At 54.7% G+C, this 115,343-nt stretch carries 95 protein-coding genes and 1 pseudogene (2 of these 96 running past the window's edge); 58 read left to right on the forward strand and 38 right to left on the reverse strand.

Annotation, left to right across the window (positions count from 1 at the left end):
• The 5 genes from NNL38_RS21255 to NNL38_RS21275 form a co-directional block, all read left to right on the forward strand.
• On the forward strand, positions 1-2,500 hold the 3' portion of the coding sequence (locus NNL38_RS21255; RefSeq protein WP_255390860.1) for a cytochrome c peroxidase. It extends 113 nt beyond the left edge of the window; the window shows 2,500 of its 2,613 coding nt (coding positions 114-2,613); its start codon lies off the left edge, out of view; the stop codon is at positions 2,498-2,500.
• 316 nt (positions 2,501-2,816) lie between these two features.
• A complete protein-coding gene (locus NNL38_RS21260; protein WP_255390861.1) occupies positions 2,817-4,406 on the forward strand; it encodes a BCCT family transporter in 1,590 nt (529 codons plus the stop codon).
• Between the two features lie 12 nt (positions 4,407-4,418).
• Positions 4,419-5,435, forward strand: a complete 1,017-nt coding sequence (locus NNL38_RS21265; RefSeq protein ID WP_255390862.1) for an aldo/keto reductase — start codon at positions 4,419-4,421, stop codon at positions 5,433-5,435.
• 381 nt (positions 5,436-5,816) lie between these two features.
• On the forward strand, positions 5,817-7,160 hold the full coding sequence (gene dddP / locus NNL38_RS21270) for a dimethylsulfonioproprionate lyase DddP (RefSeq protein WP_255390863.1): 1,344 nt from the start codon (positions 5,817-5,819) through the stop codon (positions 7,158-7,160).
• A gap of 13 nt (positions 7,161-7,173) precedes the next feature.
• A complete protein-coding gene (locus tag NNL38_RS21275; protein ID WP_255390864.1) occupies positions 7,174-8,727 on the forward strand; it encodes a BCCT family transporter in 1,554 nt (517 codons plus the stop codon).
• 52 nt (positions 8,728-8,779) lie between these two features.
• Here NNL38_RS21275 and NNL38_RS21280 read toward each other — a convergent pair whose 3' ends face one another.
• The gene (locus NNL38_RS21280; protein ID WP_255390865.1) at positions 8,780-9,658 is read right to left on the reverse strand and encodes a LysR family transcriptional regulator; all 879 of its coding nucleotides are present in this window, start codon (positions 9,656-9,658) and stop codon (positions 8,780-8,782) included.
• A gap of 238 nt (positions 9,659-9,896) precedes the next feature.
• Between NNL38_RS21280 and NNL38_RS21285 the strand changes: the two genes are divergently transcribed.
• Together NNL38_RS21285 and NNL38_RS21290 are read left to right on the forward strand one after the other, a co-directional pair.
• The gene (locus tag NNL38_RS21285) at positions 9,897-11,402 is read left to right on the forward strand and encodes an aldehyde dehydrogenase family protein (RefSeq protein WP_255390866.1); all 1,506 of its coding nucleotides are present in this window, start codon (positions 9,897-9,899) and stop codon (positions 11,400-11,402) included.
• A 69-nt stretch (positions 11,403-11,471) separates the two neighbouring features.
• The gene (locus tag NNL38_RS21290) at positions 11,472-12,818 is read left to right on the forward strand and encodes a lyase family protein (protein ID WP_255390867.1); all 1,347 of its coding nucleotides are present in this window, start codon (positions 11,472-11,474) and stop codon (positions 12,816-12,818) included.
• 102 nt (positions 12,819-12,920) lie between these two features.
• On the opposite strand, the gene NNL38_RS21295 is transcribed toward NNL38_RS21290, so the two are convergent.
• The 4 genes from NNL38_RS21295 to NNL38_RS21310 are packed head-to-tail and all read right to left on the reverse strand — an operon-like array spanning position 12,921 to position 19,175.
• Positions 12,921-13,901, reverse strand: coding sequence for a helix-turn-helix domain-containing protein (locus NNL38_RS21295; RefSeq protein WP_255390868.1), 981 nt, complete (start codon positions 13,899-13,901; stop codon positions 12,921-12,923).
• Positions 13,895-17,068, reverse strand: coding sequence for an efflux RND transporter permease subunit (locus tag NNL38_RS21300; RefSeq protein ID WP_255390869.1), 3,174 nt, complete (start codon positions 17,066-17,068; stop codon positions 13,895-13,897). The genes NNL38_RS21295 and NNL38_RS21300 overlap by 7 nt, the downstream gene beginning before the upstream one ends.
• On the reverse strand, positions 17,065-18,309 hold the full coding sequence (locus NNL38_RS21305; protein ID WP_255390870.1) for an efflux RND transporter periplasmic adaptor subunit: 1,245 nt from the start codon (positions 18,307-18,309) through the stop codon (positions 17,065-17,067). The genes NNL38_RS21300 and NNL38_RS21305 overlap by 4 nt, the downstream gene beginning before the upstream one ends.
• Entirely contained in the window at positions 18,306-19,175 is an 870-nt protein-coding gene (locus NNL38_RS21310) for an ABC transporter six-transmembrane domain-containing protein (RefSeq protein ID WP_255390871.1), read from the reverse strand. The genes NNL38_RS21305 and NNL38_RS21310 overlap by 4 nt, the downstream gene beginning before the upstream one ends.
• 258 nt (positions 19,176-19,433) lie before the next feature.
• On the opposite strand from NNL38_RS21310, the gene NNL38_RS21315 reads away from it, so the two are divergent.
• Together NNL38_RS21315 and NNL38_RS21320 are read left to right on the forward strand one after the other, a co-directional pair.
• Positions 19,434-19,706 carry a DUF2860 family protein gene (locus tag NNL38_RS21315; protein ID WP_255390872.1) on the forward strand — a complete coding sequence of 91 codons (273 nt, stop codon included), beginning with the start codon at positions 19,434-19,436 and terminating at the stop codon, positions 19,704-19,706.
• Between the two features lie 55 nt (positions 19,707-19,761).
• Complete coding sequence (locus tag NNL38_RS21320) at positions 19,762-20,829, forward strand: alpha/beta hydrolase family protein (RefSeq protein ID WP_255390873.1); 1,068 nt, start codon at positions 19,762-19,764, stop codon at positions 20,827-20,829.
• Between the two features lie 704 nt (positions 20,830-21,533).
• Here NNL38_RS21320 and NNL38_RS21325 read toward each other — a convergent pair.
• The 3 genes from NNL38_RS21325 to NNL38_RS21335 form a co-directional block, all read right to left on the reverse strand.
• Complete coding sequence (locus NNL38_RS21325) at positions 21,534-21,788, reverse strand: T6SS effector amidase Tae4 family protein (RefSeq protein WP_369414641.1); 255 nt, start codon at positions 21,786-21,788, stop codon at positions 21,534-21,536.
• A 356-nt stretch (positions 21,789-22,144) separates the two neighbouring features.
• A complete protein-coding gene (gene rsgA, locus NNL38_RS21330) occupies positions 22,145-23,188 on the reverse strand; it encodes a ribosome small subunit-dependent GTPase A (RefSeq protein ID WP_255390874.1) in 1,044 nt (347 codons plus the stop codon).
• Between the two features lie 524 nt (positions 23,189-23,712).
• Positions 23,713-24,690: a DUF2860 domain-containing protein gene (locus tag NNL38_RS21335; RefSeq protein WP_255390875.1), complete on the reverse strand. Its 978-nt coding sequence runs from the start codon at positions 24,688-24,690 to the stop codon at positions 23,713-23,715.
• A gap of 353 nt (positions 24,691-25,043) precedes the next feature.
• On the opposite strand from NNL38_RS21335, the gene NNL38_RS21340 reads away from it, so the two are divergent.
• A complete protein-coding gene (locus NNL38_RS21340; protein ID WP_255390876.1) occupies positions 25,044-26,513 on the forward strand; it encodes a BCCT family transporter in 1,470 nt (489 codons plus the stop codon).
• Positions 26,514-26,612: 99 nt separating this feature from the next.
• On the opposite strand, the gene NNL38_RS21345 is transcribed toward NNL38_RS21340, so the two are convergent.
• Complete coding sequence (locus NNL38_RS21345) at positions 26,613-27,371, reverse strand: glutamine amidotransferase-related protein (RefSeq protein WP_255390877.1); 759 nt, start codon at positions 27,369-27,371, stop codon at positions 26,613-26,615.
• A gap of 105 nt (positions 27,372-27,476) precedes the next feature.
• Here NNL38_RS21345 and NNL38_RS21350 point away from each other — a divergent pair, with 105 nt between their 5' ends.
• Positions 27,477-28,292, forward strand: coding sequence for an AraC family transcriptional regulator (locus NNL38_RS21350; RefSeq protein ID WP_439651399.1), 816 nt, complete (start codon positions 27,477-27,479; stop codon positions 28,290-28,292).
• A 106-nt stretch (positions 28,293-28,398) separates the two neighbouring features.
• Here NNL38_RS21350 and katG read toward each other — a convergent pair whose 3' ends face one another.
• From katG to NNL38_RS21365, 3 genes are all read right to left on the reverse strand, one after another.
• Entirely contained in the window at positions 28,399-30,591 is a 2,193-nt protein-coding gene (katG, locus tag NNL38_RS21355; protein WP_255390878.1) for a catalase/peroxidase HPI, read from the reverse strand.
• Positions 30,592-30,782: 191 nt separating this feature from the next.
• Positions 30,783-31,778 carry a sensor domain-containing diguanylate cyclase gene (locus tag NNL38_RS21360; protein WP_255390879.1) on the reverse strand — a complete coding sequence of 332 codons (996 nt, stop codon included), beginning with the start codon at positions 31,776-31,778 and terminating at the stop codon, positions 30,783-30,785.
• A 194-nt stretch (positions 31,779-31,972) separates the two neighbouring features.
• Positions 31,973-33,688: an ABC transporter substrate-binding protein gene (locus NNL38_RS21365; protein WP_255390880.1), complete on the reverse strand. Its 1,716-nt coding sequence runs from the start codon at positions 33,686-33,688 to the stop codon at positions 31,973-31,975.
• A 91-nt stretch (positions 33,689-33,779) separates the two neighbouring features.
• Here NNL38_RS21365 and NNL38_RS21370 point away from each other — a divergent pair, with 91 nt between their 5' ends.
• Complete coding sequence (locus NNL38_RS21370; protein WP_255390881.1) at positions 33,780-34,991, forward strand: MFS transporter; 1,212 nt, start codon at positions 33,780-33,782, stop codon at positions 34,989-34,991.
• 51 nt (positions 34,992-35,042) lie between these two features.
• Here the strand turns inward: NNL38_RS21370 and NNL38_RS21375 are convergent, their stop codons facing one another.
• Positions 35,043-36,434: an aminotransferase-like domain-containing protein gene (locus NNL38_RS21375; protein ID WP_255390882.1), complete on the reverse strand. Its 1,392-nt coding sequence runs from the start codon at positions 36,432-36,434 to the stop codon at positions 35,043-35,045.
• Between the two features lie 102 nt (positions 36,435-36,536).
• Here NNL38_RS21375 and NNL38_RS21380 point away from each other — a divergent pair, with 102 nt between their 5' ends.
• Together NNL38_RS21380 and NNL38_RS21385 are read left to right on the forward strand one after the other, a co-directional pair.
• Complete coding sequence (locus NNL38_RS21380) at positions 36,537-37,448, forward strand: EamA family transporter (RefSeq protein ID WP_255390883.1); 912 nt, start codon at positions 36,537-36,539, stop codon at positions 37,446-37,448.
• A gap of 110 nt (positions 37,449-37,558) precedes the next feature.
• On the forward strand, positions 37,559-38,473 hold the full coding sequence (locus NNL38_RS21385) for a DMT family transporter (RefSeq protein WP_255390884.1): 915 nt from the start codon (positions 37,559-37,561) through the stop codon (positions 38,471-38,473).
• Between the two features lie 95 nt (positions 38,474-38,568).
• Here the strand turns inward: NNL38_RS21385 and NNL38_RS21390 are convergent, their stop codons facing one another.
• The 8 genes from NNL38_RS21390 to NNL38_RS21425 all read right to left on the reverse strand — a co-directional run bounded on the left by NNL38_RS21390 (position 38,569) and on the right by NNL38_RS21425 (position 47,014).
• A complete protein-coding gene (locus tag NNL38_RS21390; protein WP_255390885.1) occupies positions 38,569-39,219 on the reverse strand; it encodes a DsbA family oxidoreductase in 651 nt (216 codons plus the stop codon).
• A gap of 210 nt (positions 39,220-39,429) precedes the next feature.
• A complete protein-coding gene (locus NNL38_RS21395) occupies positions 39,430-40,410 on the reverse strand; it encodes a nucleoside hydrolase (protein ID WP_255390886.1) in 981 nt (326 codons plus the stop codon).
• Positions 40,411-40,682: 272 nt separating this feature from the next.
• A complete protein-coding gene (locus tag NNL38_RS21400) occupies positions 40,683-42,110 on the reverse strand; it encodes an aspartate kinase (RefSeq protein WP_255392304.1) in 1,428 nt (475 codons plus the stop codon).
• 47 nt (positions 42,111-42,157) lie between these two features.
• Entirely contained in the window at positions 42,158-42,547 is a 390-nt protein-coding gene (locus tag NNL38_RS21405) for an ectoine synthase (RefSeq protein ID WP_255390887.1), read from the reverse strand.
• A gap of 9 nt (positions 42,548-42,556) precedes the next feature.
• The gene (gene ectB / locus NNL38_RS21410; protein WP_255390888.1) at positions 42,557-43,822 is read right to left on the reverse strand and encodes a diaminobutyrate--2-oxoglutarate transaminase; all 1,266 of its coding nucleotides are present in this window, start codon (positions 43,820-43,822) and stop codon (positions 42,557-42,559) included.
• Between the two features lie 20 nt (positions 43,823-43,842).
• The gene (gene ectA, locus NNL38_RS21415) at positions 43,843-44,379 is read right to left on the reverse strand and encodes a diaminobutyrate acetyltransferase (protein WP_255390889.1); all 537 of its coding nucleotides are present in this window, start codon (positions 44,377-44,379) and stop codon (positions 43,843-43,845) included.
• Between the two features lie 181 nt (positions 44,380-44,560).
• On the reverse strand, positions 44,561-45,178 hold the full coding sequence (locus NNL38_RS21420) for a DUF502 domain-containing protein (protein WP_255390890.1): 618 nt from the start codon (positions 45,176-45,178) through the stop codon (positions 44,561-44,563).
• 465 nt (positions 45,179-45,643) lie between these two features.
• Positions 45,644-47,014: an alanine/glycine:cation symporter family protein gene (locus NNL38_RS21425; RefSeq protein WP_255390891.1), complete on the reverse strand. Its 1,371-nt coding sequence runs from the start codon at positions 47,012-47,014 to the stop codon at positions 45,644-45,646.
• 971 nt (positions 47,015-47,985) lie between these two features.
• On the opposite strand from NNL38_RS21425, the pseudogene cqsA reads away from it, so the two are divergent.
• Positions 47,986-49,172: pseudogene (gene cqsA, locus NNL38_RS21430) on the forward strand (alpha-hydroxyketone-type quorum-sensing autoinducer synthase).
• A 160-nt stretch (positions 49,173-49,332) separates the two neighbouring features.
• Here cqsA and NNL38_RS21435 read toward each other — a convergent pair.
• Both NNL38_RS21435 and NNL38_RS21440 read right to left on the reverse strand, forming a co-directional pair.
• A complete protein-coding gene (locus NNL38_RS21435) occupies positions 49,333-51,381 on the reverse strand; it encodes an ATP-binding response regulator (protein WP_255390892.1) in 2,049 nt (682 codons plus the stop codon).
• Between the two features lie 181 nt (positions 51,382-51,562).
• A complete protein-coding gene (locus tag NNL38_RS21440; protein ID WP_255390893.1) occupies positions 51,563-52,777 on the reverse strand; it encodes an MFS transporter in 1,215 nt (404 codons plus the stop codon).
• Positions 52,778-52,884: 107 nt separating this feature from the next.
• Between NNL38_RS21440 and soxR the strand changes: the two genes are divergently transcribed.
• Positions 52,885-53,337 carry a redox-sensitive transcriptional activator SoxR gene (soxR, locus tag NNL38_RS21445; RefSeq protein ID WP_255390894.1) on the forward strand — a complete coding sequence of 151 codons (453 nt, stop codon included), beginning with the start codon at positions 52,885-52,887 and terminating at the stop codon, positions 53,335-53,337.
• A gap of 65 nt (positions 53,338-53,402) precedes the next feature.
• Here the strand turns inward: soxR and NNL38_RS21450 are convergent, their stop codons facing one another.
• The 5 genes from NNL38_RS21450 to dsrO all read right to left on the reverse strand — a co-directional run bounded on the left by NNL38_RS21450 (position 53,403) and on the right by dsrO (position 60,255).
• Entirely contained in the window at positions 53,403-54,467 is a 1,065-nt protein-coding gene (locus NNL38_RS21450) for a c-type cytochrome (protein ID WP_255390895.1), read from the reverse strand.
• A 9-nt stretch (positions 54,468-54,476) separates the two neighbouring features.
• Complete coding sequence (locus NNL38_RS21455; RefSeq protein ID WP_255390896.1) at positions 54,477-55,088, reverse strand: c-type cytochrome; 612 nt, start codon at positions 55,086-55,088, stop codon at positions 54,477-54,479.
• A 155-nt stretch (positions 55,089-55,243) separates the two neighbouring features.
• Positions 55,244-58,336: a tetrathionate reductase subunit A gene (locus tag NNL38_RS21460; protein WP_255390897.1), complete on the reverse strand. Its 3,093-nt coding sequence runs from the start codon at positions 58,334-58,336 to the stop codon at positions 55,244-55,246.
• Between the two features lie 12 nt (positions 58,337-58,348).
• On the reverse strand, positions 58,349-59,488 hold the full coding sequence (gene nrfD, locus NNL38_RS21465) for an NrfD/PsrC family molybdoenzyme membrane anchor subunit (protein ID WP_255390898.1): 1,140 nt from the start codon (positions 59,486-59,488) through the stop codon (positions 58,349-58,351).
• Positions 59,485-60,255, reverse strand: coding sequence for a sulfate reduction electron transfer complex DsrMKJOP subunit DsrO (dsrO, locus tag NNL38_RS21470; protein WP_255390899.1), 771 nt, complete (start codon positions 60,253-60,255; stop codon positions 59,485-59,487). The genes nrfD and dsrO overlap by 4 nt, the downstream gene beginning before the upstream one ends.
• A 256-nt stretch (positions 60,256-60,511) precedes the next feature.
• Between dsrO and NNL38_RS21475 the strand changes: the two genes are divergently transcribed.
• The 8 genes from NNL38_RS21475 (at position 60,512) to copI (ending at position 73,488) form a co-directional block, all read left to right on the forward strand.
• Positions 60,512-62,383, forward strand: coding sequence for a sensor histidine kinase (locus NNL38_RS21475; RefSeq protein WP_255390900.1), 1,872 nt, complete (start codon positions 60,512-60,514; stop codon positions 62,381-62,383).
• A gap of 9 nt (positions 62,384-62,392) precedes the next feature.
• Entirely contained in the window at positions 62,393-63,031 is a 639-nt protein-coding gene (locus tag NNL38_RS21480) for a response regulator transcription factor (protein WP_255390901.1), read from the forward strand.
• Between the two features lie 384 nt (positions 63,032-63,415).
• Positions 63,416-65,848, forward strand: coding sequence for a purple acid phosphatase family protein (locus NNL38_RS21485; RefSeq protein WP_255390902.1), 2,433 nt, complete (start codon positions 63,416-63,418; stop codon positions 65,846-65,848).
• Between the two features lie 279 nt (positions 65,849-66,127).
• Positions 66,128-66,484 (forward strand): hypothetical protein, encoded by a 357-nt coding sequence (locus tag NNL38_RS21490; RefSeq protein ID WP_255390903.1) that lies wholly within the window; start codon positions 66,128-66,130, stop codon positions 66,482-66,484.
• A gap of 101 nt (positions 66,485-66,585) precedes the next feature.
• Complete coding sequence (locus NNL38_RS21495; RefSeq protein WP_255390904.1) at positions 66,586-67,974, forward strand: TolC family protein; 1,389 nt, start codon at positions 66,586-66,588, stop codon at positions 67,972-67,974.
• Positions 67,971-69,689, forward strand: coding sequence for an efflux RND transporter periplasmic adaptor subunit (locus tag NNL38_RS21500; RefSeq protein ID WP_255390905.1), 1,719 nt, complete (start codon positions 67,971-67,973; stop codon positions 69,687-69,689). Before NNL38_RS21495 ends, NNL38_RS21500 begins: the two co-directional genes overlap by 4 nt.
• Entirely contained in the window at positions 69,686-72,811 is a 3,126-nt protein-coding gene (locus tag NNL38_RS21505) for an efflux RND transporter permease subunit (RefSeq protein WP_255390906.1), read from the forward strand. Before NNL38_RS21500 ends, NNL38_RS21505 begins: the two co-directional genes overlap by 4 nt.
• A gap of 125 nt (positions 72,812-72,936) precedes the next feature.
• Positions 72,937-73,488, forward strand: coding sequence for a copper-resistant cuproprotein CopI (gene copI / locus NNL38_RS21510; RefSeq protein ID WP_255392305.1), 552 nt, complete (start codon positions 72,937-72,939; stop codon positions 73,486-73,488).
• A gap of 111 nt (positions 73,489-73,599) precedes the next feature.
• On the opposite strand, the gene NNL38_RS21515 is transcribed toward copI, so the two are convergent.
• Positions 73,600-74,283 (reverse strand): MOSC domain-containing protein, encoded by a 684-nt coding sequence (locus tag NNL38_RS21515; RefSeq protein WP_255390907.1) that lies wholly within the window; start codon positions 74,281-74,283, stop codon positions 73,600-73,602.
• Positions 74,284-74,528: 245 nt separating this feature from the next.
• Between NNL38_RS21515 and NNL38_RS21520 the strand changes: the two genes are divergently transcribed.
• The 3 genes from NNL38_RS21520 to NNL38_RS21530 all read left to right on the forward strand — a co-directional run bounded on the left by NNL38_RS21520 (position 74,529) and on the right by NNL38_RS21530 (position 77,159).
• Positions 74,529-75,326 (forward strand): hypothetical protein, encoded by a 798-nt coding sequence (locus NNL38_RS21520; protein ID WP_255390908.1) that lies wholly within the window; start codon positions 74,529-74,531, stop codon positions 75,324-75,326.
• A 669-nt stretch (positions 75,327-75,995) separates the two neighbouring features.
• Positions 75,996-76,373 (forward strand): DUF2784 domain-containing protein, encoded by a 378-nt coding sequence (locus NNL38_RS21525; protein ID WP_255390909.1) that lies wholly within the window; start codon positions 75,996-75,998, stop codon positions 76,371-76,373.
• A 6-nt stretch (positions 76,374-76,379) separates the two neighbouring features.
• On the forward strand, positions 76,380-77,159 hold the full coding sequence (locus tag NNL38_RS21530; RefSeq protein ID WP_255390910.1) for an alpha/beta hydrolase: 780 nt from the start codon (positions 76,380-76,382) through the stop codon (positions 77,157-77,159).
• A gap of 14 nt (positions 77,160-77,173) precedes the next feature.
• On the opposite strand, the gene NNL38_RS21535 is transcribed toward NNL38_RS21530, so the two are convergent.
• A complete protein-coding gene (locus tag NNL38_RS21535) occupies positions 77,174-77,368 on the reverse strand; it encodes a hypothetical protein (protein ID WP_255390911.1) in 195 nt (64 codons plus the stop codon).
• Between the two features lie 96 nt (positions 77,369-77,464).
• On the opposite strand from NNL38_RS21535, the gene NNL38_RS21540 reads away from it, so the two are divergent.
• On the forward strand, positions 77,465-78,388 hold the full coding sequence (locus NNL38_RS21540) for a LysR substrate-binding domain-containing protein (protein ID WP_255390912.1): 924 nt from the start codon (positions 77,465-77,467) through the stop codon (positions 78,386-78,388).
• Here the strand turns inward: NNL38_RS21540 and NNL38_RS21545 are convergent.
• Complete coding sequence (locus NNL38_RS21545) at positions 78,383-79,756, reverse strand: aminotransferase-like domain-containing protein (RefSeq protein ID WP_255390913.1); 1,374 nt, start codon at positions 79,754-79,756, stop codon at positions 78,383-78,385. The genes NNL38_RS21540 and NNL38_RS21545 overlap by 6 nt on opposite strands.
• Positions 79,757-79,916: 160 nt before the next feature.
• Between NNL38_RS21545 and NNL38_RS21550 the strand changes: the two genes are divergently transcribed.
• The 10 genes from NNL38_RS21550 (at position 79,917) to dgcA (ending at position 89,444) form a co-directional block, all read left to right on the forward strand.
• Positions 79,917-80,519, forward strand: a complete 603-nt coding sequence (locus NNL38_RS21550; RefSeq protein ID WP_255390914.1) for a LysE family translocator — start codon at positions 79,917-79,919, stop codon at positions 80,517-80,519.
• Between the two features lie 126 nt (positions 80,520-80,645).
• Positions 80,646-81,491, forward strand: coding sequence for an MBL fold metallo-hydrolase (locus NNL38_RS21555; RefSeq protein WP_255392306.1), 846 nt, complete (start codon positions 80,646-80,648; stop codon positions 81,489-81,491).
• 298 nt (positions 81,492-81,789) lie between these two features.
• Positions 81,790-82,512, forward strand: coding sequence for a TetR/AcrR family transcriptional regulator (locus NNL38_RS21560; RefSeq protein WP_255390915.1), 723 nt, complete (start codon positions 81,790-81,792; stop codon positions 82,510-82,512).
• The gene (locus tag NNL38_RS21565; protein ID WP_255390916.1) at positions 82,505-83,809 is read left to right on the forward strand and encodes an ABC1 kinase family protein; all 1,305 of its coding nucleotides are present in this window, start codon (positions 82,505-82,507) and stop codon (positions 83,807-83,809) included. Before NNL38_RS21560 ends, NNL38_RS21565 begins: the two co-directional genes overlap by 8 nt.
• Positions 83,802-84,182 (forward strand): hypothetical protein, encoded by a 381-nt coding sequence (locus NNL38_RS21570; RefSeq protein WP_255390917.1) that lies wholly within the window; start codon positions 83,802-83,804, stop codon positions 84,180-84,182. Before NNL38_RS21565 ends, NNL38_RS21570 begins: the two co-directional genes overlap by 8 nt.
• 14 nt (positions 84,183-84,196) lie before the next feature.
• A complete protein-coding gene (locus NNL38_RS21575) occupies positions 84,197-84,688 on the forward strand; it encodes a DUF2867 domain-containing protein (protein ID WP_255390918.1) in 492 nt (163 codons plus the stop codon).
• Between the two features lie 359 nt (positions 84,689-85,047).
• Positions 85,048-86,361: a methyl-accepting chemotaxis protein gene (locus NNL38_RS21580; protein ID WP_255390919.1), complete on the forward strand. Its 1,314-nt coding sequence runs from the start codon at positions 85,048-85,050 to the stop codon at positions 86,359-86,361.
• Positions 86,362-86,468: 107 nt separating this feature from the next.
• Positions 86,469-87,365: a LysR family transcriptional regulator gene (locus NNL38_RS21585; RefSeq protein ID WP_255390920.1), complete on the forward strand. Its 897-nt coding sequence runs from the start codon at positions 86,469-86,471 to the stop codon at positions 87,363-87,365.
• A 100-nt stretch (positions 87,366-87,465) separates the two neighbouring features.
• Positions 87,466-88,476, forward strand: coding sequence for an N-acetyltransferase DgcN (gene dgcN / locus NNL38_RS21590; RefSeq protein ID WP_255390921.1), 1,011 nt, complete (start codon positions 87,466-87,468; stop codon positions 88,474-88,476).
• Positions 88,476-89,444 carry an N-acetyl-D-Glu racemase DgcA gene (gene dgcA / locus NNL38_RS21595; protein WP_255390922.1) on the forward strand — a complete coding sequence of 323 codons (969 nt, stop codon included), beginning with the start codon at positions 88,476-88,478 and terminating at the stop codon, positions 89,442-89,444. Before dgcN ends, dgcA begins: the two co-directional genes overlap by 1 nt.
• A 110-nt stretch (positions 89,445-89,554) precedes the next feature.
• Here dgcA and NNL38_RS21600 read toward each other — a convergent pair whose 3' ends face one another.
• Positions 89,555-90,361, reverse strand: a complete 807-nt coding sequence (locus NNL38_RS21600; RefSeq protein ID WP_255390923.1) for a MetQ/NlpA family ABC transporter substrate-binding protein — start codon at positions 90,359-90,361, stop codon at positions 89,555-89,557.
• Between the two features lie 320 nt (positions 90,362-90,681).
• On the opposite strand from NNL38_RS21600, the gene NNL38_RS21605 reads away from it, so the two are divergent.
• Positions 90,682-91,287, forward strand: a complete 606-nt coding sequence (locus NNL38_RS21605) for a histidine phosphatase family protein (protein WP_255390924.1) — start codon at positions 90,682-90,684, stop codon at positions 91,285-91,287.
• A 3-nt stretch (positions 91,288-91,290) separates the two neighbouring features.
• Positions 91,291-91,776: a GNAT family N-acetyltransferase gene (locus NNL38_RS21610; RefSeq protein ID WP_439651400.1), complete on the forward strand. Its 486-nt coding sequence runs from the start codon at positions 91,291-91,293 to the stop codon at positions 91,774-91,776.
• A 93-nt stretch (positions 91,777-91,869) separates the two neighbouring features.
• On the opposite strand, the gene NNL38_RS21615 is transcribed toward NNL38_RS21610, so the two are convergent.
• Entirely contained in the window at positions 91,870-93,564 is a 1,695-nt protein-coding gene (locus NNL38_RS21615; protein ID WP_255390925.1) for a sigma-54-dependent Fis family transcriptional regulator, read from the reverse strand.
• Between the two features lie 406 nt (positions 93,565-93,970).
• Here NNL38_RS21615 and NNL38_RS21620 point away from each other — a divergent pair, with 406 nt between their 5' ends.
• The 16 genes from NNL38_RS21620 to NNL38_RS21695 all read left to right on the forward strand — a co-directional run bounded on the left by NNL38_RS21620 (position 93,971) and on the right by NNL38_RS21695 (position 107,760).
• Complete coding sequence (locus NNL38_RS21620) at positions 93,971-94,282, forward strand: phenol hydroxylase subunit (protein WP_255390926.1); 312 nt, start codon at positions 93,971-93,973, stop codon at positions 94,280-94,282.
• 19 nt (positions 94,283-94,301) lie between these two features.
• A complete protein-coding gene (locus NNL38_RS21625; RefSeq protein WP_255390927.1) occupies positions 94,302-95,291 on the forward strand; it encodes an aromatic/alkene monooxygenase hydroxylase subunit beta in 990 nt (329 codons plus the stop codon).
• Positions 95,292-95,302: 11 nt separating this feature from the next.
• A complete protein-coding gene (locus NNL38_RS21630) occupies positions 95,303-95,572 on the forward strand; it encodes an MmoB/DmpM family protein (RefSeq protein ID WP_255390928.1) in 270 nt (89 codons plus the stop codon).
• A gap of 14 nt (positions 95,573-95,586) precedes the next feature.
• Positions 95,587-97,089 (forward strand): aromatic/alkene/methane monooxygenase hydroxylase/oxygenase subunit alpha, encoded by a 1,503-nt coding sequence (locus tag NNL38_RS21635; RefSeq protein WP_255390929.1) that lies wholly within the window; start codon positions 95,587-95,589, stop codon positions 97,087-97,089.
• 66 nt (positions 97,090-97,155) lie between these two features.
• Positions 97,156-97,518 (forward strand): phenol hydroxylase subunit P4, encoded by a 363-nt coding sequence (locus NNL38_RS21640; protein ID WP_255390930.1) that lies wholly within the window; start codon positions 97,156-97,158, stop codon positions 97,516-97,518.
• 10 nt (positions 97,519-97,528) lie between these two features.
• Positions 97,529-98,590, forward strand: coding sequence for an NADH:ubiquinone reductase (Na(+)-transporting) subunit F (locus NNL38_RS21645; protein WP_255390931.1), 1,062 nt, complete (start codon positions 97,529-97,531; stop codon positions 98,588-98,590).
• Positions 98,591-98,604: 14 nt separating this feature from the next.
• On the forward strand, positions 98,605-98,928 hold the full coding sequence (locus NNL38_RS21650; RefSeq protein WP_255390932.1) for a 2Fe-2S iron-sulfur cluster-binding protein: 324 nt from the start codon (positions 98,605-98,607) through the stop codon (positions 98,926-98,928).
• A 31-nt stretch (positions 98,929-98,959) separates the two neighbouring features.
• A complete protein-coding gene (locus tag NNL38_RS21655) occupies positions 98,960-99,883 on the forward strand; it encodes a catechol 2,3-dioxygenase (protein WP_255390933.1) in 924 nt (307 codons plus the stop codon).
• A 104-nt stretch (positions 99,884-99,987) separates the two neighbouring features.
• Positions 99,988-101,448, forward strand: coding sequence for a 2-hydroxymuconic semialdehyde dehydrogenase (locus tag NNL38_RS21660; RefSeq protein ID WP_255390934.1), 1,461 nt, complete (start codon positions 99,988-99,990; stop codon positions 101,446-101,448).
• Between the two features lie 132 nt (positions 101,449-101,580).
• The gene (gene dmpE, locus NNL38_RS21665; RefSeq protein WP_255392308.1) at positions 101,581-102,366 is read left to right on the forward strand and encodes a 2-oxopent-4-enoate hydratase; all 786 of its coding nucleotides are present in this window, start codon (positions 101,581-101,583) and stop codon (positions 102,364-102,366) included.
• 13 nt (positions 102,367-102,379) lie between these two features.
• The gene (locus tag NNL38_RS21670) at positions 102,380-103,291 is read left to right on the forward strand and encodes an acetaldehyde dehydrogenase (acetylating) (RefSeq protein ID WP_255390935.1); all 912 of its coding nucleotides are present in this window, start codon (positions 102,380-102,382) and stop codon (positions 103,289-103,291) included.
• A gap of 15 nt (positions 103,292-103,306) precedes the next feature.
• Positions 103,307-104,335, forward strand: a complete 1,029-nt coding sequence (dmpG, locus tag NNL38_RS21675; protein WP_255390936.1) for a 4-hydroxy-2-oxovalerate aldolase — start codon at positions 103,307-103,309, stop codon at positions 104,333-104,335.
• Positions 104,335-105,126, forward strand: a complete 792-nt coding sequence (gene dmpH, locus NNL38_RS21680) for a 2-oxo-3-hexenedioate decarboxylase (RefSeq protein ID WP_255390937.1) — start codon at positions 104,335-104,337, stop codon at positions 105,124-105,126. Before dmpG ends, dmpH begins: the two co-directional genes overlap by 1 nt.
• Before the next feature lie 29 nt (positions 105,127-105,155).
• The gene (gene thmT / locus NNL38_RS21685; RefSeq protein ID WP_255390938.1) at positions 105,156-105,347 is read left to right on the forward strand and encodes a 2-hydroxymuconate tautomerase; all 192 of its coding nucleotides are present in this window, start codon (positions 105,156-105,158) and stop codon (positions 105,345-105,347) included.
• A gap of 453 nt (positions 105,348-105,800) precedes the next feature.
• Positions 105,801-106,340: a hypothetical protein gene (locus tag NNL38_RS21690; protein ID WP_255390939.1), complete on the forward strand. Its 540-nt coding sequence runs from the start codon at positions 105,801-105,803 to the stop codon at positions 106,338-106,340.
• A 379-nt stretch (positions 106,341-106,719) separates the two neighbouring features.
• A complete protein-coding gene (locus NNL38_RS21695; protein ID WP_255390940.1) occupies positions 106,720-107,760 on the forward strand; it encodes an OmpA family protein in 1,041 nt (346 codons plus the stop codon).
• An 89-nt stretch (positions 107,761-107,849) separates the two neighbouring features.
• Here the strand turns inward: NNL38_RS21695 and NNL38_RS21700 are convergent, their stop codons facing one another.
• Both NNL38_RS21700 and NNL38_RS21705 read right to left on the reverse strand, forming a co-directional pair.
• Positions 107,850-108,812: a LysR family transcriptional regulator gene (locus tag NNL38_RS21700; protein WP_255390941.1), complete on the reverse strand. Its 963-nt coding sequence runs from the start codon at positions 108,810-108,812 to the stop codon at positions 107,850-107,852.
• 98 nt (positions 108,813-108,910) lie between these two features.
• On the reverse strand, positions 108,911-110,494 hold the full coding sequence (locus NNL38_RS21705) for an acyl CoA:acetate/3-ketoacid CoA transferase (protein WP_255390942.1): 1,584 nt from the start codon (positions 110,492-110,494) through the stop codon (positions 108,911-108,913).
• Between the two features lie 318 nt (positions 110,495-110,812).
• On the opposite strand from NNL38_RS21705, the gene NNL38_RS21710 reads away from it, so the two are divergent.
• The gene (locus NNL38_RS21710; protein WP_255390943.1) at positions 110,813-112,168 is read left to right on the forward strand and encodes a GntP family permease; all 1,356 of its coding nucleotides are present in this window, start codon (positions 110,813-110,815) and stop codon (positions 112,166-112,168) included.
• A gap of 107 nt (positions 112,169-112,275) precedes the next feature.
• On the opposite strand, the gene NNL38_RS21715 is transcribed toward NNL38_RS21710, so the two are convergent.
• A complete protein-coding gene (locus tag NNL38_RS21715) occupies positions 112,276-112,641 on the reverse strand; it encodes a hypothetical protein (protein ID WP_255390944.1) in 366 nt (121 codons plus the stop codon).
• A 182-nt stretch (positions 112,642-112,823) separates the two neighbouring features.
• Here NNL38_RS21715 and NNL38_RS21720 point away from each other — a divergent pair, with 182 nt between their 5' ends.
• Positions 112,824-113,588, forward strand: coding sequence for a DUF4344 domain-containing metallopeptidase (locus NNL38_RS21720; protein ID WP_255390945.1), 765 nt, complete (start codon positions 112,824-112,826; stop codon positions 113,586-113,588).
• A 139-nt stretch (positions 113,589-113,727) separates the two neighbouring features.
• On the opposite strand, the gene NNL38_RS21725 is transcribed toward NNL38_RS21720, so the two are convergent.
• Positions 113,728-114,582, reverse strand: a complete 855-nt coding sequence (locus NNL38_RS21725) for a tagatose bisphosphate family class II aldolase (protein WP_255390946.1) — start codon at positions 114,580-114,582, stop codon at positions 113,728-113,730.
• On the reverse strand, positions 114,573-115,343 hold the 3' portion of the coding sequence (gene nagA / locus NNL38_RS21730; RefSeq protein WP_255390947.1) for an N-acetylglucosamine-6-phosphate deacetylase. 423 nt of this gene lie beyond the right edge of the window; only the last 771 of its 1,194 coding nucleotides appear in the window; its start codon lies off the right edge, out of view; the stop codon is at positions 114,573-114,575. The genes NNL38_RS21725 and nagA overlap by 10 nt, the downstream gene beginning before the upstream one ends.

A 115,343-nucleotide genomic window follows, 5' to 3' on the forward strand; every position in this document is an offset into this window, starting at 1 on the left:
TGGGACGCCGACGACAACGGAAGGCACCCAAACGGTCGCCTTAACGCCGAAAGCACAGGTGACGCAAGGGGCGCAGTTTTCTTATCAATATGCGCTGAAGCCGGGTCAATCCCTGCGGTTGATCGAGCCGCCGAAGCTGGGCGAGGTGATCCTTGCAGGCGATACGCTCACCTATCAGGCGCCTATAACTGCCACCGGGGCGGATGCGTTCCGGCTTGAATTAGTGGATGCCGATCGGGTCACGGAAATCCGTTGGTTGCTGCGGGTGGATCAGAACCCGCAGCGCTTTAGCCAAATCGATCTGCAGGACCCGGCAGCCGCGCCGCACTGGCAGTGTGTCTCGGACGCGGAGACGCATCAGGGGATCACCTGGGCAGTGCCGACAGCGCCATCGCAGGAAACCTATGCCTGGCAGGATTGGGTGGCGACGTTGCCGAATTTAGCCGCGCAGTGCTTTTTGGAGGACAGCGCGTGTAATACCGCGGCGTTGATCGACTATGCCAACGCGCAGCAGTGGTGCGGCAAGGACGACTGGCGATTGCCGTTCGGTTATGAAATGAAAAATTTGGTGAGCGAGCAGGACTATGCGCTGGATCGCAACCAGGCCGCGATTGATCCGTATTTCTTCCCGCAGGTTGGGTTTGAATCGTACTGGCTGGCAGAAGATGCCAGTGAGCTGCAAGTCGATAACCTGGCGTATCGCCAAAGTTTCGGGGCGAACCGACACACGGTGGCGACCCAGAATAAGCGCAAACCGGCCTCGGTAATGCTGGTCAGCGGCGAGTACCGCGATCCGACACTGCCGAGTCAGCAAGTTGAGCCACAGCCGGAAGCGGAGAGCTTTATCCGCCTCAATGCACACGGGCAGCCGCTGGCACGGGAGGCGCAGCAGGACAGCTACGCGCAGACGCCGTGGCGTTGTCTGGACGATATGCGCGGACTGGTGCGGGATAACCTGTTCCTGCGCGACGGCCGTTTCTCTTATGTGTACTGGCTGACGCCGAGCCCTGACGATGTGACGCACACTGCCAACACCTTCGTCGCGGATACTGACGTTGCTCAGTGTGATCAGGACACCTGTACTCTGGACGGGCTGCTACAGCAGCTCAATGATGCGAACACCTGTGGCCGTACCGACTGGCGGGTGCCAACCGCGGCAGAGCTGGCGTTGTTGCTGCATCAGGACGTTGCTGGCGGTGATTACTCGCTGTTTTATCAGACGTCTCTGAATCACCCTGAAGCCGGGGATTACTGGGTCCGGACAACATCCGGGTTCGGGACTCTGGCATTGCCGTCCGTCTCCGGCTTGACGCCGGTCCCGGCACAACCGGGCCAGCAGGCGCGGGTGTTGCTGATGGCGACGGAGTTTGAGCCGCGGGCCACCGAAGATCCGCGCTCGGTCAACAACCATGGTCAGCCGAACATGGCCCGGCTGCGTCAGGACTATGCGACATCCCCGGCGAACTGGCCGGCACCGTTTGTCGATGATATCGTGCAGCATCAAACCATGGGGCTGATGCCCAAACCTGAGTTTCCGCATGCCAACCCGTATCAGGCCGACAAAGTCGAGCTGGGTCGGCAACTTTTCTTCGACACGTTTTTGTCACGGGCCGGGGATGTGTCTTGCGCCAGCTGCCATGATCCGCAAAAAGGCTGGACTGATCAGCGTGAAGTCTCTATCGGTCATGATCGCCAGCGGGGCAAACGAAATGCGCCGACCATCGTCAACAGCGCCTTTTTGCCGGTCCTGTTCTGGGATGGCCGGGCGCTGGATCTGGAGCAGCAAGCGCTGATGCCAATCCAGGATCCGCTGGAAATGGCCGAGTCACTGCCGCACTTGGTTGAGCGGCTGAATGCGCACCCGACCTACCCGGCATCATTTGAAGCGGTGTTTCGTCAGGGGCCGATCACGGCCGAGCAGCTCGGCATGGCTCTGGCGACCTTCCAGCGTACCATTGTGAGTCAGGAAAGCCGGTTTGACCGATTCCTGGCCCAGGCCCCGGCGGGAGAAACCAGCGCGCTGACTGATCAGGAATTGTGGGGATTGGATATTTACCGTCGCAACGGGCGCTGCGTGAACTGTCATATGGGACCGGAGCTGACTAACCATGCCTTTGAAAATGTCGGACTGACCTATTATCAGGCGTTCTACGAAGATCTGGGCCAGTTCAACGTTAATGGCAACAGCGACAGTGTCGGGAAGTTCAAAACGCCATCGCTACGTGACGTGATGAACACCGGGCCGTGGTTCCATAACGGCTTGGTGCATACCATGGACGGGGTGATCTCCATGTATTCGGAAGGCATGGCCAGCAATGCGCCGTTTGGCTGGAGCAAGTACGATCCGAACTACCCGAAGTTGTCTGAAAAAATCCGGCCGCTTAATCTGACGCTACAGGAAGCACAGGCTCTGAAAGCCTTCATGCAGGCAATTACCGCAGAGAGCCCACGGCAGTCGGCGACGGCTGAGCAGCTCGGGATTGAACCGTCAGGTTCGTGATAACCGGCGTCACGCGTCCCAACGCGGGAAATGACCCAATTGACCAGCAGCGCTTCGGCGCTGCTTTTTTTCGCGCCGGCTTAGCCAGGATGACTTCGCCCGGAAGGAGTGTGGCTTCAAACACAAATGCATCGCCAGCTTTTAAGTTGGGTTGTTGTCGGGGCTTTAATTAGTCCTTTATCTTCAATGATTTAATGTCGAATCGTCTTCTTATTGTCGCTCTAGTCATTATGCCATGAGTTAAACTCATTCGCTTCAGGGCTGAAATGTTACAAAAATGTTCCCCATGGTGAACAACAGGTAACAAGGAATGTCCATGAAGAATCTCAGAGCACTGACGTTTTACCCTGCATTTATTTGCATGCTGATTACGGTTTATTTCACGGTGCAGGATAAAGCGTTTTTTATTGAAACGACCTCGGCGATTAATAATCTGATCATTGATGATCTGTCGTGGTTATTTTCGCTCTCAGCGGTACTGGCCGTGATGCTGGTGGTGTATGTGTTTTTTGCCCCCATCAGCCGGGTCAAAATTGGTGGTGAAGATGCCACGCCGATCCTCTCGCCGTTTAAATGGTTTGCCGTGTCGCTGACCACTGTCATCGCGATGGGGATCCTGTTCTGGTCGGTGGCTGAGCCCATCGTGCATTACTACAACCCGCCGGCTTACTTAAACATTGAACCTCACTCTGCCGCGGCAGTGCGGTTCTCCATGTCGACCATTTTCGTACACTGGACGATCACCCCTTACTGTATCTATACCGTTTCCAGTCTGGTGTTCGCGCTGGCGCTGTATAACCTCAAGATGAAGTTTTCCATCGGTTCCATGCTGCGTCCGTTTGTCGGCAAGCTGATCGACGGGCCGGTCGGGGATGCGATTGATGGCCTGGCGCTGTTTGCCGTGGTGATGGGGATGTCTGCGACGCTCACGTCCGGCATTCTGGTGATTGGCGATGGTCTGACCGGCACCCTGGGAATGGCGACCTCTCCTGTGATGTATGGGGGTATTGCGCTGGTGATTATCGGCACGGCGCTGTTCTCTGCCTCAACCGGCCTGCATCGCGGTATTCAGATCCTGTCGCGGATCAATACCTGGTTCTATTTCGGCGCGATTGCATTCATTTTCCTTCTCGGCCCGACCAGCTACATCCTGTCGCTGGGCGTGGAAACCTTCGGGATTTACCTGTCTGAGTTCTTCCAGCGCAATATGGTGACCGGCGCTTCCGGCAACTCGCAGTGGCCGGGCTGGTGGACGGTGGCTTTCTTTGCCAGCTGGTTTGCCTGGGCGCCATTAACCTCGCTGTTCCTGGGTAAGATCGCCCGTGGCTACACAGTGCGCCAGTTCATTATCGTCAATGTGATGCTGCCGTGCCTGTTCGGGTTCTTCTGGTTCAGCACGTTCAGCGGCACTTCGATCTACCTCGACGATTTACTGGATGGTGAGCTGTACCGTGCGTACCAGGAAACTGGCTTTGCCTCGGTGATTTACGTGTTGTTTGATCAGTTCCCGCTGTCCTCGATTGTCAGCACCCTGTTTGTCCTGGTCTGTTTCATTACCTTCATTACGGCAGCGGACTCCAACACCGATGCGATTGGCGGCCTGTGCACGGAAGGCACCGATGCCGAACACCTGACATCGCCATTGTGGATCAAAGCGTTCTGGGGCCTGTCGATTGCGTTCGTTGCCTGGATCAGCGCCAGCTACATCGGGGTTGATGCGGTGAAAATGCTGTTCAACCTGGCTGGGCTGCCCGGGATGCTGATTGTCATCGGGGCAGGTCTATCACTTATCAAACTGATTTCTATGGTCAAGGTCGTTGACGGGAAAGCGATCCTCGAGCCCGCCAGCGAAACAGACTCCGCGCCGGATAGCCCGCGCAACTTCTTTTCAATTCTCGGTAAATAAGAGGGATTCAAAATGGAATATGTACAACTAGGACAATCAGGGCTTCGTGTTTCCCGTCTGTGTCTGGGCACCATGAACATGGGCTCGAAAGAATGGAAACCGTGGATTTTTAATGAGAAAGAGAGTGAGCCCATTATTCGTCATGCGCTGGATCATGGGGTGAACTTTATTGACCTGGCGGACTTCTATTCGATTGGCGCCGGGGAAGAAGTGGTCTGTAATGTGCTCAACCGGATCGGCCAGCGCGATCGGCTGATTGTCACCACCAAGGTGGGCTATGCCATGAACGATGATGTCAATGGCTATGGTCATTCGCGCAAGCACATCATGGACTCGATTGATGCTTCGCTGAAGCGGATGAACATGGATTATGTCGATATCTACATGCTCCATTACTTCGACACCTCAACACCGGTTGAAGAGACCATGGAGGCGCTGAACGATATCGTCCGTAGCGGGAAAGCGCGTTATATCGGAGTGTCGACCATGTACACCTGGCAACTGGCGAAAATTCTTCAGGTGTGCGAGCGCAACGGCTGGGTCAAGCCAATCAACATGCAGCTTCAGCTCAACTGTGCCTACCGGGAAGAAGAGCGGGAAATGATCCCATTCTGCATGGATCAGGGCATTGGGGTGTCGGTCTTCAGCCCGCTGGCACGCGGCATTCTGACCAATGATTTGCAATCGACGCGGAATAAGACCGATTTCTTCACCGCGGAAATGTACAACGATAAAGTGTCGTTTGAAATTGCCCAGTCGGTGGCCCGGGTTGCGGAGCACCGTGGTTGTACACCAGCCCAGATCGCCCAGGCCTGGGTGCTGTCAAAACCTCAGGTGTCTTCGATGCTGGTTGGGGCAGATACAAAAGCGCAGTTTGACAGCGCGCTGGCCGCGCTGGAAACCAAGCTGACCGATGAAGAGCTTTATGAGCTGGATCGGAACTACACGCCGTGTGATCTGATTAATGATTACACCGCAGGCCAGCGGATCCCGCGCGATCCTCGTCCGGTAAAAGGTATTTTTGGCTGATATCGTCATAAATTTCTATCTGTTTTACTGTATTAGTTTTCCCTTGAGTTTGCCCCGGCTGGTCCGGGGCTTTTTTCGTTTCAGGATGCGCTCCGGGAGCCCGTTTGATGTATCCCTCCGGCGGGTTGCCGGTGCTTTATAAAATTGTTTTCTTTTTGTTGTTTTTTCTCGGTTTGACAGCGTTTACTTAGAAAGTGATGGCTATCACTTTTTCTCATGCTTTCTATCGATCCTATCTCCATTTTTTCTGCATTTTTGCGTCGTTTAACCCAGGTGATGACTTTAGCTGATTCGACCATGAGAATTTATGAGTGTCTGGTTTGTTACATATCAATAACAATTAATGTCACTAACAAACAGCAAACATAACAAGGACAAGTGATGACAATGTTAGAGACAAAATTCAGCAGCTCAAATCGTAAGATTGACCCGTCCAGACGACGGGCGACGCAGTTTAAGCCGGACGGCTCAGTCAATGATAATGACCGGGTTGAAATTGGTCCGACGGACCTGGCTTTTGCCGAGTGGGAGGCGCTGGGCCTGACCCCGCCGAACCTGGCGTCTATGCGTGAATATCGTCTGGGGCGTATTGTTCAGCAACTGCAGCAAAGGGACTTAGCCGGCATTTTGCTGTTTGATCCGCTCAACATTCGCTATGCGACTGATTCCACCAACATGCAGTTGTGGATCACCCATAACCATGCGCGTGCCTGCTTTGTTTCTGCCAGCGGTTATATCGTGCTGTGGGATTTCCATAACTGTGAACATCTGTCCGCGCACCTGCCGCTGGTGAAAGAAATTCGTGGCGGCGCCTCGTTTTTTTATTTTGAGACCGGTGATCGCACCCATGAGCATGCCGCGCATTTTGCCAAAGAAATTCAATCTCTGGTGAAAACCCATGGTGGTGAGAACCAACGCATTGCGGTCGATAAAATCGAAATTGCCGGCCTGCGCGAGCTGGACAAGCTGGGACTGTCAATTTTCGACGGTCAGGAAGTAATGGAGCTTGCCCGGGCGGTGAAAAATGAAGATGAGATTAACGCCATGCGTTGCTCTATTGCTTCAACCGAAATCGCGATGCGGGAAATGCAGAAAGCCACGGTCCCAGGCGTGACTGAGAATGATATCTGGTCGGTTTTGCACGCCGAGAACATCAAGCGGGGTGGGGAATGGATTGAATGCCGGATCCTGTCATCCGGTCCGAGAACAAACCCGTGGTTCCAGGAATGCGGCCCGCGGGTGGTGAAATCAGGGGAGCTGCTGGCGTTTGATACCGACCTGATCGGCCCTTATGGTTTCTGCGCCGATATCTCCCGTACCTGGTTGATTGGGGATGTGGAAGCAACACAAGAGCAACGGCGCCTGTACCGCACCGCCTACGAGCATATTCAGCATAACATGGAGATCCTCAAACCCGGTATGACGTTCAGCGAAGTGACTGAATCGGGCTTACTGCTGCCACCGGAGTTCCGCGCGCAGCGGTATGGCGTGATGATGCACGGGGTCGGCTTGTGCGATGAATACCCGTCGATCCGTTACCCCGAAGATCTGGCTGAGCACGGCTACAGCGGTGTCCTGGAGCCGGGGATGGCGCTGTGTGTCGAAGCTTATGTGGGTGAAGTCGGGGGTCTGGAAGGGGTCAAGCTGGAAGATCAGGTGATTATTACGGAAGACGGCTTTGAAAACCTGACCAACTATCCGTTTGAAGCTGAGCTGCTGAAATAAGGGGGAAGGGAAGATGAAAGTCTCACCATGGAAGTTGCATCATAAATCACTGGTTTGTCTGGGTTCGCTGAGTGTGCTGGCGGTCTTTTTTGTGGCGGTCATTATTGCCCCGCAAGCCAGTACCCAATTGTTTAACGACATTAAAGATACCATCAGTGTTCATTTCTCCTGGTTCTATATGGGCAGTGTGGCGCTGTTTATGGCGATTCTGGCTTACTGCGCGTTCAGCTCTGCCGGGAACATCAAGCTTGGCCAGCCCGGCGATCGACCGGAGTTCAGCTACTTTTCCTGGGGTGCGATGTTGTTCAGCACCGGGATGGGGATTGGCTTGGTGTTTTTTGGCGTCGCTGAGCCGGTGATGCATTATATGAGTCCGCCTGTCGTGGATGCACAGTCTGACGTCGCTGTCCGCGATGCCATCAACATTACTTTTTTCCACTGGGGCGTCAATGCCTGGGCAATCTATACCATTGTGGCTTTGGTGATCTCATATTCGGCCTATCGCAAAGGGTTGCCGATTGAAATGCGAAGCGCGTTGTATCCGGTTCTTGGCGATAAGATCCACGGGCCGATTGGTCAATTTGTTGATATCTTTGCGGTGCTGGCAACCGTGGTGGGTATCGTGACCCCGCTTGGGTTCGGGGTGCAGCAGATCAACGCCGGACTGGAATATGTCTTTGGCTTTGAGCAGAGTATCGACCATCAGATCTTACTGATTGCGATCATCGGATTTGTCACTTGCATCTCTCTGATCCTGGGCCTCAAGCGCGGTATCAAACTGCTGTCTGTGGTCAATATTGCCGTGGCGATTGCCTTGATGCTGTATGTGTTCCTGGTATCTGAGAGCACCTATATTCTGAACTCAACCATAGAGAATGTCGGGAACTACCTGACCAGCTTTATTCCGCTCACTTTTGAAACTTACAGTTACAGCAACCCGGACTGGTTCTATGGCTGGACGCTGTTCTACTGGGCTTGGTGGATTGCCTTTGCGGCCCCGACCGGCTTGTTCATTGCCCGTATTTCCAAAGGCCGCACGATCCGCGAGTTTGTGGTGGGTGTGCTGGTGATCCCGGTCGGCTTTTCTATCGCCTGGATCACAGTGTTTGGCAACAGTGCGATTGACCTGATCCATAACCAGGGCGTTACCGAGCTGGGAACGGCGGTGATGGAAAACTCCTCGACGGCTTTGTTTAAGTTCTTTGAGGTGCTGTCTGAGTGGAATATTGCCAGCTATCTGGCCCTGTTCAGTATCTTTGTCTTTTTCATTACCACCTCGGATTCCGGCACCCTGGTGATTAACACGCTGACTTCTGAGCAACAGGAAAATGCACCGGTTTACCAGCGTGTGTTCTGGGTTGTGGCTATTTCGGTGATCACCATCATGCTGCTGCAGTCCGGCGGGATGGGGGCCATTCAGTCAGTGCTGGTGATCCTGGGATGCCCGTTTGCGGTGATTGTTACTGTGATGTGTATCGGTTTTATGAAAGATATCTTCCAGCAAGCCAAAGCGACAGAGGCACTGAAGTTGAGCCACGAACGTTACGCTTCAGATAAAATCTCTTAACCCCCGCGACGGTTGACGTCACTCCGATCGGCCCGGCTGGGCCGATCTCCTTTCAGAATAAATCCAGCGCCCGGTCTTTGAGCCACTCGCAGAAATTATCCACCTTGCCGATCCCAAGCTTTGCCGGAGACACTTTCAGGGTATAGCCGTAACGGCTGCGTGCCTGGAGCGGGCTGAACTGGATCAACGCCCCGCTTTTCAGTGAAAAATCAACCATGTTCTGATCGACAATCGCATAACCGCTGCCGGCAATCGCGGCGTTGATCACTTGCTCCTGGGTGCTCATGGTGATCCCGGGTGCGTGCCCGGCGGGCAGGGGAATATCGGCCGCGGCGAGCCAATCGGCCCAACTGGGCAGGTGATCCCCTTTGTGACGGATATGCAGCATCCGATGGGCATTCTGCTCCAGCTTCATGCAATCAGACAGCAGGTCCTGATTACACACCGCAATATACTTTTCGACGAACAGGATGCGATCTTTTTCGAGATGGCGGTTAATTTCCTCGAAACAGATCTCCAGATCAAAACTGACCCCTTCTTCTTTGTCGGTATACAGGTGCAACTCGTACTGGGGAAAGAGCTGGGCAAAACTGCCGATCCGCGGGCTCAGCCAGCGGGAGCAGAAGGTCGGCGGGGCCAAAATGGTCAGCCGCTGACGCAAATTCGGATCGCGGATAGACGCGATCTCTTTCTCGATTTCAGAAAATGAACCCTGAATCACCTGGAGCAGTTCGAGCCCGGCGGCGGTCAGCTCCAGTTTGCCGGGGGTGCGGGTAAACAGGCTGACGCCCAGGTACTCTTCCAGCTGGCGGATCTGACGGCTCACCGCCCCCTGGGTGACATTCAGGTTTCTGGCAGCCAGGGTAAAGTTCAGGCACTCGCCTGCGGTTTCAAAGACCTTTAACGAATTGAGCGGGGGGAGTGTTCTCACGCGAGTTATCCTTCATCACAAAATGAATACGTCCGAGGGCGGCCATCGCGGTCCTGCGGTGGGCTTACCTTCGAGAAGTTCATGGAGATCAGCGTGTTAACCATATCGACTTTGAAGGTGCCGGGGGCATGATTATATGTCATTCCGGTATGACTTAGTCTCGTTTGTTGCGGATATGTGAACTCACTATATTGAACCTGTTTATTACACAGGCAATGCCGGATGAGGAGAAAGCAAGATGGAACAGACCCTGGCACAGGCAAAACAGTGGGCGCAGGAATGGCTCGGAAAAGAAAAGCAGCAATATGTCGGCGGCAAATGGGTGTCCGGCAGTGTTGAGCAAGCATGGAACATTATTGACCCGAGCAACCAGCAGGTTTTGTGTTCAATGGCACTGGCTTCTGAACAGCTGGTTGAAGAAACCGCGCAAATCGCCAACGCCTGTCACCAGTCTGGTGTCTGGCAGGAAACCAGCCGGACGGAGCGGGCGAATATCCTGCGCCAGATTGCCCAGCTGATCCGCGAGAATACCGAGAAGCTGGCGGTGCTGGAGACACTCCCCAACGGCAAGCTGATTGGGGAGTCGCTTGCTGATGATATCCCGACCTGCGCTGATATTTTCGATTATTATGCCGGTTGGACAGATAAATACTACGGTGAAACTTCGCCGGTGGATAAGGACTACCTCAACTTTACCAGCCAGGAGCCGGTAGGTGCCTGCGCGCTGATCGCCCCGTGGAACTTTCCGCTGTACCAGGCGGCACTGAAACTGGCCCCGGCACTGGCGATGGGCAACACGGTGATCCTCAAGCCGTCGGAGTTCACCCCGCTGACCGCGATCTATCTGTTTGAACTGATCGACGCGCATCTGGATCTGCCGGCTGGCGTGCTGAACCTGCTGGTGGCCGATGGCAAAGCCTCGAACCACCTGACCCTGAGCGACCATATCCACAAGGTGTCATTCACCGGCAGCACCCCGGTGGGCCGCAAGATTATCCAGAACAGCGGGGCGTCGAACCTCAAGGCCACCACGCTGGAGCTGGGCGGTAAATCGCCGTGTATTTTCTTCGCCGATACGCCGGATCTGGACAAAGCCATTGATCGCGCCTTTACCGTGATGTTCTCGCACAAAGGGGAAAAATGCTCGGAGCCGACTCGCTTCCTGATCCAGGAATCGATTTACGATCAGGTGGTTGAAAAGCTCATCGCCAAAGCAGAAGCCATTCAGTGTGGCAACCCGTTTGATGAAGCGAGCCAGCAGGGCCCGCAGTGTAACCAGGCCCAGTTCGACAAAATCATGCAGTACATCGAGATCGGTAAGCAGGAAGCTGAGCTGGTGGCCGGTGGCTATCGCGATACCACGGGCGATAACGCTGAGGGGCTCTATATTCGTCCGACCATTTTCTCGCGGGTTTCGCCCACTACGCGAATTGCCCAGGAAGAGATTTTCGGTCCGGTGCTGTGCTGTATTGCCTTTGAAACCGAGCAGGAAGCGATCGAGATTGCCAACGCGACCCCTTATGGTCTGGCAGCCGGCGTCTACACCTCAGATGTCAAACGGGCTCACCGGATGGCCAATAAGATTGATGCCGGGATGTTCTTTATTAACCGCTATGGTTGCTACGGCCTGAGCAGTCCGTTTGGCGGCTTCCGCCAGAGCGGCTGGGGCAAGGAAATGGCGATCCATTCCCTGTCGTCCTACACCAAGACCAAGTGTATCTGGGTGTACCACGGCGACGATTAATCTGCGGTTCTGAAACCGTCATCCAAGGCGCGACGGATCAGTGTCGCGCCTGTTATTTTGGGGGAAATGATGTCATTTCGAACGGAAACGGACGGGATCGGCCCGATCCCGGTCCCGGAAAATGCGCTTTACGGCGCCCAGACCCAGCGCGCCCTGAACCTGTATCCGGTCGCCGGGCAGAAGACCCTGGGTGATTATCCGGCGCTTGTTAAAGGGCTGCTGGCGGTCAAAGCAACCGCGGCCCGGGTGAACCGGAACCATGGTGAGCTGGATGCGGTGCTGGGGATGAATATTGAGATTGTGTGTCAGTCCCTGATGGAGGACTTTTCACCTGAGCTTTTCCCGGTCCATGCCTTTCACGGCGGCGGGGGGATCTCCACCAATATGAATCTCAATGAGGTGATTGCCAATCTGGTCAACAGCAAGTTCTACAATCAGCTGCCGGGCAGCTATTCACCGGCGCATCCCAATGATCAGATCAATCTTAACCACTCGACCAGCGATTGTCTGCAAACGGCCAGCCATCTCGCCGCGCGGGCTGAAGGGTTGTCGCTGATTGAAGCCCTGCACCGGCTTGAACACGCACTGGGCTGTTTACAGCGGCAGCACCGGGGCCAGCAAAAGATAGCGCGAACCTGTCTGCAGGATGCGGTCGCCATTGATTTTGCCGATTTTTGGGGCGGGATGCTGGCCTCTGTCGAATCGTATCGCGACAAACTGGCCCGGGCCTGCGATGGGTTGCTGGCGGTGAACCTCGGTGCCAATATCATCGGCCGGGCAGGGGATTGCTCGCCGGCGTTTGCGGCCGAGTGTATCGAGGCGCTGAATCAGACCACCAGCGGCCACTATACCCGGCACTGTAATTTCTATCAGTGCAGTCAGTCGCTCGATGCGCAGGTGGCTTTGGCGGCAGAAGCGGAAAGCCTCGCGGGCTTTCTGGTCAAAATGGCCAAAGATATCCGCCTGATGGCGTCCGGGCCGGAAACCGGCCTGGCTGAAATTGTACTACCGGCTGTGCAGCCGGGTTCCAGTGCGATGCCCGGTAAAGTGAATCCGACCATTCCGGAGTTCATGGTCCAGTGTGCGATGCAGGCGATTGGGCATTGTACGGCGGTGAAGCTGAGTCATGGTCACGGTGAGCTGGACTACACGCCCTGGGGCATGCTGGTGATCACCAACCTGCTCGATGCCGTCGACCACCTGACCAAAGGCGTGGCGGTGTTTGCCGATCAGTGCGTGATTGGGATCCGGCTTCATCCCGAGACCAATCAGCAGAATGTTGATTCGCTGATCCCGACGGTGATTGAGCTGAAAAAGCGAATGGGCTACCAGCAAACGTCAGCGCTGGTGAAGCAGCTCAACGGCGACAAAGTTGCCTTGAAAGCACATTTGGCGTCGCTGACGACGAGTGAGTGACAGAGAGCGGTACCCACCCGTCCGCCAGGTGGTCTTTGCCATCTGGCGGAAGGTGGGTGGGATGTTTCCGCGATTGTGCGGTTCTGGCTCGTTGGTGTACCGCTATGCCTTTGTGAGAATCGGAATCTGCATCGTAAATGTGGCGCTGCCGGTGGCGGTGAGCTCGACCTCGCGGATCATTTCAATGTGGTAGCCTTCGGGATCGATCGGCAGGTTGTGTTTTTCGGCGTAGTCAAAGAGTCCCGCTTGTGCGGTGAGATAGCCGATATCCGAGGCGACCGAGACTTCACAGCATAAATAGTTGCCCGCTTTGACGGTGCAGTTGCCCTGGGCTGCGTTGCTGACCCATTCTCCGACACGATAGGGAATGGCATGCCAGGGCTGGTCCAGCTCAGCAACCGGGGCCAGGCAAACCAGTCGGGTCACTTTCTGACCCAGCTTTTCACACAGGGTCTCCCACTCAAAATCCGGTACCGGGCGGGGTTTTAAGTACCGCTCCGGGAAGCGGATCAGCTTGCAGGGCAGGTTGTCGGCAAGCTGAAATTCAATGGCTTGCTCGGTACTCGGATGGGCCAGCCGGGTCAGCAGCTCGGTGGTCTGATCCGGCGTTCCGGTATGGGCGAGATGGCGAATCACCTTGGCGTTGGTGCCCAGCTGGCGGCGTAGTGCCTTAGCCAGCGCCTGCGATGATGAAAAGCCGGTTTTCAGCGCAATCTCGGTGATTTTTTTCGACGGGGTTTCCAGTAGCAGGGACACTGCAAACTGCAGCCTGATCCGGCCGAGGTACTGACCCGGTGTTTCGTGAAACAGCTGGGTAAACTGGCGATGGAAATGAAACGGGGAAATTGCACTTTGTTCCGCCACGGCCTCCCAGGTCAGCCCTTCGCTGTAATCCTGATGCATGATTTCCAGCGCCCGCGTAAACCGCTTTTGCAGGTGCTCAGGCAGCGAGGTCAGTAGCGCGACCTCCGGAACCAGGTTATACGGGGAGGTGGGTTGGTCCGACATGATATGCAATACAGCTGGTTGGTTTGCTTTACTATGCCGGGTGTCGGGTATAAACGCAACTTGGGGGCTTAGCATGAGTGTTCTCTCCGTAACTTAGAATCATATTGTGATACTGATGAAGAGGCTGCTGGTGATGGCGCAGTTGGGGGCATTGTGAGTTGGGTGGTCTGAGATGACGCTGCTTCCTGCGGCGCTTGCGACCGGCTAAAGCTGGCCAGCAACACCGGGGTCAGGATCAAGGTGATCCCCGTTGCCAGCAGTTCACCGAACACCAGCGAGACCGCGGCCGGTTTGAGGTACTGCGCTTGCTCTGCGCTTTCAGACAAGAGTGGCAGCAGGCCGCACACTGTGGTGATCGTGGTCAGAAATATCGCCCTGAACCGCCCGGTGCATGCCTCGGTCAGCGCCGCGTGAAGCGTCATCCCGGCGCGGAAGTTGTGATTAAACCGTGTCAGCAGGACCAGCGAATCATTAACCACGATCCCGGTCATGGCCATCATCCCGAGCAGGGAGAGCAAGCTGATCGGCAGCCCCATCAGGCCGTGGCCCAGAATGGCCCCGGCAACACCGAAGGGGATCACCGCCATGATCAGCAACGGCTGCCAGTAAGATTGCAACGGGATCGCCAGTAAGATGTAGATCAGCAATATCGTCAGGATGAAGGCCGACGTCAGCCCTTGCTGAACCTCCGTGATTTCTTCAAACTCGCCCGCCGCGTGGATCCGGACACCGGGAAAACGGGACTCAATGGCTTCGATCCCGGCGGCCAGCTGGTGCAGGGTCTGCTCCGGTGACTGGATAGTGCGGTCCTGCCGCCAGTACAGGTTGATTACCTGCGCCCGGTTGCGCCGATACAGCACCTGCGGCTCGCGCTCGAGCGTGAAAGTAGCGATATCCTCAAGCAAGACGGCCTGCCCGTTGTCCAGTATCACAGGTGTCTGGCGCAATTGTGCCAGGCTGCGTTTGCTTTCAACCGGATAGCGCAGAATGATCTGGGTCTCCCGGCCGTGATCCAGGATCCGGTGCAGCTCTCTCTGACCAAACGCTTCGCCGGTCAGCTTGGCAATGTGATGCTGGGTCAACCCCAGCTGGCGACCAAACGCATTGAGCCGGATCCGCAGTTGATCTTGCCCCCCGTTGCTGTCGTCATAGACATCATCAACGCCCGCAAGCTGAGTCAGTTGCTGGGCTAATTCAGCGGTGGCCTGCTGTGCCAGCGCTCTGTCTGGTGCGGAGACCGACAGTTGCGTGCCACCGGCCGGGGCATCTGCGGCGGAGAAGCGCAGGGAATCGGCGCCTTCGATCGGACCGGTGAATGTGCGCCAATCATGGAGGATTCGGTTACCCGGCAACTGGCGCAACGCCTCGGCGGTCAGCTCTGCCGTCACCTCAATGTCACCCAAGCCGTCGGACCAGGCCAGCAGGTTAGTGAGCGGCGGGTTCGCCAGTGAGAATTCTTGTTTCAGCTGTTGATTGAGTTTCAGGGCCGTGCGCTCAAGTTGCGCCAGCGCCTTTTCCTGAAGCGGGAGCGGTGCTCCCTGTTGCAGCGTGACTTTGGCGGTGATATAGCGGCCGGGGATCTCCGGAAAGAGGGCACTGCGGATGGTGCCATTGGCCCACAGTCCGTAGGCCAGCACAACGACCGCGCAGAAACTGAGCAATGTCGCCAGCTTGTGGTGCAGGGTACGTCGCAGCAGCGGGCTGTAAACTGTCTGAATGAAATGCGCCAGCTGGCGCTGCGCCGATTGCTGGAGCCGGGTGATGAATGACGGCAAACGATGGTTTGTGGAGGCCCCGGCCAGATGCGCCGGTAATATCCATTTGCTCTCAATCAGTGAAAACAGCAGGGCGACAATCACAATGGCGGAAAAACTCGCGAACAGCCGGCCAAAATCGTTGTTTAGCCACAGCATGGGCGAAAAGGCAACGATCGTCGTCAGTACCCCGAACACCGTCGCGACGGAAACGGCGCGGACGCCCTGCCAGGCGGCCTTTTTCGGGGGCCGGTGGGGATGTCGCCTGGCATAGATACTTTCGCCAACCACCACCGCGTCGTCGACCAGGATCCCGAGCACCAGAATAAAACCGAACAGGGTGATGTCATTGATACTGTAGTCGAGCCAGTTCATTGCACCCAGTGTGCCGCACAGCGCGACCGGGATTCCGAGTGCAACCCAGAAGGCCAGCTTGAGATCCAGAAACAGCCCGAGCAGGCCCAGCACGATCAACAGCCCTTGCCAGGCGTTGGTGGTCAGGCGGTCGAGCTGATCGTCGATATAAGGGGCCATGTCGGCCATGGTGGAGAGGGTGATATCGGCCGGTAAGCGCTGGCGCTGCCGGGCTAAAGTGTCCTCAATCGCCTGGCTGATGTGCAGTAGATTATCCTGCTGGCTGGTACTGATCAGCAGGGCAATCGCGTTGTCGCCGTTGTTGCGAACAACCGCCCCGGTAGATTCATAATCCCGGCGCAACGTTGCCAGCTCTCCCAGAGTGAGCGTACCCGAAGCCGTGGCGAGCACTTCAAGGCTACTCAGGTGCGATAAATTATCGGCGTAACCGTCTCCCCGCAGGACCAGTCGGCCACCGCTGCGTTTTAGCTCGCCGCTGCGGGTTTCCAGCGACATTTGTTCAAGGATCCCGGCCAGGCTTTCCAGGTTGAGTCCGTGGTGACGCAGTGTGTCGATATCCGGCTCGATGATCAGTTGTGGCGCTCTCGCCCCCCAGTTCGAAACCTTGGCGATGTCCGGGTGTTGTTTTAATGCCAGTTCAACCTGCCGGGCGACGGGTTGCAGCTCAGAGTCCGGACGGTCACCGGAGATCACAACGAACGCGGCGAGGTTGGTAAATTCATCGCGGCGGATGATCGGTTTTTCGGCGTGTGCCGGCCAGCGCTCAATACTGTTGATCCGATCGCGGACTTCCTCGAGCAGGCGATCCAAATCGGTGGCTGCAGTCTTGCGCACCCGGATCGTCGCCATGCCTGCCGACGACTGGCTGGTGATCTGCCGGATCCCGGCCAGCCCGCTGATGGCCTCTTCCACGCGCTGGGTGATGCCTTGATCAATCTGGCGGGCGGTGCCCCCCGGATAAGCGACTTCAACCACCAGACTGGTCGGGGCCATCTGCGGGAAGGACTCGACCCTGAGCTGTCCGGCGCTCAGCAATCCGGCGGCCAGAATCGCGACCATCAGCAGGTTGGCCGCAATGGGGTGATCGATAAACCAGCGTGTCAGTCCGTTCATGGTTGGCGCTCCACATCCGTATTCGCTAAATCAGTATTTTTCAAATCGGAACTCTTTAAATCAGGGCTATTCATAACAGAGCTATTCAAAACAGGGCGGTTCAAATCCGAGCTGTCAGGTAATACCGGCTTCACGGTTTGTCCGGGGAGCATGCTGTCCAGCGGATAGACTGCGATACGCCGGGGCTCGGCAGGGCGCTGCTCAAACGCAACCCAAACGCCCGGGTTTTCTCCGCGCAGTTGCGTTTGTAACCGCGTGACCGGCTCACGCCGCAGCTGGTTGTCTGCCGTGATTGACCATACGTCGTGATCCCGGGTCAGTGCACTGGACGGGAGCCGAAAAGCGGCCGGATGCTGTTTTAACCGGATATCGACGCTGACCTGTTGTTGGGGCAGCAAACGCGGCCGGGTGCGGTACGGATCCGAAACAGAAAACACGACCTGGCGCTGACGTGAGGTGGCATCGGCTTGCGGCACGAGGTAGCGAAAAGTGCCCGGCCAGGTGTGTTGCTGTCGGTCCCGGACCGTCACTGCAACATCAGGCTGGGACAGGGTTTGAGACAGGGCTTGCCACTGGCGCTCGGACACCGGGACCTGAATATCGATGGCGTCGCTGGCGACTAGTTCAAACAGGACCTGACCCTGCTCAACGAACTGTTTTGGGCTGACGGTTCGGCTGAGGATCAGGGCATCAAAGGGCGCGATGAGTGTCGCGTCTTCCAGTTGCTGGCGTGCCGCCCGGTGAACTGCCCGGGCCTGGGTGAGCTCGGCGTTGGCAGCAGCAAGCTGAGGCTCACGCCGGGCATAGGCGGAAGTGTGCTTTCCGGACAGCATTTTTAACGCTACGGTTTGTTCATGCTGCGCTTGCTGAAGCGCGAGCTCGGCGACTTTGAGCTGGTGTGTCGCCTGCGCCAGCTGGCTTTCAAGCTGTGTGGTGTCCAGTTGCACCAGCGGCTCGCCACGGGCAACCAGCGTGCCGGGCTCAAGCTGCGGGCTGATTGAGTTCACCTTGGCGCTCAGTGGTGCTTTGATTTCGCTGAACCAGCGCGGTGTGGTGGTGCCGATCAGCGTCATCACCGGCCGGAACGTCGTAGGCGCGGCGTCGATATAGGTCACCGGCTGGCGGGTGGCCTGGGGCGGCTCAGCTGGGATCGGGTCCGGGTGCACCAGCGCGACGATGCCAATGGCGGTCAGCAAGAGCAAGACAGCCCAGAGTAGGGGCAGACGTTTTCCTGGTTTCATGATTCGACTCCCGGCATATGATGAGGGGTTAAGCGCTGGCTGATCTCACTGAGCCGGGACAGGGTTTGCAGCGTGGTGGGCAGGAGAATGGCCGCTTCGACGAACTCCAGCGAGTAAGAGACGATCGTAAACAGTTCCCCGGCACTTGGCCCGGTGGTGTGGGTGATCTGCCACAGGTTGGCGAGAACAAAGCCAAACAGGATCAGGAAGATCAGCCCGTAGGTCAGCGCTTCGGTATCAGAGAGATGGATCTCGCGTCTTTTCAGCTTTTGCAGGTGCGAGCGGATGCTGATGGCGGGTGCCAGAGACAGCAGCTTGACCTGACGTTCAAGCTGGTTGTTCAGCATGGTGTTTAATCGAATGAAATGGTTATGAAAGCAGGCATAGGTCAACAGCATGGCAAGTGCGGCGGCCCCGGCATGTAGAGCGAGCATTGGATGAAAGCCGGCCAGGATCACCATGGAGGCGATGAGCTGAATGATGGCCGTGAAGAGTGGCGGCAGCTCGTGCTCCAGAAAGTCGACCAGCTCGCGGGACAGGGTCAGGCGGGCATTGCGACGGGTGACGGGGGAGTGCTGGAGGCCATGGGCCACCTGCCTGCCGATGTCAACCCGCATGGTCCCGTAGGCCCGGGTATCGTAGAAGCGGCGCACCACAGACACCACGACCAGCAGCAGCAATACCACCGCCAGCACCATAAAATCCTGGGTTTCCTGGTTGAGCAAGCCGTCGATGGAAAACCCGATCAACAGCGGTAACAATACCATCAGGATATTTTCAACCGCCACCATAAGCCAGGTGACGGCGACTTGGGTTGGGTAAGCGCGGATAATCGATCGCACTGTAAATGTTGCGGAACTTGCCATCAGTTGCCTCCTGCATGAAATACGGGGGCAGTATGTGACAACCGGGAAGCAAAAACGTGTCCCAGACTGCGGAGCATGCGTTTCCTTCCTGCGTGAGGGCAATCTTCGTTTCAAACGTCAGAACAGCAAGTTGAGACACTTTTTCTTTTTGCCTCAGGGGAATAATCATCCCACCAAGATTCATGGTGACGTCGGTAACGCAATACCAAAGGCAACACCGGCGCGTGGGTTGATAACCAGGATTAGGCGAGGTGAATTGTGAAACACACATTATCCGCAATCGTGACGGGATTGCTGGCGTCAGGTATTGCCTGCAATGCGCAGGCATCTCAGGGGCTGAGCGGGGAAATCGGGTTCTTGCTGGGGTACCGCTACACCCTGAACCCGGAGAGTCACCTCTCCCTATCATTATTGCCAGGGGTTGTTGATGGCAAAACCTGGGCTGATCCTTATCTCGTCGATGTCACCCGGCAGGAAACGGATGTTGCCGGTAATTTAAGAGCGGGTGTTTTAAGTGCGAGCGCGTTATAAGGGCGGGCCGTGCGCTGGCCGGAGAAAGCCGTCACAACAATCAGGGAGCGTGAAGATGAAAACTGTGATGTTGCTGCTGTGTTGGTTCGGGTTGATGTTGCCGGACGCCCATGCAGCGTCTTTTCAGCTGTCATATGACGGTAAGCAGTTGTCCGGGCAGTATTTAGCGCCGCTGGATCAAGGTGTGCCAAGCGCCGTGGTGCTGTTCGTCCATGGTGATGGCGCGATGCCTGCGGATGCCAACGGCTATTATCCGCTGATCTGGCAAACCCTGCGGCGACACGGGATCGCAGTGGTGAGCTGGGATAAGCCGGGCGTTGGTGATTCGAAAGGCAACTGGCTGGCGCAGACCATGGCCGAGCGGCAACAGGAAGTACTGGCGGTAGCGAAGTGGGTGCAGGAAACTCATGGGATTACGCCGCAGCGCACCGGGCTGGTCGGCTTTAGCCAGGCGGGTTGGGTGGTCCCGGCACTGGCAGCTCGCGAAGATCAGTTCGGATTCGCAATCGGGATTGGCTTTGCCGCCAACTGGATTGAACAGGGGCGCTATTACACCCAGGAAAAATACACAGAAAAAGGATTCAGTCCGGCGCAGATCGCTGCAAAATTGCGTGAATATGACCAGGAAATCGCATTTTTCCAAACCGAGCCGACTTATAGCGAGTACGTCAGCCGGGCAGGTGAAGATGCGATGACGCCGGAACGCTTCACCTTTGTGATGAACAACTTTCGTTCAGACGCAGGGGCCGATTATCGTGCCATTCGGATCCCGACCTTGCTGCTATGGGGCGAAGATGATCTGAATGTCGATGCTCGCCATGAGTATCAAGGCTGGCAGCGCCAGCCACATCCGAAGGTCACCACAGCACTGCTTACACATGCCAATCATGGCCTGCTGGATTCAACGGTTTTTCCACAGCAACAATTTGGCATCTGGCAGTGGCTCAAGATGGCATGGCTGCAGGAAGCGGCACTCGCGGAGTCATTTTTACCCACCCTGATGGGCTGGCTCCAGGGGCAGGGATTACTCAATGGCCGCCAAGTTACGGCAGCGAGCAAAAACGGCTGGACGGTTGGCGAGTGGGGGAGCGGCGTTGAGGTACAAGATAAGGAAGTGCTATAGGTGAACGAATATGCCGCCATCATGCTTGATTGTGTTGTTTAATGCTGTGATATGATCATGTTTGGTAAATGGCCTACTTTTGAGAGTAGGCTATTTAACTTAGGGGTGGGCAGAAATATGTCAGTGCTCTTGCTAAATTAGCAAGTTTATGAATAACTTTTTGTAGAGCCAAATCTAGTCCGCCCGTCAGCTCAGCCATCTGCTGCAGGATCAGCGCAAGCAGTAGGGCCAGTCCCAGAGTATAATTGCCCGCAAGGTCGGTCTACCCGGTGATAGGTGGCGTCGGGCTCTCGGAGCGCATGGTGAAAATGGCGATGGGTTGCGAATTACGCTTAAGCAGCTTATGTAACTTTACTCGCCCTGAGACAGTGCGTTTAGACTTTCTAGAAAAACAGGATCGCTCTCTAAAGTAAAACACTTCACAAGTAGCGGTGATGTCTCATTCTTGTACTGAAGCACGGGCTCATAACTTTTGACTAGTTTCGATACTTCAACGAATATTTCTGGTGAAAAGGAACTCATTTTAACTATACCTGCAGAGATATTTCTAATATCGCCTAATTCATAATTTTTGTGTTGAAAATACTGATAAAAACAGTTCGCTTTAGCAAATTGCATTAATTGTTCGTCGATTGGAGGTTGTGTACTCGCACTGGCTTTTACAGATGATGAAATCAGTATAAGTACAAAAGCAAAAGACCTTATCATGCGCACTCCCAGAATAAAACTTTGTGGGTAACTGATGCATACCCTTCGTATACACATTTATTACCATCCCACAGATCAGCATGTCCTGTCGCATCACTCCATCCATTAACTTGATAGATGATAATACCCTTACGTCCTTTAATTTTATCCAAATGCTCTTCGGGGGTAAGCTCCTCGGGACTAAAGTACTTTTCTGATAGGTATTTAGTAAGAATCTTTACTCGAAAAATATACCAAGTTCGTAGTTTAATCCCACTTTACCGCCGATCTTCTCAAAAACTACATTAGCAGGAAAAGCTGGGTAATTGGCGCGTAATTTTTCCCATGTTGGCAATTTCATTTTAACCTCAATCCATAATCAATATCTTAGGACTGATACTGTGCCGCTGATTCGGCCACATGTAAAAACAAGAAAAATATTTTATGATTGGAATAACGGAATATTGAAACTGATTAATCATGAAGTTACATAACGCAAGTAAATGGGAAATATCATGAGGGAAACACCCGCCCCCACTTCAATGAAGCGAAGGCAGGCGTGTTGTTTTAGCGGCGAGGCCGAGCGACCTCGCCAAGGACGGAATCGTCCCTATTGGTTTTGGGTGGTTCAGTATCCCTTCTTGATGAACCGTTTTTCCGATTGAACTGAACGATAGAACTTGCCGAGCTGTTTGAACTTGGCGCGCTGTTCGTGCAGCGCACTGCTATTTCTGGCTTGCTCGCGGAGCAGTTTGAAATAGTTCTTCAGTCGGCGCTGGTCAAGATCACCGGTTTCCAGTGCATCCTGAATGGCGCAGCCCGGCTCGCTTTGGTGCTGACAGTCACTGAACCGACATGCCTGACTCAGCGCTTCGATATCAGCGAAAGTTTCACTCACCCCGGTTTCGCAGTCGGCGAGCTGCAATTCGCGCATTCCGGGGGTATCAATCAGTACCGCACCGGATGGCATGAAATGCAGCGAACGCGACGTCGTGGTGTGACGTCCCTTGCTGTCGTCTTCACGGATCGATCCGGTTTGCTGAATCGACTGCCCCATCAGGGTATTGACCAGGGTGGATTTCCCCACCCCGGATGAGCCCATGAAGGCGACGGTTTTGCCGGTTTTACACCAGAGGTTTAATCCATCACAGCTGGTGGGCGCCAGTGCATTGACGGCTTCTACCATCAGCATCGGATCGATGGCCTGGACGGCGGCGCGTTTGTCATCCGAGTCGTCACACAAGTCGGCTTTGGTCAGCACGACAACGGGCTCGACGTTGTATTCGCGGGCCAGTGCCAGGAAGCGCTCAATCCGGCTGAGGTTAAAGTCGTCATTCAGCGAGCAGACGATAAACAGGGTATCGACGTTGGCCGCGATATACTGCTCCGCTACTTTGCTGCCGGGCGCCCGGCGGCTGAACAGCGAAGTTCGCTCCAGTTGCCGGACAAACTGGTGGTCGTGATCGAGCAGGACCCAGTCGCCGACCGTCATCATCGGCAGGCGATGATGAATCGGCAGTTGGATTTCACCCTGCTCGGTCTGAACCACGTAACCGCTGCGGTGATGGGCCAGGATCCGACCGGTGATACAGGTTTCCAGATCGTCGAGTGTCAGTTGTTGTTGAAACACAGGTTGCCAGCCAAGCTGGCTGAGTGTCATGGTTGAATTCATTGCTTTTCCCTACGCATGCAGAATCGCGTTGCAAAACGCTCTGCGCGCAATCAACAGAAAGTATGAGGGTCAAATGAATAGGCATAGACCCCGGTCAAGAAACACCGGGCGAAAATTGCGAAGGAGAGGGGGAAGGCGTTGCTGTTTATACCAATCAAAGTCAGTCAGTGATCAGAAATAGCGCAGGAAAAATGTTTGAGAACAAGGCAGAATTTTTCGATAAGTAGTTATTCTACAATCAAAAGTTCTAACGCAGTTATCGAGCATTTTAACAAGCTAGGATGACCAGTTATTTACTGCGATTGGTATTAGTTCAGCGTTGAATGTCCGCTCTGCTTCTCAATCGTTGCCGGGTGGGTTTTGAATACAATCATCAGAATCTCCTTACAGGTATGAATAGGTGTGCACCGATAGTAGCACATTGGTTACAAGATGCCAGCCATTGACTCAAGGCATCAGCCGTTAGCTCAAGGTGCATGTGTTGGGCAACACCGGCACCTTAAGCACATCTGGATCCGGTCGGGTTAAAACTTATAGCTCAGACCAACACCTAAGAACAGCTGGGATTCATTGTAGAAATCAATATTGGAGTCCACAATACCGTAGCCGGCCAGGGCGTTCAGCCCCCAGTTTTCCCAGTCCATGAACTGGTCGTATTCGTAGGCGAAGTTGACGCCCATTTCATGATTTTCCTGTGTTTTGCCGAACACCGGGTTGGCTTCGTCATAATCAGCAAACGCATATTCTCCGGAAATCGCATAGCCGTGGCGTCCTTGCTTGGTCAGGTAAGTTAAGCCGACACCATAGCGGTTAAAGGACATCGCATCACCATCGGCAGAAAAGCGATTGATTTTCAGATCCGGTTGAAGGGTGGATGTTTTCCCAGTGCTCACCGACCATAGAATACGGGAATAAATCCCCTTGCCGTCCCGCTTGAGTCGCTCGGTGTCGATTGGTCCGGCAATACTTGCACCGGATTGCTCGTTCTCAACTTCCCGATCATAATAGGCAAGATCGAACGAAATCCCCTTGTCCAAAATATTGTTGTACTGGAATCGCAGTGCATTCCCGGAAGTGTCGGTCTCTGTTTTGGCCTGGTTGACCACAAAGGGATCTTGCCAGGTTTCATCTTCTACAATCGTCGGCAAGATAGAAAAGGCCATGGTTGAGCTGTGGCCGACTTCAAATTGATAGCCAATTTCAAAGGCAATTAACCCGGTGGCAATATCTTCCCGTGACGTTCCGAGATAAACCTGCTGGTTGTTCTCGGCCCCAAAGGTATAGCGCAACTGGCCCAGCGGGAATAGCGTCACCCCGGAATCAGATTCGCCTTCGCTGTTAAGTGGCGCATTTTTTACGGCATCGTCAGTGTTAAAGTTTGATTCGTACTGCGCAAATCCGGCTAAGAGCGAGACTTCACCACTGATCCCGGGCGTGCCGAGTGCTGCGGTAGCCTGTGTGCTGGCTATTGCGGCGAGTCCGGCGAGCCAATAATATTTCATACGTTCTCCAATCCACGATTTAGTGAAGTGATATTAATACTCAATAAAGTGCTTAGATATACGTGAATTGTGGAGCATTGAAAAGCATTTGCGCACAACGTGAATATAAAACCCAACCTGGTATACGTTTTGAGCCTTCTTTTTGTTTTCTTAACGTATTTTTAATTTGTTTCGTGAATTGATCGTCCGTAAAGCATGCTGAAACTCGACTTATTTCACTAAATTGGAAAATTTTCTGCCTGACATAGAACCTTCACGCCGTTTTAGCCGTTTACACCTTGCATTGCCAAAATGCATCGTTTCTCATGAACTTCTCAACAAACTGGCAACGGAATGCAAACCAAGAGTTTCCTATGAAAATCTTAACTCACCCATCCCAGCGCTTGATGCTGGTCTCGGCGCTGGTCGCCGTGCTGTTTACTGTCTTTCCTTCTGTGAGTGTTTATCAACTGGCGGCATTTACCCAGTGGGTGGTTGAACGGTTTGATAATCAGGTGATTCAACTCTCGACGCTGGCGCTGCTGGTCTGTGTTGCGATTGCGCTGAGCCCGCTCGGTAAAAAACGGCTGGGCAAGACGGCACCGGAATTTGGCTTTCTGTCCTGGATTGTCATGCTGTTTACGACCGGGATGGGGTCCGGCCTGATCTTCTGGGGTGTGGCTGAGCCGGTATTTCACCTCGCCAATATGCCGCCGGTGACCCAATATGGCGACAGCAAAGATACCGCGTTGGCGCTGACCTATTTTCACTGGGGCGTCCATGCCTGGAGCCTGTATGCGCTGGCGGGGCTGGTGATGGCCTGGCTGGCTTATGAAAAACAGCGTCCGATGCGGGTCAGTGCATCGTTTATCGGCGAACACCGGCCGAAATGGCTCTCGGCGCTCGATCTGATAGCGGTGCTGGCGATCCTGTTCGGCATTGCCGGGGTGCTGGCCAATACCATGGCGCTGGTGGAGCAGGGCGTGCGCAATGTGTTCGGCCTGGAAGGGGATTTAACCGCGTTTCGCATTATCATGACCGGCCTGATCGGGGTGCTGTTTACGACCTCGAGTGCGCTGGGGCTGAAAAAGGGGATCAAGCGCCTGAGCAGCTTCAACCTCTGGCTGATGGTGTTGCTGTTTGTGGTGGTGTTCCTCAATGTCGATGGCAGCGCGGTGTTGTCGCGGATGGCCAGTTCACTGATCGCTTATGTGCAAATTATGCCGGAGGTATCGGTCGGGGTGGTCGACGGCGGTCAGCAGTGGAGCCAGGGCTGGACTGTGATTTACCTGGTGTGGTGGATTGCCTGGACGCCGTTCGTCGGCCCGTTTATTGCCCGGATCAGCCGTGGCCGCACCATTCGTCAGTTCTTGCTCTGCACGGTGATCATTCCGACCCTGGCGTCTGTGGTGTGGTTCTCCGGGTTTGCCGGGGCCGTTTTTGAAAGTGAGTATCTGACCGAAGTGGTTAACGCGGTTAATCAGGATTACACCAAGGGCCTGTTTACCTTCTTCTCGTATCTGCCTTGGAGTGATGCGCTGTCGGTGGCTGCCTTGTTATTGCTGCTGACTTTTGTGATTTCCAGTGCGGACTCGGCGATTTATGCCGCCGGGATGCTGACCGACGATACCCGTACCAGCAGCAAGGTGAGCTGGTCTGTGATTGTGGTGACCATGGGCATGGCGCTGGCGGTATTTAATGATGTGGATCTGAACAAGCAGGTGGCGATTGCCGGGGCGATCCCGTTTACGCTGGTGCTGCTCGGGCAAGTGGCCGCGGCGCTGGCGGAGCAGTGGGTGCCGTCCTACCGGCGTTATATTCTCAGTACGCCGGGCAAGTTGTAACGCGACCACTGACCCATTGAATAAACGGCTGGCCCGGGATGAGTGTCCCGGACCAGCTTTTTTATGCTGAGCGGATTGATCTATTGGCTGCTGAATAATTTATTGTTTAAGTGGTTGTGCGCTGTCACCGGGCACGCTGTCAGTATGGAAACCTTGATAAGCCAGCATCAGCTGATCCAGAAAGTCGCCCAGCAGCTGGTTCATCCGTTCGGGATCATGAGCCAGAATGACTTCGGGCGCCTGGATATAGGGCTTGGGACTGGCAAAGGCCGGTTGGTCATGTTCAATCAGCGGCGGCAGATCGGCGCGCTGAAATTCCAGGTGGCACTGAAAACCGTACACCAGCTCAGTATAGCGGACAATTTGGCGTGGACAACCGGCACTGCTGGCCAGCACGGTGCTGTGCTCTGTCAGGCCTGGCATGTCATTGTGCCAATGGCCGACGAGTTCCTCGGGTGCCCACGTCGCCAGCTTGGGATCGGCCTCACCGGCTTTGGTGAGCTGGATGGGAAAGTAGCCGATTTCAGGCTCGGGGCTGACGGCATAGCTTGCGCTGAGTGCTTCGCCAATGAGCTGAGCCCCCAGACACACGCCAACCACGGCTTTCTGCCGGCTGATTGCCTGACGGATCACCGCCTGCTCGGCCAGGCTGTTGAAGTGCGGGCATGCCTCCACAGAGGTTTGGGGGTTTTGCGGGCCGCCGAGGATCACCAGTAGATCGAATGGCGCGTCATCTGCGGGTAACGGCTCGCCCAGGTAGAGCCGGGTTGCGCTGATGGTGTAGTCATGACGGGCGGCCCAGGTGGCAAAATAGCCCGGCCCTTCAAAGGATTCATGGATCAGAAAATGGATATGCATGGACTGTTTTCTCCCTGTTTGTGATACGTAGTGGCAGGGCTGCCGATGCGCATTATGGTACGATGAGATCTGGGTGACCGAATAAGGCCAAATGGACGATAAATAATGCCAAACAGTCAACAGATGCCAGCCAACGCATTCATGACGCGTTACCCGGATGAACCGGTGTGGGTGAAGACCATCGCGATGCCGAAAGGCTGGGTGGATGAAATGCACTGCCATGACTGGCACCAGCTGATTTTTCCGGTTCGGGGGCTGGTGCAGACGCAGGCCGGGCAGAGTCAGTTTCTGGTCCCGCATACCTCTGCGCTTTTTGTGCCTGCCGGGGTGCACCATGAATCGGTGGCGATCACCGAGACCAGCTTTATCGGCCTGTATCTGAATCCGCGATATGGCCGGGACTACGGTCAACACCTGCGGCCGTTGGAGATGACGCCGTTCTTCAAAGCGCTGGTTTTGGAGCTGCGTCAGCGTTGTCAGGCGCCGGAACAGGGTCATGACAAGACATTGCGTTTGCTGGCGGTGCTGTTTGATCAAATCCACGACGGCGACGGATATTCCTATCAATTGCTGGTGCCGCAGGATCGACGGGTGAAGCTGATGTTTGAGCGATTGACGGCGGAGCCGGCCCTGACCTGGTCGCTGGCGCAATGGGGGGAAGTGGTCGGGGCTTCGGAGCGAACCTTGTCGCGTCTGTTCCTGAAAGAGTTCAACACCACGTTTGCCTTGTGGCGCCAGCACCTGCGTCTGGTTTATTCGCTGTCGTTGCTGGAATCCTCGCTGCCGGTGCAGGCGATTGCCCATCAGGTGGGGTATCAGAACGACTCTTCTTACATTAAAGCGTTTAAAGCCCGGTTCGGGATGACGCCGCAGCAGTTCCGGCAACAAGGCCAGCAGGCGGCGGCGATCCTGCCCGGCTAGGATTTTGGTTAGGATAGCAGGCAAGGATAGTTGGCTGAACCGTCACGCCGAAAAAACGGGCATCTGATCCAGACGCCCGTGGCTGAGTGCGTGACATGCGCTTGGGTTACAACAGGTCGAATCGATCCGCATTCATCACTTTGGTCCAGGCACTGACGAAGTCGTTGACGAACTTCGCCTTGGCATCATCGCCGCCGTAGACTTCAGAAATGGCCCGCAGCTGCGAATTGGAGCCGAATACCAGATCAACCCGGGTTGCCGTCCACTGGGTTGAGCCGGACTTGGCGTTGCGTCCTTCGAATAATTCTTCATCTTTTGAGGTCGGTACCCAGTCGATATTCATATCGAGCAGATTGACGAAGAAGTCATTACTCAGAACGCCCGGCTTGTCGGTGAAGACACCGTGTGGCGACTGGTCGTAATTGGCATTCAGCACCCGCATCCCGCCGACCAGAACCGTCATTTCCGGCGCGGTCAGGGTCAGTAACTGAGCCCGATCCAGCAACATTTCTTCCGCGGTGACGGTGAAAGCTTTTTGCATGTAATTACGGAAGCCATCCGCCAGCGGTTCGAGCACCGCAAATGACTCGACATCGGTTTGTTCATCGGTGGCATCGGTCCGGCCGGGGGCGAATGGCACGTCCACGGTGACACCGCCGTCTTTGGCTGCTTTCTCAATAGCCGCACAACCGCCGAGGATGATTAAATCGGCCAGGGAAACCACTTTATTGCCCGATTGCGATGAGTTGAAATCCTTCTGAATGCCTTCATAGGTACTCAGCACTTTGCGCAACTGGCTCGGTTGGTTCACTTCCCAGTTGAGCTGCGGTTCGAGGCGAATGCGGGCGCCGTTGGCGCCACCCCGGCAGTCCGAGCCGCGGAAGGTCGCGGCAGAGGACCAGGCGGTGTAGACCAGCTCGGTCACGCTCAGGCCGGACTCCAGAATTACTTTTTTCAACTCGGCAATGTCGCTGGCATTGATCAGATCGTGATCAACTGCCGGCACCGGATCCTGCCAGATCAGATCTTCGTCCGGGACTTCCGGGCCGAGGTAGCGGGACTTCGGTCCCATGTCGCGGTGGGTCAGTTTGAACCAGGCGCGGGCGAACGCATCGGCAAACTCATCCGGGTTGTCGCGGAAATGCTCGGAGATTTTGCGATAAGCCGGATCTTCGCGCATCGACATATCCGCGGTGGTCATCATGATGTTGACCCGTTTGGAGGCATCTTCCGGATCGGGCGCCTGATTGCTCTCGGTGATGACTTTCGGTTTCCATTGATGGGCCCCGGCCGGACTTTTCGTCAGCTCCCATTCGTTGCCGAGCAGCATATTGAAATAGCCGTGGTCCCAGGTGGTGGGGTTGGGGGTCCAGGCGCCTTCCAGGCCACTGGTGATGGCATCGCGACCCCGACCGCTGCCGTGAGCGCTTTTCCAGCCCAGGCCCATTTGCTCAATGGGTGCGGCTTCCGGCTCAGGGCCGACCAGGTCCGCATCTCCGGCACCATGACATTTCCCGAAGGTGTGGCCCCCGGCGGTCAGGGCAACGGTTTCATAGTCGTCCATCGCCATCCGGGCAAAGGTTTCACGAACATCTTTCCCGGAGGCGACCGGGTCCGGGTTACCGTCCGGCCCTTCCGGGTTGACGTAGATCAGACCCATTTGCACCGCAGCCAGCGGGTCTTCCAGGTCGCGTTCGCCGGAGTAACGTTTGTTGCCCAGCCATTCGTCCTCGGCGCCCCAGTAGATGTCTTCTTCCGGTTCCCAGATATCGGCCCGGCCGCCGCCAAAGCCAAAGGTTTTAAATCCCATGGACTCCAGGGCGACATTCCCGGTGAGGATAAAGAGATCGGCCCAGGACAGGCTGTTGCCGTATTTCTGTTTTACCGGCCACAGCAAGCGTCGGGCTTTGTCCAGGTTGCCGTTATCCGGCCAACTGTTGAGCGGGGCAAAACGCTGGTTACCGGTCGCGGCGCCGCCCCGGCCATCCCCGGTCCGGTAGGTCCCGGCGGCGTGCCAGGCCATGCGGATCATCAGCGGGCCATAATGGCCGTAGTCTGCCGGCCACCAGTCCTGAGAGGTGGTCAGCACCGCTTCAATATCTTTTTTGACCGCAGGCAGGTCGAGTTTCTTGAATGCTTCCCGATAATTGAAATCCGCGCCGAGCGGGTTTGCTTTGGTATCATTTTGATGAAGAATTCTTAAGTTCAGTTGGTTCGGCCACCAGTCGGTATTCTTGGTGCCCACACCCCCTAAGTTGGTATTACTGCCGTGCATTACAGGACATTTGCCGTTACTCATAAAACGCTCCTATTTGCTGCCGGTTTCAAAAAATCCATGAGAAAATTGTGTGCTTCATCGAACTCAGTAATGACTATAGACGCAGCTTGTGAGAGCCACTGATGTTTTTATCAATGACTCCAATCGGATTTTTCTAAAAGGCACCAGGCAGCATGAGGTGTTGTTTTTTGTTGATTCGGGGCAATACAATTTTATTTGATGATCGCTGAAGTCAGTTCACAGTGATGGATTTGGTTCTTTCCATGATCTTTGGCCAGGTAAAGGGCTTTGTCTACGGTCGCAACCAGTACCCGGGACATCTCATGGATATCCTGCTCGGTAGGCTTTGCCGGGAAGGGGCCGGTAGTCGTCAGACCGATGCTGACAGTGGTACCGGTTTGTTCAAGGGCTGATTCGATTGTGGCTCGGTACCGTTCCGCAGCGGTTTTGCTCTCCGCTGCATGGGTGTTGCTCATCATAATGATAAACTCATCACCCGCGAGGCGCGCAATCGTATCACTTTGGCGGGCTGCTGCGAGGAGAATGCGGCTGACAGCACAAAGGACATCGTCTCCTTCTTGATGTCCCCAGTTGTCATTGATCGATTTAAAGTTATCAATATCAATGACAGCAATGGAAAGCGGCGTTTGTAGGCGGGCGCTCTTAAAGCTCTCTGTTTTCAACATATCTAAAAAAGCCCGGCGGTTATACAGAGAGGTGAGCGGATCAAGCCAGGCAAGCTTTTCCAGCTCTTTGTTTTTTTGAATCAGTGCAGCTTCGGCTTGTTTTAATGCGGTAAGGTCATTGTGTGCTCCCAGCATCCGGATAGGTTTGCCGGATTCATCCCGGATGGCCACGCCCCGGCAGCGCACCCAAACCGTTGAGCCGTTTTTATGGCGGTAACGTACTATTTGATCATAGGGGTGACTCGGGTCTTTACAGTGCTTTTCAAAGTTGGCCAAGGCTCTTTTGAGATCATCCTGGTTGATGATCTCTTGCCATTCCGAAGCGAGGTGTTTCTTCTGATTCGGGTCAAAGCCGAGTAATGTCCAAAACTTGGGGTTCATCCACTCATGTTCCGGGTTATCCAAATCCCAGTACCATAGCCCATCAAGCGAGCCATCCTGCAAAAATTCGAACACTGCCGGCTCAGAGCTGAACAGTTGATACAATTCTGATTTTAGATAGTGATTTTTGGTTCCATTCATCTGTGATCAGCCTTGGTGTACAGGTGGATTGATTTGGAGGAGTATCCTGTATGGGAATATAGCCTTTACAGGGGGCCATTTCGGATAAGCCGTTGTGGAATGGCTTGTTTTGTTTCGTATTGTGACTTTGGTGCCATTTTTACTAAACCTTTATGAAACATCAATTGAAGTATCCTCCAGATGATGCTCGGGGGTTACTGAATCATCACGGTATTAAAATCGATCCAGCCGTTGGCCAGCAGCTCGGTGGTGCTGACTTTGTCAGAGAAGTTCAGGTTTTGCCGGGCGTGAAAGATGGGGAGGTAGAGCAGCTTGCTGATGAGCTGTTTCTCCAGTTGCTCAAACTCTTTTAGCCTTTCAGGCTGGTTGCCGTGTTGCATCAGGGTCAGGATGCTGTCTCTGAGCCATTGGCGCTGCTGCTTGCTCAGGCAAACGTCCAGCGGCAGGTTGGCGCAAAACCAGCCCAGCCAGTCCATTTCCCAATCGTCACCGAACACCTCGCCTGAGAGGATGATATCGGCCCCTTGCAGGGTTTCCCGCTGATTAAAGATCGGAAACTCGGCGACTTCGTATTTGCAGTCGATTCCAAGTTGCGTCAGATTTTCGGCCAGGTGTTTGGCCAGCGCAATATGTTGATCAAGCTGGTAGGTGAGCAGCTTCAGGGGCTGGTCTGGTCTGGGCAGCGATTGCAGAATCTTGGTCGCCGCGGCCGGATCTGAAACCGGGATGGGCGTCGGGTCAGAGAGCATACCTTTGGCCTGTCCGATCCCTTCCTCGCGGAGTGATTCTGAAACCCCAAGAGCTTTGATCGCGGCCATCAGCGCCTTGCGGTGGGCCGGTTTTTTTAGCCAGCGGTGCGGGCGGTTGGGGTTGAGCAAAACGTACTCGGCCCCTTTTTCCCATTGGGTTTTGGCATCGAAACGTTCGGCACTTCGGTGTTTGAGGTGGGCACTGTGGACTACATCGCTGTTGAGTTCAAAATCCATTGCCTGATCGCCGACGTTCCAGATAGCGACCCCGTCGACCCAGGGCCGGTAGCCATGATAGTAAGGCGAGGCTTTAAGCAGGGTGCGCCATGGTGTTTGCTCGGCCAGGAGAAAAGAGCCGGAGCCCACTAGGGGGCTGTTTCCGGGTTCGCCGGAGAATTTGGCGATCCCCATCGGGCCATTGGCGAGCAGCTTTTCAAGCTGGGCCGGGAGCGCCAGGCTGGTAAAAGCAATGCGGTAAGGATCCAGCACCTCGACCCGGTCGATCAATTGGTACAGGGCGGCATTCTGGTGGCCGGAATGGATCAAACGCTCAAAGTGGGCCTGGATATCGCCGGCGGTGATTGGGCTGGCATCATGAAACTTAAGCCCCTTGCGAAGGGTAAGGGTAAGTGTATTGCCATTGCGCTGCCAGTGCTGGGCCAGATCGCCCCGAAAGTCCCCGGTTGCCGGGTTAAACTGTAACAACTTGGCATAGAGATAACCGGCGATATGTTGTTCGGTGCGGCGATTGATAAAGATGGGATCTAAGTCGTGGGTGCCGCGATAGAAAGGGATCTTGAGGATATCTTCCTGGCTGTTGGTGGTTTGGTACCTGGCAATATAGTTGGCGATGAAGGTATCGCGTTGTCCTGCTTCAATGAGGGAGAGTGCTTGTTCGACTTTGTCTTCTGCCAGCAGTTGTCGGGCCTTTTTCAACAGCGTGTCCGCCACGGGTGTCAGCAGGGTGATGACCGGTAAATTGCCCCGGCCAATACCGGGCTGCCAGTCGATGATTTTTTCCTGGCCCAGCCGCTTGATCACCAGCTGGGCGTTACGTTTGGTGCAGGCGAGGGCGGCGGTGAACGCATCCAGCGACAGCGGTTGCGGGGGGTGGAGCTTGAGGTGATCACGTAAAAAAACCAGGGCCATCCAATAGCGCATAAAGGTGAAATCCTTTTTGAATATTTCTATTTTTATTCATCTTTTAATTTCGATAATACCGGTATCTGAGATGTGATAAAAGGAATTAAAAATGAATACTTTAGCGCAACCACAACAATCGATATGGACCAGCGAGCGTTTCCTGATTTTATTCTCCAGTGCATTTTTTGTCGCCTTTGGCACCAAGATCTATGACCTGGCGCTGCCGTTGTTGGTGTACGAGCTGACCCAGTCGTCGGAAATGATGGGCTGGATGCGGGCGGTAGAATTTTTGCCAAATCTGTTGCTGGCATTGTTTATCGGCGTGTGGGTCGATCGGTTCGACAAGAAGCGCTGGTCGCAAGCCATGTTGCTGGGACAAATGCTAGTGGTGCTGTGCTCCTACAGCGCGGTTCAGTGGCTGGCGGATCCGCTGGTGGTGCTGTTTCCCTGCGCCTTTTTGATGATGGCGTTTAACTACGGCTACCACAATGCGCGCATGACCATGATGAAAAGTGCGCTGCCGCAAGCTCAGCAAAATACTGCCACGGCCCGGATGAGTTCACTTTACAGCTTTATGGAAACGGTAGGGCCGGTACTTTCAGGCGCTTTATTACTGCTGTCGGCGATCCACAATGTCTTCCTGGGCGTTGCGCTGCTCCTGCTGCTGGCCTATTGGCAACTGAGCCGACTTGAGCTGCAACCGGCAGCGCAACAAACGCACGCGCCTGTCTTCCAGGCGCTGAAAGAAGGCTGGCATATTCTCTATACCAACCGGAATATGTGGTACATCACGCTGGCCGTGATGGTGATCAATACCACCGGGGCAGTGTTCTGGATCCAGGCAATTTATTATGCCAAGGCATCGCTGGCAATGACGGCGCTGGAAGTTAGCTGGCTGGTGGCGGCGTCCGGAATCGGTGGCTTGCTGGGCTCTTTCACCGCTGACAAGGTGCGCCGGCATATCGGCCTCGGCCAATTGCTGATTCTCTCGATTGCGCTGGAATCCGTTGGCTTCGTGATGCCGGTCCTCTTTGACGGCCAGTGGGCACTGGTGCTGGCCTTTTTTTGGGTTTCTGCAGTGGGCCTGTACAGCAGTATCTGCATCTGGAGCTACCGCCAGGAAGCGTTTGACGCCCAGCACCTGGGACGCGTCACCGGGATCACCGGCTCGCTGTTCAAGCTGCTGATGCCGGTCGGGCTGGCGTCTTCCGGGTACCTGGTTTCCGGGCTGGGGATTGAGGCGGTGTTCGGACTTTGCTTCGGGGCGCAATTGTTGGTGGCGCTAGTGCTGGCGATGGGCCGGGTCCGGACGATTGCCTGAGCCGTAGATTTGCCGGACACTATCTTGTGTCCGGCGAGCCAGCGCAGGCCATCAGTGATGACCTGTTTCTGTATACCGGTTCAACAAAGTGATTAACTTATCCAGCTCGGGTTTGACCATTTCATCCAGCGGATAACCGATATTGATCCGCAGGCAGTCCTGATAGTGGCCGAGCGAAGTGAACAAAGGGCCGAGGCGGATGTCGATCTGCGCTTCCTCAATTGCCTGCGCCAGCCCCTCGGAATTCAGTCCGGGAAATTGCAGCCATAATACCAACCCGCCTTGCGGCACACTGATCCGGGTTTGCGCCGGGAGGTGCTGACGCAAATAGTCGAGATAAGTCTGTTTTTGTCCCAGCAATTGCATGCGTTTCTTTCTCAGAAACTGGGCGTAATGGCCGGTGTCGATGAAATCGGCAATCGCCAGCTGGATCTGTGTTGCCACGCCGTAAGACCCGGCCGCGAACTTCGCCAGATAGGCATCTTTGAACCGTCCCGGCAGGCACCAGCCCAGACGGTAGCTGGGAGAGAGGGTTTTCGATACTGAGCCGCACCACAACAGATAGCCGTCCGTATCGTAATACTTGGCCGGCAGTACAAAATCCCCCTGATGAGAGAGTTCCAGATAGACATCATCTTCGATGATCGGTGTCTGGTAACGCCGGGCCAGCTCGGCCAGTTGCTGCTTCTGGGCTACCGACAGGGTGATGCCCTGCGGATTCATGAACGAGGTGCTGAACAGTCCGGCCTGAATGGTGCCGGCTTTCAGGTGGTGTTCGAGTTGGGCCAGATCCAGCCCATCTTCCAGCGTCGGGATTTCGACGATGTTCAGCGACATTTGCGCCAACAGCTCCAGTAATCCGTTAAAACAGGGTGAGTTGACCGCCACGGCATCACCGGGTTGGGTGCAGGTTTCGAGCGCCGTTTTGACCGCCGACAAACAACCGTGGGTGATCACCAACTCGTCGGCCAGTACCGGGAACCCCTGGCCGGTCAGGTGCGTGGCCAGGCTTTGGCGCAGCGGGACTTCGCCCTGGTAGTCCGGATAGCGGGACAGGCGGCTGCCGATGCGTTTCAGGGCGCGGCGAAAACTGACATCCAAATCCTGAATAGCCTGCTCACTGAGCGGCGAATGAGAAACCCCTAAGGGTCCCCGTTCAACGGTGGTCTGCGTGCGGGCCGGGGTGGAGATCCGGCTGGCAAAGGGGCGCCACTCCGGGAGCGGGTGCGACGCATCCACGGCGGTGATATAGAAGCCGGATTGCGGACGGGCGCAGACCCAACCCAGTGCGGTCAATTCCTGATAGCAGCTGACAGCAGTGGAGACGCTGATCTGCTGCTGGCGGGCAAACTGCCGCAGGGACGGCATCCGGGTGCCCGGTTTGAGTCGTCCGGCCTGAATATCGGCGATGCATTTGTCCGCAAGCTGTTTATATCGAGACACGTCTGCTCCTTAACTGTACTGCTTACTTTGTTAAAAATTGTATCTGTACTGGATTTGATGCTCAAGCCACACTGCATCAAAAGGTTGAGGAGACGGATAAACATGACTCGGCGAGATTTTGGATGGATTGTACTGGTGATGATGATCTGGGGGGTTAACTTCTCGATGATCAAAATGGGAGTGACCGCGGTGGATCCCTTGCTGATGGTGGCGGCGCGATTTGCGCTGGCGGTGTTCCCGATCATTTTCTTTATCCCGAAGCCGGACGTGCCCTGGAAGTATCTGGTGGGTTACGGACTGGCATTTGGGGTTGGTGTGTGGGGTATGGCTTCGTGGTCAATTAGCGCCGGGGTGTCTTCGGGCATGGCCTCTGTGCTGCTGCAGTCGAAGGTACTGCTTAGCATCGTCATCGGGGTGTTGGTTTATCGCGAAGCCGTCGGCCCGGCCAAGGCGTTCGGCAGCATGCTGGCGCTGGCGGGGCTGGTGGTTGCCGTGACCGGCACCGAGGGGAATGTCACGCTGTTCGGTTTGGTACTGATCCTGATTGCCAGCTGTTCCTGGCTGGCAGCCAACATGATAGTGAAACAAGCCAAGGTGGCGCAGGTGTTTGCTTTTAATGTCTGGGGCATGCTGTTTGCGCCGTTGCCGCTGGTGGGATTGAGTCTCGGGCTGAATGGCACCGAGGTGTTGTCGCAGGCCTATCAGGTGTGGGATATGAAAACGTCTATTGCCGTGTTGTTTCAGTCATATCCGACCACTTTGTTCGGATACTGGTTGTGGAACCGGATGATGCTCAAGTACCCGATGAGCACAGTTGCGCCGCTCAGTTTGCTGGTGCCGGTGTTTGGCCTGCTCAGCGGATGGCTGATTTATGACGAAGCGCTGTCGGAGATCCAGATCGCGGCCTCCGCTATTTTTCTGGCCGGGACCCTGTTGATCACGGCCCCGGCTGGATGGGTGGTCCGGATCCGCAAAGCGCGTCGGTGTGAAGGCGACACGGTGACTTCCGGTTGAAGGCGATAAGCGAACTGATCTGCCCCAGTCCGATTTGACTGTTCTATAAAATCAGTGAAATGGCGGGGGCATAGGATAAAGGATGGAAACGGATAACAGAAAGGGATGATATGAAAATTTACGGTGGATTGCTGGCAGTGCTGGCTGCTCTGTTGAACGGTACGGTGGGGTTTTTTAGTGTGAATCTGTTTCAGACGGGGCTTTCCTCTGAGGCGGTGGCGTTTTACAAATGTCTGATTGCATTCATGACGCTGGGCGTCTGGGCGGCGATGACCGGACAGCTTGGTACGTTGGGCCGTTATGTCCGGCAGCTCTGGCTGCGCATTGCGGTGTGTGCGTTCTTTGGTTTTTTCGTGCTCTATTATTTCGAAACGGCGGCTTATCAGCACATTAACGTTGCGGTGGTGGTGTTTTGTTTGTTTGGGGCCTCGACCATTGCCACGTTCCTGTTGAATGCGGCGCTGGGGCGTCGTTGGGTCAACAAGCACGAGCTGGTAGCGATGCTGCTCTCGTTGGGCGGCTTGTATCTGGTCTTTGTCGAAACCCAGCAGCTTTCGGGCCAGGAAAGCACGGGCTTGCTGCTGGCTGTGGTGGCCGGGTTGGGCTATGCCAGCTTCCTGGTGCTGACCCAAAAACTCGGTCTGGGCGGGGGGCTGATCCCGGTGGCTGCGTTGCTGTTGTTCGGGGTAATTTATCTGTCGATCCCGCTGGCACTGTCCGGCTGGGCGGTACCGTCAAGCGACAGCCTGTTTGACTTGTTGATGCTGGCCATATTACCCACCATTGGCGGGTTCTGGTGTACCACCAAGTCCCTGACTTTGATCGAGAGCCAGTCGGTGCAGTTGATTGAGCTGACTGAGCCGATTTTTGCCCTGATCATCGGCTTTGTCTTTTTGGGACAGCTGGTGACCGGCCCCCAGATGCTGGGCGGCGGGTTGATCATGGTGGCCATCGTGATCCATGAATTTGCTATATTAGATCGATTGGATCGGCTCTGGGCGCGAAGCAAGCGCAGCTATTCATAGCGAAGGTGTTTAACTCGAAAGAAATGGCCGTAATAATCATGTCGTCGATGATTGTTGCCTGCCTGAGAACAGCGGTCTCAGGCAGGCAACTTGGTTTATGATGATGGTGAGAGAAACTCCTGCAGCAACTGCTTATACATTTCCACCGACTGGGCGCCGGTCAGGGCATCGCTCTGGTTGAAGACCACAGTCGGTACTGCTGTCACACCGTAGCGGGGCCAGTCGTGCAGGGTGGCTTCGATGTTGGCGATGGTCGCTTTGTCATCGAGCTGTGCCATGGCGGGCTGCGGATCCAGGCCGACAGCTGCGAGTTCTTTGGCCAGCACAGTGCGGTCGGAAATGTCTTTGCGTTCGCCGAAGAAGGCGCTGAACAGGCGCAGGGCCAGTTCGGTCTGCTTGTCGAATGCTTTGGCATAGTCGATCAGGATATGGGCGTCGCGGGTATTGACGGTTTTCATGTCGTCAAAGTAATCGAAGGCAAAGCCGAGTTCGGCGCCCAGTTGGGTCAGGTTGTCCCGGGCATGGACGCTATCTGCGACGCTGGTGCCGTATTTTTTCGCCAGGTGCTCGCGCAGGTTCTCACCTTCCGGCGGGATATCAGGATTGAGCTGGAAAGGTTGCCAGACCAGGGTGACTTGATCGGCGACCCCCAATTCGGCAATGGCCTGTTCCAGGCGTTTAAAGCCAATGATGCACCAGGGACACACGACATCTGAGATGATGTCTAACCGTAATTGTTCCGCCATCGTATTCCTCTTTCCTGTCTGATCTTGATGTACTGCTCTTTATAACAGCTTAGCTGGCTGAATGCTTGTGTCGTGCTTGGGGAAGAGACAGCGTGGAGCGGATGTCTGGGTGAAAAGTGAAGGCAGGGAGCCGGGATAGGGCTCCCTGGCTCTCTGTTTCAAGGAGCCTGCCCCTGAAACAGAGAAGATAAGATCGAGTGTCAGGCTGAGTTACTTGCCGGACGTCCCCTGGCTATAATTGATGATAGCCTCACGATACAGCGCCAGCAGCGCGTCGCTGTTGACTTGAACGCCGACATGCTGGCTGCGATTGTCCTGCCAGTCGTCTGTCATGTAGCGGCGGCCATCATATTTTTGTAGCGTCATGCCCTCGGCCGGGCCGTCGCTGATAACCCGAACCGGCCCTTTGCGCAGGGTAAACAGTGTCGGGTCGATGACATAGGCAATGGCGGATGGATCGTGAACATGGCAGCCGTCCATTCCCAGTTTCTGGGCATAAAAACGCAGGTAGTAGCGGCTGACATCCCAGATGAATTCACCGACGTGACCTGCGTCTGCTTTCAGCGCATCTAAGTACGCTGAGGAGAACATGCTTTCTTCGGTGACATCCAGACCAATCACCACCGCCGGCCAGTCGGCGGTCAGCACTTTGTCCGCTGCATGCGGATCGTCATGGATATTGGCTTCAGCATACGGGGTGACATTGCCGCGATGGCCGTTTTCGCCAAAGGCACCGCCCATAATCACCACTTCTTTCACCAGCGAGGTAATTTCCGGGGCGGCTTCCAGTGCCAGCGCCAGATTGGTGAGCGGACCGACGGCGACCAGGGTGATTTCTCCCGGGTTGGCTTTGAGCATATCAATGATGTACTGATACGCCGGGCGGGGATCGGCCGTGGCCTGCTGTGGCTCGCTGGCATGACAATCACCGAATCCGGTTTCGCCGTGGACCACGACGGTTGCGCCGACTGGCGGACGGACCAGCGGTTTGTCAGTGCCCTTGGCAACGTCGGCATTGAGCTGAAATTTCTCTTTCAGATACAGCGCATTGCGCGTGCCGTTGTCGATGGTTGTATTGCCGTAGACGGTGGTGATGCCAACCAGGTCGATGTTCGGATGTGCTTCGGCAAACAGAATCGCCATGGCATCATCAATGCCCGGATCGGTATCCAGAATTATTTTTTGTCGCATAGGGGGAAGTGTTCAGATTAGGGTTATTGGTATGACAATTGTAACGAGTTTCAGAGGCCTTGCCTGTGACTCGATTCACGGTGATATGGAAAATGATGTCCCTTCTCATCAATTAATGTGACAAGTGATGGCGTCTAAATCTTCAGGAAAAGACGTCAGCACCACAGCGAGACGTGAAAGAAAACGCCCGGACAGAGCCCGGGCGTTGGAAAGTTGCGTGCTGACCCTGAAACATGACGATCTGTCAGCAGTCTTAAACGAGCCGTATTGATCTATGCGGCCAATCGCTTCTTCGGTTTCGTGCCGGACTGGTTGGCAATCAGAGTTTCATGCAGCGTCCGGATCGTCACGGCATAATCTTCATCCGCGACCACAAACTGGACATCGACATTTCGCAGCGAAGAGTGGGCGGCTTTTGGCGTAATATTTTGCTCCATCAGCCCGCTCATGCCGTTTCGCAGCACTTCGTTGGTGTCGATATTGGCGCCAATCGCGGAAATCAAAGCGACCATATTGCCGGTGATTTGCGCATCCGGCAGCATTTTCTCAGCCTGGGTCAGGACTCGGTTTTGCGACGTCGAAGAGCCTGCCAGGTAATAGGTGATCGAGTTGGCGTTCATCTCTTTACCAATAAGCTGAACGCGCTCATGACGGATAATTTGCATCAGGTCATAACTGATCTTGTCTGCTTTCCCGACCATGGACTGATCGAAGATATTCAGCGCAAACACTTTGTCCCGACCGGCGATGATCTCGACCTTATGGGTGTCCGGCTGGAAATCCGGGGTGATCCAAGTGCCTTTGTGCTCCGGTTCAAAGGTGTTTTTCACCACCAGTTGGATTTCGGCACGACGCAGGCCGGAGGCAGCATTCGGGTGAATCGCTTCCATCCCCAGGTTGGCGAGTTGATCAGCGACATCGTAGTTGGAGATCCCCATAGGCATTACCACATCCGGGCCGACAATCCTCGGGTCGGCTGTACTCAGGTGATACTCTTTATGAATCACAGCTTGTTTGGCCTGGGTCAGCACCGCCAGGCGGCTGAATGTCATTTCGCTGTAGCCGCGATCATAGGTCTTCATCAACCCTTCATCACAGTAAACATAACCGGTGACAATCGGCAGCTCTTTGGACAGGTCAATATTGCTCATCGCCTGGGTGATCACTTCATCCAGTGAACCGGACGGCTTGTCATCCCAACCCGACAGGTCAACAAAGCGCGCGTTGATGCCGTGTTTTTTCAGCTTCAGGACGGTATTAAACGCACTGTGTGCTTCTCCGATCGAAGATAGGAATTCCCGAATTTGCGGCATATAGGCCGACAGGGAGAATTGCTTGAACTGGCAGGTTTCCAGGATATTATCGATACAGTCCCGGGCCTGGCTCAGCCGGTCGGTGACGAATTTATCGGCGCGCTTACGGCATAGCGGATCGGCAAAAATATTGTCATTAATCAGCAGCATCCGCTGCTTCAGCTCATCAAGTTTTTCTTTCCAGATGTTATTGCGATCGGCAATGTGCTGGTAAATGCCCGGCTCACCGGAGCGCTTACACTCCAACAGGGCATCGGTGATCCCGCCGTAAGCGGACACCACAAAGATGCGCTGGTAGGGGGATTCCGGGTAAAACATAATATTATCAAGCACTGCGTCGAACGCAGACATGGATGTACCACCGATTTTTTCGACGGTATGCATTATAGGCTCCTTAGTGGCTTTGACTGATGCCAAAGCCAGATTGATTGGTGTTATTCGCTCAGCGGATAAACGCCGTCTTTGTCATGCACTTCCTGGCCGGTCAGCGGCGGATTGAAGACACACGCCATCACCATATCTTCGTCTTGACAGGCACGCAGCTGGTGCTCATCGTTCTGATCCAGGATGTACAGGGTACCCGGCTCAATCGGGTAGACTTTGCCATCAGCCAGGGTTTCAATTTCCCCACGGCCCGACACACAGTACACAGACTCCAAGTGATTCTTGTAATGAATGTGGGTGTCGGTATTTTTGTAAATCGTAGTGATATGGAAGGAAAAGCCCATGTTGTCATCCTTGAGCAGCATCCGGGTGCTTTCCCAGTTTTCCGCAACTACGCGACGTTCACTTTGGCGACATTCTTCTAATGTTCTGACAATCATTCTTATTCCTTACGATGCTTTTTTCAGTAGTGATGCAATGGTTCTCTCAACGGCGTCAGTGAAAATCTGGATCCCCTGGTCCATCTCTTCTTCCGTGATGGTCAGCGGACAGAAGAACTTGAGGACTTCGTCATCCGGACCGGCGGTTTCGATGACTATGCCGCTCTCGAAACAGGCGCGGGCAACTTGATGGGCAAACTTACCGTCGTGGCAGGCAATGCCTTGCATCAGGCCGCGACCTTTAATCTGGTCGAAGTGACCCGGATAGCGCGCCAGCAGTGGTTCAAGTGCGGCAGTCAGCTGTTCGGCACGGGCCTGAATATGAAGCTGGAACTGCGCATCGCGCCAGTAGGTTTCAATCGCTTTGGCGGCGGTGACAAAGGCGTGGTTATTGCCACGGAATGTCCCGTTGTGTTCGCCCGGCAGCCACTGGTCCAGCTCCGGCCTGAACAGCACGATAGCCATCGGTAGGCCGTAACCGCCAATTGATTTCGACAGGGTCACCATATCTGGCTTGATGCCGGCTGGCTCGAAGCTGAAGAAGTGACCGGTCCGGCCGCAACCGGCCTGGATATCATCGACAATCAGCAGAATGTCGTGCTGCTTACAAATCTTGTCCAGCTTTTGCAGCCAAGGCGTTGAGGCAACGTTCAGACCCCCTTCCCCCTGAACCACTTCCAGGATCACCGCAGCGGGTTTATCCATCCCGCTGGAGTTGTCATTGAGCATGGTTTCGAACAGTGCCAGGCCGTCGATATCGGCATAGCCGTCATACGGCAGGCGCGTCACGCCTTGTAGCGGCATGCCGGCACCGCCACGGTGGTGCTGGTTACCGGTGGCAGCCAGTGCGCCATACGAAACACCGTGGAAGCCGTTGGTAAAGGCAACAATTGAGTGACGGCCGGTGACCTTACGGGCCAGCTTCAGTGCCGCTTCGACGGCATTGGTACCGGTTGGACCGGTGAACTGTACTTTGTAGTCCAGGCCGCGCGGCTTGAGGATTGTCTGATTCAACTGGGTTAAAAATTCGCCCTTGGCTTCGGAGTACATGTCGAGGCCGTGGGTCAGGCCGTCGGCATCGATGTAATCCATCAGGGCTTTTTTCAGTACTGAGTTGTTGTGGCCGTAGTTGAGTGCCCCCGCTCCGGCGAGAAAGTCGAGATATTCTTCACCGTCCGCGGTATACAGCCAGCTTCCTTTTGCCTTGTTGAATACAACCGGGAAGTTTCGGGCGTAACATTGTACGTTTGACTCTTGGTCTTTGAAGATATTCATTTGGATTCCTAATCAGGTCTCTATTTTCTTAATTGGATGCGGTACAGGTATTCACTGTCGTGGGCATTGGAAAAGTGTTTGTGCTTATCCAAAAACGTGGTCACTTCGCCACGCAGGCAGGACTGCGAGTTCAGCTTGTCAAACAGTGCCCAGGAACCTTTGTTGTCGTCTGTGATGGTGGTTTCCAGGAACCGGACATTGCGGGTGCATTCCCGGCTCAACAGCTCATTCAGCATTTGCAGGCCCAGGCCTTGACCGCGCTCAGACGCGCTGACCGCGACTTGCCAGACAAACAGAGTGTCGTCACTGTCCGGACGTTTGTATGCCGAGGTGAATGCTACGACTTTGCCTTCGCGCTCAACGACCACACAGGTGTCGCGAAAATGTGTGGTTTGCAAAAAATTGCAGTAAGAGGAATTGGTATCCAGAGGCGGGCATGAATCGATCAGTTCATGAACACGTAAACCGTCCTCCTTGTTGGGTTTGCGAAAGCAGTAGTCTTCCTGACTATCAGTTGATGGATTAGAGGTCATCACCCATGGTGCCATTGTAATCATTGGTCGCCACATTGTTTAGTGCTCTAATTAATTCCATTAATATACTAGCGACTCGTTGGAGCTTTTCAACCTTGTTTTTTTTGATCTTTATAGGGTTTAACCATAACATATTGATTTTAAAGATGATAAAAATGTAAAAATTTTGCTGTGTTAATTTTGAGTGAAGGTTTTATTTATAGCTCTAATGATTATGGTGCGGTGGATGATCTGTGCTGGCGCCGGTCATTCCGGCGGTCAGCGTGAACCGCATCGCTTCTTCGACGGTCATGTCGAGGGGGCGAATGGCATGGCGGGGAATGAGCACGGCGTAGCCGCCAATCATATAGCTGAGTGGCAGATAGACCAGGACGCTTTTTTCATCCCGGAAGGAAGCGGGTATCCGTTCCGGTACCGGCTGGGTGACAAAGCCGATCACCTGCATGCCGGTGTCGCCCAGGGTGACGGCAACAACTTGTTTGAATTCTTTGCGGGTGGTGGGGGAGAAATAATCGAAGAAATCCCGGATTGCCGGATACACCGAGCGGACAATTGGCATGTGATACAGCACCTGCTCTCCTTTGGCAAACAGGCGTTGAACCAGGTAAGCGTTCATCATCAGGCCGGTAAGGAAAATGACGAGCAGTCCGGTGAGCAGTCCCATACCCGGCCAGTACCATGCTTGCGGCAGGATAGTTTGGATCAGGCCGCCCAACAGGGATTCGGCGGACATCGCCAACCAGTACAACAGGTACAGGGTTAAAACCACAGGAAGCAGGGTCATGAGTCCGGTGATGATATTTCTGCTGATAAATCCAAACATGGTAAAGCTCCCTTTGTCCGGGCGGTAAACCGAGGAAGAGTACGGCGACCTCGAAATCATGACGCTGTCATCTCCAGCGTCTCTGGTTTAATCATAGGTCTGCCGGGGCGGGATTACCTTGCTCACAATGGGTTGCGTTATTTCGCTTGACCAGAGTTATCGGCATCCCCCCTGTTTTCCAGTAGCCGGTGACGTGAATTTGCTGGTACGGCAGTCCTACGTCACCCTGTAACACACATCCGATTGGTCGTCCGAGTTCGTGCTGCCAAGCAGGGGTTGGGGCAGCAAATCCGCGCTGGGAACAGTGAAGATAAACACTGGGATTTCCACCGTATTTTCCGTGTAATGGCTGGTAATATTTGAAATATCGCCGCAGATGACGACAAAGAGTGACGGGAAACCGTTCACTGTGGGGGATGTCATTGCAAAAAGCGCCAGCGAAACCGCCGGCGCACTGATTGGATGCTACTTAATTTTGGCTCTCTCCGCCTGGGCGGCGAAATATTCCCGGGTGAGCTTGAACACCACCGGGCTGAGCAGCAGCAGGGCGATCAGGTTCGGGATTGCCATCATGGCGTTGAGGGTGTCTGCCAGCAGCCAGATAAATGACAGCGAGCTGTTGGCACCAATCGGGACCGCGATGATCCACAGCACCCGGAAGGGGATAACGGCTTTGGTGCCGAACAGGAACTGGACGCATTTTTCACTGTAAAAGCTCCAGCCAAGAATCGTGGTGAAGGCAAAGACCGACAGGGCAATGGCGACCAGATAATCGCCGACGCCGGGTAGGGTCGATGCGAACGCATTGGAAGTCAGCGCTGCCCCGGTTTCACCGCTCTGCCAGGCGCCGGTCACAACAATCGCCAGTCCGGTGATGGTGCAAATCACCAGGGTATCGATAAATGTGCCCAGCATCGCCACCAGGCCCTGGGTGACCGGGTTTTTTGTTTGGGCTGCGGCGTGGGCGATTGGCGCACTGCCCAAGCCGGCTTCGTTGGAGAAAATCCCGCGCGCCACCCCGAAGCGAATGGCGGCCCAGACTGCCGCACCGGCAAAACCACCCTGTGCCGCCACCGGAGTAAAGGCGCTGGTGACGATTAGGCTGACAGCTGCCGGGATATCGGTGAAATGGATACCAAGGATCAACAGCCCGGAGCCGACGTAAAACGCGGCCATCAACGGGACCAGCTTCCCGGCGACATCGGCAATCCGCCGGATCCCGCCAACCAGTACCAGGGCGACCAGAATCATCATCACAAAGCCGGAAAACATCGCCGGAATACCGAAGCTGTTATCCAGCGCGGCAGCAACCGAGTTCGATTGCACTGTGTTGCCGATCCCGAATCCGGCGATGGCACCGAAAATTGCAAAGGCGGTGCCGAGCCAGGCCCACTTGTGGCTCAGGCCGTTTTTGATGTAGTACATCGGCCCGCCGACGTGGTTGCCGTTTTCATCGGTTTCGCGGTATTTGACAGCGCAAACCGCTTCTGAGTACTTGGTTGCCATGCCGACCAGAGCCGTACACCACATCCAGAATAAGGCGCCGGGGCCACCGAGAAAGATGGCGGTTGCCACCCCGGCGATATTCCCTGTCCCGACGGTCGCGGACAGGGAGGTCATCAGGGCATTAAACGGGCTGATTTCCCCTTGTTGGTCTTCATCTTTTTCTGGAATCCGTCCGGCCCATAATAATTTGAACCCGGTACCAATCTTCAGAATGGTCATCAGTTTTAAGCCAACCGTCAGGAATATCCCTACGCCGAGGATCAGCACCAGCATCGGGACGCCCCAGACCTGGCTGTTGATGGCGGTAATCAAATTTGTTAATGCGTCCATACCTTTCTCACTTTTTATTTTTCTAATCTATGCAAAAACATAGGTGGCGTTTGGTAGAAATACAAACTCGCCGTGGTAATTGAACAGCATTTATTGTCATGAAAATGTCACATGGCGCGCATACTCTCCGTTTCCGTTTCGTGTTATTAAGCCGGAGGCGTTGGCGGCTTGTCGGTGCAACATTATATGCTGAAGGAATGACGGTAATCTTCGGGTGGCCGGGTAAAAAGGAGGAGAATAAAAGAAATTTGATTTGATCTTATGAACTGAGTCTCATTATTTTCATTGAACCCCTGGATAAGTTGAGCTTGTGTCAGAAATTACAAAAATACCTGAGCATTTGTTTCATTATGAGTGGACGAATCTCAAATATTTAATGTTACACCTCACAATTTTTACTGCACCAACAGCAAAGTTTTATGCAACATGATGAAATGTCACAAAATTTGATATGAATGATAGCCCTACGCTCAAGAGCGATTATGATGGGTTATTATCGTCACAATAATAATTGATTATAAGTAACAATTATCACCAGAGTCAGTGATAGAGCAGGAACTATGATTAGACAATATGCTATTTTTTCCAACCATTTTCCCAACCTCCATCGGTTTTTCATTGTACTGATCGTCAGCATTTCACTCATGAGTAGTTATTTAGTACTGGAGCATAACCACTTGCAATTCGCTTGGGGAATTTTTCTGCCGGTACTGCCGTTTGCCTTGTTTGCAAAGTCTTCAGACTACAAGAAAAAGTATATGCATTCGGAAAAATAGCGCTTCGCATTGGTGTTCAGTTCTGTGTCCGATGTCGCCGACAAAAAATTGAAATTGTAATCAATTGCATTACACCCCGATGCGTACATGTGCGCCTTGTTGAATTATATTGGTCAATAGGCATAGTAACAGTCTTGTCAGGAGATAAGTCTGGAATATGCCTGTTACCCATATCAATAATTAATGAGGTGTATTATGAATAACCCTATCCAACCCCAGAAAGCATTGCCTTCGTTCGTAAAAAAAAGATTGAATCTCATCTGACTGAGCTCATCTATCCCCGCAAGAACCAACAGCATTTAGTGCTGGGTCAACAACCGGGTGAGGGTGCAATCGTCTTACAAAGCAATGATTACCTGGCCATCTCTAACCATGACAAGATCCGCGACGCGTACAATGCCGCTCTGGAGCAAGGGCGGAAAGATGTCGTGATGTCGGCGATTTTCTTGCATAAAGAGCTGGAGGTTGACAGCTTTGAGCAGCAATTGGCGCAGTACACCGGCTATGATCACTGTATTTTGTCTCAATCTGGCTGGGCCGCCAATATCGGCTTGATCCAGACGGTGCTGCCGCCAAACACACCGGTGTATATTGATTTTTTTGCCCATATGTCGTTGTGGGATGGTGCCCGGCATGCCCAGGGGGAGATCCATCCGTTTTTGCACAACCATGTCCGTCAGCTGGAGAAGTTGATCCGGCGAAACGGCCCCGGACTGATCTTGGTTGATTCCGTGTACAGTACGCTGGGAACTGTTGCACCGTTAACAGAAATCGTGGCGCTGGCGAAGCAGACCGGGTGTGCCATTTTAGTGGATGAGTCGCACTCACTGGGAACCCATGGCCCGCATGGTGCCGGTCTGGTGGCTGAACTGGGCCTGACTGATGATGTTGATTTTTTGACGGTCAGCCTGGCAAAAAGCTTTGCTTATCGGGCAGGCGCAATTCTATGCAGTAAGAAAATTGGGCAGTGCCTGCCGTTTGTTGCTCATCCGGCGATCTTCAGTTCAGCATTGCTTAGCCATGAAATTGAAGTTCTGAAGGCGACGCTGGCGGTGATCAAAGCCGGTGATGATCGTCGTGAGCGGTTATTTGCCCAATCGGAGAAGTTGCGTCAGGGATTGAGATCCCTGGGATTCAATATTCAGAGTGAGTCCCAGATCATTGCCCTGGAAACCGGCCCGGAAGATCAGACGGAGACTGTTCGCGATCACCTGGAAGCTTGCCAGGTGTTCGGCTCGGTGTTTTGTCAGCCAGCGACACCGAAAAACAAAAATCTGGTTCGTTTTTCGGTCAACAGTGATATCACTGATGCGGAGATCGATCATATCCTTTCGGCGTGTAGTTTGATTGAACCGAAGGTGATGACGGGTAAGCGTCGATAGGCACGTGTGACGCAAGTTACGCCATACAACGGGCGGATAGCCGATGATATGAGGAGGGATCCGATACCGCTTTAGGACAAAGCCCGGCTTCTCGAAAGAGGCCGGGCTTTATCGTGAGAGGCAATGATGAACAATGCAGATGGGGGATAAGCACAGTGGGTCAGACCCAGTCGGCGACCTTGGACAGCAGCTGTTCTTTGGGCGAAGGTTTGTTTAAAAAGTCATTAATACCTTGTTGCTTTAATTCAAGTTGTTCTTCGCTGTTGAGTCCGCCGGAATAGCAAATAATAGGGACATCATGGTTGTGTTTGAACCGCTCGTCGCAACGGATATGTCGGGCCGTTTCGATGCCGTCCATCAGCGGCATATCCAGATCCATCAAAATGACATCAATCGGGTTGCTCTCCAGATAGTTTAGTGCCACTTGGCCATTTTCAGCATAGATAATCTGATAACCACTGTTTTCGAGCAAGATCCCCGAGTAGGTCCGTAGCGATGCATTGTCGTCGACAATCATCACGGTGTTGCTGGTCGTCTTTTCCGGTTTCGCGGGGATGTGAGAGGTTTCCGGCTCAAAAAAGCTGTTCGCAATCTCCTGCACCAGAAAGTCAACATTTTGCTCATTTTGAATGAAGCGGCAACGAGCAGGTGTATCCAGTGCCCCATAATGGGGGAGCGCTTGTTGGTGCAGGTAGAGTGCCGGTTTGCCTGCATCGGTCAGGAGGCCTGCCAGGGGGGCCAGTCTTCCTGGCTGCTGATGAACCGCGTCCAAATCGACAATCACCAGATCCTGATCTAAGGTGTGCGCTGTCAGAGCGCGAAGGCCCGACGGAAAAACCAGGCTGACCTTAAACCCGTTATAAAATGCCAGGCGCTGCAACGACAGGTAGGCTTCATTATTCTGGCCAATATACAGCAGCGATTTATTGGCCAGTAACTTTCGCTTAAAACTGGACACGGTACTGGAGTGAGCCTTGGGCAGGGTGATTGTAAATTCAGTCCAGTGTCCGACGCTGGACTGGCAACTGATCCGCCCTTTAAAGGCAGTAATGACTTTTTGACAAAATGGCAGGCCCAAACCGGTATTGCTTTTTTTTCCGTAGGTGAAAAATTCATCAAAAATAAAAGGGAGGTGTTCTTTATCAATACCAATACCGTTATCTCGGATGGTCAGAACATTTTGTACGCCGCGGGTGCTCAGGGTGAGGGTAATAGCAAAATTCTTTTTATCCCGGTAGTGCATCGCGTTTTTGATCAGATTAAAGATGACATAACGAAGTAAGTGCTCGCTGCCAAAAAAAGTTGCGTCTTGATCGTAGTTGAAGGTGATCAGTTGTTGGTCAGAAGACTTTTTATAGCCATAGGTTTGAATAGCGTGCTCAATCACCTCGACCAGTGAGTAATTCTGGAAAGAGTCGGTCGCGATTTTTTGCTCATGAATTGAGCTGAGCATCAGGTTGATTGTTTCATTGCCGCCGTCAATGATGGCCAGATCGTTGTTGAGGATGGCGTGGATCTGTTCCAGTTGCGCCTGACTGAGCTCTCTGCGTGGTTGTTGGTTCGGTTGGGGCACCAGCTCTTGCAGGACTTCCAGTGAGCTATACAACGCGCTGAGCGGATTGCGCATCTCGTGAGCAATACCAGCACTGAAGGCACGGGCAAAACGCATCCTGTTGTTATTTTCGGCTTGGTTACGGTAGTTAAAAACAACTCCGGCCAAATAGGCAAAACTGAACACGACCACATACGACCATTGAAAATGAGTCAGCTCGATGGTGCCATCTAACAAATAGACAGCCCCGAATGAAGCAAGCAGGCCAATGGAGGAAATAATCAGGATCAGCAACCAGTCATAGATCAGGAGAATGGACAGGAAGATGCTGGCGAGGAAAGACATCATCCAGATAACCGACCAGTCATTTTTGATCATCATGAAACAGAAGAAAAAAGGCAGGCCGAATCCGACGGAAAAAGCAAAATGAAGATATTTAAGTCGGGAGAAAAATGCCGGTAAATGATTCTTAATCACAAAAGGAATAAATAAAACCGAGCAGATTAAGCGGAGTATCAAATTCTCATAGCCTTGTGGGTACAGGTGATGCCAGATGAAGTAATAGGTCGGGAACCCGATCATCCCGAAAGTGCCAACGATAACTAAATTGGGTTCAACATACCGATAGTTATCTTTTAATCGACGTTTTAAATTCATTGATTCTGTCTGCCCGTGGGATCGGTTGGCGATGGCTTTTGATAATGTACGCAGTATAATATTAAACCAATTGCATCGATAGCAGGTAGAATTTTTCCCACCTTGGGACATACATCAAAGATGTGTGGATTTTGTATCGTTCGGGCTGGGGGCGCGCTTAGTCCCCCAGCTTGGCGCTTGATCAGGCCGCTTGTGGGTTGGCCGCACTGAAATTGGCCTGATGGGCACCGCGCCGATAGAGCTGGAGCATCATCAGGGTGCTCAGCAGCATGACCAGAGCAATGCTGAGAAAGCCGTAGACCGTCAGGTTGTAGTGTGAAAGCAGGGCAATCAGGACGTAGCTGGCGCTTTGACTCAACGTCGAAAACAGTTTCAGTCCGCCGTCGATTCTGCCGCGCTGGGCAATGGCCACTTCATGGTTCATTTTAGTGATTCGGGCAATCCGGTTGAATGAATTGAAGAACCCGATGATCACCACCAGCACCACCATGACCAGCGGCGACAGATAGAGCGACATGACGATCAACAGCAGGCTCATCGCCATCATGGAAACCAGCATTGCCCGCTCGAACACCACGGTTCGGAGCAGTTGCGCGACGATCAGACCGCAGATCAGTGCCCCGATGCCGTAACTGACTTTCCAACCAGCAAACCACATCCCGCTGATCCCTTGCTCGGCAAAGTAAATCGGCACCAGCTTGGTCAGATAGGTCAGCATCGGATAGGAGAGGCAGGACAGGGCCAGGAACAGGTAAAAGCGAGGTTGCAGCTTGAACAGGTGGCCGGTCTCCTTGAGCTGCTGGTTGAAGGGCACGTTTGCTGAAGCTTGGGAGAGCTTGCGATGATAAGGCGTAAGCGCGTAGCACAGCGCGGATAACCCTGAAGCAAGTACGGCAAACAGGGCAAATTCGCTCATTGACCACAGCTCGAGCAGGACGATCCCGGCCCCGCCGGCACCCAGCAGGGTCAGCTGCATCACCACTTCCTGTTGCCCGGTGATCCGGGCGTACTCTTCCCGGGTGTAGTTTTCCTGGGTAAAGGCATTATTGGCTGACCAGGCAACGTCATTGCTGTTCCAGAATATCCACTGCGCAGCGGCCAACAACCAGGGGGAGGCGAGTTGGTTGAGCGCGGCAACCATCACCAACAGTGCGGTGGTGGTTTGGATCACCTGTACCCAGACCAGAATGGCTTTGCGCGAGTGGCGATCAATGAGAGTGGAAAGGACCGGAGTCAGCAGGAAGGAAGACAGGGTACAGATCAGCGTGACGATGGCAACAAAGCTGCCGGAGCCGGATTCGGTGATCAGGATCCAGGGCAGTGCCATCATGAACATCCCGGATGAGATGCCGTCGAAGAATCGCCCGCCGAGGTACGGGATGGTTTTATGAATCATGTGAATGCCTTGTTGTTTTCAATTTGCTTTAGCCTAATTCCTCAGGTTAACTTGAGGTCAACAGCAAATGATTTAAGCAATAGAAAAATAAAGAGAGGGAGAAGGCGATGGAGTTGTCAGTCGGGCAGGTTGCCAAACGCGGCGAGGTCAGCGTCTCGGCGCTGCATTTTTACGAGCAGAAGGGCTTGATCCTCAGCCGCCGCAATGCCGGTAACCAACGCCGCTATGATCGAAGTGTGCTGAGGCGGATCGCGGTGATCAAAACCGCACAGCAACTGGGAATGTCCCTGGAAGAGATCAAGCAGGCGCTGGCGGCACTGCCGCTCGATCACGCCCCGACCCAGGAGGAGTGGGAGCATCTGGCACGGCAATGGCAGCAACGGCTGGATGACAAAATCCGCCAACTCCAGCGCTTGCGTGACGAGCTGGGCGAATGTATCGGTTGCGGGTGCCTGTCGATGAAAAAATGCTATCTGAGAAACCCGGAAGATACGCTGTCTGAGCAGGGCAATGGCGCCGTCTTGTGGCAAACATCAGAAAATGAGCTCAAAAACAGTTAAGTGACGGTTGTTGCGATTTGTCCTGCCGTTTGGCAGGACAAACTACTTGCGCAGCGAAATACGGCTCAGGTGCCGGGCTGCGGTTCGATCGTCGCGGTTGGATAGGCACGGCTGCCGAGCTTGTGGCCGTCAATCGCATCGCCATAGTAGCCCTGATGCTTGTGATAGCGCTGATCGTTGGCGTCCAGATCGCCCCGGTAGCGCGGGTCCTGTGGTCGTTCATGACTGTTCATGTAAGCGGCAACATCCCAGGCCTGCTGTTCGGTCAGCTGAACGCTTTTCCCCAGCGGCATGTTTTCATAGATGAAATAGGCCGCGGTATTGATCCGGTGCATCCCGGCGCCCCAGTTGAACGCATCTTTGCCCCATAGCGGCGGAAAATACTGGGCTCCGTCCGCGCCTTTGATCCCCTGGCCATCGTTGGCATGGCAAACGGCGCAAGTGGTTTTGTAAACCTGCGCACCGCGTGCAATAGAAGGCTCCTGCGCGGGGCTCGGGAGTTTGGGGTAGCCCCGGCCGGCGAGGTTGCCGCGCTCGCTGACCGGAAAATCAGCTGCGATTTCAGCCGGCAGGACGAAGTCTTCCCGCTTGCCGCCGAGGATCAATTCGGCATCGCTCAGTTCCGGCACCGGCATCTCCGGCAGGCCGTATTTGTTGAGCAAACCACTCATCGTGAGCCAGTAAGCGTAGGCGCTGAGGGCGACCAGCTCCGGCGAGGAATCGCCCGGTGGGACCCCATTCATGGAATAGTTGAAACAGCCCTGGATCCGCTCGCCATAGGTGTTGACCTTGTCGTTTTTCTTGCGATAGGCCGGATAAGCCGTATAGGCAGCCCACAGCGGCGCGGCATTGGCTTTCATGCCGGCCTGCATGTGGCAGTTGACGCAGTTTTGCTCGTTGCCGACATATCGGCCGCGCATTTGTTGCGAATCGACAAACAGCGAGTAGCCGTATTTCACCTTACGGCCAAACTCGGTGTCTGGAATCGCGGTCAGCGGGCGGGGGGTGAGGTAATCGGTATTGGCCTTCTTGGCGACGGCCGGTAGCTCGGTCTGGCGGTCGGGCAAGGTGTCGGCTGCAAGGGGGGCGCTGGTCAGCAGGGCAGCCAGCAGTGTGATATGGTGATTCATCCTGGCTCCTTAGTAACGCAGTGAGGCAAAGTAATAAGCTAAATTGTTGATTTCATCATCGGTCAGCTGGCGGGCGATATTGGCCATCATGGCGTCGTGATCGCCGCTGCGGATGCCTTGCTTCCAGGCGCTCAGTTGCTTCTTCAGATAGTCCGCATGTTGGCCGGCTAAGCGTGGGAACTGGGCGACGCCGGTGCCGCTGGCACCGTGGCACGTGGCACAGGCCGGGATGTTGCGATCCCAGTCGCCCTGGTACACCAGCTTGCGCGGCTGGCTGTAAATGGCCGCTTCGGCGCCGCGCTTCTCCGGGTGGGTCAGGGACTGGCTCGGGCGGGTGGCGAAGTATTCAATCACTTGCGCCCGGGCAGCCGGATCGGTCAGGCCGTCGGCCATACTTTTCATCATCGGATCCTGGCGTTTGCCGGATGAGAAGTGATCCAGCTGCTCAGCGATGTAGTTCGGGTGCAGTCCGGCAATCATTGGTGCCATGTTCGGTGCACCTTGGCCGTCGCTGCCGTGGCAGCTGACGCAGACTGCGGCAGCGGGCGGTGGGGAGGCCGCTGCACCGGTACTCATCAGTGTGATGCCGAGAAGCGGCAAAAGTAGGGTTCGCTTGGACATATCTCACTCTATTTGTATGGTTTTAGACAGAGCCACCGATTATCGTGATGGCGGGCGGTGCGACTATTGTGGGTTTCCACATCAGCGGAAAAACTGTGAGGCTGCCCCTGCTGGCGGTGCACTTGCAGGGGCGACACGTCGTGCCGGTGGGCGGCTTACACTTTGCGGATCCGGGCCGGCAGTGCTAAACGGGCTGCTGCCCCGACCACCCAGTCGAGCAGGACCCCTTTGCCTTCGCGGGTCGGGTCAATCAGGCCGATATCATTAATGTTGATCCCGTCGCCGGACTTCATTTTCACCGGTTGCTGCTGATCGCCGATCCAGTGCGCCCGCTCCCCCAGCTCCTGGTGGCCAAAGCCGTGCTCAATGCCCAAGGTGCCCGGTTTCACGCCGTGGATCAGCATGGCTTGTGCCCGGGTGCTGGCACTCGGCGTTTCAATTTCAAAGATGTCCCCGGTCTGGAGTCCCAGCCGGGCCGCGTCGTCCGGATGAATGTAGACCGGGTTGTTCCCCTTGATGGAAGCCAGGCGCGGCGAGAGGTTCGAGACCGCACTGTGGATATTCGACTTAAAGTTGGTCAGGGTGAACGGCCATTCCGTCGCCGGGTAGCACTCCGCTAAAGGCGTCCCGTCCGCTAACTGTTGCGGATGCCAGGTCGGGCAGCCGCTGTACAACTTGCCGGATAGGGTATTGCGCGAGGTACCGACCTTTTCATTCCAGATCGACAGCGGTCGCGTCCACTGGTGACGCATTTGATCGTCGCGGTACGCCTGATCGGCATTCTCGAACCGGCCGCCACGGGCGAAGATAAAGGCAACCCGCTGCACTTCTTCCGGCGTCAGCACTTGTTGCATTGCTGGAAGCAAGCGATCGAGCCCGGACCAGACGATATCCTCGGCACTGGCGGCCGGGACCCCGCCTTTGACGTACGCCAGGTTGGCTGCCGCCCGCAGGTAGTAATCTTCGGCGCTGTGGATGGCGTGCCAGTGGCCGTCGCGGTCCTGAATTGCCCGCTTGCCGAAGCCGCCCAGATTGAGGCTTTTCGCGACATCAATGAAGAAGTTCTCCAGGTTGATGGTACGGCCGTCGGCGGTTTTTTCCGTCAGCGGCTTCACAATCGGCCAGCGGGCGGTGACGGTTTTGGTCGGTACCCCGTGCCAGGGCACGGCCATGCCCCAGCTTTCATAGGTCACGGTGTCGGGCACCAGATAATCCGATAGCGCTGTGGTTTCATTGATAAAGGCATCGACCGAGACAATCAGGCCGAGTTGCTTGGGATCGGCTAGTTTATCGCGTAGCAAGTTGCTCAGCCCCGGCACCCCGTACATCGGGTTGGCCATGTGGTTGATCCAGGCCTTGAGCCGATAAGGATAGCCATCGATGGCCGCAGACAGATGCTCGGTCAGCAGCGGTGCGGAGAACGGATACCAGGGCGCCCGCGTCGGGTAGGGAGACTGCCCGGCTGCGATGCGGCGCTTGTATTCGCTGGTTTTGTGGTACGGGAACTTGCTGCGTGACAGGAACACCCCTTTGGGTTTGACCTTGCCCTGAAACTGGGTGAAGTCATAACGCGGCCCGGCTGCGGCCGTCGGGTAGCCCCCGGCTTTGGCCATCGCGCCGCCTTTGCAGTTGATGTTGCCGATCAGGGCGTTGAGCATCAGGATGGTAAATGAGTTATAGAACCCGTTGGTGTGCATGTTGCCGCCGTGAGTATCGACCACGGCTTTGGTGCCGTGGCTGGTAAAGCGGCGAGCCAGATCGACGATGGTTTCCTCGGCAATCCCGCACTGGGCGCTGTAAAAGGCGAGATCGTACTTGAATGCTTCCTCTTTCAGTCGCTGCAGGGACGATTTGACCCGCACCGGCCCGCTGGCAATTACCACCTGGCGGTCGACGAACAGCGCGGCTTCGCCGGACTGGGTGTGCAGCCCCAGCGCATCAGAGCCGGCATCGATAATCACAAACGGGTCGGTGTCCGATAAGGGCTTGCCGGTATAGCTCAGATTGACATCCGACGCGCGCAGGAAACTGCCGTTGCGCGGATGATTGTCATCGCTGATCACCAGGTGGGTCGCGTTACACCAGTGGGCGGTCCCGGCTTGTTTCATCGCCGGGACGCCCGGCTGGGCGAGGAAGCGATGATTGTAGCGCTCGTTGGCGAGGATCCACTGGATCATTCCCAGCACCAGGGCCGAATCCGTCCCTGAGTTGATGGGCAGCCATTTGTTGTTATCCCCTGCTGCCAGGCTGGAGGATCCGGCCGGCAGGCTTGGCGTGATAATGGTGTAGTCGAACTGGCGCTCGCTGCGGGCCTCGGCCAGCTGACGGGCCTGACGCTTAAACGGGTTGCCCGCCTGCGCCGGTGACATGCCGATAAACAGCACGTATTCGGCATGGTCAAGGTCGGGTTTGATGTGGGCGAACTTGTTGAGATCGCTCATCAGGGCGCCGGATCCGGCGCGGAACGCATAGCCGCAGTAGGAGCCGTGGTGGCCGAAGTTGCGTGTCCCGAAGCTGTTGAAGGCAAAGCGCTTGAGGATATCATCCCGGCCTTCGTTCCCGGCATTGGTGACCAGGAGCTGGTTGGCTTTGGGGCCGTATTCCGGGTTGGCCGGATCGAGCGGCGTCTCGATATCGCGGATCGCCCGCAGGCCGTCGACATGGCCTTCACCGAACAGGTCGCCGCCTTCGACAATCTCTTTAATGAGCTGCTCGTAGCTGATTGGGATCCACTTGCCTTCGCCCCGTTTGCCGACACGCTTGAGCGGCTGGGTGATCCGGTACGGGCTGTTGCGGATCTCCATCATCCCGTTCCCCCGGGCACAGGCGGTTGAGCGTCCGGCCAGTCCGGCTTCTCCGGCAAGCCCCAGGTAGGCTTGCTTGACCGGGGTTTCAAACGGGATTTGATCGTGATGGGACAGCGGATGATACGGGTTGCCCGAAATCCGCAGGATCTCGTCAGTGTGATTGTCGATCCGCACCCGCAGCCCGCACAGGGTCCAGCAGCCGAAGCACATGGATGGGGCCACCCGCTGGTCCGGGTTCGGGATCACCCGGCCGCTGTCGGTGACGGTCATTTCCGGTGTCAGCGAATTGCCGTGGTGCGGATGGCGGGTGGCTTTGCCGGCTGTGCCTTCCAGGACGCCGTCGGCCATGTGCTTGGCCGTGGTGCTGTAGCCTGCGGCAAAAGCGCCGACACCGCCCACTGCCAGACCGGATTTCAGGAGCTGTCTTCTTTTCTTATCCATGGTGTTGTCCTCTTACTGGCTGGTGTGCGGTTGGTTCATGGGATGATGCGGTTCGGGCTGTGTGGAACCGGTTTTGGTGTTGCCCTGGATCAGCTCTGAGCCCAGCAGGGCCAGCGCCAGCCACAGGCCGAGCATTCCGGCAATCCCGAGCAGGCCGTTGGTGCCGAGCGGCAGTTGATAAGGGTAGGGACCGGCATCAAAGCGGGCGAGGGTCTGGACTTCGATCATGCTGATCCAGCGGGTCAACCATGCGGCAGCTAGGGTGGTGAGCGCGAGCAGGCTGAGGCCGAGCCGGGTGACGTGTCGCTCGCGTCCGAGGATCAGCCAGCAGGATACCGCGGCCAGCAACATGCTCAGCGACAGCACGGACAGGTTGATGATCCAGTCCGAGCGCTCATACAGGGTAAAGCCGGGATTGTTGGCGGCCCAGATTGGGATCAGCAGAAATGCCAGCACCGCAGCGGAAGTGGTGGTCTGTCGCAGTAGCTTGTGATCAAACGGCGTCAGCTGGGCTGCAGGGCGCTGATTGGACGGTAGCAGGCTGTAGACCAACGCGGTTAAACCTACGGCGGCTAAAAAAGCGGTGACAAACCAGAGCAGCGGTGAGGCTGGCTGGTGCCACAATGGCCGGCTGGCGACCACGGCGATTTCTGCGCCGGTATAGAGGGCGATCGTCAGTCCGGACAGTGCCGTTACAATGGCTGTAACCAGCATGGTTTTGTCCGAGGTTGGCCACGACCCCAGAGTCAGCATCGCCAGCGTGCGGATCAGCGGGCGCTGACTCTGTTTAAGCGCTGCAATATCGGCGCGCAGATAGAGCCATGCCGTGAGTACGGCCAGTGCAGTAAAGATCGGCAGAAACAGCGATCCCAGTGACATCCAGGACCAGGGGGTGAAGTGGGCATAGAAGTGCCAGGCACGCCCGGGCTGGTGGAGATCGCCGGTCAGGGCCAGCGGACCGACCATAGCACCGATCGCCATTACCAGTGCCAGCGCTGCCCGCAGCCGGTGGCTGGTCTGGCGGCGAAACAACAGGCAGACGACCAGCAGCAGGGCGGCGGCATAGGCTGAGCCGATATAGAAAAAGTATTGCACTACCCAGGGAAGCCAGGCGACATCCTGCGCCGGGACAAGAACTTCAGTGATCATCATGCGTGCGCTCCTTGGGGATCATAGATCGCCGGTTGACCGTCGATTTGGGAAGTAAAACGTTCATCCATGCCGATATAAAATACATGGGGGCTGGTGCCGGCTTCGGGCTTGAGCACTTTCAGATCATCCTGGTTTTCAGCCAGGATGCGGCTGATCTCGCTGTTTGGATTGTTGAGATCGCCGATAATCCGCGCGCCGCCGACACAGGTTTCGACGCAGGCCGGAAGCAGGCCGGCTTCAAGCCGGTGGGCACAGAAGGTACATTTGTCGGCTGTTAAGGTGTCCTGGTTGATAAACCGGGCGTCATAAGGACAGGCCTGAACGCAATAGGCGCAGGCGACACAACGTTGGTTGTCGACCATCACGATGCCGTCTTCACGCTGGAATGTGGCCTGGACCGGGCAGACCTTGACGCAAGGCGGATTGTCGCAGTGGTTGCACAGCCGCGGCAGGGTGAATGATTTGACGGCCTGGGTTTCGACCGAGCCGTCCTCCAGGGTGACTTCATATTGCTTGACTGTGGTGCGGAACTGGCCGATTGGCGCCTGGTTTTCGATGCTGCAGCCGACGGTACAGGCCTGGCAGCCGACACATTTGCGCAGGTCAATGACCATGGCGTAGCGTTTGCCGGTTTGGCCTTTTCGCTCGGGGAGCTGGTTGTTTCGAATCACGGGGCTGGCAGCAACCGTCCCGGCGACCGGGATCAAGGCAGCACCTGCGGTGAGGGCACCGATACTGTTGAGGAATCGTCGTTTGGTGGTATCCATAGCGAACCCTTTTCTGAGCTATGTGAGGGGCTTGAGGAAATTGTCAGCAATTGGCCAAGTGCTTGATATTGTGGTTTTCCACATATCCGGCTTTGGTTTGATCTGGGACAAATGCTGCGACCGGGGCAGCGCTGCTATGCTGTGGCAGCATGGATGGCGCGGGCGGTTCGCCCGGTTGAGTGCAGGGAATTGTTCGGCGTGAGCGTGATGGCCATGAGGGAACTCCATTGAGTTTGGTAACACAAAAGGAAACAACATGAAGCTGAGTCGCGTCCGGCAGGCAGGCCAGCGCTCAGCCGTGTGGATGCTGGTGCTGAGTCTGCTGGTGATGTCGGCGGCATGCCGGAGCGAAACGCCGGACCCGGCAGTGGATCCGCAAGTGGCTCGCCAGGTGCCATCCACGGTGGTGGAAGTCGGGGTGCTGGCGACGCGTGGTGCGCAGTCGGCCCGACAGCGCTGGCAGCCGACCATGAGCTGGCTGGCATCGCAGATCCCGAATACCCGGTTTGTGGTTCACCCGTATGATCTGGCAGCCATGGCGCAGGCAGTCAAACAGGGCACGATTGATTTTGTCATCACCAATCCCGGTCAGGCGGTGCAGCTCGGGCGGCAGTATACCCTGTCCTGGCTCGCCACTCTGACCAGCCGCTCGCCGGTCAGCCCCACTCACGGTATTGGCTCAGCGTTGGTCGTTCGCCGGGGGAGCCCCTATACCCGATTGGATCAGTTGAGCGGCATGCCGATCGCCGCCGTGGCGGACAATGCATTCGGCGGTTATTTAACCCTGCGTTACGAGGTGGCCGGGCAGGGACTCAACCCCAATCATTATTTCTCGGATGTCTCCTTTGTCGGTTTTCCGCTGGATGCCAGTGTGTATCAGTTGCGGGATGGTGCCGTGGATGCGGCAATCGTGCCGGTGTGCCTATTGGAGAACATGCATCGGGAAGGGCTGATTGACGCCGGTCAGTACCGGGTGCTGAATGCGATGTCGCCGCCTGGTTTTGGCTGCCAGGTGTCGACGCCACTCTATCCCAACTGGTCATTTGCCCGCACAGAGCGGGCGGGGGTGACGATGGCAAAAGCGATCGCCCGTGCATTGCTGGCGATGCCGGGGGATCACCCGGCGGCTCGGGCAGCCGGGGCAGCGGGCTGGACTTCGCCAATCAGTCAGCTGGTGGTCGACAAGCTGTATCAGGCGCTGGATATGCACCCGTTGCAAAAGCCCTGGTGGCAGGCGGCAATGATTTGGGTCAAGCAGAATCAGCACTGGGCCTGGAGTGCGTTTTTCCTGGTGGTAATTTTAAATGTGTACCACTTCTGGCTGGAATACCGTTTCAGCCGCAGTCAGCGGGCGCTGGAAGCAACCATGCACCGGCTTAAGGAAAAAAGTGCGTTGCTGGCCCATGCCCAGCGGGTAGCGATTGTTGGTGAGCTGGGCAGTAGCTTGGCCCATGAAATTAACCAGCCGCTGGCGGCAATCCGCAATTACAGTGAAGGAGGACTGGTACGGCTGAGCCGGGAGCGGGATGCACCGGACGATGCGCAGCAGACTCTGATCCCTGTGTTTGAAAAAATCCACACCCAGGTCGAGCGGGCCGATGCCATCGTCCAGCGGCTGCGCAACCTGATCCGCAAGCGGGCGGTACAGACCGAGCCCTGTGATATTGAGCAGCTCCTCGGTGAGACCATCGAGCTGCTTGAGCACGAACTGGAGCAAAAACAATTGCGGCTGCACCGCCTGAGTCACGGTACGCCGTGCCGGGTGGTTGTCGATCCCGTGGGGCTGCAACAGGTGCTGGTCAACGTGATCACCAATGCGGCCGATGCCTGTCAGGCCTGGCGGGAGCAAGGCGCCGGAGCGGACTGGCAGGGGACGATGACGATTGCCACCGTGTATCAGCCCGAAACCCTGCAAATCACGGTGGTTGATAATGGGATCGGTTTAGCGGCCAACAATACGCCGCTGACTCAAGCCTTTGTCAGCACCAAACCGGACGGGCTGGGGCTGGGTTTGGCGATTTGCCGGGATGTGGTTGAAGCCCATGGCGGTCAGTTCAGCCTGGATGCAGCAGAGCCTCGCGGATGCCGCGCAACGATTGTGTTACCGATTTCAACGCATCAAACGTAAGGAGCGTTAATGGAAAATGTATTACCCGGCCAGGAGCTGACCGAAGCACAGCGGAGGGCGCTGCCGGTCCATGTCGTGGATGATGATGGCTCGGTCCGTGATTCGTTGGCGTTTATGCTGGAAGGGCACGGCTTTACGGTCCACACCTATGAAGATGGCCCGGTATTTCTTGCGCAGGTTGATATGCTTCAGCCGGGCTGTGTGATCCTCGACAGCCGGATGCCGCAGATGCGCGGCCAGCAGGTGCACCAGTATTTGTCCGAGCATCAGAGCCCGCTGGCGGTGATTTACCTGACCGGCCACGGCGATGTGCCGATGGCGGTCGATGCCCTGCAGGCTGGCGCCGTGCATTTTTTCCAGAAGCCGGTTAAAGCACTGGCCCTGGCAGAATCGATTGAGCAGGGCTTCCAGGCTTCCGTTTCTACGATGGCCCAGCAGCAATTACTGACTGCGTTTCAGTCGCTGACCCAGCGGGAGAAAGAGATCCTGCAACTCATCATTGCCGGGAAACGCAACCAGCAGGTGGCCGATACCCTGTGTATCGCGGTGCGGACGGTTGAAGTGCACCGGGCCAGCTTGATGAAAAAATTCGCCGCCAAAACCGTTGCCGAGCTGGCCTATTTTTATGGCCGGGTTGCCGAGGGATGATTTGTTGTGAGTTTGAAGAACAAACCATGTCGCATTACGGTGATTTTGTCGCCGTAATGCTGGAATGATTGGCTTTATGGCCTAGTCCATTTTCTGGGTGTGTCACCAGGTGCAAATCAATCAGGTTTATATGTGATCAAGTCATTGATAAATATCACTTTATTTTTTATGATTTGACCTGCTGATTGTCCGCAGGCAGGCCTTTCAAGCCACAACTTCTCTCAAACCTACTGTTTATATTCATTTTTTTGTTATTGAACTGTAATCCATTTCATCTGTGTTTGTCATAAATGCGTCCTAGTATTGCCTGCGTTCCGTTGTGGACTAGTCCATGAAAAGTGGCAGGACGCTCCACGGCTATGACTCACACGAAAAGGGAAAACCATGTTCATTACAACGAAATACGCCTTACCGACTGCGGTATTGATCAGTTCGACACTGTTGCTGGGGTGTGATGATTCGAAAACGCATCAGCCAGACAATAAAGACAGTGGTTCGGGGGGCGATATCAGTCAGCCAGAGATCAAAGTAGTGCCGCCACCGAGCGCCGAAGCTGCCATCAATTTCTCGATTGCCCCCTATCTTCAGCAACCAAGTCCGTCCGGGATGGCGGTGCTGTTTGAAACAGATGCCGAGCAGCCGGAAGTTTGGGCCAGGCCTGCCGGCAGTCAGGGCGAATTCACCATCGTTCAATCGATCGCTGTGGATCACACCCAGCTTTATAGCGCCACGCTGATGGGGTTGGTACCGGGGACACGTTACGAATATTATGTTGTGGCGAACCAGGCTGGTGGAGAAGGGGAGAGCGATGTCCCGGTGATGTCGGAACGCTATGCATTCAAAACCTATCCGGATGGCGAGCAGCGCAAGGCGCCGTTTAACCTGGTCGCGATCAGTGATACTCAGAACAACAGCACGCTGGGCGCACTGAGCGATTTGGTCAGTAAAGGGATTATTCCCGAAGTGTGCGACGGGGATGCCGAGCAATGTGTTGATGTCATTGCCGCGATCACCATTTCCGGAGATATCGTCAACAACGGCGACAGCCTGCTGCAGTGGCGGCGGGATTTCTTCGATCAGCTGAAAGCGATTACCCCGTATGTACCGTTGGTGGCGGTGCCGGGAAATCATGACTACTACGGTAACGCCGAGCTGACCAACTATCGCCATTTCTTCCAGCAACCGGAAAATGGCTCAACCGGTTACGAAGAGCGCTGGTACTCGCTCGATTACGGTAACTTGCGTCTGATTGGCCTGGACAGCTACCCGGTGTCGAAAAACCACGGCAAGTTCCAGGCTGAAATTTTGGGGATTCAGCGTCAGTGGCTGCGTGAGCTGCTGGTCAATACCGAAGCGGACGTCAATATCGATTATGCCCTCAGCATGTTCCACCACCCGTGCCTGTCTGAGTTGTGGCTGTCCGGCGAGAGTATCGGCAGCTGTGAAATGGTGGCGGAGATGGAAGATTTTACCACCCGCAGCGGCAAGATTTCCGGTCACCTGTTCGGCCATACTCACGCGTACTCCCGCGGGCAGTCGAAAGATATTCACCACCTGTGGCTGAATGCGGCGACGGCGGCCGGGTATCGCGAAAAAATCAACGACGATAACTACTATCATAACAACACCCGCGATTACGATACCTTCGCGATTAGTCAGAGTGAGTTCGGCTTTAACCTGCTGCAGTTTAACCAGCAGGACACGCTGTCGATGTCCCTGACGCGTTACAGTGCCAAGGTAAAATCCAAAGGCAACGGCCTAGCCAGCCTGGAAGATACCTTCACCATTTCAGATACCTTGACCATGAAACCGGCTCAGGTTGATGCGCCCCAAGTGCTTGCCGGCAGTGGCCAGGCGGATTACAACGCCCTGGAGCTGGCGATCAGCTATCCGCAACCGGAGACCATTTACGAGGTGCAGTGGCAGCTCAGTCAGGACCCGAACTTTGCCCAGGATGTTTTTGATATCTGGGGGAACAAAACCCGCCAGCATAATATCTGGCCGATGCAGGACGGCACCATTGAAGGGATCCCGACTGACACCCAGCAGGGCGTTGATTTAACCCGGATTGATTTGGCGTCGTTCTCCGGTCAGGTCAAGATGGGCGGTGATGAGCGCTATAAATGGCAAAAGCGTGCTTCGGAGCACTCCCATGATTCGTTCCGCGACCCGTTTGCCGGCAGCTCTGCGCCAACCCTGACCGTGTTGCCGGGCGATACCTGGCACTGGCGGGCCCGGGTGCGGGACAAGCAGCTGAACTGGTCTGACTGGAGTGATACCGCGACCCTGGATATCGCAGCGGGTACGACCCAGACGTTGCCGATGCAAAATGGCGGTGCTGAAGCCAATGACTTGAGTGGCTGGACCCTGGTGCAGGGATACTGGCGGATTTTGGAAGATGTCGACAATATTCAGGCTCAGGAAGGGACCTACTACTTCTCAGCGCGACCGAATGACGGCGCGGCCAATAATGACCCATTTGACGTGATGAGCCAGACGCTGGACCTGTCCGCTTACAGCGCGGCAATCAACCAGGGCGCGGCATTTCTGAAGCTGAGCTTCAGCAGCAACGGCTGGGGGGATGGTGACCACGCAGTCGTCAGCTTGCAGCCGCTGGACAGTAACGACCTGCCGCTGGGTGAGCCGGTCATTGTGAAAACCGAGAGTAAAAAGCAGCAGTGGCTCAGCAATGAAGCGAGTCTGTTGCTCCCTTCCGGAACCGGCGCGGTGAAACTGACGGCGCAAGCGGTGAAAAAAGCCGGCAGTATGGCGGATGTCCATTTGGATAATTTTGTCCTGACGGTGACCACGCCCTAGCGGTTGAAGCTAGTCTGTGTACCCACCCAGTTCTTTCACCAGAGCTGGGTGGGTGATTCAGCACTGCCGCATTTATATTGCTCGATCTTGTCTTATTTGCTGACGCTTGCTACTTTTTTGACCGTTCATCCGTTGACCTTCCCCCAAGGGGAAGCTTTACTCTATTGATAGTTTTCTGATTGATGGTCGGGTATGCGTTTAACTTCCATGCGTACAATGTGGGTCTCAAGCTTGATGGTGCTGGCGCTTTTGGTGTCCGGTATCGTGTCGAGTTTACCCATGATGACCTTTCAGATGTTGACGCAAGCTCACCCGGCACCGTGCCACAGCGGCTCGATGATGCCGGGTACCTCCGCCGTATCGTCGACGGTTTCTACTCTTCATGCGCACCATGTGCCGCCGTTGACTGTTGCTACGGCGCTACAGCTGTCGGCCGACGAAAATCCAGCCTGTATGAGCGACATGGCCATAATGCACGATGATTGCTGCACGGCTTCCTGTCTGAATGCGTTTGCCATGCTGCCGTTGCATGATGAAACTGCCACCCTGGCAGCCCGGCTGGCTCTGATCGATCGGGAACCTTTGGCTGCCAAAGTTGGCGTTTCCAGCACCCTGTACCGACCCCCCATCGCTTAAATCCATCAACCTGTTTGTGATGTCGCTTCGGCACTGCCGTTGCGGTGGACTGTTTGTGGCTCGAGGACTGTCTCGCGCCATGTTGATGATGGATCTCCAAAGTGAATTTAAAACCAACAATACTCGCGGTTGCGGTGAGTGTCGGTGGTGTGGTTGCGTCGTGGCCGGTTGCCGCGGCAGACACACCATTGGCATCCGCAGCGGTGCAGCCCAGCACCTTAAACCAGCTGATTGCTTTGGCATTGAATAATGATGCCGGACGGAAACAATTTGATGCCCAAACCAACGCGTTGCGTCAGATGGCGTTTGCCAGTGCGACCGAAATGGACCCGAAACTGAAACTCGGCTTTGGTAACTTGCCCGTGGATAGTTTTCGGTTTGACGAAGACCTGATGACCAACCTCTCGATAGGCCTGATGCAGCAGTTTGAGCGTGGCGAGACGTTACTGCTCAAGCAGAAACAGACCCACCAGAAGGCGGAGAGTGTTCAGTGGCAAACGGCCCTGCGGGAGCGGGAGGTGGTCAATCAAGTTACCCAGTTGTGGCTTGAGCTGGGTTATCAGCAGGCAGCAGCGCAGATCCTGTATGAAAACAAACGCCTGATGCAGGAAATGGAAAACTTTATTCAGACCAATTACTCGCTAGGGAAAAGCGAAGCGCAGGATTTGTTGCAGGCGCAGCTTCAGGTTAGCCGGCTGGATGATAAATTACAGGCCAATGCCCAGATGCAGCGCCGGATTCAGTCGCAATTGTCAGAGTGGCTGGGCGCGGCATGGCTTGCCCGGCCCGGAGCGCTGAAAGCCAGCAACCAGCTGGATTGGCATGCACTCGAACAGCGGCTGCTGCAAACGTCCGGCACGGCGCACTATCCGTTGCTGCGCGCGCACCCGAGCGTGCAGATTGCCGACACGGCGATTGCGGTCAACCGGACGCAGGTTGATCTGGCCGAACAAGCCTATGCGCCGCAGTTCGGGGTTGAGGTGATGTACGCCTATCGGCAGGCTGACAATATGCGCGGCGAGCCGGCTTCGGATTTGCTCAGTGCTTACTTAACCCTGGATATTCCGCTGTTTACCGACAACCGCCAAGACCGGACCCGCGCTGCAGCGCAGTATCAGGTCGGGGCGGCGCAATCGAATAAAGATCTCCTGTTGGCGCAGATGAATGCCAAGGTCAACGCCCTGCTGACGGATAAAAGCAACCTGGAGCAGCGTCTTGCGCGCTATCAAAACACACTCCTGGCACAGGCGAAAGCGCGGACCCAGGCGGTTGAACGTGGCTATCAGAATAACACGGCCCAGTTTAACGATGTGATCACGGCTGCCAGCGATGAACTGGCACTGGCGCTTGAGCAGGCACGTTTGACAACGGATCTGAACCTCGTCAGTAGCAACCTGGCCTTTTTCCTCGGTGGTGACCGAGCCACTGCCACACAGACCTCACCCCATCTATTTGACCGCCAGTCCATGATCGCAGGAGGGACACCATGAACACTGTCACCACGACCACACTGGCGTTGCTGATCGGCGCTGTGTTGGGAGTTGCCGGCACGCAATTGCTGTGGAAAAACCCATCCGTCACGTCGTCTGAATCATCGGGAAGCACAGCAAGTTCGGTAAGCAATGAGCCGCTGTACTGGGTTGCGCCGATGGATCCGAACTATAAACGTGACAAACCCGGGAAATCGCCGATGGGGATGGATTTGATCCCGGTCTATGCCGACGATGTGGCGGGGAGCAGCACCAAACCGGGTACGGTAAAGATTGATCCGGCGGTGGAAAACAATCTCGGGGTGAAAACGGCCCCGGTTGAACTGGGAAAGCTGTCGCCCCGTATCTCGACTGTCGGGTATATCGCTTTTGATGAGAGCCGTCTGTGGCAAACCAATGTTCGGGTCAGCGGTTGGGTCGAGAAACTGATGATCAACGCGATCGGCGAGCAGGTCCGCCAAGGCGATGTGCTGTTTACCCTCTATTCGCCGGATCTGGTCAAAGCGCAGGAAGAATTGCTCAATGCTTCCTGGACCGGCCGAACGGCGCTGGTCAAAGGGGCGCAGGAGCGGCTGGTCTCCCTCGGTGTTGACCGGGCCCAGATCCAGCAGGTGCTCAGGCGCGGCAGAGCGGCGCAAACCATTCAGATCAAGGCACCGGCCGATGGCGTGATTGCCAGTCTGAATGTTCGCGAAGGGGCATATCTGTCTCCGGCACAGGCGGTGATCAGTGCCGGTCCGCTGCATGAGGTTTGGGTCGATGCCGAAGTCTTCGAGCGACAGGGCCATTGGATCAAGGCCGGCAGTCGCGCATCGATGACTCTGGATGCGTTGCCGGGACGCGCCTGGGAAGGAGCGGTGGACTATGTCTATCCCATTCTGGATCCGAAAACCCGGACCCTGCGGATGCGGCTCAAATTTTCCAACCCGAAGGGTGAGCTCAAGCCCAATATGTTTGCCAATATCACCTTGCAACCGGTGACGGCAGAGTCGGTGCTGACCATCCCGAAATCAGCGGTGATCCGCTCCGGGGGCATGAGCCGGGTGGTGCTGGCGGAAGGCGAAGGCAACTATCGCTCAGCCCGGATTAAAGTCGGCCGGGAGGCGGATGACAAAATTGAGGTGCTGCAAGGACTGACCGAGGCTGATCGGGTCGTCACTTCTGCCCACTTCATGCTGGATTCTGAGTCGAGCCAGAGCGCGGACTTGTCTCGCATCAATGGTGTGGAAGCGGTTGCGGAAACGGTCCGGGCCAAAGGTGAAGTCACTGCGGTGATGGCCGAGCACCGAATGCTGACGATTCGCCACCAGCCCGTGCCGGAATGGGACTGGCCGGGGATGACGATGGATTTTACCGTCAACGCTGAGCTGGATATGTCGATCGCGCAGCCCGGGCAGCCCATTGAGTTTGAAATCCGCAAAACAGAGGATGGTCAATACGAAGTGGTTGACTTCAAAGTGGATGAACATGCACCGCCCGCCGAAGCCTGGATCCGTGGTGAGATCACCATGTTGATGGCTGATTTCGGGATGGTGACGGTGAAGCACGAGCCGGTTGATGTCTGGCAATGGGATGCCGGCGAGATCAATTTCTCGGTCGGGGAAGATATTGACTTAAGCGGCCTGGCGGAAGGGGATTTAGTGCGTCTCCTGGTGCGCCAGCAGGGCGGTGAATATGCGTTGCAATCGCTTGAAAAAGCAGGAGAGCAGCCATGATTGGAGCCATCATTCGCTGGTCGATTGCCAACCGTTTTCTGGTCTTGATAGCCACTTTGTTTCTGACTTTGGGTGGCTTGTACAGCGTGAAAAATACCCCGGTTGATGCCCTGCCGGACCTGTCTGACGTGCAGGTGATCATCAAAACCAGCTATCCGGGTCAGGCGCCGCAGGTGGTTGAGGATCAGGTGACTTATCCGCTGACCACCGCCATGCTGGCGGTACCGGGTGCTGAAACCGTGCGCGGTTACTCGTTCTTCGGCGACTCCTATGTCTACATCATTTTTAATGATGATACCGATATGTACTGGGCTCGCTCGCGGGTGCTGGAGTATCTGAGCCAGGTCGCGTCCAAGCTACCGCCCAATGCCAAGCCGACGCTGGGCCCGGATGCCACCGGCGTAGGTTGGATTTACAGTTATATTTTGCAGGATAAAACCGGGCAGCATGATCTCGCTGAGCTGCGAAGCTTGCAGGACTGGTTCCTCAAGTATGAGTTGCAGACGGTGGAGGGGGTGTCGGAAGTGGCGACCGTCGGCGGGATGGTCAAGCAGTACCAGGTGCAGATCGACCCGGCCAAGCTGCGTGCGTATAACCTGACGTTGCAGCAGATCAACAAGGCGATTGAGGACGGTAACCGGGAAACCGGCGCATCAGTCATCGAAGTTGCTGAAGCCGAGCATATGGTGCGCACCACCGGTTACCTGTCGGGAATTGATGACATTGCTTCTTTGCCGTTGAAGGTGACGGAAAAAGGCACGCCACTGCTACTGGGCGATATTGCAGAGATCAATCTGGGGCCGCAGATGCGTCGCGGGATCTCCGAGTTTAACGGCGAAGGGGAAGCGGTCGGCGGCGTGATTGTGATGCGTTTCGGTGAAAATGCCAGTGCAGTGATCGACAACGTCAAAATTAAGCTGGCGGCGCTGCAACAGAGCCTGCCGGAGGGAGTGGAAGTCGTGGCGACCTATGATCGCTCAACTCTGATCAACGCTGCGGTCGAGAACCTGTGGCACAAGCTGGCGGAAGAGTTCATCGTGGTGGCGATTGTCTGTGCTCTGTTCTTGTTCCACTTGCGCTCCTCGCTGATCATCGCCCTGAGTTTGCCGGTGGGGATTCTGGCGGCCTTTATGGTGATGCACTGGCAGGGGATCAACGCCAACATTATGTCTCTCGGCGGGATTGCGATTGCCATCGGAGCCATGGTGGATGGGGCGATCGTGATGATCGAGAACGTGCACAAGCATATTGAACGCACACCGCTGACCGATGCGAATCGCTGGCAGGTAATTGGCCGGGCCGCCGAAGAAGTCGGCGCGCCATTGTTTTTCTCTCTGCTGATCATCACCCTCAGCTTTGTGCCGGTGTTTGCCCTGCAAGGGCAGGAAGGCAAGATGTTCTCGCCGCTGGCTTTTACTAAAACCTACGCCATGGCGGCTTCGGCCGGTCTCGCAATCACCCTGGTGCCGGTGCTGATGGGGTATTTCATTCGTGGCAAAGTATTGTCCGAGCATAAAAACCCGATCAACCGGGGGCTGGTGGCCTTGTACCGCCCGCTGCTCAATCTCAGTCTGGCTTACCCGAAATCGATGATCGTGCTGGCACTGGCCTTGATGGGATCGGCCTATTACCCGATCAGCAAAGTAGGCAGCGAGTTTATCCCGCCGTTGGATGAAGGCGACCTGATGTACATGCCGACCACCTATCCGGGGATCTCGATCGGCAAGGCGCGTGAGCTGCTGCAACAAACCAACAAGCTGATCAAAACGGTGCCGGAAGTGGCGACGGTGTGGGGCAAAATCGGTCGCGCGGAAACGGCAACCGATCCGGCGCCGCTGACTATGATTGAAACCGTGATCCAACTCAAACCCCGTGATCAGTGGCGTGAAGGGGTGACGACGGCGTCGCTGCGCCAGACCTTAGATGAACTGGTGCAGTTCCCGGGGCTGACCAATGCCTGGGTGATGCCGATCAAAACCCGGATCGACATGCTGGCTACTGGGATCAAAACGCCGATTGGGATCAAAATCGCCGGACCGGATCTGGCGGTGATTGAGAAAATCGGAGCCGATCTGGAGCCGATCCTCAACCAAATTCTGGGAACCGCCTCGGTGTATGCCGAGCGGGTGGCCGGTGGGCGTTACGTGACCATCGATATTCTCCGTCGTCAGGCAGCACGGTATGGGTTGTCGATTAAAGAGGTTCAACAGGTCATTTCGACCGCGGTCGGCGGGATGAATGTCGGGGAAACCATCGAGGGGCTGGAGCGTTATCCCATCAACGTGCGCTATCCGCAGGATTACCGCGATTCGGTGGTGAAGTTGCAGAACCTGCCGCTGGTAACACCGAATGGTGCCCGGATTGCGCTGGCTGATGTCGCCGAGATCCGCTACGAGGACGGACCACCGATGATCAAAACCGAAAATGCGCGGCCCAATGGCTGGGTGTTTGTCGATATTGAAGGGCGCGACCTCGGCTCCTACGTCGTGGAAGCGCGTCAGGCCGTGACGGAGCAACTGAATTTACCGCCGGGCTACTCGCTGGCCTGGTCCGGTCAGTATGAATACATGGAGCGGGCTAAGGCGCGGTTGAGTGTTGTCACCCCAATCACCTTGGTGATTATCATGCTGCTGCTTTATTTCAGTTTCCGCCGGGTCGGCGAGGTGTTGATCATCATGGCAACCCTGCCGCTGGCGATGGTCGGCGGCCTGTGGCTGATGCACGGGCTGGGCTACAACTTCTCCATTGCCGTCGGGGTCGGCTTCATTGCCCTGGCCGGGGTGGCGGTGGAGATCGGCGTCATCATGCTGGTGTATCTCAACCAGGCCTGGTCTGCGCACAAGGCGGAGCGTGAACGCCATGGTCAGCCGCTGGAGAAGCAGGATTTAATCAATGCCATTCGTGAAGGGGCCGGGCTGCGGGTGCGACCGGTCATGATGACGGTCAGCACCGTGATTATCGGCTTGATCCCCATTATGTACGGCGCCGGCACCGGCTCAGAAGTGATGCAGCGCATCGCTGCGCCGATGATCGGCGGCATGGCTTCGGCGCTGCTGCTGACCCTGCTGGTGCTGCCGGCAGTCTTTAAGCTCTGGAAAAGCCGGGAAATCGTAACACCCTAATACCTAAACACCTAAACACCTAAACACCTAAACACCTAAACACCTAAACACCTAAACACCTAAACACCAGAACAACTTGGCCCCTGAGATTGCAGGGGCCGATATTGAATCACGGAGAAATGATGATGAAACAGACACTGATTGCAATGACACTGGCCCTGATGACACCAACGGCGCTGGCGGATGCCGGCCACGGTCATGGGGCGCAGGGTGGGATGAAGATGGGCCACAGCTCAATGGGCCATGCTTCTATGGATCACGCTTCTATGGATCACAGTAACATGATGAGCATGGCAGGGATGTCGGATGTCGGGATGCCTGCAATGGGGGCCAAGCCGGACAAAGTGGTCCATGTGATTTTATCCGATGATATGAAAATTACCTTCAAGAAAAATATGACCATTGCACCCGATGATGTGGTGCAGTTCGTGGTGATGAATACCGGCAAGATTGATCATGAGTTCTCCATTGGCTCGGCGAAGGAGCAACTGGCGCACCGGAAAATGATGCGGGAGATGACCGGTGGCCATATGCACGACAGCGGCAGTACGGTCACGGTTCAGCCGGGCAAGGCCAAACAGCTGTTATGGCACTTCCATGGTGATAAGCAGGTTGAATTTGCTTGTAATATTCCGGGCCATGCCGAAGCCGGGATGGTGAAAAAACTCACGCTGTAATGTTGGTCATTGAGTGAGTAAAGTCTCCCCGCCATGGGGGAGGCTTTATTTGAAGTGTTCGTGGGGGCGGGAGCAGGTGCCGGATTTTAGACCCAGTTTCTGGGTTCAGACTCAGGCATGCCCCAGCAGGCGGAAGTTCCAGTTTTCCAGTTCATTGGTTTCCAGACGCTTGTCGAGGGTGCGGGTCCAGCTTTGCGACAGTTTTGACTGGGCTTTGAGGCGCAACAGCGCATCGCGATTGAGCGGATCGCCGAAATAGATATCGCATACCTCGCGCAGCGTCATGGTATTGGGTTCGCGTGCAATCAGTTTGAGGGGATCACTGACACTGACGTAGCCCGGTTGGATCACCCGATATAGCCAGCCACAACGGCTGATATCCTGCATATCGACTGAGAACTTCTCGATATTCCAGCGTTGATTGAGCTTAAAGCATGGCGAACGAGGCTGGCTCACTTCGATGATGGCCTCCCCCCACTGGTAGCGATCGCCCAGGCACACCGTGTCTTCGGTCATGCCTTCGGTACTGAGGTTTTCGCCCATTCCCGGTGCCTGCCAGTTTTTCTCGATGCCGTATTTTTCGCGCCAGTAGGCATAGTGTTCCGCCGGGTACTGGTGCAACGCCCGCTCGGTACCACCGTGAAAACGTTTCTCGGCACATTCATCCCCCGCCAAGCCGGTTTCCGACAGGTAAATGCGCTCGGTGGTCGGCATCTTGTCGATTGCGGTGTCCATGCCGTAGCGATGGGCGACTTTGCCACGAAAAACTGCGTTCAAAAAGGTCACTGGTTCCATGAATGCCTTACCTCCGGATGATGAGCGATGCCTCTAGCCCGTATTGAGCATGATATGCGCTTGATTGAGTTCGGGTATCTTAAAGCCTGACTTGTGAAGGTCAAATGCTTCATCGGACAGATGATCGGCCCAGATGGTCAATTCAACGGACAGGGGATTATACCGAAGGTCGAAAGAAGGTGAGTGCTTGACGCGGGTATATATTTCACGCAGTCTGACTTAAATTCTCTCAAAATGAGTTGCTTATGACCTTGTTGTTGACCGATGAACAGTGCCGGGCGCTGGAGAAAGCACTAGCATACCAGCGTTTACAAGCTGATTTGAACCTGGCCCCTGATTTTCCGCATTTCGCCGGGAAAACATATCCGCTCGGGCGATGTAAAGAAATCAGGGATAAGGTGTTCGATCTCTGGTGTGAAGCGCTGAAAACACCGTATGAGCCGGCCTTCCAACCTATTCGGGGCTACTTGCAACAAGGGGGGGCGCTGACCAAAGTGTGGGGATCACTACGTGACGATTATTTTCAGAATGCCATTGTGGCGGGTGACTGGTACATCGATGTGGCTAATGACACGGTGAATCCGAATAAGCCTCGGGTCGAGATCTGCCCGCTGGCGACGTCCGGATTTCGGCCAATTACCAGCTTTGAGCAGTTTATCGCGATCGCGCGCACTTACTGGGAGGTGGAGATCTACCGCAATGATGTGCTCCCGGCGCTTGCGCCTTTTTTGCCGCTGTTGTGTGTGAATGCTCAAGGTGCGTCCTGGCTGGCAGCGGCCAATGACGACATGTTTGCCCTCGCAACACAAAGTGGCTTTGAGCTGTCTGAGCGGGTGCTGCGGGAGCTGCCGCCGGTGCCGGAACACTTGATGCGTCGCTGGCACCAGAAGCTGGCTGGGTTAGGCGTTGACTCCCCTTTTTACGCTTATCCGGGGGATCCTGTGACCTATTGTCAGCAATATCGAGAATCGGGTAAACACCACTCGGTTGTGTTTCGGGATCAGGCGGTGCGCGCCTTTATGCCGCTTGCAAACGGGGGCTAGCATTGCAGAGAGCGATAGGGTGCCTTTGTGTTGTTACTCGATGATCTGGAGCGTCGCATACTATCAGCCATATTCGTTGGATCTGACGGATGTCGCTGAATGTCATCAAAAAATCATAAAATAGATCTTGATCACACTTTAGGCCTGATTTATATTCTCATTGTAAATTAATTACGAAATTTATTTTCACATAGTATCTCGATGATCAGGAGTTGATGATGAAACAACTACGCCACTTCCTCTCTCTGTTTTCTAACCAGATGGATTATGATCGCCGCCAGTTCGCGATTCAGGCTAACCGCTCACTACAAGGCTGATCTTTTTCCTGTTATTTGAGCGCGCTCCGCAAGGTTTACTTCGCGATGGGCCTGACTCATTCAATACCCGTTCGCAGTCGGGTATGAATGAGTGGGGATCTTCCTTATCCACTGCTCGTACTCTCCGTTCGCATCGGTACTCCTGCTGAATTGACAGGCACGTCAGCCGCTGCATCTATCCCCAGCAATTGTTGATAATTGCCGCAGCGCCCGAATTCAGGGTCGGTATAACTGTTAGCTTCCTCTGCCTCGGTGGATAACTCCGGCCTGACTTGCACTTCCCGGATTTGCGCTACAGTGATCAGAGAACCTCAGGGCGGTTTGTCCGGGATCCCCGGAAAAGGCTGGGTGGATGATCTATCGTCTATTGGCAGATATTGTTGTAATTTTACACCTTCTGTTTATCGTATTTGTGGTATTCGGTGGCCTCTTGTTGTGGTGGCGTCGCGCTGTCGTCTGGCTGCATGTGCCAGCTGTGATCTGGGGGGGTGTGCTTAGCCTGATGGATTGGGTCTGCCCGCTGACCCCGCTGGAAAATCGTCTACGGTGGATGGCTGGGCAAGACGGGTATCCCGGTGGTTTTGTTGACCATTACCTGCTGCCGATGATTTATCCGCCGGGGCTCAGCCATGAAATGCAATTGTGGATCGGGCTGGCTGTGCTGGCCTGGAATGTGCTCTTCTATCTCCTTGTCTATTATTGCTATACAGTCCGTGCGCAGAAACCGTGAGGAGCGATGAAGCGAGTTTTCCTCCTGGCAATGGTTGGCTATATGGTGTTTGCTATGACGTTTTGCTCATTACAGCGAAAGTTTTTGTATTTTCCGCAGCCGGCCAGTACGCAGTTCGGCGAGGAGAATATCAGCTTCCAGCTGGAGGACCGGGTACTTCAGGGCTGGGTGGTGAATCCGGGACAATCCCGGGCGCTGCTCTATTACGGCGGCAATGCGGAAAGCATTGAGATGAACATCCCTTTCTTTCGGACTGTGGTGCCGGATTACAGTGTGTACCTGATCCCGTATCGGGGTTACGGCAATAACCCCGGCCAGCCGACCGAACAGGAGTTATACCAGGATGCGATGGGTGTGTTCCGGGCGGTTCGTGAAAACCACTCATTTATTGCTCTGATGGGGCGCAGCCTGGGTTCCGGTGTAGCCACTTTTGTGGCAGCTGAACGGCCGGCTCAGGTGGATCGGCTGCTGCTCGTGACCCCGTTTGACAGCGTTGAGCATGTCGCGAAGAGCATCTACTGGATGCTGCCGGTCTCACTGCTGATCAAAGACAGATTCGCTTCTATAGAGCGGGTCAGTGCCATCCAGGCCGCGACATTTATCTTTATTGCCGGACAGGACCGCGTGATCCCGCATGAAAGCGCGGAACAGCTGGTGGCGGCTTTTGGCCCGCAACTGAAAGATGTTGTGGTGGTGCAAGGCGCCGATCATAATAATATTGCCCAGTTTCCGGCTTATGTGGAAGGGGTTCGGCGCGCACTGGATGTGCCCCTTAATGAACGTTAGCCAATAATTATTCGTTATAGATAATCCAAATAGTGCCTCGGCGCCGGGAGCGGCGACTCGAACCCGATGTCGCGCTGCAAATGCTTAGATGTGGTGTGATTGAGCGACTGGCTGGATTTTTCTTTCTCCCGCTTTCTCCAGCAAAACTTCCGGTTCAGCAATGAAATATTGAATTCCAGCTCCCAGCTGATGGCGACTTTGATCATCATATGCTCCTTTCCCTGCGTGACTTTCTGGGCAAAGTATGGGCATGATGGTATGGAAATACGAACGATGATTCTTTACAGCATATATAAGTACAGATTATGGATGAACGATTGCGCTGGCTGGCCGGGCTGCGGTATTTTGAATCGGCAGCAAGGCTGAGCAGCTATAGTAAAGCAGCGCAGGAGCTGCATGTCAGTCAGGCGGCGGTGAGCCAGAAAATTCGCCAGCTGGAGGACGGCTTACACTGTAAATTGTTTGTCCGTCAGGGACGGGAGATGGTCCTGACCCGCAAAGGGAAGACGCTGTATCAGCAGGTCACATCCGGCTTTGAGCATATTATTTCCGGGTTGAATGCGATTCAGTCTGAGCCGGTGGAAGGAATGCTGGCGGTGAATACGACCCCCTCTTTTGCCTCGCGCTGGCTGATGCCGAAACTGTGGAAGTTCACCATGCAGCATCCTAATATCCCGATCCGGGTCTATGCCACCACGGATGATCCGGACATTAAGTACGGCACCATTGATGTTGCGATCCGCCAGGGCTATGACAAGCAACTGGGAGAAGGGATTGAGCAGACGATTTTATACGAAGAGCCGGTTTACCCGATTTGCTCGCCGGAGCTGGCACAGTCGCTGAAGCTGGAACAACCGGAGCAGTTGCTCAAATGCTGGTTGATCCACGGTGTCGAGACCAAGAGCTTCACCTGGGAGCGATGGTTTCAGATGGCCGGGGTAACGATGCCTAAGGATCAGGTGCAATGGATGGAAGTCAGCACATTTGATATGGGGCTGAGCGCGGTGATGGCCGGTCATGGCGCGTGTCTGGGCACTGAAAGCCTGGCCGGCGACTTTATTGATCGCGGTTTGCTGGTCAAGCCGTTTGATATCGGGATGACGCCGGGCGTTCGGTATACCGTTTATCACGACCCGCATTCATCCCGCCGCGCCCGGATCCAGGCGTTTACCGACTGGCTGCACCAGGAAGTGGCGCACGGTGGTGCGGGACAGAACGTGAATTTATAGCGACTGTTCTGAAGCCGATTCAATGTGTGCCTGGATGATTTCCAGGCCGGTTTTGAGCTGCGAGCGGCTGGTTGGGCCGGTGAGCGAAATCCGGATTGCCGCAGGGACCGGGTAATGATCGACTGCAAACATTTCTGCTTCACGGACGTGGACTTCCTCTTGTTGAAGCTGTCGGCTCAGCGGCTGCCCGGAAAGTGGTTCCGGCAACGGAAGCCAGACATTAAACCCCGGCACCGCCCCTTGCCCTGCGCCGGAAAAGATTTGCTGCAAAATGCGATGGCGGGCTTTGAGCTCGGTATCGATTTCCTGATCGACAGCATCCATAGCGCCGTTGGTCAGCCAGCGGCAGACCAGATCGATCATCAGCGGGCTGACATGCATGCAACTGGCACGCAGCGACTTTTGCATCGGCAGGGACAGCGAGAGCGGCATGATGAGATAGCCCACCCGTAACCCGCCGGAGAAATATTTCGAGAAGCTACCGACAAACAAGGTGATATCAGGGGCAATGGCGACCAGTGGCGTGCGCCGGTGCGCCGGCGGGCAGTACAGCACGTCGTCTTCGATGATCAGCACCTGGTGCCGGCGGCAAATCTCGATCACCCGGAGCCGTCGGCTGTCGCTGAGGCAAACGCCGGTCGGATTTTGAATTGCCGGGGTCAGATACAGCAGGCGGGGTTTGTGTCGTTGGCAGTGTAATTCCAGATCTTCGGGGATGATCCCCTGCTCATCGAGCCGGATCGGTACCAGTTTTCGTTCAGACTGTTGACAGCTATGGAGGAACTCCGGGTAGCACAAGCCTTCCACCAGGATCGTCTCTTTCGGGCGGGTCAGCGCCTGGATCAGGACCGACAACCCATGCTGGCCACCGTAGGTCCAGAGCAGACGGCGGCTGTCAATGTCGCTGTTGAATCGCTGCCCTAACCAGTGTTGCAGGGTTTGGTTGTGGCCCTGAAGGCCTTCGGCACTGCAATAATCCAGAACCGCCCGCTGGGCAATCGGCTCCAGCGACAAATCCTGCAGGGTGCGGGAGAGGTGTTGCTGCTGGTTGATCAGTAGCGGCCGGCAAATCGCCAGATCGATCCCGTGTTTGCTGCTGACCGGATGGTAGAAGGTACGGGTTTCGCTTTGGCGATCTTTGACATAGGTACCGCTGCCCACTTTGGGCGACACCAGTCCCCGGTGCTCCAGCTCCTGGTAGGCCCGGGTCACGGTCCCGACGGTGACGCCCAGCCGATACGACAAAATGCGCTGCGGCGGCAGTTTGGTCTGCGCTTTGAGTTCGCTGCTTTCGATGGCTTCGGCAAAGGCATCGGCCAGGGCGAGATACTTGGGTCCGCTACGGCCGCTGATGTCGGGAATAAACATTGTCCTACTCTCGAGGGGTACAATTGAAACTGAAGACAGGATAAATAAGGCGCCTGACGAAAGAAACAGAAGAATTGTCATGGTGACGCATTAACACTCACGCAGGTGTTGTTTTCCCTTTTAGGCTAACGGGGTTGATGGTTCTAAGAGGGAAACAATAATGGAAGCTTTGTGGGAGATCATGCCGGCGATGAGTGTGTTTGCTTTTGTGATGGCCATTACCCCCGGTCCGAATAACTTTTTGCTGGCCAGTTCCGGCGCCCAGTTTGGGATGAAACGGTCAATCCGGCACCTGCTGGGCATTCGCCTGGGGATCATAGTGTTGATTGGGCTGTGTGCCAGTGGTGTGGGCGCGGCGATGGTGCAGCATCCTGGGCTCTACCAGGCACTGCGCTATCTCGGGCTCGGATACATGTTGTGGTTGGCCGGAAAGTTGGTGCTATCCCGTCCTGCCAATGCGGCCGCAAGCGCTGTCGGCCCGTTGTCACTGAAGCAGGCGACTTTGTTTCAGTTGGGGAATATCAAAGCCTGGATGGCCTGCCTGGCACTGGTCAGTAGCTATAGTTTACCGGAGCTATATTGGCTTTCGGTGCTGATGATCCTGCTGGTATTTACCACATTTGGGTTGATGGCGAACAGTTTGTGGGCTTATGTGGGCTACGGTATGAGATCTCTGCTGGATTCGCCGAAAAAGCAGCAAGGGTTTAATGTGATGTTAGCGCTGCTGACGGTTGGATCGTTGGTGCCCGCTTTTTTGGATTAGTATTATTTGCGCGCTATTGCTGTTACCTTTCCTGGCTGTGCTCATGGCGCGTGGTTACGGCTATTTATCTTAGTGGCCTGAGTTTGCTTCAAACGCTTTTCCCCAATTTGAATTGATGAGGTCATGATGGAACTGACAGCTTTAGTTGATAATACCCGGTTGGCGGACCGACCTGATCTTACCGTTGAACGAGGGTTGTCCCTGCATGTGAAAACCCAAGGGCGGCAGCTCTTATTTGATGCCGGAAGTAGTCAGATATTTTGTGATAATGCTGCGCTATTGAACATCGATCTACAGGCGGTTGATGCCGCGGTTATTTCGCATCGCCACCATGACCACTGTAATGGCATTACGCATTTTCTCGATCGTAATACCGCGGCGCCGGTGTATTTCCGGGCCTGTGATGAGGCTGAGTACTCCTTCCGGGCTTTCGGCTTTAAGAGTAATGTCGGTATTGCCAAGGATCTTTTGGAAAGGGCCGGAGAACGGGTGAAATTCGTCAACCAGATGACGGAGATTTTGCCGGACGTGTTTGTGGTGACTGAGCTCAGCCATAAATACACTCAGCCGAAAGGCAATCAATATTTATTTACGGACGCCGGACAGGGCCGCAAGCCGGATACCTTTGACCATGAGCTGATGCTGATCGTCAAAGAAGCGGACGGCCTGGTTGTATTCACCGGCTGTGCGCATCATGGGGTGCTCAACATGGTAGAGACTGCGGTCACGCTGTTTCCCAATACCCGAATCAAAGCCGTGGTGGGCGGGTTTCACCTGGTTGGTTTGCCCCTGCTGAATGGGATTGGCGGAACGCCCAAAGACATTGAGGCCATTGGCCGGACGCTGCTGGAATACCCTATCGATAAGCTCTATACGGGTCACTGTACCGGCATGAAGGCGTTCGGATTATTGAAAGGGGGGCTTGGTGAGCGCCTGGAACATCTGCCGACCGGACGTCACGTCGTCATCTGATTTTTCCCGCGCAGCTCGCTAGATTCGAGCTGCGTTGGCCCTGCCGCTTTCTTCATTTCCTACCTGCTGAAAATAACGAATCTCGCTCCCCCGTTACGCGATCATGATCGGCTTGTAGCGCGATGCTTTTTTCTTGCTTATCGGTCGTTATGGCCGGTCAATAACTGTGACGTGTCTCCTGAATTAAAAATCATTTGGCCCGGGTCTGACGGGTTGGGTGATTTTTTGTGAAAACACTATTGATTTGATCAAGTTTTGATCATAATTTACGTGTAGTGTTTTCGGTTATGGTGGTCTCATGAAAAAGAAAAGCGAAAAGGTACGCGGGAAAATCCTGGATGCTGCGGTCAATTTAATGAGCATGGAGGGCTATAAAAATGTCTCGATGCGAAAAATTGCCAAGCAGGCCAAGGTTGGCGATGCCACGATTTATAACTACTTCCCCAACAAAGAAAGCCTGCTCTATGGCTACTTCGCGGCATTGGTGCAAAAGTCTGTTGAAGAACTGCAAGCGATTGACGACTTTGAGGGGTATTCGCTGCAAGAGAAAATCCAGCTGCTGATTGAAACCAACCTGACGCAGATGCTGCCGCATCGTGAGTTTGTGCAGGAAGCCTTTGAGATCACCTTTCTCACCCCGCTGGCCAAGTTTGGCAATATTGCGCCGATTAAATCGCAGCTGAGCGATCAGGTCAGGCTGTATTTGTCTCAGGCTTACCAGCAGGGAACGCTGGAAGAAGAGAGCCTGCATGAATTTATACCTTCCCTGTTCTGGGATTATTACCTTGGCATGGTGATGTACTGGCTCAAGGATGATTCGGAAGATTTTACCAATACCACCCAGCTGCTTGATCTTAGCCTGAATTTCGCGATTTCACTGCTGGCCAGCGGTGTGCTGAGTAAAGCCGGGCAAATGACTTCATTTCTGATCCGCCAGCATATGTTTTCGGGATTTGAGTTAATGGCCAAGCAATTTAGCCAGTTGCGCGGACTCACCGGAAAAGGACAGCGCCATGAGTAAAGTGCCGACCGGTAAAATACACCGAAATGCGATTGTGGCCGGCACTGCGGTTAAACTCGGGGCCAATGTTATGAAAAGGCGTACCCAGGCTTTACTGAAGCAGCAGGACGGTGATGCCTCAGCCCGGGAAAATGAGGCCGATGAGCAGGCCAAAATTATCTTCTCGGCATTGGGGCGGCTAAAAGGTACGGCCTTAAAAGCGGCTCAGATGTTGGCTTTAGAGAATACGCTGCTCCCAGAAGCCTACCGGGAACAGCTTAATCAAGCTTGTTATCGTGCGCCGGGGCTCAACCGTGCCGTGGTGAGAAAAGTCCTGATGAGCCAGTTTGGCCGTGCACCGGAACAGCTCTTTTCAGCGTTTGATTACACGCCCTTTGCCGCGGCAAGCCTGGGTCAGGTCCATCGGGCGGTCGACAAGGAGGGCAACACGCTGGCAGTTAAAGTGCAATATCCCGGTATTGCCGAAAGTATTCGGTCCGATATCGCAACCTTGTCGATGGTGCTCAAAACGGTGCCGACACGGTTTAACTTTGACAACACGCTGCCGGAGATCGAGCTGCGGCTGATCGAAGAGACGGATTATGAGCTGGAGTTCCGTCGCCAGGAAGACTTCTATGCAAGCTGTGATATCGAGAACTTGCGCGTGTTGCAACCGAACTCCGCATATTCCTCAAAACGGGTGATCAGCTCTCCCTATGTCGCAGGATTACACATTGATGAATGGCTCGACACCGACCCGCCGGCTGCGGCCAGAAACCGGGTTTGCCAGGCGCTGTGCGACCTGTTTTTTGCCTCGGTTTCCCGCTACGGCATGCTGCACGCCGATCCGAACATCGGCAACTTTCTGGTTGATCAGGCCAACCAGCTGGTCGTGCTGGATTTTGGCTGCACCGTTCCGGTTGATCCCAAAACCGCAGCTGCATTTGTGGCATTGCTGCAAGCCTATAAGGCGCAGGATCTGGCGCAGGTGATCCACTATTTCAACCTGCTTTATATGAATAACCAGGGAGACCCGGACAAAATGAAAGCGAACTCGCTCTTCTTGCAGTATCTGGCGTGGCAGCACAAACTCCTGGCCGCGACCCAATTCGATTTTTCCGCCCATCCGGATTATATGGCAGAAGGGGTGACGCTGGCGGTGGATGCTCACAAGTACAGCGACTTTCCTGTCTGCCCAAGTAAAGAAGTCCTGTTCCTGGAGCGAGTCTATTATGGCTACCTGCAACTGTTTCAGCGTGCGGGTGCCTCTGTCCGGTTTGAGATTGATACCTTATTTGAGGCGCATGCGAATGTTTGATTTCAACTTATATCTCCTTATTTCCGGCGTTATCGCCTTATTCACGGCTTTTCTGCATTTGATTGCCGGACACTTCCATCCGGTACTGCCATTTCTCAGCACCCGGATGGATGACAGCGTAAAGGGAACCTTCTACGCCTGCTGGCATATGGTGACCGTGTTGCTGTTTGCTTCTGCGGCCTGGTTCCTGTTTAGCGCCTATGTTCCGGTCGATGTTTTATCGGTTCGGATGCTTTCCGGCCAGTTTATTCTGTTTGGGTTGGTCTTTCTGGCTGTTGGCCGGCTTCTCAAGATAAAACGCGCGTGGGTATGTTTGCCGCAGTGGATACTGCTGATCCCCATCGGCGTTTTCGGTTTTTTAGGTTCGGTTTAATAAAGGATATCATCATGATTAAAACTGTTTCTGTTCCGCGGTCGCCTTTACTTGAGCAATCCCTGCCGGAGGCACAATTTGCCGATGCATATGAAGTCGCGCTGGCCGATCCCAGTCAGGATATTTGGGAGATCACCTACAAATTATTTACGGAAGGGCAGCAGGATTGGATTAAAGCCCTGATGGGGCTGCGTAACTTGCTGGTGGCACCGTTTGGGCTGAAAACAGGGCCGATGAACGACGGGGAGCAGGTGTCACAAGAGCGTATCGGTATTTTTAAGGTGTATGAGAAAACAGGGAATGAGGTGCTGCTCGGAGAGAATGACCGGCATCTGGATTTCAGAATTTCGGTGCTGAAGGATGAAACGAATTCAACCCTGACGGTGACCACTCAGGTCGACATGCATAACGTCCTGGGCCGGGCATACATGCGGGTGATCGAGCCGTTTCATCGCATGATTGTTAAAAGCATGATTCGTCAGGCCAAAAATAAGGGTGTTTTTTAACTACAGGGTCGGCCTCTGCTGGTTGGTATATGTCTTTAAGGTATGTTTTGGTATGCATTGGTTGGATATCACTAATGTTGAGACTTGCTACTAATTGTTCGCAATGATGGTTTATTGGATGGTTCTGCCGGTGTTTGTATGCGCGTGATTGCGTTTGATGTCAAAAAATTATCGTTAGACGACATAAAAACGTGCAGTTTCAGAAGAGTTCTTTACACTAGGCATCGGTCTGCACATTTGACATATAAGCAGGCCTGCTTGATGCCTTTGAATGTGATTGAGTCTTGTTCCGGAGGCAAAGTTAAGCGCTGATATCAAATCATGAACTTCCACCAGCCAGTTAAGGAACTTTGCGGTTTATGTTTTTCAACAGATCGGTACAACAAGAAAATCAAAAGCTGAAAGAAGAGCTACATGCCTTGTTGCAAGTGAAAGAGAGCCTGGAAGCGGATATGTTTCGGGTGACGTTAGATACGCACGGCAATATCGTCTCGGTGAACTCGCTGTTTCAGACTGAGATGAAATTGCGCTCAGACGAGGTGAATGGGCGGCATATTACATCGCTTGTTCCGGAGTCGGCACGGAACACGCCACACTTTCAACTGATGTCAGGGGCAGTCAAGCAGGGCAAGCACTGGAACGGGGCTCTGCAGCTGCAAAAAGGCAATGGTGAAGAAGCCTGGCTTCGCTCGATCCTGCAACCCATCCTGGCGCCAACAGGCGGGATCAAGCATTTTCTGATTTATGCCTCTGAGCTGACCCGAACCATTAAATCTTCGCGTGAACAGGAAGATTTAATTAAGGCGCTGCATCGCTCGACGGCAGTGATTGAGTTCAGCCTGGATGGGGTCATATTGGATGCTAATCAGAACTTTCTGGATTCCACTGGCTACGACAAATCACAGATCCTCGGCAAGCATCACCGGATGTTCTGTGACAGTGCGGAAGTTCATTCCGCGGAATATGCCGCTTTCTGGCAAAAGCTGGCTCGGGGAGAGTTCGTCTCTGACCGCTTCAAGCGGTTCGACAAATACGGCAATGTGGTTTGGTTGGAAGCCTCGTATAACCCGATTTATGATGCCAATGGCGAGCTGTATAAAGTGGTGAAGTTTGCGACGGTGATCACCGATCAGATCAATCGTGAGAATGCGATTTCGGAAGCGGCAGAAATCGCCCATGAAGTCTCAGCCACGACGGGTGAGCAAACCACTCAGGGCAATCAGGTGATTGAGTCCACGATCGGCAAAGTGGGCGAGCTTGCGAGCCAAATGGCTGATGCCAACGAAGGGATCCAGGCCCTGAATACGCAATCACAAAAAATCAATGAACTGGTCAACAGCATTGATGGCATTGCCAATCAAACCAACCTGCTGGCGCTGAATGCTGCGATTGAGGCGGCTCGGGCGGGCGAGCAGGGGCGGGGCTTTGCGGTTGTTGCTGATGAGGTGCGCTTGTTGGCATCAAGAACCAGTCAGACCACGGAAGAGATCATGGCTGTGGTGTCTGAAAACATGAAGCTGACCGAAAATGCCGTTCACCTGATCGAGCAAGGGTTGGCGCAAGCCTCTGAGGCGCTTGATTTGTCGAAAGAAGCCGGCCAGGTGATGCATGATATTCGCCTGGGGGCGCAAAAAGTTGATGAGGCGGTCGGCAGCTTCGCCAAACAGCTTTAACACTGTGATGAAGAGTCCCACCGCAGGGAGGGATGTGGTCAGGGGCCTGAACGATTTGTACGTGCAAAATGGTGTTACAGAGGACATGAGTTCAGGGAGAGAAGCGATTGAACCTCAGGCAGCTGGAAGTTTTTTATGCGGTGATGAAGGCAGGAACCGTCTCTGGCGCTGCCCGTAGCCTGCATGTCTCCCAACCGAACGTAACCCGGATCCTGGCCCATACCGAGCAACAGCTCGGTTTTGCCTTGTTTGAGCGGGTCAAAGGACGTTTGACCCCGACTCAAGAAGCGCTGGCGCTGCTGCCGGAAGCTGAAAAGATCTATCAGCAACTGGGCCTGTTTCACACCCTGACCCAAAAGGTGGGCCGCGGCACCCAGCACCTTCGTATCGGCGCACCGCCTGTTCTCGCAAGTACCCTGCTGCCGCCCGTCATTGCGATCTTGCGTCGCCAGAGCAATTTATCCATCGATCTGATCACCGGCAACAAAGATGAACTGAGTCAGGGGTTGCTGCGTCATGAACTGGATATCGCGGTGGCCTTTGGTGATGATACGCCACCCGGGCTGAATCAAGAGTTGCTTACCACCGGATATGTTCAGGTTATTGCGCTGGAGCGGGCGATGGAGGCGATAGTCGAGCCGCTGACTCTGGCAGCGATGGTGCAATCGGGTGTCGAGATCATCGGTCTGGATACCCGGGATCCGCTGGGGGGAACGCTCAATCGCATGATTCTGGCGTTGGCGCCGCAATATCAGCATGCACTAACAGTGCGAAGCTATAGCGCGGCGGTGGAGCTGGCCAAGCTTGGGCTCGGCATGGCGCTGGTCGATCCCTGGACGGCACAGGGTCACCGCGACAATGCTCAGGTGCAAGTCGCTGAATTATCGCCGCAAGTACCGGTGCATGTGTCGCTTTACAGTGCGAACCATCAATCTCCCTCGGCGGCCAGCCGGTTATTCATCACAAGGCTCAAAGCGCAGGTGAGCGGCGACGCCCAGGCATAGCCATAACCTCACGTTATACCCGGCCAACAACAAAGTATTCGTTCTTTCCGCACCTGGTGCTTAGATTAATGGCATCACCAGCAGACACGGAAGGACACTGATGCAAATTCCTCAACCTTATTTACTGTTCCTCGGCGATGTCACCGATCCCTTAGCGGCGAAAACGGCCCGGGGCATTCTGCACTGGCGGCCAGACAGTTGTGTCGGCCAGCTCCGTTTAACGGCGCAGACGGTATCGTTGCAACTGGCAGATCTGTCACTGGCGGATGCGAAAAATCTCGGGGTCAAAACACTGGTGATTGGCACTGCCAATGCCGGCGGGGTGATCCCCGAGTCCTGGCAGCAGGTACTGAAAGATGCGGTTCAGATGGGATTTCACATCGCATCGGGCATGCATCAGCGTTTGCGAGATATCCCCGGGCTCAGCGCCCTGGCAGAGCAGCACCAGGTACAGCTGTTTGATGTCCGGCACTACGATACACCGCTGGCGGTAGGCACCGGACAGCAGCGGGCAGGAAAGCGCCTGTTGACGGTCGGCAGTGATTGCTCGGTTGGGAAAATGTATACCGCATTGGCTCTGGATCGGGCGTTGAATCAGGCGGGCACTCCGGCGCAGTTCAAAGCGACCGGCCAGACCGGCATTTTGATCCAGGGGCAGGGGATTTCGGTTGATGCCGTGGTGGCGGATTTCATCTCCGGCGCGGTGGAAGCACTCAGCCCGGGCTTTGACACGCATGCGTGGGATATCATTGAGGGACAGGGTTCGTTAATGAATCCATCCTTTGCCGGGGTGAGTCTGGGGTTGCTTCATGGCGCGCAGCCGGACGCCCTGGTCTTGTGCCATGAACTGGGACGGCCGCATATTCGCCATCTGCCGCATATGCCGATGCCAGATATTTCAGAAGTCCTTGCCGCGAACCTTCAGGCCGCCAGACTGACCAACCCGAAGGCTGAATTTGTTGGGATCTGTCTCAATACATCTGCTATTTCTGAGCAGGAAGCGCAGTTGGTGTGCGAGCAGTGGCGTGAGCGCTATCGGCTGCCGGTCACAGATCCGGTGCGCTTTGGCGTGGACAATATCATCCAACGACTGGTCGACCGAGGTGCCTGATGCAGATCCAAGCCAAACCCGAACACATCCCGTTTGCCAAACCCTTTCGCATTGCCCGGGGCGCCCGAACACATCTGGAGATTGTGCGGGTGACGATCACCGACGGGGAGCAGGCGGTTGAAGCCGAATGTACTCCCTATGCCCGTTACGGCGAAGAGACGGCGTCCGTGCTGGCGCAAATCGAACGGGTGATCCCGGCGTTGGCGGAGTTGTCGGCGCAGCAGGCCAAATCTGAGTTGCAGACCTTGCTGCCGGCCGGGGCAGCCCGCAATGCCCTGGATTGCGCCTTATGGTCCCTCATTGCCAGGCAGGCCGGCAGTCAGTTTCCGTCGCCTTATTTTCAGTTGCAGCCCGCTCTGGAAACAGCGATGACGGTTTCCATCGGCACCCCGCAGGAGATGGCCCGGCAAGCGCGGGATTATGTGGCCCAAGGGGCGACCTTGCTGAAAGTGAAGCTGGATGCGGACAACATTGTCAGCCGGGTTGCCGCAACCCGGGACGTCGCGCCGGATGCGCGGATCATCCTTGATGCCAATGAGTCCTGGGCGGGGATGGATTTGCCTGCGTTGTTTGACGCGCTTGCGCCATTGGAAATTGCCATGATAGAACAGCCCCTGCCAGCCGGGGCGGATGATGCGCTGCAGTGTTTTGTCCACCGGATCCCGGTGTGTGCCGATGAGAGCTGTCATACCCGGGCTGATTTGGCGCACGTTCGCAGCCGTTATGAGATGATCAATATTAAGCTGGATAAAACCGGCGGCCTGACCGAAGCGCTCACGCTCAAGGAAGCAGCCCAGCAGCAAGGGTTGGCGGTGATGGTCGGGTGCATGCTCGGCACCTCCCTGGCGATGAGGGCTGCCCTGCCTATTGCCCAGGACGCCGCGGTGGTCGATCTCGACGGCCCGGTGCTCATTGGTGAAACCGGTAAGGATGTACTCACTTATCGGGATGGTCAGTTAATCCTTTGAAAACGCCCGCCCTGATGTGATACACCGGGGCGGGCGTTTGCTTTGGACACTCACGTTACTGTCAAGCACGGCTGGTGGCCGGGGTCACGGTAATTGACGCGCCGGTTTTGTTATTGAAAAGCAGGCTCGATGGTGCCGTTGAAGGTCTGCTGGATAAAGTCACGGACCGGCTGCGACTGGTACAGCTTCACGAACTTCTGATAATCGGCATTGTCCTTGTCTTCCTCGCGCGCGGCGACCACCATCACGGCGAGTGCGGCATCTTTCGACTCCAGGTAGAGGCCGAGCTCTTTCGGATCCAGGCCCGATGACATCATGTAGTTCATGGTGATGGCTGCGGCATCTACGTCTTCCAGGCTTCTCGGCAATTGGGCCGCTTCAATTTCAATGATCTCAAGCTGCTTCGGATTCTCAACGATATCGCTCAGCGTCGCTTTGTGGCCGACATCCGGTTTGAGCGTGATGAGATTGGCATCGGCCAATAGCAGCAGGCCGCGTCCGCCGTTCGTCGGATCGTTCGGGATGGCAATGCGCGCGTGATCCGGTAGTTCAGCAAGCTTGTGATAAGTTTGCGAATAGAGCCCCATTCGCATCAGGATTGACTCCCCCAGTGAGATTAAGTGGCTGCCATTGTTGGCATTGTACGTTTGTAAAAATGGCAGATGCTGATAGCTATTGAGATCCAGGCTGCCGTCCGCCAGCGCCGCATTGGGCGTGATGTAATCTGAAAATTCGATCACTTCGACTTTTAACCCTTGTTTTTCAGCTTCCCGGGCCACGGCTTCTACTACCTGGGCGTGGGGACCGACGGTTGCGCCGACTTTCAACACCGCTTCATCCTTTTGGCCGCAGCCGGTTAATCCCAGCACCAAGGCTGCACCAAATAACCACTGACTGACTTTCTTATTCTTTTTCATCTGATCCTCCATGTTGACGCTAAAGGATGTTTAGACGTCTGGATTTCCATCCTACGGTTTGTATGAGAATATGCAACTGATTATTTCATTTATTTCTCAGAGCAAGGTTCAGGCTCGGGATAATGGTGTGATGAATCCGGGCTGGGTAGTGATGACTGTCCCAGCCTCGGTATATAACTTTGGCTTAGAAAGGAGGGGCTCAAAAATACGAAGCATTTTCACTCTGATTTCATTACATTACCCGAGGTTATGAAGAGATCCGACGGATTGGCAGTCGTCAATGACGACATACCATCCTGCCAACTCAGGAGAAGGAAGCGATGAAACGAATTTGTTTAGTGACGCACACGCAAGCGACTCATTCTGTGAATGGTCAGGTGGGCGGCTGGTTTGATTCGGAATTGACAGAGCAGGGGCGCGCTCAGGCCGCCAGTCTCCGCGAGAAAATCAAAGCACATGGTTTTGAGCTTGAAAATCTGAAAGTTTATTCATCCGATCTCAAGCGTGCAGTACAGACAACGGAGGCGTTGGCTGCGGGACAGGTACTGGATGTACGGTATGACACCCGATTGCGGGAGATGTCGTTTGGCCGTCACGAAGGGATGGATCAGGCCGCGCATGATGAGCTTATGCAGCCGGTGAGTGCGACGGGGGAGCGACTGGATCACCGGATTTGTGATGGCGCGGAGTCTCGCCGGGAAGTTGCGGCGCGGATCGCTGCGTTTGTGCAAGAGGTCATGCACCTGCCTGGTGATGCCTTAATTGTAACGCATGGTTTTGCGGCAACCTTCGTGATTGCGGCATTTCAACAGATTGATATTGAAAGCATGGGCTATATTGCATTCAAGGTAAACCCGGGCAGCGTGTCGATCCTGGAAGCGGATGACTTATTTCAAAATCGCGCCGTTTGTTTGCTTAATGGATAAAACATGATTCAGGAGGATGACTTGGCTGTTCATTTCAGACCCGCAACGCAAGATGATCTCGAAACTTTAGTCTTGATGCTGCAGGATGATGCACTCGGTTCACAACGCGAAGACGGCACCTTGCCGTTAAATGCCAACTACCTTCAGGCGTTCGATGCCATTCAGGCCGATCCCAATAACCAATTGATGGTCGCAGAAATCCAAGACAGGGTAGTGGGGATGTTGCAGCTGACGTTCATTCCATATCTCACTCACATCGGCTCTTGGCGATGCTTGATCGAAGGCGTTCGGATCCACACCGATTATCGTGGTCAGGGCCTCGGTGAGCAGATGTTTCAGTATGCGATAGGTCAGGCGCAGGAGAAAGGTTGCCAGTTGGTTCAGCTCACCTCGGACAAGCAGCGTCCGGATGCGTTGCGGTTCTACGAGAAGCTGGGATTTGTCGCCACGCATGAAGGGTTTAAGTTGCGGCTGCTGTCGCCAGCATGAGTATGATGGGGTGATACTGATGAATATCCGATTTAGGGTTCAAAACCGCTGACGTCACAGCGGTTCTTCGGTGCTTGTAGCGACGAACGCTTGTTAATCCAGCTCAATCTTTTTGAGCCGGTACGCCAGGGCCGGGCGGGTGAGTCCTAACAGACGGGCGGCCTGGGAGACGTTGCCATCGGCTTTGTTCATCGCATGCTGAATGAGCTGACGCTCTAAGACATCAATACTGAAGTTATCGTCTAACTGCTTGTCTATCCAGTGGTCGTCAATTGTGGCGGGTTCTTTGGGCTCAAGCTGACCTTTGGCGTTGATGATATTCAGTGGATGGGTCGGCTCGGCCAGTGACGGGAAAAAACTCTCTAAATCGATACTCTGGTTATTTTCCGTCAAAATAATCCCCCGTTCGATCATGTTTTCCAGCTCGCGGATATTTCCCGGCCACTTGTAGTGCATCAGGGCTTGCAGCGCTTTATCGGTCACCCCGAGGGTCCGTTTATGGTACAGGGCGTGGTATTTTTCCAGAAAGTGCTCGATCAGCAGCGGAATATCTTCGCGTCGCTCACGCAGCGGTGGGATTTGGACCGGATAAACATTCAGCCGGTAATAGAGGTCGGCCCGAAATCGCCCTTTTTCGACGGCGGATTTTAAATCCTCATTGGTTGCGGCCACGACACGGACATCAATGGTGCGCAATTGATTGTCGCCGACCCGCTCTAGTTCACCTTCTTGTAAAACGCGTAATAAACTCGCCTGGGCACGGGGCGAGAGTTCAATCACTTCATCGAGGAAGATTGTCCCCTGATTGGCGCGTTCGAATTTCCCTTCGCGCGAGTGCGTGGCACCGGTATAAGCGCCTTTTTCGACCCCGAACAGCTCCGCTTCAATCAGATCGGGCGGAATACAGGCGCAGTTAACGGCAACAAAAGGCTGATCTTTGCGATCGCTGCTCAGGTGCAACCCCCTGGCGACCACTTCTTTGCCGACACCGGTTTCTCCCTGTAGCAGGACCGAGACTTTAGTTTTTGAGGCTTTGGCGATGAGATGGCAGACTGATTTAAACGCCTCGGAGTTGCCAACGGAGTTGAGCAATAAGTCGTCATATTCAGGGTTGTGATAAATCTCTTTGAGGCTCGTCACTTGTTGTTGCAGCGCCAAGAGCTCTTCAATAATCGGGTCGGGTTGGAGGGCTTGTTCGAGCTCGGTCTGGTTCTCCCATTCTTCTGCCGGTTTTCCGACAATATGGCAATGTTCGCTGCCACATCCGGTACATTGTGTCTCCTGGTATATGATTTTTCGGCCCATGTAGTAGCTTGAAAAACCACTGGCATAGCCGAGCAGCGTCCAGCAAACCGGGATGTCGGATTGGCCGTATTCATGAAGATGCGCCTCTGCTTCATAAGAGTCGTACCAGTCAAACTCGCCGTGGAAATGACCGGTTTCCAGATCAAAGCTCAGGTTCGTTGGCACGACTTTGGCCATGCCTTTGATGGTATGCAGTTGTGGTCCGGCCAGGAAGGCATCTTCCGTGGTAAAGTCAGGGCGAATTTTATGCAGCATATCGGCATCTCTTAATCCCGAGTAATAGCCAAAACGCATCAGGAATCCGGTGGCCCTTTTTACACCTAAGGTTTCGATTAACTCTTTTCTGAGTAACCCCAGCGCAGCGGAATGGATGAGTAACATGCGCTGTTCATTAAACCAGACTTTTCCGTCTTCACTGGAAAACTTAAATTGTGAGATCAGGTCGTGAGGTTCTGGAAGTTGCGGGGAAGTACGAATATCCATAATAACATTGCCTTTCCTTGAATCCCGAAATCAAACGGGGTGACATGATTGCTTCGCAAGTGAAATCCATGAATCACTTTTAATTAAAATAGGTGAGTAGGTGCGAATCGCAGCTAATGTTCAAACGCATTATTACCTTAATCAAATGATCTATCCCTGTCACCCATATTTATCATTCGATCAACTTAATTAACCTTTTATTTACATGCGATCCCATATCCTGCTCGTTTTTCCATCTCAGGTTTGCGCATGATTGAATTTTATTTTTGTTCAGAAACAGTTGCTTATATCTGTTTCTCCCTTTTTTAGTATTTGTGGGTTTTGATGTGGCATACCCGTTGCAATAGGGGGGATACCCGTGCATTAGGGGATTAGCCTGAATCAGCAAAACTAACAGGGAGGCAACATGGAAGCGTTGACGGCAAGGGCGGATGAACAACATCGCTCAGGGTTCGAGCAACTCACCAAGTATGTGAGAGTTCGAAGTCCTGACGATGCTCGATTTGTTGAATTCGACTTCGCGATTGGTGAACCAGGCCTGTTCGTTGAACTGATCATGCCCAAAGCAGCCTTTGAGCAATTTTGTCAGGTAAACAAAGTGACACATATGACCGACGAACAGATGGCCGCCGTCGACGCTGAAATGGATAAGTGGCGTTACGGTGAAAATACGCTGATGTCGAAAAATCATAACCATGTGTCTGAACAGCAATCATGAATCAGCTGGGAATTGTTTGATGAGTATTGAAATTAAAACCGCAACACTCGATCCGGTCCGAAATACTTACGCGCATACGGAACGTCGCTTTGGTGATAAGCCTGCGACCCGTTATCAGGAGGCCAGTTACGATATTCAATCGGAAAAGTATTTCCATTATCGCCCGCTTTGGCAGCCGGACATGGAATTAAACGACCCGCGTCGTACCGCAATTGTGATGGAAGACTGGTATGCGTTTCGGGATCCCCGCCAGTATTACTACGGCGCTTATGTTCAGCAGCGATCCAAAATGCAGGATGCGGCAGAAAGCAATTACGCATTTTTTGAAAAGCGCAATCTCGCGGACCAACTGAGCGACGATATCAAAGCCAAAGTGATTCGTTTTCTGGTGCCGGTTCGCCATCTTGAACATACCGCGAACCTGAACAACTTATATGGCACTTCTCTCGGCTACGGTACCGTCCTGACCCAAGCCTTGCTGTTTAACGGGATGGATCGGCTGGGTATTGCCCAGTATTTGTCTCGCATTGCCCTGCTTTTGGATCACAACAGCAGTGGGGCGTTAACAGAGGCGAAATCCTACTGGATGGACGATCCCGCCTGGCAAGGAATGCGGGCGTTGTGCGAAGAAACCACGGTGACAAAAGACTGGTTTGAAGTGTTCGTGGCCCAGGACATCGTGATGGATTGTCTGGTGTACGACCTGGTGTTCAATCAGTTTGATCAGTGGCTGGTGGACCATGGCGCGCAGGATATTGGCATGCTGACGGAGTTCATGCGCACCTGGCATGCGGACAATAGCCGCTGGGCCGATGCGGTGCTCAAAACTGCCGCTGCTGAATCCGCAGAGAATCTGTCCTTGCTGGAAGCTTGGATCTCTATGTGGAAAGCAAAGGCGATCGCTGCATTAGCGCCGGTGGCGAAAGATATGCTGGATGATGCTGAGGCAATCGACAAAGCCGTGGCTGTTCTGGATAAGCGTCTCGCGAAAGCTGGGCTGTTCAAGTAAGGGGAAAAGGAATGTCCAAGGTTTATATCGCACTGCAAGATAATGATGAATCTCGCTATATCGTTGAAGCCATTGAAGAAGATAACCCGGATGTCACCGTGATACACATGCCGGCCATGATCCGCGTTGAAAACAACGGTCGGCTGGTGGTTCGCCGGGAATCGGTTGAAGAGAAGATGGGCCGTGCGTGGGATGTGCAGGAGTTGCATCTCAACCTGATCACCCTGGGTGGCAACGTTGAAGAAGACGACGATGAACTCTCTTTACACTGGAACGAGTAAAAAGGTATCTCATTATGGCTGCGAAAAAGCTCAATATTAAAGATAAGTACCGCCTGCTGACCCGTGATCTCGACTGGGAATATTCTTACCAGGATCGCCAAGCGGCGTTTCCCTACGAAGAGTTCGAAGGGATCAAAATCACCGACTGGTCCAAGTGGGAAGACCCGTTCCGCTTAACCATGGATGCCTACTGGAAATATCAGGCGGAGAAAGAAAAGAAACTCTACGCCATCTTTGACGCCTTTGCCCAGAACAATGGCCATCTGAATGTGTCGGATCCGCGATATGTGAACGCGATTAAGCTGTTTCTCTCGGCCGTGACGCCGCTTGAGTATCAAGCCTATCAGGGATTTGCTCACACCGGCCGTCAGTTTGGTGGCGTAGGGGCGCGGATTGCCTGCCAGATGCAGTCGATCGATGAGCTGCGTCATGTCCAGACTCAGATCCATGCCATGAGTCACTTCAATAAGTTCTTTGACGGTTTTCAGGACTTCAGCCACATGCACGATCGGGTGTGGTATCTCTCCGTGCCGAAGTCATTTTTCAATGACGCCCGCGCGGCTGGGCCCTTTGAGTTCATGATCGCCATCGGATTCTCGTTTGAATATGTCCTGACCAATCTGCTGTTCGTTCCCTTCATGTCGGGAGCAGCGCACAACGGCGATATGGCGACCGTGACCTTCGGCTTTTCAGCCCAGTCGGATGAAGCCCGCCATATGACCCTGGGTCTGGAAATCATCAAATTCCTGCTGGAACAGCATGAAGACAATGTGCCGATCGTCCAGAAATGGATCGACAAGTGGTTCTGGCGCGGGGCGCGCTTACTGAGCGTCGTGTCGATGATGATGGACTATATGTTGCCGAACAAGGTGATGTCGTGGAAAGAGGCGTGGGAAGTCTATTTCGAGGAAGCGGGCGGCGCCCTGTTTAAAGATCTGGCGCGCTACGGGATCCGGATGCCGAAATACGCCGATGTGATCGAAAAAGAGAAAGAGCACCTGTCCCACCAGACCTGGTGGACCTTCTACACCCATGGTCAGGCGACCGGATTCCACACCTGGATCCCGAGCGACGAAGAGCTGGACTGGTTATCTGAAAAATACCCGGAAACCTTTGATAAGTACTACCGTCCTCGCTGGGAGCTGGCGAAAGAGATGGAAGCCAAAGGTGAGCGCTTCTACACCAAGGCGTTGCCGCAACTGTGCACCATTTGTCAGGTTCCGATGCTGTTTACCGACATGGATAACCCAACCCAAACGGTTTACCGCAGCAGTCAGTATGAAGGGGAGCGTTACCACTTCTGTTCCGATGGCTGTAAAGACATTTTCGATGACGAGCCGGAGAAATATGTGCAGTCCTGGCTGCCGGTCCATCAGATCTTCCAGGGCAACTGCGGTGGTCCCGACCTGACGGGCGTTCTGGGTGAGTTCTACAAGATGAATCTGGGTGCGGACAATCTGGATATGAAAGGCTCACCGGATGAGCAGCGTTGGAATCAATGGAAAGGCAAAGCCTGAGTTGAAACGGATGACAAACAGGCGGGCGGTGGCATCGGCCATTGCCCCCAGATGTGAGGAATAACCATGCCCGTTAAAGCAATCACGCCGGACTATCAAGGCGAAAAACTCGATAAGTTTGAAAACTTTCATGGCAATCAGGTCGTTTACGTCGGTTGGGATCACCACCTGATGTTTTGTGCGCCCTTTGCGTATCCGGTGTCGCCCGAGATGCCGTTTCAGACCCTGCTCACTGAAGTGATGCCGGAGGCATTTGGCCTGCATCCGGAGTTTCAGGATATCGACTGGGAAAGCGTCCAATGGAAACTGGATGAAGCCGATTTCATTCCCCAGCCGCAGGTTGCCTTAGCTGCTCAGGGGATCGGCCATAAATCGGTGTTGCGCTTTCACACACCGGGTCTGAATGGCTATCAGGGCGCGGGTGTTTAAGGAGGTCAGGATGACATATGAAGTGACGGTTGAGCCAACGGGCGATGTCATTGAAGTTGAAGAGGGGCAGACGATTCTGGACGCTGCCCAACGGCAGGGGGTCTGGTTGCCTTTTGCCTGCGGCCACGGCACCTGCGGTACGTGCAAGATCACGGTCACCGAAGGAGATGTCGATGTCGGAGAGGCGTCTTCGTTCGCGCTGATGGATATTGAGCGAGACGAAGGCGTGGTTCTGGCCTGCTGCGCCATCCCGGAGTCGGATCTCACCATTGAAGCGGATGTGGATGTCGACCCGGATTTCCTCGGCCATCCTGTTCAGGATTATCAAGGTGTGGTCACTGACATTCGCGACCTGTCGCCGACCATTAAGGGGCTGGTCCTGCAATTGGATGATGACATTGCCTTTCAGGCCGGTCAGTACGTCAACCTGCATATTCCCGGGGTCGAAGGGACCCGCGCGTTCTCCATCGCGAGCAAGCCATCTGAGCATCGTGCGCTGGAGCTGCATGTCCGTCTGGTGCCCGGTGGGGCGGCGACCTCCTACATCCATGAGCAACTGGCTGTCGGGGATACCCTGAAGGTCTCTGGTCCTTATGGCCAGTTCTTTACCCGAAAATCGGATCCCAGAGATGTCATTTTCATCGCTGGTGGCTCGGGGCTGTCCAGCCCGCAGTCGATGATCCTGGACCTGCTGGAGGCCGGCGATCCACGCCAGATTTACCTGTTTCAGGGTGCGCGCAATGTCTCTGAACTCTATCGCCGGGAATTGTTTGAGGAGCTGGCACAGCAACATGCCAATTTCTTCTATATCCCGGCTTTGAACGAGCCTGAAGACAGCGATGGCTGGCAGGGCTTTCAAGGCTTTGTGCACGAAGCAGCGCAGGACTATTTCGACAATAAATTCAATGGTTATAAGGCCTATTTGTGTGGTCCGCCGCCCATGATTGATGCCGCAGTAACGGCCCTCATCCAGGGCCGGTTGTTCGAGCGCGATATCCATATGGAACGCTTTGTCACGGCCGCCGATGGTGCGAATGAGCAAACACGTTCGGCGCTGTTCAAACGCATTTAACCGGGGAGGCACCCATGGCAACAGAGGTATCGGACCCTGACGTGACGACATACCGCATTTCGGTGGTGAACCGAAACCAGCAATACAGCTGCCGCCCGGATGACACGCTTCTGGCGGGCATGGAGTTGAAAGGTGCCCGGTGCATTCACGTCGGGTGTCGGAGCGGCGGATGCGGGATGTGCAAAATCCGGATTCTTGCCGGTGAATTTGAAAGTAAGCGCATGAGTCGTTTGCACGTCACGGAAGCTGAAGCGCAACAAGGATTTGCCCTGTCATGCCGGGTGTTGCCGCGCGGCGATATGGTCATCGAGTCGGATCATTTTAAACCGATTCAATAACGTGAAATCAGCAAATAACAAGGATAGTACGATGAAAAAAGGTGTTATTCGCCCGGGGCATGTCCAGCTCCGTGTATTAGACATGAATGAAGCATTGAATCACTACCGCGATCTGCTGGGTCTGATTGAGGTTGAAACGGACAGCCAGGGCCGGGTGTACCTGAAGGGCTGGACTGAAGTCGATAAATTCTCCGTGGTGCTGCGCGAAGCTGACGCACCGGGCATGGACTTCATGGGCTTTAAGGTGATGAGTAACGCGGTGCTGGATCAGTTGCAACAAGCGCTGGTGGAATACGGCTGCCAGGTGGAAGAGATTCCGGCCGGTGAGCTGAATGGCTGTGGGCGCCGGGTGCGCTTTGAAGCACCGACCGGGCATTTATTTGAGCTGTATGCCGAGAAAGAAAACACCGGCAAATGGGGCGTGTCGCAGGTGAATCCGGAAGCCTGGCCTCAGGATCTGAAAGGCATGAAAGCCAAGCGGTTTGATCATTGCCTGCTGTATGGCCCGAATATCGAAGGAACCTGTGCACTGTTTCAGGAGGTTCTGGGATTTGATTTGGCAGAGCAAGTGGTGGATCCCGATGGCAAGAAAGCCGGTGCTTTTATTACCGCCAGCATGAAGGCTCATGATGTGGCGTTTATCGAATGTCCGGACAAGGGCAAATTCCACCATGCTTCTTTCTTCCTCGAAACCTGGGAAGAGGTGTTGCGCGCTGCGGATCTGATCTCCATGACCAATACTTCACTGGATATCGGGCCGACCCGTCATGGTCTGACGCACGGCAAAACCATCTATTTCTTCGATCCTTCCGGGAACCGCACCGAAGTGTTCTGCGGCGGTGATTACCACTACCCGGATCACGAGCCGGTCACCTGGACGACCGAGCAACTGGGCAAGGCGATTTTCTACCACGATCGTCAGCTGAACGAACGGTTCCTGACCGCACTCACCTGATTCAATGATTGACTGACTTTCAGTGCTGGCCAGAGCCAGCACAGGGAGAGTCATGCCTGCTGAACAGGGTATGGCGGCTCATGCCCTTAAACAGAGAGAACGAAATGAAAGAGTTTAAGAACTTTATTAACGGTGAATTTGTCACCACGGCGAGCGGTAAACAGTTTGAAAACCGCAATCCCGTGGATAACAGCCTGATCGGTCTGGTGCACGAAGCCGGTGAACCGGAAGTGGCTGCGGCTGTGGCTGCGGCCAAGGCCGCGATGAAGGGGCCGTGGGGCAAGATGTCACAGGCAGAGCGGATCAAATTGTTAGACCGGGTTGCCGCCCGGATCAATGAGCGATTTGACGAGTTTCTGGATGCGGAGTGTAAAGATACCGGCAAACCCCGCTCGATTGCCTCGCATATCGATATTCCCCGTGGCGCGGCCAATTTCAAAGCCTTCTCGGAAACGCTGGCCAACCATCCGACCGAAGCGTTCAAGCTCGATACGCCGGACGGCCAAGGGGCGCTGAACTATGGCCATCGCCAACCCAAAGGGGTGATCGCCGTCATTTGTCCCTGGAACCTCCCGCTGCTGCTGATGACCTGGAAAGTCGGTCCGGCGCTCGCTTGCGGCAATACCGTGGTGGTCAAGCCATCGGAAGAAACACCGGCAACGGCAACTTTGCTGGGTGAAGTCATGAACGAGTGTGGTGTACCAGCAGGCGTGTACAACGTGGTCCATGGCTTCGGGCCGGACTCTGCGGGGGCATTTCTGACCACCCATCCGGATATCGATGCCATCACCTTTACCGGTGAAACCCGCACCGGTGAGGTGATTATGCGAGCCGCTTCGGTGGGTTTGCGCAATATCTCACTTGAATGCGGTGGCAAGAACCCGGGCATCGTCTTTGCCGATTGCGATCTAGACAAAGCCATTGAAGGCACCATGCGTTCGGCTTTTGTGAACTGTGGTCAGGTTTGTCTGGGAACCGAGCGGGTCTATGTCGAACGCCCGATTTTCAATGAATTTGTCCAGCGCCTGAAAGCAGGCGTCGAACAATTGAAGCTGGGGCGTCCGGAAGATGCTGGAGTCGATTTCGGGCCTTTGGTCAGTCAAGAGCACAAAGAGAAAGTGCTCTCTTACTACAGCCTGGCGGTCGAAGAAGGGGCCAATGTGGTGATCGGTGGCGGCGTGCCGGAGATGGGACCGGAACTCAACGAGGGTGCCTGGGTCGAGCCGACTATCTGGACCGGGCTGGCTGACGATGCCCGTGTGGTCACTGAGGAGATTTTCGGCCCGTGCTGCCATATCCGTCCGTTTGATACCGAAGAAGAAGTGATCGCACTGGCGAATAACACCAAGTATGGCCTGTCGGCGACGGTGTGGACCGAGAATACGTCCCGTGCCTGCCGGGTTGCAGAGTCATTGGAGGTGGGCATTGCCTGGGTTAACAGCTGGTTCCTGCGCGACCTGCGTACCGCTTTCGGCGGAGCCAAAGAGTCCGGTATCGGGCGTGAAGGCGGGGTGCATGGGCTGGAATTTTATACCGAACTGAAAAATGTCTGCATCAAGCTGTGAGCACTCACTTATTCCGTAGATGCCCTGATGGCGTGGCTACGGAATGGGGATGAAATTCAGCGTTTTTCAGCACGCCCGGCGATAAAGCGTTTGTCGCGGGTGTGCTGTGACTAAAGGAAGAGCGAAACAATGATGAATCAGGAACAAATTATTCAGTGTGGCGACGAGTTATATGAAGCGTTAACCCAACGCCACACGTTGCGCCCGCTGACCGAGCGTTTTGACGGGATCACGATTGAAGATGCCTATCACATTTCCCTGCGGATGGTGGAGCGCCGTGTCGCGGCAGGGGAAACCGTCATCGGCAAGAAAATCGGTGTGACCTCCAAGGCCGTTCAGAACATGTTGAATGTGTACCAGCCTGACTTCGGCTATTTAACGGACAAGATGGCCTATAGCCAAGGTCAGGAAATGCCGATCAGCGAGCAGCTGATCCAGCCGAAAGCCGAAGGTGAAATAGCCTTCATCCTGAAAAAAGATCTGATGGGTCCCGGCGTGACGAATGCTGATGTGCTGGCAGCCACCGATTGCGTGATCCCGTGCTTTGAGGTGGTGGATTCGCGGATCGAAAACTGGCAAATCAAAATTCAGGACACCATTGCTGATAACGCCTCCTGTGGCCTGTTTATTCTGGGCGATAAGGCCGTTGACCCGCGCAAAGTTGACCTGATGACCTGCGGCATGGTGGTCGAGAAAAACGGCTCGGTCATTTCAACCGGGGCAGGCGCTGCGGCGTTGGGGAGTCCGGTCAATTGTGTGGCTTGGCTTGCCAATACGCTGGGGACGTTCGGGATCCCGCTCAAAGCCGGTGAAGTGATTTTGTCCGGTTCTCTGGTGCCGCTGGAGCCTGTGCAAGCAGGCGATTTCATGAGTGTCAGCATCGGTGGTATTGGCTCGGCATCGGTCCGTTTTGTGTAGAAGGTGATGAACAATGAGCAAAAAGCTGAAAGCAGCGATTATCGGACCGGGTAATATCGGGACCGACTTGTTAATGAAGATGCTGCGCTCTGAATGGGTTGAGCCGGTCTGGATGGTCGGGATTGACCCGGAATCGGATGGGCTCAAACGTGCGCAGGAGATGGGGATCAAAACCACGGCTGAAGGTGTGGATGGCCTGCTTCCGCATGTCATTGCCGATGATATTCGCATCGCCTTTGATGCAACGTCTGCCTACGTTCATGCGGAAAATAGCCGTAAGTTGAATGAACTGGGCGTGATTATGGTCGACTTAACGCCCGCGGCAATCGGACCGTACTGTATTCCACCGGTAAATCTGGTTCAGCATGCCAAAGAGCTGGAGATGAACGTCAACATGGTGACCTGCGGCGGGCAGGCAACGATCCCGATGGTCGCTGCGGTATCTCAGGTTCAGGCGGTGGAATATGGTGAAATCATTGCGACCGTATCTTCCCGCTCTGTCGGGCCCGGCACCCGTAAAAACATTGATGAGTTTACCCGAACTACGGCCAATGCGGTGGAGAAGGTCGGCGGTGCCGAGATCGGCAAGGCCATCATTATCATTAACCCGGCTGAGCCGCCGTTGATGATGCGTGACACTGTTCACTGCCTGACCAAGGAAGCGCCGAATCAGGAAGCGATTACGGCGTCCGTTCACCAGATGGTGAAAGAAGTACAGAAATATGTGCCGGGCTATCGTCTGGTCAATGGCCCGGTGTTTGACGGCAACCGTGTCTCTGTGTTCCTTGAAGTGGAAGGCTTGGGCGACTATCTGCCGAAGTATTCCGGCAACCTGGACATTATGACCGCGGCTGGTTTGCGGACGGCGGAGATGTTTGCCGAAGAAGCGTACAACGATGCAATTTCGTTACCGAATCGCGCTTAAGTTGAGGAATCAAGAATGAATTTGGAAGGGAAAAAAGTCGTTCTCCACGACATGAGTCTGCGTGACGGGATGCACGCCAAACGCCATCAGATCTCGCTTGAACAGATGGTTGATATTGCGACCGGGCTCGATGACGCCGGGGTGCCGCTGATTGAAGTCACGCACGGTGACGGGCTGGGAGGCGCGTCGGTGAATTACGGTTTTCCGGCACATTCGGATGAAGCCTACCTTGATGCGGTCGTGCCGAAAATGAAACATGCCAAAGTATCGGCACTGTTGTTGCCGGGCATTGGCACGGTGGATCACTTGCGGATGGCGAAGGATTTGGGCGTGAGCACAATTCGTGTGGCGACCCACTGTACAGAAGCCGATGTCAGTGAGCAGCATATTGGTCTGGCCGCCAAGCTGGGGATGGATACCGTGGGATTCCTGATGATGGCGCATATGGCCTCACCGGAGAAAATTCTGGAACAGGCGAAACTGATGGAATCGTATGGTGCGAATTGTATCTATTGCACCGACTCGGCGGGTTACATGTTGCCGGAGGAAGTCAGCCAGAAAATTGGCTTGCTGCGCGCAGAGCTGAACCCGGGGACCGAAATCGGTTTTCACGGTCATCACAATATGGGGATGGCCATAGCTAACTCTCTTGCTGCCGTTGAAGCCGGTGCCCTGCGAATCGATGGTTCCGTTGCGGGCCTCGGCGCAGGTGCGGGTAATACACCGCTGGAAGTATTTGTGGCTGTACTGGAGCGGATGCATGCCGTTCACGGTGTCGATCTCTACAAGATCATGGATGTGGCCGAAGATCGGGTGGTGCCGATGATGGAGCAACCGATTCGGGTCGATCGTGATGCGCTGACGTTGGGTTATGCCGGCGTTTACAGCTCATTTTTGTTGTTCGCCAAGCGTGCGGAGGCCAAGTACGGCATCGCAGCCCGTGACCTGCTGGTTGAACTGGGTCGTCGCGGTACGGTCGGCGGACAGGAAGACATGATTGAAGATTTGGCATTAACCCTGGCGAAAGAAAAAGGATTGATCTGATGGGAAATCTAACACAGCAACAAATCAGTGAACTGGCAAACCATCTGGAAAATGCCGAATTGGGCGCCTACGAGGTGACCAAGATCACCAACGATTTTCCGGACATGACTTACGACGACGCATTCGATATCCAGTGGGAGATCCGTCGCCGAAAAGAGCAACGGGGCCATAAGATTGTCGGCATGAAAATGGGGCTGACCTCCTGGGCGAAGATGTCCCAGATGGGCGTCGAACACCCTTGTTACGGATTTCTGGCGGACTACTTTGCCATTCCGGAAGGTGGGGAGATTCAGCATGATCAGCTCATTCATCCCAAAATTGAAGCTGAACTGGCCTTTGTCACCAAAGCGCCGCTGAAAGGGCCGGGAGTCCATATCGGTGATGTACTGCGGGCGACGGATTTTGTTATGCCTGCGGTGGAGGTGATTGACTCCCGGTATCAGGATTTCAAATTCGACCTGAAAAGCGTCATTGCCGATAACTCTTCCTCTTCGCGGTTTGTCACCGGTGGCCGGATGGCAGATCCAGCAGAGTTGGACCTCAAAACGCTGGGGGTGGTCATGGAAGTGAACGGCGAAGTTGTCGAAGTGGGCGCCGGGGCGGCGGTCCTGGGACATCCGGCCGCGTCGGTGGCAATGCTGGCAAATATGCTGGGTGAACGAGGCGAGGAACTGCCGGCGGGCTCATTCATTATGATTGGGGCGATCACTGCGGCGGTCCACGTGAACAAAGGGGATGCTTTCTGTGTGCATTACCAGGGGTTAGGTTCGATTTCAGGCAAGTTCGTCTAATTTCGCAAGCGTTGATAAGGATTAACAGAGTGCCAATTGTACAGGTCAATATGATGGAAGGGCGCACGGATGCGCAGAAAGAGAAGCTGATCCGCAATGTCACGACGGCCGTTATGGAATCGTTAGATGCGCCTGAACAGAGCGTGCGGGTCTTGATCAATGAAATGCCGAAAATTCATTTCGGCATTGGCGGTCAATCGGCTCAGAAACTCGGACGTTAGTTCACCGAGTCACCGTAGTCAAATGTGAAATAAGAAGGGCATGGCCGGCCGTTGGTCATGCCCTTCTATTGTCGTCGCTCATGATGTATCCGAATTTGTAGTCGCAACATTTCTCATGAAGGGGGGAGGATGTCTACTGATGCGGTATAGGCTCGCGAGCGCGTCTTGTTGTGAACACACTTATCCCCTGATTTTGTGAATATCTTCGCTCAGGCCTTGGTTTTCGGGTCGGTATAACTTTGAGTTATTCTACAATCAAAAATTCTAACGCAGTTATCGAGCATTTTAACCAGCTAGGATGACCCCTTATTTACTGCGATTGGTATGAAAAAGCAGTTGCTGGCGTAATACTGTGTAATTTCTCTTTTAGACCACTTTGTTACATTGACTGCGTATGAGTTGTTGTGAGCGACAGCTCTTCATCAGTTTCATTTCAATGAATAGGGACGTTTCATGATGGCAAACAACATTGTCGGTCTATCCACTCTGGCTTATAAGTCCAGCCCGGTTTATCAGTTTCAACGAACTTTGGCTTATACACTGGGCCAGTCAGCGAATGTGATGGTTTCGAAGCTAGATGATCAAAATTCAGTTGAGGTGATTGCAGCCACTTCTGACTTGGCTAAAGCGATTTCCCAGGTGATCAAGTTGGATCAACAATTAGGCGATATCAACTTGAAAGTTATGGTAAAAGATCTGGATGGTAATACCTATGAACCAGACCAAGGTAATTTGGGAACTGAATTGTTTGTAGAACTTGCCCGGCTTGCATTGATTAATAACCCATTGATTCAGAGTGTGGTGCCGGTTCATGAATTTTCAGGTAAAAAAGTGCCGGGTGTCGCTGTACTCCCGACGACGATTCAGTTCTGGAATGATAATCTTGAAAATCCATCATTATTTACGACCTTGCTGGCTTCGGATGGCTTTGAGCTTGTCTTGCGTGAAGAATTTAAAGTGTATAACCAGGGTAAAGATATCGGCAATCTGTAAATTCCTTGCCTGAACGGTTATGGTTGGACAATGGCGGCCCGCATTAAGCACCTATTTTGTTGAATTAACGCCGCGTCTGCGGCGTTGATTGATCACGATTTCAGAAAGACGGATTACTCCGTATTTTACTTCCTGATTCCCTCCTTGCATTAAGATGACCTGATTAAATACATCTTGGAATTCAGTCCTTTACCCTGAGAATTTCAGGGACAATTTGCAATAAAATAACGTTTTATTGTCATTCGTCTGACAAATAAGATAAAGGCGATGGTTATCTTGTACGTGCTCACGGACAGTTTCATTCAGCGGAAGAAGACCGTTTAAAGCATGTATAAAAATCAGTGGCATGCTCGATAATCACAGCATAGGATGAAGAACAATGACAAGACTAGCAGCGGTAATTTCAGCCACTTTACTGATGGCCTCAACAGCACACGCAGATGTTTATGTCGGTGGTAAAGCCGGTAAATCCTGGTTAGAGGATGCCTGTCAGGCAGGCACATCGTGCGATAAAGACGATACCACCTATGGTGTGTTTGGGGGTTACAACCTGTCTGACAACCTGGCGATCGAAGCGGGTTACGACAACCTGGGTGATTACAAGAGCACCACGTTTAACGACCATGTGGAAGCGATCACCCTGGCCCCGAAGTTGAGCTTGCCTTTGACGAACGATCTAGCGCTATACGGCAAATTGGGTGGTGCATACGTCAAGTACGGCAGCCAGGATGATTTTTCGTATCTGGGCGCAGCCGGTGTTGAATACAGCATGAGCCAGAATGTGACGCTGCGTGCTGAATACCAGAATATTACCGACGCCAGCAATGATCTGGTCCGTGCGACGGGTCACTCTGCGACCTTGGGTCTGGCTTATACGTTCGGTGGCAACAGCAAGCCAGTGGTGAAGACTGAGCCCGTGGTTTATGAGGAGCCTGTAGCTTATGAAACCCCAGCTCCAGAACCTGAGCCGATTGTTCGGGAAGAATCTGCACCGATAGCACCTGTCATGCCGGTTGAGACGGAAGAAGTCGTTGAGCCTGAGATCGTCACCAAAACCTATGAAACACAAACCCTCGGCACTGGCAGCTTTGCTCTGAACAGTACCGAGTTGACGCAGGAAAGTGCTGCAAAGCTTGATAAGCTGGTGGCGTTTTTGAATGAGTACCCGCAGGCCAAAGTGGAAGTCGTCGGTTACACGGATGCTTCTGGTGCGGCATCGTACAACCAGAAAATTTCTGAAAAACGTGCCGGTTCGGTTGCCGAAGCGTTGATCAATAAAGGAATTAAGGCGACACGTATCGAGGCGCGTGGTGAAGGTGAGAACAACCCAATCGCTTCTAACGAAACACGTGAAGGTCGCCAGCAAAACCGCCGGGTAGAAATCACGGTACCGGCGTTTGATTACCAGGTTCAAGCATAATTAAGCCTGGCTGTTCGAATGATGATATGAGAAGCCTCCCGAATGGGAGGCTTTTTTATACGATGAGGTTTAAATCAAGATGGTTTTTATTAAGCCCAGCTGCCCCGCTGGCGCTGGCTGACGATCTCTTGCGTTCGTCGTAACAGATAATCCTTGAACGCCTGGCAACGGGTCGGCATCGGGTGTCGGGGGCGGAAGTAGAGGTTGATATCGAATTGGCTGGCGACAAAATCGGTGAGCAGTACTTTGAGTCGACCGTCGGCCAGCGCCTCGCGCACCACAGATTGAGGCAGGTAGGCCACACCAGCCCCACGAATCGCCATATCCCGCAAGATTTCGCTGTTGTCGCACTCCAGAGCATCACTGATGGTGACAGCGCGGTTGACCCCGTCGAGACAGAAGTACCAGCGATTGCCGCCGACCAAGGAGCTGGCGTAGAGGCAGCGGTGCTCGCGCAGGGCTTCCGGCTCGGTCGGAATGCCGCATCGGGCCAGATAACTGGGCGCAGCGCAGGCGAACAGGGGCTCGCTCAGCAGCTGGCGGCGGATCAGCAGGCTGTCCTTTTCCTCGGTTTCCCGATTGGTGGCTTTGGCGCGAATGATGAAATCGACATGGAGCGGATCGACTTCTCCGGCTTCAATGAACAGCCGGAAGTTGACCTGGGGATGCATTTCCATATATTCGGTGATGATTTCGCGCAGGAAGTAGGCGGCAAATAATGGGGTTGAGGAGATGCTGATCACCCCGCGTTGTTCGTCGGCCATGCTTTCCACTTCGGCGCAAATCGTATCGATTTCCGGTAACAATGACGAAAATCGCCGATAGAGCACTTCCCCGGCGTCGGTCGGCACCAGCTGGCGGGTACTGCGTTTGATCAGCTCCACGGCCATCATGTTTTCCAGTTCCTTCACCCAGCGGCTGGCGGCTGCGGCGGAGATTCCCCAGGCTTCAGCAGCTTCCCGAAAGGAACCATGCTGGAGCACCGAGCAGAAGAAGACGATTTTATCGAGTTGTTGCTGGCGGGGATGGTTCCCGGCGGATGGCAGTGACATCACAATTCCTTGTCGTCCTTTCCTGAGGCTGTTTTCAGACTATGATGCCCGTCAGGAGAAGATTCACCAACCGACTCGCCGGAGTCTTGCAACTGGCCTCACACTCCGCTGCTAGTCTTACCGTGCGAAGGCGCGAACACCGGGGCGAAGATGCACGCGGGCATTGGTTTGAGATCCGGGTCAATCAAGGGGTGAAAGGCCATCTGGGCCAGAATGTCCCGCTCCAGATCAATGCCGGGCGCAATTTCTTCCAGCACCAACCCCTGAGCATCCAGACGGAACACCGCCCGCTCGGTGATGTATCGGACGGGTTGCCCGGTAGCAATGGCTCTAGCGGCAGAAAAGGTAATTTGCTCGGCCCGGCTGACAAATTTTTGCAGTCGGCCTTCCCGGCATATCTCAAGTTGGCCGTCTTTCACCGCAATGTCCAGTCCATCGGCGGTAAACGTGCCGCAGAAATACAGCGATTTGGCATGCTGGCTGATATTGATGAAGCCGCCACAGCCGGGCAGTCGGGTTCCGAAGCGGGAGACATTGATATCGCCACTGCGGCCGCACTGCGCCAGGCCGAGAAAGGCCTGATCAATGCCACCGCCGTCGTAAAAGTCAAACATCTGATCCTGAGTAATAATGGCTTCGGGGTGGCAACTGGCCCCGAAATCCAGCCCGCTGGCCGGTAAGCCGCCGATAGCCCCGGGCTCCACCGTCAGCGTCAGGCTGTCCAGAATCCCGGTTTGTCCGGCAATGGTCGCGATATACTCCGGGACCCCGATGCCCAGATTCAGCACCGCGCCCGGGGTCAGCTCCAGCACCGCTCGTCGGGCGATCAGAGTCTTGGCGTCCAGCCGGGATTGGGGGGGCTTCTGCCGGGGCTGGGGAGCCGAAGCGGGGCGGCTGGTGACAAAATCCGGGTTGAATGGCGTCGCGAACGTTTGCATGTGTTCGGAAAGATCGTCGCAGATCACCACCGCATCGACAAAGATCCCGGGAATTTTAATCTCGTGGGGCGAGAGGCTTCCGGCGGGAACGACCCGCTTGACCTGGACGATGATCTTGCCGCCCTGATTTCGTGCCGCCTGAGCCGCAGCGAGGCTTTCGACCACCAGGCATTCTTCTTCCATGGTGATGTTGCCGTCTGTATCGGCGGTCGTTCCCCGTAATATGGCCACATCCACCGGCAGTCGGCGATAGAGCAGGTATTCCTCACCGTCCAGCTCAAGGACCTGAACCAGATCTTCCCGGGTCATAGTATTGATTTTGCCGCCTTCCAGGCGCGGGTCGACGAAGGTCCCCAGGCCGGTGGCGGTCAGAGTGCCCGGTTTACCGGCTGCCGTATCCCGCAGCAGATGGGAGATCACGCCTTGCGGTAGGTTATACGCCTCAATTTCATTGGCCAGCGCCATGTGTTGCAGGGCCGGAACCAGGCCCCAGTGTCCGCCGATCACCCGTTTGACCATGCCGGGTTGTGCCAAGTGGTTGGCTGCGCGGCCTGTGCCGTCTCCCTGCCCGGCGGCAAAAATCAGCGTCAGATCCTGCGGGCCGGATTCTCGCGCAAAGCGCTGGCCGAGGGCGCGGATCACCGATTCCGGGACAACCGAGCCGATAAAACCGCCCAGCATCAGGGATTGACCGTCCTGGATCCAGGCTGCAGCTTCCTCTGCGGTAAGTTGGGTGACTGGCATGACATTTTCCTTGATCGTGTGTTGATGTCCGAAAGTGTATGAAGCCAGCTGGGCTGGTTGAATATCATGGATGAAATTGTCTTTTTCATATTTGCCATTCGAGGATGGGTAATTTCATGTAACCAATTGAAATTAAAGTATTTGATTGGTCATTGTTTCGTCATGAATCCTTCATTTAAGCCACCGGAATATGAGCCGGGTCTCATTTTGTCGGGGGTGCCGTAGATCGCGGCAAAGAGCGGTGTTTTCATTCGCCGCGATGCGGTCTAGCATGTTAACAACCTGTTACATTGACTGCTTCAATCGGAGAAACTGAATATGGATGTTGCCGTTATACTCCTGACCCTCATTGGCCTGATGTATTTTGCCTATCGTGGGGTCTCCGTCCTGGTGCTGGCGCCGATCCTGGCGATGGCCGCTGCATTGCTGACCAGTGACTTTCCCTTTCTGTATGCGTTGTCGAACGTATTCATGCCTGCCGCCGCCAACTACATCAAACTGTACTTTCCGGTGTTCATTGCCGGGGCAATTTTCGGCAAGCTGATGGGCGCGTCGGGGGCCGCCCGCACGTTGTCGGCCTTTATTATCCGCAACCTGGGACCACGGCACGCCATTTTGTCGGTGGTGCTGGCGACGGCTTTGTTGACCTACGGCGGGGTGTCGCTGTTTGTGGTGGTCTTTGCCATGTATCCGATTGGGGCGGAGACGTTCCGCGCAGCAGGGATCCCGAAACGTCTGCTACCGGCGGCTATCACTCTGGGTGCCTTTACGTTCACCATGACTGCGTTGCCGGGAACGCCGCAGTATCTCAATACTATGCCGACCATCCCGTTCGGCACCACCATTTATGCCGCGCCGCTCCTTGGGTTGCTGGCAGCGGTCATGATGCTGTCACTGGGGATTTTGTGGATTAAATATCGCGCGCAAAAAGCGATGGCCGCAGGTGAAGGGTACGGTGAGGAGAAAGAGCAGCTTCAGAATGAATCGGCAGATACGCCGGCCCCGGGCGTGATGATGGCTTTGGCGCCAATCCTGCTGGTGTTTGTCATCAATTTCCTGCTGACCAACGTGTATTTCAAAATGCCGGACGTAGTTGCCGAATATCAGGCTGTTGAGGCTAGCATTAACGGTACCTGGGCGGTGATCCTGGCGTTGGGCACTGCGATTGCTTTTATGCTGGTGGCATTTCGTCGTTATCTGTTTGATCCGAACCAGCATGTGTTCGACGGTTCGGTCGGCTCGCTGTTACCGATTTTCAATACCGCCTCAGAAGTGGGCTATGGTGCGGTGATCACGGCGCTGTCTGCCTTTGTGGTGGTGAAAGCCGGGATCGCGGCGATTGATATTCCGGACCTGTTTAAAGTGGCGATCACCTCGACGAGTCTCGCTGGGATCATCGGCTCCTCGTCCGGTGGCACAGGTATGGTTCTGGCGCTGTTGGGCAATGATTTTCTCAGCACGGGCATCAACCCGGAAGTTTTGCACCGGGTGGTTTTGCTGGCCGCTGGTGGGCTCGATACCCTGCCGCATTGCGGTGCGGTGATCACCTTGCTGGCGGTGTGTAAACTGACGCACCGCCAAAGCTACGGCGACATTGCGGTAGTCACCATGGCCATTCCACTATTGGCGGCGTTTACCGTGATTGTGGTGCATCTGTCGACAGGGTTGGTTTGAAGCCACAGAGCTAAGCCACAGAGCTAAGCCACAGCGCTAAAGCTGCGAATGAAAACGCCCCGGCACTCAGCGGGGCGTTGTTTTTTATTATGTGCAAGTGGCGGCTGTTATTCAGTCCGGCAGGGCTGGAGATAAATGGTATCGCCTGGAAAGTAGCCATCCTGACTGGGGTGGCGGGCATGCAGGCGACACAAATCCTGATGAATGCTGATTGCTTTGACCTGAAAGGACTCCTTGTGCCACTGGTCGTCCTGCCGGACCTCAATCGTGAGTTGTTGCCCGGTGCTGACGGCCTGGGTTGACAAGCGGATATCATAGGCGTGACTGAAGGCAAGCAGCCAGTAATCTTCAATGCTCACCAGCCGACCTTCTTCGGGGGTGATAACGCTTTGGGTAAAATGCAGTTGCGGTGCTGCCTGGACCGGAATACTCAGGAGCAGGGTGAGCAGCAGAATCGGGAACATCGCTTTCATGGTGTCGGCTCTGAACATGATTTAAATGACTATAGCGTCTGGCGGCAAGGTGCGTTTCTCAGGAACGAAAACCACCTGCAAGGCGCGCAGGGATCACCGTTGCGACTTCTTTTGGGGCGGCGTTATTGTCAGGATTTATTTCAAGTGGCATGCTGCCGTTTTTATATTTAAAGGGAATCAAAATGAAGGTCTTTGGGTCGCTGCTCCTCGCGGGCTTGCTCAGTGGAGGCGCGCTCGCGGCGCAACCGTCCATTGTGGTGGAATACCAGACGCCGCAAGGCAAAAATGAAACGCAGATCAGGCAGCTGATTGAGCAAAGTGAGGTGAATGACACCCTGGTGGCATTGTCAAAATCGTACTTTGTCTTTGATCAGACGCTGACCGTCAACTACGGCGGCGAGGATGGACCGATGTACGATCCCGAAGTGCATATGGTGTCTATCCCGTACGGCTTCGTGTCAGAAGCCATCCGGTATTTCCGGGACAATGAGGATCAGCAAACATCAGGTAATACGCCCACATTGAGCGCGATGGATACGCTACTGCATACCTTGCTGCATGAAGCGGGCCATGCATACATTGTCGATCAGAATATTCCGGTGCTGGGCAAGGAAGAAGACGCGGTTGATAACTTCGCCACCCTGATGATGATTCGCTATGTCGAGGGTGGCGATGAGGCGGCAATCAGCGCGGCTAATATGTTCGCGTACGAGTCGAACGATCGGCCTGATTATTACGATTTCGGTGAGTATATTGATGAGCATAGCTTTGATTTGCAGCGCTACTTTTCCACCCTGTGTCTGGTGTATGGCAGTGATCCGAAGCAACACGCCAAATTGTTAGATGAAGTTGAAAAAGATTACCTCGCCGAACGCAAAGAGTTCTGTATCGAGAATTATCAGCAATTGGATCAAAACTGGCATGTGTATCTGACCGAACAGCCGTGAGCGGGATTCATCTCGGAAGCTAAGCTGTCATGGAGATAGGCGATCAATGTTGTACTGAAAAGCCGTTGCTGAGCAACGGCTTTTTGATTGTTTACCGCGTAGGTGTCAGGGTGCGAAGGTCTGTGTTTTCCACGGTTATTTATATTTTTCCTTCACTACCGCACATCCGGATTTTATCAATCACCACCTGCTTCATCGCTTGTTTCCCCGGGACGATATATTTGCGCGGATCGTTGGCTTCAGGGTGCTCGGCAAAGTAGTGTTTGACGGCATCGGCAAAGGCAATTTTCAGCTCGGTGCCGACATTGACTTTACATGCTCCCAGGGTGATACAGCGCTGAACCATTTCTTCTGGGATCCCGGAAGCGCCGTGTAGCACCAACGGAATATCGACCACTTCACGAATTTGCGCCATTCGGTCGAAATCCAGCTTTGGTTCAGACTTGTACAAACCATGGGCTGTGCCAATCGCTACGGCTAGCGAGTCAATTCCGGTACGGCGAACAAATTCTGCCGCTGAAGCCGGATCGGTTAACAGGGCGTCGGCACTGTCGACTATCAGATCATCTTCCTGACCGCCAAGACGGCCCAGTTCGGCTTCCACACTGGCATCAAAGCGGTTACTGTGCTGGACCACGTGGCGGACGATATCGATGTTTTGCTCGAAGGAATAATGGGAGCCGTCGATCATGACAGAGCGGACACCGCGTTCGACTTTGGTTTTGATATCGGAAATATCTTCATGGTGATCCAGGTGGAGGACGAGCGGGATGGTATGTTTTTGTGCCGCTTCCTTACAGATGCTGATCAGGTAGTCGGTGCCGGCGTAATCGAATGTGCCCGGAGTCCCGGCCAGAATCACCGGCGAGCCGAGTTCTGAGGCCGTTTCGACCACTACCTGCACGGTTTCCAGATTATGAATATTAAAAGCAGGGACTGCGTAGCCGCCTTGTTGCGCTCGTTTGAGCATTTCACGAGAAGAGATCAGATACATATTGCCTCCTGGCGATGAGAGTGGCTAGCGTCAAATACAAGGTTGCCGTTAACCCAGGTTTTGAAAATGGTGTGATTCGGATTCAAGGCGACCATGGAGGCTTGTTTCCCAGGCTCCAGGGTACCGTATTGGTTGTTGATGCTGAGGGATTTCGCTGGGGTCAGCGAGGCCCGTAGCCAGGCTTGCTCGAGCGGGAGCTTGAGCCAGGTCGAGAGATTGAGTACCGCCTGGAGCAAGGTCAGGGTACTGCCCGCCAGCCCACCGGTATCGGTGGTTGCCACGCCGTCGGTGACATTAACCAGGTACTCACCTAGCTGATACTGGCCGTCCGGCATGTGTGTGGCTCGCATGGCGTCAGTGATCAAGATCAGGCGATCGCCGCAGCAACGATGAGCAATATCAATCGCGGTCGGGTGGACATGGTGACCATCAGCAATCATCTCAACATAACTGTTCGGGTGGCAAAGCCCGGCGCCCACCACGCCCGGGTCGCGATGGTGCAGGCCGCGCATCCCGTTGTAACAATGGACGATCCCGTCCGCCCCGGCGTCGAGGGCTTCCTGTACTTGATCAAAGCTGGCATCAGAATGCCCCAACATGACTTTGATGCCCTGCTTCTTCAGGTATTTGATGGCTTTGATGGCTCCGGATTTTTCCGGTGCCAGGGCGACCGTGGTTAACTGGTGATCCGCATAGGAGTCCCAGCTGTCGAGCTCTGCCAAATCCAGTTCTCGGAACCATTCGGTCGGGTGTGCTCCACG

This window comes from Photobacterium atrarenae, assembly GCF_024380015.1.
Classification (GTDB): Bacteria; Pseudomonadota; Gammaproteobacteria; order Enterobacterales; family Vibrionaceae; genus Photobacterium; species Photobacterium atrarenae.

Bases quoted from the DNA above. Each gene is read 5' to 3' on its own strand.
- NNL38_RS21565 (WP_255390916.1), top strand. From the start codon at position 82,505: ATGAGTAAAGTGCCGACCGGTAAAATACACCGAAATGCGATTGTGGCC.
- NNL38_RS21505 (WP_255390906.1), top strand. From the start codon at position 69,686: ATGATTGGAGCCATCATTCGCTGGTCGATTGCCAACCGTTTTCTGGTC.
- NNL38_RS21335 (WP_255390875.1), bottom strand. From the start codon at position 24,690: ATGAAATATTATTGGCTCGCCGGACTCGCCGCAATAGCCAGCACACAG.
- NNL38_RS21305 (WP_255390870.1), bottom strand. From the start codon at position 18,309: ATGAAACCAGGAAAACGTCTGCCCCTACTCTGGGCTGTCTTGCTCTTG.
- NNL38_RS21515 (WP_255390907.1), bottom strand. From the start codon at position 74,283: ATGGAACCAGTGACCTTTTTGAACGCAGTTTTTCGTGGCAAAGTCGCC.
- NNL38_RS21670 (WP_255390935.1), top strand. From the start codon at position 102,380: ATGAGCAAAAAGCTGAAAGCAGCGATTATCGGACCGGGTAATATCGGG.
- NNL38_RS21635 (WP_255390929.1), top strand. From the start codon at position 95,587: ATGGCTGCGAAAAAGCTCAATATTAAAGATAAGTACCGCCTGCTGACC.
- NNL38_RS21425 (WP_255390891.1), bottom strand. From the start codon at position 47,014: ATGGACGCATTAACAAATTTGATTACCGCCATCAACAGCCAGGTCTGG.
- NNL38_RS21570 (WP_255390917.1), top strand. From the start codon at position 83,802: ATGTTTGATTTCAACTTATATCTCCTTATTTCCGGCGTTATCGCCTTA.
- NNL38_RS21540 (WP_255390912.1), top strand. From the start codon at position 77,465: ATGGATGAACGATTGCGCTGGCTGGCCGGGCTGCGGTATTTTGAATCG.
- nrfD (WP_255390898.1), bottom strand. From the start codon at position 59,488: ATGATGATCACTGAAGTTCTTGTCCCGGCGCAGGATGTCGCCTGGCTT.
- NNL38_RS21520 (WP_255390908.1), top strand. From the start codon at position 74,529: ATGACCTTGTTGTTGACCGATGAACAGTGCCGGGCGCTGGAGAAAGCA.
- NNL38_RS21655 (WP_255390933.1), top strand. From the start codon at position 98,960: ATGAAAAAAGGTGTTATTCGCCCGGGGCATGTCCAGCTCCGTGTATTA.
- NNL38_RS21530 (WP_255390910.1), top strand. From the start codon at position 76,380: ATGAAGCGAGTTTTCCTCCTGGCAATGGTTGGCTATATGGTGTTTGCT.
- NNL38_RS21260 (WP_255390861.1), top strand. From the start codon at position 2,817: ATGAAGAATCTCAGAGCACTGACGTTTTACCCTGCATTTATTTGCATG.
- dgcN (WP_255390921.1), top strand. From the start codon at position 87,466: ATGCAAATTCCTCAACCTTATTTACTGTTCCTCGGCGATGTCACCGAT.
- NNL38_RS21385 (WP_255390884.1), top strand. From the start codon at position 37,559: ATGAAAATTTACGGTGGATTGCTGGCAGTGCTGGCTGCTCTGTTGAAC.
- NNL38_RS21265 (WP_255390862.1), top strand. From the start codon at position 4,419: ATGGAATATGTACAACTAGGACAATCAGGGCTTCGTGTTTCCCGTCTG.
- NNL38_RS21715 (WP_255390944.1), bottom strand. From the start codon at position 112,641: ATGAAAGCGATGTTCCCGATTCTGCTGCTCACCCTGCTCCTGAGTATT.
- NNL38_RS21605 (WP_255390924.1), top strand. From the start codon at position 90,682: ATGAAACGAATTTGTTTAGTGACGCACACGCAAGCGACTCATTCTGTG.
- NNL38_RS21725 (WP_255390946.1), bottom strand. From the start codon at position 114,582: ATGTATCTGATCTCTTCTCGTGAAATGCTCAAACGAGCGCAACAAGGC.
- NNL38_RS21350 (WP_439651399.1), top strand. From the start codon at position 27,477: ATGCCAAACAGTCAACAGATGCCAGCCAACGCATTCATGACGCGTTAC.
- NNL38_RS21645 (WP_255390931.1), top strand. From the start codon at position 97,529: ATGACATATGAAGTGACGGTTGAGCCAACGGGCGATGTCATTGAAGTT.
- NNL38_RS21395 (WP_255390886.1), bottom strand. From the start codon at position 40,410: ATGCGACAAAAAATAATTCTGGATACCGATCCGGGCATTGATGATGCC.
- NNL38_RS21705 (WP_255390942.1), bottom strand. From the start codon at position 110,494: ATGCCAGTCACCCAACTTACCGCAGAGGAAGCTGCAGCCTGGATCCAG.
- NNL38_RS21650 (WP_255390932.1), top strand. From the start codon at position 98,605: ATGGCAACAGAGGTATCGGACCCTGACGTGACGACATACCGCATTTCG.
- NNL38_RS21320 (WP_255390873.1), top strand. From the start codon at position 19,762: ATGAAAACTGTGATGTTGCTGCTGTGTTGGTTCGGGTTGATGTTGCCG.
- dmpH (WP_255390937.1), top strand. From the start codon at position 104,335: ATGGGAAATCTAACACAGCAACAAATCAGTGAACTGGCAAACCATCTG.
- dmpG (WP_255390936.1), top strand. From the start codon at position 103,307: ATGAATTTGGAAGGGAAAAAAGTCGTTCTCCACGACATGAGTCTGCGT.
- NNL38_RS21420 (WP_255390890.1), bottom strand. From the start codon at position 45,178: ATGTTTGGATTTATCAGCAGAAATATCATCACCGGACTCATGACCCTG.
- ectA (WP_255390889.1), bottom strand. From the start codon at position 44,379: ATGATTACAATGGCACCATGGGTGATGACCTCTAATCCATCAACTGAT.
- NNL38_RS21620 (WP_255390926.1), top strand. From the start codon at position 93,971: ATGGAAGCGTTGACGGCAAGGGCGGATGAACAACATCGCTCAGGGTTC.
- soxR (WP_255390894.1), top strand. From the start codon at position 52,885: ATGGAGTTGTCAGTCGGGCAGGTTGCCAAACGCGGCGAGGTCAGCGTC.
- NNL38_RS21290 (WP_255390867.1), top strand. From the start codon at position 11,472: ATGTCATTTCGAACGGAAACGGACGGGATCGGCCCGATCCCGGTCCCG.
- NNL38_RS21550 (WP_255390914.1), top strand. From the start codon at position 79,917: ATGGAAGCTTTGTGGGAGATCATGCCGGCGATGAGTGTGTTTGCTTTT.
- NNL38_RS21405 (WP_255390887.1), bottom strand. From the start codon at position 42,547: ATGATTGTCAGAACATTAGAAGAATGTCGCCAAAGTGAACGTCGCGTA.
- dsrO (WP_255390899.1), bottom strand. From the start codon at position 60,255: ATGGATACCACCAAACGACGATTCCTCAACAGTATCGGTGCCCTCACC.
- katG (WP_255390878.1), bottom strand. From the start codon at position 30,591: ATGAGTAACGGCAAATGTCCTGTAATGCACGGCAGTAATACCAACTTA.
- NNL38_RS21450 (WP_255390895.1), bottom strand. From the start codon at position 54,467: ATGAATCACCATATCACACTGCTGGCTGCCCTGCTGACCAGCGCCCCC.
- NNL38_RS21610 (WP_439651400.1), top strand. From the start codon at position 91,291: ATGATTCAGGAGGATGACTTGGCTGTTCATTTCAGACCCGCAACGCAA.
- NNL38_RS21700 (WP_255390941.1), bottom strand. From the start codon at position 108,812: ATGTCACTGCCATCCGCCGGGAACCATCCCCGCCAGCAACAACTCGAT.
- NNL38_RS21480 (WP_255390901.1), top strand. From the start codon at position 62,393: ATGGAAAATGTATTACCCGGCCAGGAGCTGACCGAAGCACAGCGGAGG.
- NNL38_RS21580 (WP_255390919.1), top strand. From the start codon at position 85,048: ATGTTTTTCAACAGATCGGTACAACAAGAAAATCAAAAGCTGAAAGAA.
- NNL38_RS21345 (WP_255390877.1), bottom strand. From the start codon at position 27,371: ATGCATATCCATTTTCTGATCCATGAATCCTTTGAAGGGCCGGGCTAT.
- NNL38_RS21720 (WP_255390945.1), top strand. From the start codon at position 112,824: ATGAAGGTCTTTGGGTCGCTGCTCCTCGCGGGCTTGCTCAGTGGAGGC.
- NNL38_RS21525 (WP_255390909.1), top strand. From the start codon at position 75,996: ATGATCTATCGTCTATTGGCAGATATTGTTGTAATTTTACACCTTCTG.
- ectB (WP_255390888.1), bottom strand. From the start codon at position 43,822: ATGAATATCTTCAAAGACCAAGAGTCAAACGTACAATGTTACGCCCGA.
- dmpE (WP_255392308.1), top strand. From the start codon at position 101,581: ATGAATCAGGAACAAATTATTCAGTGTGGCGACGAGTTATATGAAGCG.
- NNL38_RS21500 (WP_255390905.1), top strand. From the start codon at position 67,971: ATGAACACTGTCACCACGACCACACTGGCGTTGCTGATCGGCGCTGTG.
- NNL38_RS21640 (WP_255390930.1), top strand. From the start codon at position 97,156: ATGCCCGTTAAAGCAATCACGCCGGACTATCAAGGCGAAAAACTCGAT.
- rsgA (WP_255390874.1), bottom strand. From the start codon at position 23,188: ATGAATTCAACCATGACACTCAGCCAGCTTGGCTGGCAACCTGTGTTT.
- NNL38_RS21275 (WP_255390864.1), top strand. From the start codon at position 7,174: ATGAAAGTCTCACCATGGAAGTTGCATCATAAATCACTGGTTTGTCTG.
- NNL38_RS21690 (WP_255390939.1), top strand. From the start codon at position 105,801: ATGATGGCAAACAACATTGTCGGTCTATCCACTCTGGCTTATAAGTCC.
- NNL38_RS21630 (WP_255390928.1), top strand. From the start codon at position 95,303: ATGTCCAAGGTTTATATCGCACTGCAAGATAATGATGAATCTCGCTAT.
- NNL38_RS21575 (WP_255390918.1), top strand. From the start codon at position 84,197: ATGATTAAAACTGTTTCTGTTCCGCGGTCGCCTTTACTTGAGCAATCC.
- dgcA (WP_255390922.1), top strand. From the start codon at position 88,476: ATGCAGATCCAAGCCAAACCCGAACACATCCCGTTTGCCAAACCCTTT.
- NNL38_RS21710 (WP_255390943.1), top strand. From the start codon at position 110,813: ATGGATGTTGCCGTTATACTCCTGACCCTCATTGGCCTGATGTATTTT.
- NNL38_RS21300 (WP_255390869.1), bottom strand. From the start codon at position 17,068: ATGAACGGACTGACACGCTGGTTTATCGATCACCCCATTGCGGCCAAC.
- NNL38_RS21285 (WP_255390866.1), top strand. From the start codon at position 9,897: ATGGAACAGACCCTGGCACAGGCAAAACAGTGGGCGCAGGAATGGCTC.
- NNL38_RS21660 (WP_255390934.1), top strand. From the start codon at position 99,988: ATGAAAGAGTTTAAGAACTTTATTAACGGTGAATTTGTCACCACGGCG.
- NNL38_RS21625 (WP_255390927.1), top strand. From the start codon at position 94,302: ATGAGTATTGAAATTAAAACCGCAACACTCGATCCGGTCCGAAATACT.
- NNL38_RS21380 (WP_255390883.1), top strand. From the start codon at position 36,537: ATGACTCGGCGAGATTTTGGATGGATTGTACTGGTGATGATGATCTGG.
- NNL38_RS21560 (WP_255390915.1), top strand. From the start codon at position 81,790: ATGAAAAAGAAAAGCGAAAAGGTACGCGGGAAAATCCTGGATGCTGCG.
- NNL38_RS21535 (WP_255390911.1), bottom strand. From the start codon at position 77,368: ATGATGATCAAAGTCGCCATCAGCTGGGAGCTGGAATTCAATATTTCA.
- dddP (WP_255390863.1), top strand. From the start codon at position 5,817: ATGACAATGTTAGAGACAAAATTCAGCAGCTCAAATCGTAAGATTGAC.
- NNL38_RS21435 (WP_255390892.1), bottom strand. From the start codon at position 51,381: ATGAATTTAAAACGTCGATTAAAAGATAACTATCGGTATGTTGAACCC.
- NNL38_RS21460 (WP_255390897.1), bottom strand. From the start codon at position 58,336: ATGGATAAGAAAAGAAGACAGCTCCTGAAATCCGGTCTGGCAGTGGGC.
- NNL38_RS21555 (WP_255392306.1), top strand. From the start codon at position 80,646: ATGGAACTGACAGCTTTAGTTGATAATACCCGGTTGGCGGACCGACCT.
- copI (WP_255392305.1), top strand. From the start codon at position 72,937: ATGAAACAGACACTGATTGCAATGACACTGGCCCTGATGACACCAACG.
- NNL38_RS21340 (WP_255390876.1), top strand. From the start codon at position 25,044: ATGAAAATCTTAACTCACCCATCCCAGCGCTTGATGCTGGTCTCGGCG.
- NNL38_RS21600 (WP_255390923.1), bottom strand. From the start codon at position 90,361: ATGAAAAAGAATAAGAAAGTCAGTCAGTGGTTATTTGGTGCAGCCTTG.
- NNL38_RS21370 (WP_255390881.1), top strand. From the start codon at position 33,780: ATGAATACTTTAGCGCAACCACAACAATCGATATGGACCAGCGAGCGT.
- NNL38_RS21545 (WP_255390913.1), bottom strand. From the start codon at position 79,756: ATGTTTATTCCCGACATCAGCGGCCGTAGCGGACCCAAGTATCTCGCC.
- NNL38_RS21455 (WP_255390896.1), bottom strand. From the start codon at position 55,088: ATGTCCAAGCGAACCCTACTTTTGCCGCTTCTCGGCATCACACTGATG.
- NNL38_RS21475 (WP_255390900.1), top strand. From the start codon at position 60,512: ATGAAGCTGAGTCGCGTCCGGCAGGCAGGCCAGCGCTCAGCCGTGTGG.
- NNL38_RS21615 (WP_255390925.1), bottom strand. From the start codon at position 93,564: ATGGATATTCGTACTTCCCCGCAACTTCCAGAACCTCACGACCTGATC.
- NNL38_RS21295 (WP_255390868.1), bottom strand. From the start codon at position 13,901: ATGCTAAGCCCCCAAGTTGCGTTTATACCCGACACCCGGCATAGTAAA.
- NNL38_RS21310 (WP_255390871.1), bottom strand. From the start codon at position 19,175: ATGGCAAGTTCCGCAACATTTACAGTGCGATCGATTATCCGCGCTTAC.
- NNL38_RS21390 (WP_255390885.1), bottom strand. From the start codon at position 39,219: ATGGCGGAACAATTACGGTTAGACATCATCTCAGATGTCGTGTGTCCC.
- NNL38_RS21695 (WP_255390940.1), top strand. From the start codon at position 106,720: ATGACAAGACTAGCAGCGGTAATTTCAGCCACTTTACTGATGGCCTCA.
- NNL38_RS21440 (WP_255390893.1), bottom strand. From the start codon at position 52,777: ATGATTCATAAAACCATCCCGTACCTCGGCGGGCGATTCTTCGACGGC.
- NNL38_RS21485 (WP_255390902.1), top strand. From the start codon at position 63,416: ATGTTCATTACAACGAAATACGCCTTACCGACTGCGGTATTGATCAGT.
- NNL38_RS21360 (WP_255390879.1), bottom strand. From the start codon at position 31,778: ATGAATGGAACCAAAAATCACTATCTAAAATCAGAATTGTATCAACTG.
- NNL38_RS21490 (WP_255390903.1), top strand. From the start codon at position 66,128: ATGATGACCTTTCAGATGTTGACGCAAGCTCACCCGGCACCGTGCCAC.
- NNL38_RS21365 (WP_255390880.1), bottom strand. From the start codon at position 33,688: ATGCGCTATTGGATGGCCCTGGTTTTTTTACGTGATCACCTCAAGCTC.